Annotated in this window: 99 protein-coding genes (2 of these 99 cut by a window edge); 65 read left to right on the top strand and 34 right to left on the bottom strand. The window is 70.7% G+C overall.

The genetic code is table 11. The features are described 5' to 3' along the window. The 3 genes from ygeW to ACFQUV_RS12805 form a co-directional block, all read right to left on the bottom strand. Positions 1–414, bottom strand: the 5' portion of a protein-coding gene (ygeW, locus tag ACFQUV_RS12815) for a knotted carbamoyltransferase YgeW (protein WP_129611467.1). 780 nt of this gene lie to the left of the window's left edge; 414 of the gene's 1,194 nt are visible here — the first part of the coding sequence; the start codon lies at positions 412–414; its stop codon lies off the left edge, out of view. A 75-nt stretch (positions 415–489) separates the two neighbouring features. Next, on the bottom strand, positions 490–3,774 hold the full coding sequence (gene ygfK, locus ACFQUV_RS12810) for a putative selenate reductase subunit YgfK (protein WP_129611466.1): 3,285 nt from the start codon (positions 3,772–3,774) through the stop codon (positions 490–492). Positions 3,775–3,815: 41 nt separating this feature from the next. After that, complete coding sequence (locus ACFQUV_RS12805) at positions 3,816–5,357, bottom strand: M20/M25/M40 family metallo-hydrolase (RefSeq protein ID WP_129611465.1); 1,542 nt, start codon at positions 5,355–5,357, stop codon at positions 3,816–3,818. A 250-nt stretch (positions 5,358–5,607) separates the two neighbouring features. On the opposite strand from ACFQUV_RS12805, the gene ACFQUV_RS12800 reads away from it, so the two are divergent. The 6 genes from ACFQUV_RS12800 (at position 5,608) to ACFQUV_RS12775 (ending at position 13,833) form a co-directional block, all read left to right on the top strand. Then, positions 5,608–6,432 carry a MurR/RpiR family transcriptional regulator gene (locus tag ACFQUV_RS12800; RefSeq protein ID WP_158859604.1) on the top strand — a complete coding sequence of 275 codons (825 nt, stop codon included), beginning with the start codon at positions 5,608–5,610 and terminating at the stop codon, positions 6,430–6,432. Between the two features lie 13 nt (positions 6,433–6,445). Beyond that, complete coding sequence (gene xdh / locus ACFQUV_RS12795) at positions 6,446–9,082, top strand: selenium-dependent xanthine dehydrogenase (protein WP_129611464.1); 2,637 nt, start codon at positions 6,446–6,448, stop codon at positions 9,080–9,082. Positions 9,083–9,183: 101 nt separating this feature from the next. Continuing rightward, positions 9,184–10,386: an amidohydrolase family protein gene (locus ACFQUV_RS12790; protein WP_129611463.1), complete on the top strand. Its 1,203-nt coding sequence runs from the start codon at positions 9,184–9,186 to the stop codon at positions 10,384–10,386. 163 nt (positions 10,387–10,549) lie between these two features. Further along, positions 10,550–12,046 carry a pyridoxal-phosphate dependent enzyme gene (locus tag ACFQUV_RS12785; RefSeq protein ID WP_129611462.1) on the top strand — a complete coding sequence of 499 codons (1,497 nt, stop codon included), beginning with the start codon at positions 10,550–10,552 and terminating at the stop codon, positions 12,044–12,046. 200 nt (positions 12,047–12,246) lie between these two features. Further along, the gene (locus ACFQUV_RS12780) at positions 12,247–13,539 is read left to right on the top strand and encodes a pyridoxal-phosphate dependent enzyme (protein ID WP_129611461.1); all 1,293 of its coding nucleotides are present in this window, start codon (positions 12,247–12,249) and stop codon (positions 13,537–13,539) included. Positions 13,540–13,638: 99 nt separating this feature from the next. Further along, complete coding sequence (locus ACFQUV_RS12775; RefSeq protein ID WP_111388737.1) at positions 13,639–13,833, top strand: 4Fe-4S dicluster domain-containing protein; 195 nt, start codon at positions 13,639–13,641, stop codon at positions 13,831–13,833. 280 nt (positions 13,834–14,113) lie between these two features. Here ACFQUV_RS12775 and ACFQUV_RS12770 read toward each other — a convergent pair whose 3' ends face one another. From ACFQUV_RS12770 to ACFQUV_RS12750, 5 genes are all read right to left on the bottom strand, one after another. Then, positions 14,114–14,887, bottom strand: a complete 774-nt coding sequence (locus ACFQUV_RS12770) for an ABC transporter permease (protein WP_111385900.1) — start codon at positions 14,885–14,887, stop codon at positions 14,114–14,116. Continuing rightward, positions 14,884–15,672, bottom strand: coding sequence for an ABC transporter ATP-binding protein (locus ACFQUV_RS12765; protein ID WP_111385901.1), 789 nt, complete (start codon positions 15,670–15,672; stop codon positions 14,884–14,886). The genes ACFQUV_RS12770 and ACFQUV_RS12765 overlap by 4 nt, the downstream gene beginning before the upstream one ends. Before the next feature lie 226 nt (positions 15,673–15,898). After that, positions 15,899–16,924 (bottom strand): ABC transporter substrate-binding protein, encoded by a 1,026-nt coding sequence (locus ACFQUV_RS12760; protein ID WP_129611460.1) that lies wholly within the window; start codon positions 16,922–16,924, stop codon positions 15,899–15,901. Between the two features lie 211 nt (positions 16,925–17,135). Next, on the bottom strand, positions 17,136–18,032 hold the full coding sequence (gene uraD / locus ACFQUV_RS12755; RefSeq protein WP_129611459.1) for a 2-oxo-4-hydroxy-4-carboxy-5-ureidoimidazoline decarboxylase: 897 nt from the start codon (positions 18,030–18,032) through the stop codon (positions 17,136–17,138). 97 nt (positions 18,033–18,129) lie between these two features. Continuing rightward, positions 18,130–19,326, bottom strand: coding sequence for a urate hydroxylase PuuD (locus ACFQUV_RS12750; protein WP_244601758.1), 1,197 nt, complete (start codon positions 19,324–19,326; stop codon positions 18,130–18,132). Between the two features lie 321 nt (positions 19,327–19,647). Here ACFQUV_RS12750 and ACFQUV_RS12745 point away from each other — a divergent pair, with 321 nt between their 5' ends. The 6 genes from ACFQUV_RS12745 (at position 19,648) to ureC (ending at position 23,914) form a co-directional block, all read left to right on the top strand. Next, positions 19,648–20,490 carry an urease accessory protein UreD gene (locus ACFQUV_RS12745; RefSeq protein ID WP_129611513.1) on the top strand — a complete coding sequence of 281 codons (843 nt, stop codon included), beginning with the start codon at positions 19,648–19,650 and terminating at the stop codon, positions 20,488–20,490. Positions 20,491–20,502: 12 nt separating this feature from the next. Beyond that, on the top strand, positions 20,503–20,805 hold the full coding sequence (locus ACFQUV_RS12740; RefSeq protein WP_129611457.1) for an urease subunit gamma: 303 nt from the start codon (positions 20,503–20,505) through the stop codon (positions 20,803–20,805). Between the two features lie 9 nt (positions 20,806–20,814). Then, complete coding sequence (locus ACFQUV_RS12735) at positions 20,815–21,423, top strand: formylmethanofuran dehydrogenase subunit E family protein (protein WP_129611456.1); 609 nt, start codon at positions 20,815–20,817, stop codon at positions 21,421–21,423. Then, positions 21,420–21,725 carry an urease subunit beta gene (locus ACFQUV_RS12730; RefSeq protein WP_129611455.1) on the top strand — a complete coding sequence of 102 codons (306 nt, stop codon included), beginning with the start codon at positions 21,420–21,422 and terminating at the stop codon, positions 21,723–21,725. The genes ACFQUV_RS12735 and ACFQUV_RS12730 overlap by 4 nt, the downstream gene beginning before the upstream one ends. 107 nt (positions 21,726–21,832) lie before the next feature. Further along, positions 21,833–22,189 carry a GFA family protein gene (locus ACFQUV_RS12725; protein ID WP_129611454.1) on the top strand — a complete coding sequence of 119 codons (357 nt, stop codon included), beginning with the start codon at positions 21,833–21,835 and terminating at the stop codon, positions 22,187–22,189. A gap of 15 nt (positions 22,190–22,204) precedes the next feature. Further along, entirely contained in the window at positions 22,205–23,914 is a 1,710-nt protein-coding gene (ureC, locus tag ACFQUV_RS12720) for an urease subunit alpha (protein WP_129611453.1), read from the top strand. A gap of 66 nt (positions 23,915–23,980) precedes the next feature. On the opposite strand, the gene ACFQUV_RS12715 is transcribed toward ureC, so the two are convergent. Then, positions 23,981–24,538 carry a cytochrome b gene (locus ACFQUV_RS12715; RefSeq protein ID WP_170300597.1) on the bottom strand — a complete coding sequence of 186 codons (558 nt, stop codon included), beginning with the start codon at positions 24,536–24,538 and terminating at the stop codon, positions 23,981–23,983. Between the two features lie 318 nt (positions 24,539–24,856). Between ACFQUV_RS12715 and ACFQUV_RS12710 the strand changes: the two genes are divergently transcribed. Then, on the top strand, positions 24,857–25,663 hold the full coding sequence (locus ACFQUV_RS12710; RefSeq protein ID WP_129611451.1) for a RibD family protein: 807 nt from the start codon (positions 24,857–24,859) through the stop codon (positions 25,661–25,663). A 28-nt stretch (positions 25,664–25,691) separates the two neighbouring features. Here ACFQUV_RS12710 and ACFQUV_RS12705 read toward each other — a convergent pair whose 3' ends face one another. From ACFQUV_RS12705 to ACFQUV_RS12690, 4 genes are all read right to left on the bottom strand, one after another. Then, the gene (locus ACFQUV_RS12705) at positions 25,692–26,495 is read right to left on the bottom strand and encodes a class I SAM-dependent methyltransferase (protein WP_129611450.1); all 804 of its coding nucleotides are present in this window, start codon (positions 26,493–26,495) and stop codon (positions 25,692–25,694) included. Continuing rightward, entirely contained in the window at positions 26,492–27,619 is a 1,128-nt protein-coding gene (locus ACFQUV_RS12700; RefSeq protein ID WP_129611449.1) for a glycosyltransferase family 4 protein, read from the bottom strand. The genes ACFQUV_RS12705 and ACFQUV_RS12700 overlap by 4 nt, the downstream gene beginning before the upstream one ends. Continuing rightward, a complete protein-coding gene (locus ACFQUV_RS12695; RefSeq protein ID WP_129611448.1) occupies positions 27,616–28,017 on the bottom strand; it encodes a 6-carboxytetrahydropterin synthase in 402 nt (133 codons plus the stop codon). Before ACFQUV_RS12695 ends, ACFQUV_RS12700 begins: the two co-directional genes overlap by 4 nt. 546 nt (positions 28,018–28,563) lie before the next feature. Next, positions 28,564–29,796 (bottom strand): argininosuccinate synthase, encoded by a 1,233-nt coding sequence (locus ACFQUV_RS12690; RefSeq protein WP_129607500.1) that lies wholly within the window; start codon positions 29,794–29,796, stop codon positions 28,564–28,566. 526 nt (positions 29,797–30,322) lie between these two features. On the opposite strand from ACFQUV_RS12690, the gene ACFQUV_RS12685 reads away from it, so the two are divergent. Genes ACFQUV_RS12685 through ACFQUV_RS12675 form a run of 3 tightly spaced genes read left to right on the top strand, consistent with a single transcriptional unit; the run spans position 30,323 to position 35,791 of the window. After that, positions 30,323–31,501, top strand: a complete 1,179-nt coding sequence (locus ACFQUV_RS12685; RefSeq protein ID WP_129607498.1) for an efflux RND transporter periplasmic adaptor subunit — start codon at positions 30,323–30,325, stop codon at positions 31,499–31,501. Positions 31,502–31,504: 3 nt separating this feature from the next. After that, entirely contained in the window at positions 31,505–34,720 is a 3,216-nt protein-coding gene (locus ACFQUV_RS12680; RefSeq protein ID WP_129607497.1) for an efflux RND transporter permease subunit, read from the top strand. Between the two features lie 54 nt (positions 34,721–34,774). Continuing rightward, positions 34,775–35,791 (top strand): adenosine deaminase, encoded by a 1,017-nt coding sequence (locus tag ACFQUV_RS12675; RefSeq protein WP_129607496.1) that lies wholly within the window; start codon positions 34,775–34,777, stop codon positions 35,789–35,791. Positions 35,792–35,817: 26 nt separating this feature from the next. Here ACFQUV_RS12675 and ACFQUV_RS12670 read toward each other — a convergent pair whose 3' ends face one another. Continuing rightward, a complete protein-coding gene (locus tag ACFQUV_RS12670; RefSeq protein WP_129607495.1) occupies positions 35,818–36,174 on the bottom strand; it encodes a hypothetical protein in 357 nt (118 codons plus the stop codon). Between the two features lie 246 nt (positions 36,175–36,420). Between ACFQUV_RS12670 and ACFQUV_RS12665 the strand changes: the two genes are divergently transcribed. Then, the gene (locus ACFQUV_RS12665; protein WP_129607494.1) at positions 36,421–37,746 is read left to right on the top strand and encodes an efflux RND transporter periplasmic adaptor subunit; all 1,326 of its coding nucleotides are present in this window, start codon (positions 36,421–36,423) and stop codon (positions 37,744–37,746) included. Between the two features lie 7 nt (positions 37,747–37,753). Beyond that, entirely contained in the window at positions 37,754–40,927 is a 3,174-nt protein-coding gene (locus ACFQUV_RS12660; protein WP_129607493.1) for an efflux RND transporter permease subunit, read from the top strand. A gap of 53 nt (positions 40,928–40,980) precedes the next feature. Here ACFQUV_RS12660 and ACFQUV_RS12655 read toward each other — a convergent pair whose 3' ends face one another. Beyond that, the gene (locus ACFQUV_RS12655; RefSeq protein WP_129607492.1) at positions 40,981–42,120 is read right to left on the bottom strand and encodes a lysine-2,3-aminomutase-like protein; all 1,140 of its coding nucleotides are present in this window, start codon (positions 42,118–42,120) and stop codon (positions 40,981–40,983) included. A gap of 113 nt (positions 42,121–42,233) precedes the next feature. After that, positions 42,234–43,271 carry an EF-P lysine aminoacylase EpmA gene (gene epmA, locus ACFQUV_RS12650; RefSeq protein WP_129607490.1) on the bottom strand — a complete coding sequence of 346 codons (1,038 nt, stop codon included), beginning with the start codon at positions 43,269–43,271 and terminating at the stop codon, positions 42,234–42,236. Positions 43,272–43,494: 223 nt separating this feature from the next. On the opposite strand from epmA, the gene efp reads away from it, so the two are divergent. Both efp and ACFQUV_RS12640 read left to right on the top strand, forming a co-directional pair. Next, positions 43,495–44,061 (top strand): elongation factor P, encoded by a 567-nt coding sequence (gene efp, locus ACFQUV_RS12645; RefSeq protein WP_111387612.1) that lies wholly within the window; start codon positions 43,495–43,497, stop codon positions 44,059–44,061. Between the two features lie 25 nt (positions 44,062–44,086). Beyond that, the gene (locus tag ACFQUV_RS12640) at positions 44,087–44,773 is read left to right on the top strand and encodes a helix-turn-helix domain-containing protein (RefSeq protein ID WP_165363749.1); all 687 of its coding nucleotides are present in this window, start codon (positions 44,087–44,089) and stop codon (positions 44,771–44,773) included. A gap of 16 nt (positions 44,774–44,789) precedes the next feature. On the opposite strand, the gene ACFQUV_RS12635 is transcribed toward ACFQUV_RS12640, so the two are convergent. Both ACFQUV_RS12635 and ACFQUV_RS12630 read right to left on the bottom strand, forming a co-directional pair. Next, on the bottom strand, positions 44,790–45,179 hold the full coding sequence (locus ACFQUV_RS12635; RefSeq protein ID WP_129607487.1) for a VOC family protein: 390 nt from the start codon (positions 45,177–45,179) through the stop codon (positions 44,790–44,792). Between the two features lie 119 nt (positions 45,180–45,298). Then, positions 45,299–46,105 (bottom strand): aspartate dehydrogenase, encoded by an 807-nt coding sequence (locus ACFQUV_RS12630; RefSeq protein ID WP_129607485.1) that lies wholly within the window; start codon positions 46,103–46,105, stop codon positions 45,299–45,301. Between the two features lie 100 nt (positions 46,106–46,205). On the opposite strand from ACFQUV_RS12630, the gene ACFQUV_RS12625 reads away from it, so the two are divergent. From ACFQUV_RS12625 to ACFQUV_RS12575, 11 genes are all read left to right on the top strand, one after another. Further along, complete coding sequence (locus tag ACFQUV_RS12625) at positions 46,206–47,186, top strand: tripartite tricarboxylate transporter substrate binding protein (protein WP_111388732.1); 981 nt, start codon at positions 46,206–46,208, stop codon at positions 47,184–47,186. Positions 47,187–47,636: 450 nt separating this feature from the next. Then, complete coding sequence (bchI, locus tag ACFQUV_RS12620) at positions 47,637–48,659, top strand: magnesium chelatase ATPase subunit I (protein ID WP_111384284.1); 1,023 nt, start codon at positions 47,637–47,639, stop codon at positions 48,657–48,659. Positions 48,660–48,760: 101 nt separating this feature from the next. Then, positions 48,761–50,569 carry a magnesium chelatase subunit D gene (locus ACFQUV_RS12615; RefSeq protein ID WP_129607483.1) on the top strand — a complete coding sequence of 603 codons (1,809 nt, stop codon included), beginning with the start codon at positions 48,761–48,763 and terminating at the stop codon, positions 50,567–50,569. A 180-nt stretch (positions 50,570–50,749) separates the two neighbouring features. Then, complete coding sequence (locus ACFQUV_RS12610; protein WP_129607481.1) at positions 50,750–51,835, top strand: alpha/beta fold hydrolase; 1,086 nt, start codon at positions 50,750–50,752, stop codon at positions 51,833–51,835. Positions 51,836–52,064: 229 nt separating this feature from the next. After that, complete coding sequence (locus tag ACFQUV_RS12605) at positions 52,065–53,135, top strand: class 1 fructose-bisphosphatase (RefSeq protein WP_111384287.1); 1,071 nt, start codon at positions 52,065–52,067, stop codon at positions 53,133–53,135. 182 nt (positions 53,136–53,317) lie between these two features. Then, positions 53,318–54,217 (top strand): alpha/beta fold hydrolase BchO, encoded by a 900-nt coding sequence (gene bchO / locus ACFQUV_RS12600; protein ID WP_129607479.1) that lies wholly within the window; start codon positions 53,318–53,320, stop codon positions 54,215–54,217. A 241-nt stretch (positions 54,218–54,458) separates the two neighbouring features. After that, entirely contained in the window at positions 54,459–55,997 is a 1,539-nt protein-coding gene (locus tag ACFQUV_RS12595; protein WP_129607477.1) for a phytoene desaturase, read from the top strand. Next, on the top strand, positions 55,978–57,075 hold the full coding sequence (locus ACFQUV_RS12590) for a phytoene/squalene synthase family protein (RefSeq protein WP_129607475.1): 1,098 nt from the start codon (positions 55,978–55,980) through the stop codon (positions 57,073–57,075). Before ACFQUV_RS12595 ends, ACFQUV_RS12590 begins: the two co-directional genes overlap by 20 nt. A gap of 91 nt (positions 57,076–57,166) precedes the next feature. Next, positions 57,167–58,726, top strand: a complete 1,560-nt coding sequence (gene bchE, locus ACFQUV_RS12585) for a magnesium-protoporphyrin IX monomethyl ester anaerobic oxidative cyclase (protein WP_111384291.1) — start codon at positions 57,167–57,169, stop codon at positions 58,724–58,726. Between the two features lie 175 nt (positions 58,727–58,901). After that, positions 58,902–59,531, top strand: coding sequence for a bacteriochlorophyll 4-vinyl reductase (gene bchJ / locus ACFQUV_RS12580; RefSeq protein ID WP_244601431.1), 630 nt, complete (start codon positions 58,902–58,904; stop codon positions 59,529–59,531). A gap of 177 nt (positions 59,532–59,708) precedes the next feature. After that, a complete protein-coding gene (locus tag ACFQUV_RS12575; protein ID WP_155478238.1) occupies positions 59,709–59,879 on the top strand; it encodes a hypothetical protein in 171 nt (56 codons plus the stop codon). A gap of 32 nt (positions 59,880–59,911) precedes the next feature. Here the strand turns inward: ACFQUV_RS12575 and ACFQUV_RS12570 are convergent, their stop codons facing one another. Together ACFQUV_RS12570 and crtD are read right to left on the bottom strand one after the other, a co-directional pair. Further along, positions 59,912–60,829 carry a carotenoid 1,2-hydratase gene (locus ACFQUV_RS12570; RefSeq protein ID WP_207211348.1) on the bottom strand — a complete coding sequence of 306 codons (918 nt, stop codon included), beginning with the start codon at positions 60,827–60,829 and terminating at the stop codon, positions 59,912–59,914. After that, positions 60,787–62,379 (bottom strand): 1-hydroxycarotenoid 3,4-desaturase CrtD, encoded by a 1,593-nt coding sequence (gene crtD, locus ACFQUV_RS12565; RefSeq protein WP_129607473.1) that lies wholly within the window; start codon positions 62,377–62,379, stop codon positions 60,787–60,789. The genes ACFQUV_RS12570 and crtD overlap by 43 nt, the downstream gene beginning before the upstream one ends. 130 nt (positions 62,380–62,509) lie before the next feature. Here crtD and ACFQUV_RS12560 point away from each other — a divergent pair, with 130 nt between their 5' ends. From ACFQUV_RS12560 to ACFQUV_RS12500, 13 genes are all read left to right on the top strand, one after another. After that, complete coding sequence (locus tag ACFQUV_RS12560) at positions 62,510–63,376, top strand: polyprenyl synthetase family protein (RefSeq protein WP_111384293.1); 867 nt, start codon at positions 62,510–62,512, stop codon at positions 63,374–63,376. 300 nt (positions 63,377–63,676) lie between these two features. After that, complete coding sequence (locus ACFQUV_RS12555) at positions 63,677–64,909, top strand: methyltransferase (protein WP_129607471.1); 1,233 nt, start codon at positions 63,677–63,679, stop codon at positions 64,907–64,909. A gap of 97 nt (positions 64,910–65,006) precedes the next feature. Beyond that, a complete protein-coding gene (gene bchC, locus ACFQUV_RS12550; protein WP_111384294.1) occupies positions 65,007–65,948 on the top strand; it encodes a chlorophyll synthesis pathway protein BchC in 942 nt (313 codons plus the stop codon). After that, the gene (locus tag ACFQUV_RS12545) at positions 65,945–66,937 is read left to right on the top strand and encodes a chlorophyllide a reductase iron protein subunit X (RefSeq protein ID WP_207211347.1); all 993 of its coding nucleotides are present in this window, start codon (positions 65,945–65,947) and stop codon (positions 66,935–66,937) included. The genes bchC and ACFQUV_RS12545 overlap by 4 nt, the downstream gene beginning before the upstream one ends. A 22-nt stretch (positions 66,938–66,959) precedes the next feature. Then, positions 66,960–68,618: a chlorophyllide a reductase subunit Y gene (bchY, locus tag ACFQUV_RS12540; RefSeq protein ID WP_244601430.1), complete on the top strand. Its 1,659-nt coding sequence runs from the start codon at positions 66,960–66,962 to the stop codon at positions 68,616–68,618. Continuing rightward, entirely contained in the window at positions 68,618–70,066 is a 1,449-nt protein-coding gene (gene bchZ / locus ACFQUV_RS12535; RefSeq protein ID WP_129607469.1) for a chlorophyllide a reductase subunit Z, read from the top strand. Before bchY ends, bchZ begins: the two co-directional genes overlap by 1 nt. A gap of 105 nt (positions 70,067–70,171) precedes the next feature. Beyond that, positions 70,172–70,399 (top strand): hypothetical protein, encoded by a 228-nt coding sequence (locus tag ACFQUV_RS12530; protein WP_129607467.1) that lies wholly within the window; start codon positions 70,172–70,174, stop codon positions 70,397–70,399. 124 nt (positions 70,400–70,523) lie between these two features. After that, on the top strand, positions 70,524–70,727 hold the full coding sequence (gene pufB, locus ACFQUV_RS12525) for a light-harvesting antenna LH1, beta subunit (protein ID WP_111384297.1): 204 nt from the start codon (positions 70,524–70,526) through the stop codon (positions 70,725–70,727). Positions 70,728–70,739: 12 nt separating this feature from the next. Further along, positions 70,740–70,925 (top strand): light-harvesting antenna LH1, alpha subunit, encoded by a 186-nt coding sequence (pufA, locus tag ACFQUV_RS12520; RefSeq protein ID WP_111384298.1) that lies wholly within the window; start codon positions 70,740–70,742, stop codon positions 70,923–70,925. A gap of 128 nt (positions 70,926–71,053) precedes the next feature. Further along, positions 71,054–71,878 (top strand): photosynthetic reaction center subunit L, encoded by an 825-nt coding sequence (pufL, locus tag ACFQUV_RS12515; RefSeq protein ID WP_111384299.1) that lies wholly within the window; start codon positions 71,054–71,056, stop codon positions 71,876–71,878. Positions 71,879–71,890: 12 nt separating this feature from the next. Further along, positions 71,891–72,862 carry a photosynthetic reaction center subunit M gene (gene pufM, locus ACFQUV_RS12510; protein ID WP_111384300.1) on the top strand — a complete coding sequence of 324 codons (972 nt, stop codon included), beginning with the start codon at positions 71,891–71,893 and terminating at the stop codon, positions 72,860–72,862. 2 nt (positions 72,863–72,864) lie between these two features. Continuing rightward, the gene (pufC, locus tag ACFQUV_RS12505; protein WP_111384301.1) at positions 72,865–73,917 is read left to right on the top strand and encodes a photosynthetic reaction center cytochrome PufC; all 1,053 of its coding nucleotides are present in this window, start codon (positions 72,865–72,867) and stop codon (positions 73,915–73,917) included. 408 nt (positions 73,918–74,325) lie between these two features. After that, on the top strand, positions 74,326–75,117 hold the full coding sequence (locus ACFQUV_RS12500; protein WP_129607465.1) for a heme oxygenase (biliverdin-producing): 792 nt from the start codon (positions 74,326–74,328) through the stop codon (positions 75,115–75,117). A gap of 112 nt (positions 75,118–75,229) precedes the next feature. On the opposite strand, the gene ACFQUV_RS12495 is transcribed toward ACFQUV_RS12500, so the two are convergent. From ACFQUV_RS12495 to ACFQUV_RS12455, 9 genes are all read right to left on the bottom strand, one after another. Next, entirely contained in the window at positions 75,230–77,410 is a 2,181-nt protein-coding gene (locus ACFQUV_RS12495; protein WP_129607464.1) for a GAF domain-containing protein, read from the bottom strand. Between the two features lie 248 nt (positions 77,411–77,658). Beyond that, positions 77,659–79,032, bottom strand: coding sequence for a transcriptional regulator PpsR (gene ppsR, locus ACFQUV_RS12490; RefSeq protein ID WP_129607462.1), 1,374 nt, complete (start codon positions 79,030–79,032; stop codon positions 77,659–77,661). A 328-nt stretch (positions 79,033–79,360) separates the two neighbouring features. Beyond that, positions 79,361–79,648, bottom strand: coding sequence for a hypothetical protein (locus ACFQUV_RS12485; protein ID WP_129607460.1), 288 nt, complete (start codon positions 79,646–79,648; stop codon positions 79,361–79,363). 76 nt (positions 79,649–79,724) lie between these two features. Beyond that, positions 79,725–80,255, bottom strand: a complete 531-nt coding sequence (locus ACFQUV_RS12480) for a TspO/MBR family protein (protein ID WP_129607458.1) — start codon at positions 80,253–80,255, stop codon at positions 79,725–79,727. A gap of 34 nt (positions 80,256–80,289) precedes the next feature. Then, complete coding sequence (locus tag ACFQUV_RS12475; RefSeq protein WP_165363748.1) at positions 80,290–81,486, bottom strand: geranylgeranyl diphosphate reductase; 1,197 nt, start codon at positions 81,484–81,486, stop codon at positions 80,290–80,292. 5 nt (positions 81,487–81,491) lie between these two features. Continuing rightward, positions 81,492–82,886 (bottom strand): BCD family MFS transporter, encoded by a 1,395-nt coding sequence (locus tag ACFQUV_RS12470; RefSeq protein WP_129607457.1) that lies wholly within the window; start codon positions 82,884–82,886, stop codon positions 81,492–81,494. Continuing rightward, positions 82,883–83,782, bottom strand: coding sequence for a chlorophyll synthase ChlG (gene chlG / locus ACFQUV_RS12465; RefSeq protein ID WP_129607455.1), 900 nt, complete (start codon positions 83,780–83,782; stop codon positions 82,883–82,885). The genes ACFQUV_RS12470 and chlG overlap by 4 nt, the downstream gene beginning before the upstream one ends. Before the next feature lie 7 nt (positions 83,783–83,789). Continuing rightward, on the bottom strand, positions 83,790–85,190 hold the full coding sequence (gene ppsR / locus ACFQUV_RS12460; RefSeq protein WP_371851654.1) for a transcriptional regulator PpsR: 1,401 nt from the start codon (positions 85,188–85,190) through the stop codon (positions 83,790–83,792). Positions 85,191–85,291: 101 nt separating this feature from the next. Then, positions 85,292–86,047, bottom strand: coding sequence for a cobalamin-dependent protein (locus tag ACFQUV_RS12455; RefSeq protein WP_165363747.1), 756 nt, complete (start codon positions 86,045–86,047; stop codon positions 85,292–85,294). A 531-nt stretch (positions 86,048–86,578) separates the two neighbouring features. Here ACFQUV_RS12455 and bchF point away from each other — a divergent pair. From bchF to puhE, 13 genes are read left to right on the top strand one after another with little or no spacing between them, the layout of a single operon-like run. After that, the gene (gene bchF / locus ACFQUV_RS12450; RefSeq protein ID WP_244601434.1) at positions 86,579–87,061 is read left to right on the top strand and encodes a 2-vinyl bacteriochlorophyllide hydratase; all 483 of its coding nucleotides are present in this window, start codon (positions 86,579–86,581) and stop codon (positions 87,059–87,061) included. Then, entirely contained in the window at positions 87,058–88,341 is a 1,284-nt protein-coding gene (locus tag ACFQUV_RS12445) for a ferredoxin:protochlorophyllide reductase (ATP-dependent) subunit N (RefSeq protein ID WP_129607448.1), read from the top strand. Before bchF ends, ACFQUV_RS12445 begins: the two co-directional genes overlap by 4 nt. Before the next feature lie 3 nt (positions 88,342–88,344). Beyond that, positions 88,345–90,027 (top strand): ferredoxin:protochlorophyllide reductase (ATP-dependent) subunit B, encoded by a 1,683-nt coding sequence (bchB, locus tag ACFQUV_RS12440; RefSeq protein WP_129607446.1) that lies wholly within the window; start codon positions 88,345–88,347, stop codon positions 90,025–90,027. Further along, positions 90,002–93,604: a magnesium chelatase subunit H gene (locus ACFQUV_RS12435; RefSeq protein ID WP_129607504.1), complete on the top strand. Its 3,603-nt coding sequence runs from the start codon at positions 90,002–90,004 to the stop codon at positions 93,602–93,604. The genes bchB and ACFQUV_RS12435 overlap by 26 nt, the downstream gene beginning before the upstream one ends. Further along, positions 93,601–94,539, top strand: a complete 939-nt coding sequence (bchL, locus tag ACFQUV_RS12430; RefSeq protein ID WP_129607444.1) for a ferredoxin:protochlorophyllide reductase (ATP-dependent) iron-sulfur ATP-binding protein — start codon at positions 93,601–93,603, stop codon at positions 94,537–94,539. The genes ACFQUV_RS12435 and bchL overlap by 4 nt, the downstream gene beginning before the upstream one ends. A 14-nt stretch (positions 94,540–94,553) precedes the next feature. Next, on the top strand, positions 94,554–95,252 hold the full coding sequence (bchM, locus tag ACFQUV_RS12425) for a magnesium protoporphyrin IX methyltransferase (protein ID WP_129607443.1): 699 nt from the start codon (positions 94,554–94,556) through the stop codon (positions 95,250–95,252). Further along, complete coding sequence (locus ACFQUV_RS12420; RefSeq protein ID WP_129607441.1) at positions 95,249–96,703, top strand: BCD family MFS transporter; 1,455 nt, start codon at positions 95,249–95,251, stop codon at positions 96,701–96,703. Before bchM ends, ACFQUV_RS12420 begins: the two co-directional genes overlap by 4 nt. Before the next feature lie 23 nt (positions 96,704–96,726). Then, positions 96,727–97,506, top strand: coding sequence for a photosynthetic reaction center subunit H (puhA, locus tag ACFQUV_RS12415; RefSeq protein ID WP_129607439.1), 780 nt, complete (start codon positions 96,727–96,729; stop codon positions 97,504–97,506). Further along, positions 97,503–98,225 carry a photosynthetic complex putative assembly protein PuhB gene (puhB, locus tag ACFQUV_RS12410; RefSeq protein WP_280176740.1) on the top strand — a complete coding sequence of 241 codons (723 nt, stop codon included), beginning with the start codon at positions 97,503–97,505 and terminating at the stop codon, positions 98,223–98,225. The genes puhA and puhB overlap by 4 nt, the downstream gene beginning before the upstream one ends. Positions 98,226–98,238: 13 nt before the next feature. After that, complete coding sequence (puhC, locus tag ACFQUV_RS12405) at positions 98,239–98,706, top strand: photosynthetic complex assembly protein PuhC (RefSeq protein WP_165363745.1); 468 nt, start codon at positions 98,239–98,241, stop codon at positions 98,704–98,706. Then, positions 98,703–99,005 carry a hypothetical protein gene (locus ACFQUV_RS12400; protein ID WP_111385051.1) on the top strand — a complete coding sequence of 101 codons (303 nt, stop codon included), beginning with the start codon at positions 98,703–98,705 and terminating at the stop codon, positions 99,003–99,005. Before puhC ends, ACFQUV_RS12400 begins: the two co-directional genes overlap by 4 nt. Next, positions 99,002–100,066, top strand: coding sequence for a magnesium-protoporphyrin IX monomethyl ester (oxidative) cyclase (gene acsF, locus ACFQUV_RS12395; protein WP_111385052.1), 1,065 nt, complete (start codon positions 99,002–99,004; stop codon positions 100,064–100,066). The genes ACFQUV_RS12400 and acsF overlap by 4 nt, the downstream gene beginning before the upstream one ends. A 19-nt stretch (positions 100,067–100,085) precedes the next feature. Further along, a complete protein-coding gene (gene puhE, locus ACFQUV_RS12390; RefSeq protein WP_129607434.1) occupies positions 100,086–101,285 on the top strand; it encodes a putative photosynthetic complex assembly protein PuhE in 1,200 nt (399 codons plus the stop codon). A 347-nt stretch (positions 101,286–101,632) separates the two neighbouring features. Here the strand turns inward: puhE and rpmB are convergent, their stop codons facing one another. Continuing rightward, on the bottom strand, positions 101,633–101,932 hold the full coding sequence (gene rpmB, locus ACFQUV_RS12385; protein WP_129607432.1) for a 50S ribosomal protein L28: 300 nt from the start codon (positions 101,930–101,932) through the stop codon (positions 101,633–101,635). A 345-nt stretch (positions 101,933–102,277) separates the two neighbouring features. Here rpmB and ACFQUV_RS12380 point away from each other — a divergent pair, with 345 nt between their 5' ends. The 6 genes from ACFQUV_RS12380 (at position 102,278) to ACFQUV_RS12355 (ending at position 110,058) form a co-directional block, all read left to right on the top strand. After that, positions 102,278–103,222, top strand: a complete 945-nt coding sequence (locus ACFQUV_RS12380; RefSeq protein ID WP_244601429.1) for a DUF3108 domain-containing protein — start codon at positions 102,278–102,280, stop codon at positions 103,220–103,222. Between the two features lie 548 nt (positions 103,223–103,770). Then, on the top strand, positions 103,771–107,316 hold the full coding sequence (locus ACFQUV_RS12375; RefSeq protein WP_129607430.1) for a helicase-related protein: 3,546 nt from the start codon (positions 103,771–103,773) through the stop codon (positions 107,314–107,316). Then, the gene (locus ACFQUV_RS12370; RefSeq protein WP_129607428.1) at positions 107,313–107,702 is read left to right on the top strand and encodes an RNA-binding S4 domain-containing protein; all 390 of its coding nucleotides are present in this window, start codon (positions 107,313–107,315) and stop codon (positions 107,700–107,702) included. Before ACFQUV_RS12375 ends, ACFQUV_RS12370 begins: the two co-directional genes overlap by 4 nt. A gap of 181 nt (positions 107,703–107,883) precedes the next feature. After that, positions 107,884–108,219, top strand: coding sequence for a ferredoxin FdxA (gene fdxA, locus ACFQUV_RS12365; RefSeq protein ID WP_129607426.1), 336 nt, complete (start codon positions 107,884–107,886; stop codon positions 108,217–108,219). A 306-nt stretch (positions 108,220–108,525) separates the two neighbouring features. Continuing rightward, positions 108,526–109,341 carry a CarD family transcriptional regulator gene (locus ACFQUV_RS12360; protein WP_371851652.1) on the top strand — a complete coding sequence of 272 codons (816 nt, stop codon included), beginning with the start codon at positions 108,526–108,528 and terminating at the stop codon, positions 109,339–109,341. A 228-nt stretch (positions 109,342–109,569) separates the two neighbouring features. Next, a complete protein-coding gene (locus ACFQUV_RS12355; RefSeq protein ID WP_129607424.1) occupies positions 109,570–110,058 on the top strand; it encodes a PACE efflux transporter in 489 nt (162 codons plus the stop codon). On the opposite strand, the gene ACFQUV_RS12350 is transcribed toward ACFQUV_RS12355, so the two are convergent. Next, on the bottom strand, positions 110,039–111,124 hold the full coding sequence (locus tag ACFQUV_RS12350; protein WP_244601428.1) for an esterase-like activity of phytase family protein: 1,086 nt from the start codon (positions 111,122–111,124) through the stop codon (positions 110,039–110,041). The two genes, ACFQUV_RS12355 and ACFQUV_RS12350, sit on opposite strands and share 20 nt — an antisense overlap. Beyond that, on the bottom strand, positions 111,121–113,016 hold the full coding sequence (cobT, locus tag ACFQUV_RS12345) for a cobaltochelatase subunit CobT (RefSeq protein ID WP_129607423.1): 1,896 nt from the start codon (positions 113,014–113,016) through the stop codon (positions 111,121–111,123). The genes ACFQUV_RS12350 and cobT overlap by 4 nt, the downstream gene beginning before the upstream one ends. 65 nt (positions 113,017–113,081) lie before the next feature. Between cobT and ACFQUV_RS12340 the strand changes: the two genes are divergently transcribed. Continuing rightward, positions 113,082–113,333 carry a hypothetical protein gene (locus tag ACFQUV_RS12340; protein ID WP_129607422.1) on the top strand — a complete coding sequence of 84 codons (252 nt, stop codon included), beginning with the start codon at positions 113,082–113,084 and terminating at the stop codon, positions 113,331–113,333. Between the two features lie 21 nt (positions 113,334–113,354). Here ACFQUV_RS12340 and cobS read toward each other — a convergent pair whose 3' ends face one another. Next, positions 113,355–114,341 carry a cobaltochelatase subunit CobS gene (gene cobS, locus ACFQUV_RS12335; RefSeq protein WP_129607421.1) on the bottom strand — a complete coding sequence of 329 codons (987 nt, stop codon included), beginning with the start codon at positions 114,339–114,341 and terminating at the stop codon, positions 113,355–113,357. A 189-nt stretch (positions 114,342–114,530) separates the two neighbouring features. Then, the gene (locus tag ACFQUV_RS12330) at positions 114,531–115,157 is read right to left on the bottom strand and encodes a J domain-containing protein (RefSeq protein WP_129607420.1); all 627 of its coding nucleotides are present in this window, start codon (positions 115,155–115,157) and stop codon (positions 114,531–114,533) included. Positions 115,158–115,274: 117 nt separating this feature from the next. On the opposite strand from ACFQUV_RS12330, the gene ACFQUV_RS12325 reads away from it, so the two are divergent. After that, positions 115,275–115,343, top strand: the start of a protein-coding gene (locus ACFQUV_RS12325) for a BolA family transcriptional regulator (RefSeq protein ID WP_129607419.1). It continues 201 nt past the right edge of the window; only the first 69 of its 270 coding nucleotides appear in the window; its start codon is at positions 115,275–115,277; its stop codon lies off the right edge, out of view.

Here is a 115,343-nt window from a genome sequence, read left to right as displayed (position 1 = left end):
GACCTCGCGCATGTAGGCGTTGCCGGCGCCGAGATACATGTCGTCACGGATGCCGATCACCTCGGCCATGAACGAGATCATGTTGGCGGTCTCGCGCACCGTCTCGCCGTGGGCGATCTGGCTCTTCTCCTCGTCGAGCTCCGACAGGGTGAAGCCGAGCGCGCTCGCCGCCGCCGCGAACGAGAAGCGGGTCCGGGTCGAGTTGTCGCGGAAGATCGAGATGGCGAGGCCGGACTCGAAGGCGCGGTACGAGATGCCGTCGCGATGCAGCGTCTTCAGTGCCTCGGCGAGCGTCAGGATCGCCTTGATCTCGTCGAGCGGATGCTCCCAGGTGAGCAGGAAGTCCTTGTGGAACAGGTCGGTCTTCAGGCTCTTGAAGTCGGCGAGCAGAGACTCGACGGCGGCGCTGGACATGGTTGGTTCCTCTGAGTTGGGACCTGAGCAGCGTCGCGCTGCTCGACGGGTCGGGGTTGGTCGATCGGCGTCGGGTCAGCAGGCTGGCAGCACGGACTCGGCGTCGAGGAGGGCGATCAGGGTGGCGCAGGGCGACAGGTCGAGCGTCTCGCCCTCGGCGAGCGGGCCGGCCGGCTCGCAGCCGAGCAGGCTCCAGCCGCTCGGATCGAGGCGGGCCACCAGCTTGTCGGACCGATAGGTCGCGGTGCCGTCGTGGCGTTCGAGACGGTGAACATGCCCACCGAGCTTGGCCTCGACCGCGACACCGTCGTCGCGGTGCTCCAGCCGGAAGGCGTCGCTGGTGGCCTCGCGCCAGCCATCGGCGTCGACCCAGAAGCGCGGCTTCATGCGATAGGGCGCTCCCGAGGTCGGGCAGAACGGCGTGCAGTTGCCGCACTCGTTGCAGAAATCGCCGACATTGACGATCTGCACCTGCTGGCGCACCGCGTAGGACACGGTGCCGGTCTCGACGAGACGGCCACCGCGGGCCTCCAGGGCCGGCCAGGTCACGCTGTAAGGCGTCACCGTGTAGGCCAGGTTGGCGCGGTTGGGGCACACCGTGACGCACAGGCTGCACAGCTCGTCGCAGTCCAGGCAGCGGCTCGCCTCGCGCATCGCCGCCTCGGGACCGAAGCCGCCGATCACCTCGGCGAAGCCGGCTCGCTCGGCGACCGGCAGCACCGGCACGGTCTGCGGCGCGATGCGGCGCGCCTTCTTGTCGACCAGCGCGCTCGGATCGGCGTGCTTGTCGAGCACCGGCTCGGCCGCCAGCGCGACACCATGGCGGCGACCGATCTCGGCCGCGACGGCGCGGCCGTCGGCGATCGCCTTGATCACCGAGGCGGGCCCGCGCGAGACGTCACCGCCCGCGAACAGGCCGGAGACGCTGGTCTCGCCGGTGGCGGCGTCGGTCACCAGGGTGCCGTCGCGGCGACGCTCGATGTCGAGCCCGTCGAGGAAGTCGAGCACCGGCTCCTGGCCGATCGCCGGGATGATGGTGTCGGCGAGCAGCATCTCCTCGCCGCCGGCCGGCACCGGCCGCGGCCGGCCCGACTCATCGTAGGGACCGAGCTTCATGCGGGTGCAGGCGAGGGCGACGACGCGGCCGTTCTCGGTCACCACCCGGGCCGGGGCGACGAGGTCGCGGATCACCGCGCCTTCCTCCAGGCAATGGGTGATCTCCTCGATGTCGGCCGGCATCTCGGTGCGGGTGCGACGGTACACGATGGTCACCTCGCCGTCGGGAACGAGGCGACGCGCCGTGCGGGCGGCGTCCATGGCCGAGTTGCCGCCGCCGATCACCAGGATGCGGCGGCCGATCGCGGGCGGGCGCTTGGCCCGCACGGCGTTGAGGAACGCGATGGCGTCGACCACGCCCTCGGCGCTCTCGCCATCGATGCCGAGCCGCTTGCCGCGCTGGGCGCCGACGCCGAGGAACACGTAGGGGAAGTCCCGGCGAAGCTCGGCCAGCGTGATGTCGCGACCGAGCGCCTTGCCGAACTCGATGCGCACGCCGAGCCGGCGCACGCGGTCGATGTCGGAGACGATGGCGGTGTCGGCGAGCCGGTAGGCCGGAACGACGCCATCGACGGTGCCGCCCGCCGAGGCGCGCGCATCGAACACCACCGGCTCGAAGCCGGCCTTGACCAGATAGTAGGCGGCGGCGAGACCGGCCGGTCCGGCGCCGACGATGGCCACCTTGATGCCGTTCGGTGCGCCGGGGCGCTCGGTCGGCGCGGTGCCGTGCTCGAAGGCGAAGCGCTTCACCTCGCGAATGGCGAGCGGCGCGTCGTAGAAATTGCGGACGCAGCGCTCGGTGCAGGGATGGTCGCAGATGCTGCCGGTCATGCCGGGCTGCGGGTTGGTGCGCAGAATCACGTCGAGCGCGTCGGTCGGCCGGTTGCGGCCGACCAGCCACAGGTAGTCCGGAATGTTCTGGTGCGCCGGGCACGCCTCCTGGCACGGCGCCGCGATGCAGTCGAAGCGGCCGAGCGGTCGCGGACCCTTGAACTGGAGCGGCCGTTCGCGCTTGGCGTAACGGTGCTCGGCGGCGACCCGCTCGGCGTGGCGGAGGAGAGTGTGGCGGGGCCCCTTGCCGCCCGAGCGCGCCGCCACGAAAGCCTCGATGCTGTCGGCCTTGGCGTCCGACATGGCGGCGTTGAGGTTGACGAGATACTGCTGGAGCCGGCCGTAGCCGCCGGGCTTGAGCAGATCGGTGCAGACCGTGACGGGCCCGAGCCCGTCGGCGACGAGATCCGGGAAGTTCTGGGCGTCGGCACCGCCGCAGAAGCTGATCGGCACCCGGCCTTCCAGCTCCTCGGTGACGAGACGCGCCAGCGTCAGCGTCAGCGGGTGCAGGGCGCGGCCCGACATGTACATCATCTTCTCGGAGACCGGGAACACCGGCCGCCGGTTGACCACTTCGAGCGTGTTGGAGAGCTTGAGCCCGAAGCTCTGCGGCAGGCCGACAGCGACGGCGGCGAGGTTCTTCACCATCGTCATCGCGTCGGCGAAGCGCGGGTCGTGCTCGAAGGCGGCGTCCGGCACCTCGATGTTGTCGAAGCCGAGCGTGTCGTTGAGCAGGCCGCGCAGGCGATCGGGACCGAGCAGCGTCGGGTTCAACTTGATCCAGGTGTGGACGCCGAGATCGGTCAACAGATAGCGGGCGATGCGCTCGATCTCGCTCGGCGGGCAGCCGTGCATGGTCGACAGCGTGACGTGGTCGGAGATCTGGCGCGGGATCTCGATGTCGCGCACCGCCGGATAGACCGAGGCGACCTCGTCGATCGCCTCGGAGAGGGCATCACCCGCGTCGCGCAGCGATGCGATGAACCACTGCACGCGCGGGTTCTGAATGCCGGCCAGGTCGTAGCCGACACTCATGGCGAAGTGGGTGCCCGGATCGGCGAGGCCCATCCGATGCGCCAGGGCGTGCATCAGCACCCAGGCGTTGAGGTACTCCCGAAAGGACTGCTCCAGCTTCAGCTCCTGAGACCATTCGCAGTTGAAGGTCTCGTCGGCCGAATCGATGCACGGTCTGGCGACCGCGATCTCGTCGAGAATCTGGACCGTCTTCAGCTCGATGAAGCGCGCGCCGCACAGCCAGCTCGCCACGATGTTCTGGGCGAGCTGCGTGTGGGGGCCGGCCGCGACGCCGAGCGGCGCCGCGATCGTGCGTCCGAACACCCGCGAGGCGAGTCGCGGTCCGGGGACCGCGAAGCTCGCCTGCGGGATACCCAGAACCGTGTCGCGCGAGTCCAGCTCGCCGAAGATCCAGCGGGCGAGAAGCTCGAGCGGGGCAGGGCGGAACGGCTTGTCCATGGGGCACCCGTGCTGTGTGAGGCCTTATGCGGCCATCTCGGTCACTGTCCGGCCGCGAAGACGCTGGGGAAGCGCGCCAGGAACGCCACGGCGTGCCGCACCTCGCGGACGTCGACGCATTCGGCGATCTTGTGGGTGTTCTGCTCGATGCCGGGCGCGAAGCCGAACATCGCCGGGTGCTTGTAGGCGCCCGACACCACCCAGTTCTTCGATGCGGTCACCGGGATCGAGGTGTCGTCCTTCGGCACCGGATAGCCGACGCCGTCGGTGGAGAAGATCCAGCGATCGACGCGCGGCTCCTTCGGGATGAAGCCACCCTCGTTCTGCTTGCCGTTCACATGCGGGCTGACGACGCCCTCGTAGGACGTGACCGCGGCCTTGATGGCGGGGTGATCCTCGGGCGTGACCCAGCCGAGATAGATCTGCGGATTGTTGAGCACGTAGCCCTTCCAGCTCGCATCCGGATAGACCGGAATGGCGACCTCGACCTCGAGGCCGGCGGCGCGCGCCGCGGCGACCGACGACAGGTTCTCGACGTCCTTGACGGCTTGCTCGGGCGTCTCGCCGATGGTGAGGCGGCGGTCGAAGCGGAACACGAAGCGGGCCGGCACGGCGCAGTCGCTCGGCGAATCGAGGGTCGCCCACGAGGCGGTGCGGGTGCCGTGGCCGAGGAACGGGTTGTCGAGGAAGCCGTCGCGCTTCTCGTACTTCTCGGCCGCCTCCTTGATGATGGCGCCGCCGTATTCGAGCGGGTTGAGGCCCATCCACGGCATCGAGCCGTGCGACGAGCGGCCCGTCACCGTCACCTCGATCTGCATGCGGCCGCGCTGGCCGCGATAGATGCCGAGGGCGCCCTTCTTGGCGTCGCCGGTCGAGTCGGTGAGGATCACGACGTCCGGAATCAGCTCGGGCTTGGCGCCCGGCAGCACGTTGCGCATCACATACATCGGGCCGGCGCCGTCGTTGTCCTCCTCGCAGACGGTCGCGTAGGAGCGCACGATCACGCCCTTGAGGGCGCCTTCCGGAGCGAGCTCCAGCATGATCTTGGAGGCGACGATCTGGGCGATGACGCCGCCGAGCTGATCGGCCGAGCCGCGCCCGAACAAGAGATTGTCCCACTCGGTTTCCGGCGGCACCCAGCCGAGCTCCTTCTCGAGCATCGCCTTGGTGATCTTCGAGCGGTCGATGAGGCCGTTGTAGACGTCGACGCCGCCGTTGGTCTTGGCCAGCCACACGTCGCGCAGCGGCTTCACGGTGTCGGTGTGGCCGTCGAGATAGATCACTTTCTTCTGATCGGCCGGGATGCCGTCGCTCGGGTCCGATACGGTCCACACGAGATTGCCGAACGCATCGAAGTCGACGTCTTCGGGCCGGCGCACGGCACCGATCTCGACGATGCGGCGACGCAGGTAGTCGAGCCGCGGGAACTCGTGATTGGAGGTGCCGCAACGCGGATCACCGCCCTGCTCGACCGGACGATCCACGTAATCGGCCGGGATGCGGATCGCTTCCTTCAGGATCTCGATCGCCAACGGATGATACTTGGCAGCCAGCTCGGCCACGCGCTTGTCGAGGTTCGACATGTCGATCTCCAGTTGAATGCCGCAGGCTGGACAGCCCGGACCGTTCGCCCGTTGGTTGCGAGCTGCGCCGGGCCGCACGTCCGCGGTCGTGCTCGGCCGGCGGCGTGCGTGTTTGTCGCAACTCGGGACGGTCCGGATGCCGTCGCGCCTCGGCGCGGCCTATACCCGGATCATCCAGCCTCATGAAACACGAATTTTGTGATTGCGTCTAGATGAAATTTGTGTTTCCTTTCGTCGCATGGGGCTTCCCTTGGACCACGCCATCCGCCTTCACTACGAGCGGCTCCCGGCCGGCGAGCGCAAGATCGCCGACGTGCTGCTGTCGATGGGGGGCGAGCTCGCGGCCTACTCGGCGACCGAGCTGGCCGAGCGCGCCGGTGTGTCGAAGGCCACCGCGACCCGCCTGGTGCGCCGCCTCGGCTTCGTCGACTATCAGGATCTCCGTCAGCAGGCGCGGGCCAGCTATGCGGCCGGCTCGCCGCTCGCCGAGATGCACGGCGCCGTCCTGCCGGGATCGCTCGGTCGTCATCTGGAGCACGACCTGTCGTGCCTCACCCGCACGCTGGAAGGCGTCGCGGTCGAGGAGGCGCGGCTCGCCGTCCGTATTCTCGCGGATGCCGGCAGCGTGTGGACGATCGGCTTCCGCAACAGCTATGCGCTGGCGCTCTATGCGCGCGAGCTGCTGGTTCATGTGAAGCCCGACGTCCGGCTGCTGCCGGTGCCGGGCCAGACGCTCGCCGAGGATTTGTCGGCGCTGTCGCCGGGCGATGCCGTGCTGATGGTCGGCTTCCGCCGCCGGCCGCCGGTGTTCGCCAAGACGCTGCGCGTCGCCAACGAGGCGGGCGCCCGTGTGGTGCTGCTCGCCGATCCGTCGCTCGGCGATCTCGCCGACGAGGCCGCCGTCACCTTCCGCTGCCTCGGCCGCGGCGCCAATCTGTTCGATTCCTACGTGGCTCCGATGAGCCTCCTCAACTACCTCTGCGCGGAGGTCGCGCTCGCACTCGGCGAGACCGCGCGGACCAAGCTTCGGCGCAGCGAGCAGCTGCACGACGCCTTCGGCGACTTTGGCTTCTAGAAGGGGCGCCCCAATGAAGACCGTCCGCTTCCGGCTGAACGGAGAACCTCGCGAGCTGGAGGCGTCGGGCGACGAGCCGTTGCTCGACGTGCTGCGCGAGACCTTCAAGATCAAGTCGATCAAGCCCGGCTGCGGCCCGCAGAAGGAGTGCGGCTGCTGCCTGGTGCTGATCGAGGGCCAGCCCAAGGTCACCTGCTCGATCAAGATCGCGCAGGTGGAGGGCCGCTCGATCCTGACGCTCGAAGGCGTCTCCGACAACGAGCTCCAGCTCTATGCCGACGCCTTCCAGGCGGCCGCCGGCCTGCAATGCGGCTACTGCACGCCCGGCCTCGTGCTGCGCACCAAGTATCTCACCGATCAGGACCGCGAGCTGACGCGCGACGAGATCGCCAAGGCGATCGACGGGCATCTGTGCCGCTGCACCGGCTACGTCAAGATCATCGATGCCATCGAGCTGATCCACAAGGCCAAGCGCGGTGGCGCGCTGCCGACCGTGATCGACAATGGCGGCGTCGGCGAATCGCTCCAGCGCTGGCAGGGTGGCGACCTGGCGCTCGGCCGCCGTCCGTTCGTCGCCGACATCGACGTCGCCGGCCTGCTGCACGGCGTCGTGGTGCTGTCGCCGCACGCCCGCGCGCTGGTGAAGCGCATCGACACCACGAAGGCGCTGGCGCTGCCCGGCGTGCGCGCGGTGGCGACCGCCAAGGCCGTGCCCGGCGACCGCTGGGTCGGCCTCATCTACAAGGACTGGCCGTGCTTCGTCGCCGAGGGCGAGGAGGTCCGCTATGTCGGCGACGTCGTCGCCGCGGTGGCGGCCGACACGGCCCGCATCGCCCGCGAGGCCGCCAAGCTGGTCGAGGTGGAGTACGAGCCGCTGCCGGCGGTGCTCGATCCGTTCGAGTCGGTGAAGCCCGGTGCCCCGCAGGTCAACCCCAAGCACGCCAACGTGCTGTCGGTGACCCGCATCGAGAAGGGCGACGCCGATGCGGCGCTCGCCGCCTCCGCCCATGTGGTCACCGGCACCTGGCAGACCCAACGCATCGAGCATCTGTTCCTGGAGACCGAGGCGTGCCTGGCGGTGCCGCTGCCGGACGGCCGCCTTCACATGTACAGCCAGGGCCAGGGCATCTTCGACGACCGCCGCCAGGTCGCCGCCATCCTCGGCGAGCCGGAGGACAAGCTGTTCGTCGAGCTGGTGCCGAACGGCGGCGCCTTCGGGGGCCGCGAGGACATGACCATCCAGGCCCAGACCGGCCTGCTGGCGCGCCTCACCGGCCGCCCGGTGCGGGTGACGCTGACGCGCGAAGAGTCGGTGCGCATGCACCCGAAGCGCCATCCGCTCACCATGACATACGAAGTCGGCTGTGATGCCGAAGGGCATCTCACCGCCGCCAAGGTGCGCATCATGGGCGACTCGGGCGCCTATGCGTCGGTCGGCGGCAAGGTGCTGGAGCGTGCCGCCGGGCATGCGGTCGGCCCCTACAAGGTGCCGGCGATCGACATCGAATCGACCGCCGCCTACACCAACAATCCGCCGTGCGGTGCCATGCGCGGCTTCGGCGTCAACCAGACCAGCTTCGCCATCGAGGGCTGCCTCGATCTGCTCGCCGAGAAGGTCGGCATCGACGGCTTCGAGATGCGCTGGCGCAACGTGCTGCGCAACGGCGACACCTACACGACCGGCCAGATCCTGGAGCGTGCGGTCGGCGTCGAGAAGACGCTGGCGGCCATCAAGGACGACTACTATGCGGCCAAGAACGCCGGCCGCGCGGTCGGCATCGCCTGTGCGCTGAAGAACTCCGGCCTCGGCAACGGCGCCATCGAGCGCGGCCATGCCCGCCTCGTGGTGCAGCCCGACGGCACCGTCGACCTGCACACCGGCTTCACCGAGATGGGGCAGGGGCTTCTCACCATCCTGACCCAGTGCGCCGTCGAGGTGACGCATCTGCCGGCCGAGGTGTTCCGCCCGCAGGTCAACACCCGCTTCGAGCTCGGCGCCGGCCAGACCACCGGCTCGCGCGCCACGCTGCTGGCCGGCCGTGCCATGATCGACGCCGCCGAGAAGCTGCGCGCCGATCTCGCCCAGGGCCTGTCGCTCGATCAGCTCGCCGGCCGCGTCTATGTGGGCGAGACCGTGATCGACGACACCACGGCGCCGGGCGAGACCAAGAACGGCAAGATCAAGACCCACACCACCTTCGGCTGGGCCAGCCAGATGGTGGTGCTCGACGACAAGGGCGCGCTCGCCGAGGTGGTGGCGGCCCACGACGTCGGCCGCGCCCTCAACCCGCAGCAGTGCACCGCGCAGATCGAGGGCGCCGTCCACATGGGCCTCGGCTACGCTCTCACCGAGGAGCTTCCGTGCAAGGACGGCATGCCGGTGACCGCCAAGCTGCGCGAGATCGGCGTCCTGCGCGCCCAGCACATGCCGAAGGTGAAGGTGATCCTGGTGGAGGAGCCGGAGCCCGACGGCCCGTTCGGCGCCAAGGGCGTCGGCGAGATCGGCCTGGTGCCGACCGCCGGTGCGGTCGCCGGGGCACTCGCGATGTTCGACGGCACCCGCCACCATCGGCTGCCGATGAAGGAGTCGTCTGCCGCACGCGCCATCAATGTCGGCCACATTCCCGGTGACCGCAGCGACTGGCACTGACCCCCGCGACGGAGCCCGACGGCGCGCCGGTCCACCCCATCCGGACCCGAGCGCGCCGTCGCGGCCCGGCCCGCACGTCACCCCACGACGGAGCTGACCCGATGTCTTCCGCCTCCCTGATCGTCGGACCCGACCGCAACGGCCGTACCGTGACGATCGTCGACGGTGTGGTGGCGGCCGCCGCCCCGGCTGGCACGCCGGTGCTCGCCTGCGCGGACGGCGAGATCGCCCCCGGCGCGGTGTGCGCCCACACCCACATCTACAGCGCGCTCGCGCCCTACGGCATGCCCAAGGCCGAGCCGGCGCCCGAGAACTTCGTCCAGATCCTGGAGCGGGTGTGGTGGCGCCTCGATCGCGCCATCGATCCGGAGACGCTGCGGGCCGGCGCCCGCGACTATGTCGCCAAGGCGCTGCTCGCCGGCACCACCACGCTGATCGACCACCACGAGTCGCCGAACCTGATCGAAGGCTCGCTGGCGATCCTGGCCGGCGCCTGCGAGGAGCTCGGCGTTCGCGCCGTGCTGTGCTTCGGCGCCACCGAGCGCAATTTCGGCCGCGACGAGGCGGTGCGCGGGCTCGCCGAGTGCCGCACCCTGAAGCCGTCGCGGCTGGTGCGCGGCATGGTCGGCCTGCATGCGAGCTTCACGGTGTCGGACGAGACCGTCGCCGAATCGGGCGCGCTCGCCCGTGAGCTCGGCACCGCCACCCACATTCATGTCGCCGAGGACGGCGCCGACGTGGTCGACGCCAAGGCGCGCGGCTATGCGGGTCCGCTGGAGCGGCTGATCGCGCTCGGTGCCATCATGCCGGGCTCGATTCTCGCCCACGGCGTCCATCTCGACGCCGACCAGGTGCGCCTTGCCGCCCGGCACGGCGCCTGGTTCGTCCAGAACCCGCGCTCGAACGAGGGCAATCGCGTCGGCTACGCGCGCAATCTGTCGGTGGTGCCGGACGTGGCGCTCGGCGTCGACGGCTGGGACCCCGACATGGCGATCGAGCAGGCCGCGCTGTCGCGTCTCGCGGCGCAGAACGGCGACGAGGCGGTGGCGGGCGACCGCGCCGCCGGCCGGCTCGCCGCTGGCCATGCCCTGATGGCTCAGCGTTTCGGTCTCCACCCCGAGCCGCTGGCGGTCGGTGCCGCCGGCGACCTGGTGGTGCGCCGTTCCGGCACCATCGCGGACGTCGTGGTGGCAGGACGGCACGTCGTCGCCGACGGCCGTCTGACGACCGGCGACGCCGGCGCCCTCGAGGCGGCGGCGCGCGCCGAGGCGGCCCGCCTGTGGGAGCGCATGGCGCAGTTGTGATATCGACCCCGAGGCACGGCGGGTCGGACGTTTCGCGGCACTGTGCCGCGCAGCAGGATGGCCGTGCCGCAACCGCAAGGCCTCTCCCGCCCGGGAGGGGGCCGCATCCCCGTGCGGCCGAGCGAATCTCGACTCGCCGATCACCACGAAACGGAAGGACATCATGGCACGGTTGGGTCTCGAGCGGACGGTGGTCGACACCAATGTCTACGCCCGGACGAACGCCCGCTTCCGCGAGGCGAATGTCCGTCTCCCGACGCTCGCCGAGCTGGCGAATCCGACCACCATCGAGCCCGGCATCCGCAGCCGGCTGCGCGAGGTCGATCCCGACACGCCGCACCCGCTCAACCTGTTCCGCGTCCACTGGTGGAACGACGCCGAGCGGCGCGATCTCGTCGACGTGCCCGGCTTCGTCGAGCTGCCGAGCGCACTCACCGGCGTCAAGGCCCGCATCGTGCTCGCGGTCGGTGACCGCTTCCCGATGATCGCCGCCCACAAGGTGCTGGCCGCCTATGGCTGCCTGGTGCCGCGCGTCGTCACCGGGAGCTTCGATCCGACCCATCACCGCGCCATCTGGCCGTCGACCGGCAACTACTGCCGCGGCGGCGTCGCCATCTCGCGCATCCTCGGCTGCCGCGGCGTCGCGGTGCTGCCCGAGAACATGAGCAAGGAGCGATTCGACTGGCTCGACCGCTGGGTCACCGAGCCGTCCGACATCGTCCGCACGCCGGGCTCCGAGAGCAACGTCAAGGAGATCTACGACACCTGCGCGGCGCTCGATCGCGATCCCGACAACATCATCTTCAATCAGTTCTGCGAGTTCGGGAACTACGTGGTCCATCGCACCTGCACGGGCGCCGCGATGGCGAAGATCTTCGAGACCATCGCGGGCGGCCGCAAGGGCATGCGGCTCGCCGCCTACGTGTCGGCGACCGGCTCGGCCGGCACGCTGGCGGCCGGCGATCACCTCAAGGCCACCTACGGCACCAAGATCGTCGCGGTCGAGGCCGAGGAGTGCCCGACGCTGCTCTACAACGGCTTCGGCGAGCACAACATCCAGGGCATCGGCGACAAGCATGTCCCGTTCATCCACAACGTGATGAACACCGACATGGTGGTCGGCGTCAGCGACCACTCGACCGACACGCTGTTCGTGCTGTTCAACACCGACGAGGGGCGCAAGTACCTGGTCGAGCGCCGCGGTCTCGATCCCGCGACGGTGGATCAGCTCCGCCATCTCGGCCTGTCTGGCCTGTGCAACATGCTGGCCGCCATCAAGGCCGCCAAGTACTGGGACCTCGGCCCTGACGACGTGATCATGACGGTGGCGACCGACGGCTCCGCCATGTATGGCAGCGAGATCACCAAGGCGATGCCGAAGTATTTCGGCAACCGCTTCGACGGCGTCGCGGCCGGCGAGACCTGGGGCCGGGCGATCGGCGGCGCCGCCACCGATCACCTGATCGAGCTGACCCATGTGGACCGCAAGCGCATCTTCAATCTCGGCTACTTCACCTGGGTGGAGCAGCAGGGCGTGTCGCTCGACGAGTTCACGGCCCGCGCCCGGCAGTCGTTCTGGGACGGCCTGCTCGATCTGGTCCCGGCCTGGGACGAGATGATCCGCGCCTTCAACGCCGCGAGCGGCGCCGGCAAGGCCTGAGACCTGCGCCCCGGCGTCGCCGCGGAGCGGCGCCGGGGTGCTCATGCGGCGCGCCGCCGGGCGTGCCGACCACGATCGTGCCGTCGCTCGCGCCGGCACGAGAGCGATCGACGCGGCGCAAGACCGCGCGACGGCAGCGGCGACCGGGCCTCGGCCCGGCCGCGACGGCCAGACATAACCGACCCCCGACATGAGCTGTCATGTCCACCTCGGCTCCCCGCTTCACCTGTCATGGGTGCGGCGCTCGCGTTTCCACCGACACGAGCCTGCCCTTCGCCTGCCCGCAGGCCCGCCCGGACGACGACATCGACCACCTGCTGGTGCCGGAGGAGGGCGACGCCGTCTTCGCGCCCGGTCCCGAGGACGATCCGTTCCTGCGCTACCGGACGCTGCTGTCGCCGTACCGGCTGGCGCGCGCCGCCGGCCTGTCCGATCAGGCGTGGGTCGATCTCGTCGGGGCTCTCGACCGCCGCCTGATCGCGGTGGACGGGAAGGGCTTCCGCGTCACCCCGATGACCGAGCAGCCGGCACTGGCGCAGGCGATCGGCTGTGCCGGGCCGCTGTGGGTGAAGAACGAGACCGGCAACGTCTCGGGCTCCCACAAGGCGCGCCACCTGATGGGCGTCATGCTCTATCTGCGAGTGCTGGCGGCCGCCCGCCTGCCGCTCGCCGAAGGGCTGCCGGCGCGCCGGCTCGCCATCGCGTCCTGCGGTAATGCGGCGCTCGCCGCCGCCGTGGTGGCACGCGCCGCCGAATGGCCGCTCGACGTGTTCATCCCGCCCGATGCGAGCCCGGCCGTGGTGGCGCGGCTCGCCGATCTCGGCGCGGGCGTCACCGTGTGCGAGCGCAAGCCCGGCGAGACCGGCGACCCGTGCGTGACGGCGTTCCGCGCCGCGGTGCGGGCCGGAGCGCTTCCCTTCGGGGTGCAGGGGCCCGACAACGGCCTCGCGGTGGAAGGCGCGCGGACGCTGGCGTTCGAGATCGCCGAGATGCTGGCGAAGGCCGGCCGCGATCCCGGCACCGTGCTGGTGCAGGTCGGCGGCGGTGCGCTGGCGAGCGCGCTGGCGCAGGGCCTCGCCATCGCGGCGCAGGCCGGCGCGCTGGCGCGGCTGCCGCGCCTCGTGCCGGTGCAGACCGAGGGCTGCGCACCACTGGCCCGGGCGTTCGACAAGGGCGCCGGGCTCGATCTCGCGGCCGCGGCGCGCACGCGCTCGCGCTTCATGTGGGCGTGGGAGACGACGCCGCACAGCCTCGCCCACGGCATCCTCGACGACGAGACCTACGACTGGCTCGAAATCCTGAAAGGGGTGCGGGCGAGCGGCGGCGAGGTCGTGGTCGTCGACGAGCCGACCGTGGTGCGGGCGCACCGCCTCGCCACCGCCCACACCACCATCCCGGTCTCGGCGACCGGCACCGCGGGCCTCGCCGGCCTGCTGGCGAAGCCGGTCGAGCTTGGGCCGGTGACGATCCTGTTCTCGGGCGCCGACCGCTGAGACCCCGGGCCGGACGCCGCGCGTCCGCGCCCGGTCCGGATTTGCCTCAATGGCGCGCGGCGCCCCGTCCTGATAGCGATTCTAGGAAGGAGATCGGCCATGGCTTACAAAATCGTCGCGTCGCAATGCACCGCCTGCGGGGCCTGCGAGTTCGAGTGCCCCAACCAGGCGATCAGCATGAAGGGCGACGTCTACGTCATCGACGCCGCCAAGTGCCAGGAATGCGAGGGCAGCTTCGACGAGCCGCAGTGCGCGGCCGTCTGCCCGGTCGACAACACCTGCGTTCCGGCCTGAGCATCGTTTGCTGTCATTGGTCTGATCTGGTCGCAGCCCGCGTGTCCCGGGCGGAGGCGCGACGACGCGCCGGAGACCCGGGACCCAGGGGCAGCGATCACGGCGCTTGCGGCTCTGGGCCCCGATTCGCGGCACTGCGCGCCGCGTCCGGGGCACGAGGCCTCACGACATGCTCTCTCATGCCGACGGCCGCTGATGTCGGCTCGCCATGCCCGGCGACGACAAACGGCCGGGGTCGCCCCCGGCCGTTTCGAGTCGTCACAGCCGCGCAGGCTGCCGGTCAGGCCGCCGCGCTCATCGACGAGCGGAACGCCCAGCCGACGAAGTACGATTCGATATACGCGAAGATCACGTACATGATGATGCCTTCGGCGGCGAGCAGCAGCAGCCCGGCGAACACCAGCGGCATCTGGAAGTTCGATCCCGCCTGCACCATCAGGAAGCCGAGCCCGGCATTGGCCGCGATGGTCTCCGACACCACGGTGCCGACGAAGGCGAGCGTGATCGCCACCTTCAGGGCGCCGAACAGATAGGGCTGGGTGCGCGGAATCCCGATCTTCAGCATGATGTCGAGCTTCTTGGCGCCGAGCGCGCGGAGCACGTCCTCCAGCTCCGGCTCGATGGTCGACAGGCCGGTGGCGACGTTGACGACGATCGGGAAGAACGAGATCAGGAAGGCGGTGAGGATCGCCGGGATCTCGCCGATGCCGAACCAGATCACCAGGATCGGCACCACGGCGACCTTGGGCACCGAGTTGAAGCCGATCATCACCGGGTAGAGCCCACGGTAGATGGTGCGCGACCAGCCGACCACCAGCCCGAGCACGATGCCGAACACGACCGCGAGCGCGAAGCCGGCGAGCGTCGTCCACAGCGTCACGAAGGAGTTCTTGGCGAGCGGCCACCAGTACTGACCCATCGCCATGAAGATCTGCGACGGCGCCGGCAGGATGAAGGGGTCGACCTTGAAGCCGCGGCACACCAGCTCCCAGATCAGGAACATGGCGACGGTGAACAGCCAGGGCGACAGGCGTTCGATGGTGTTGGTGTTCATGCCTTGCGCACCTCCCCGATCTTGGCACGCAGCGCGTGGACGATGTCGGTGAAGGCCGGATCAAAGCACAGCTCGATCGGTCGCGGACGCGGGAAATCGATGGGCCTGGTCATCACCAGCCGCCCGGGCCGGGCGCTCATGACGTGGATCTTGTCGGCCAGGAACGTTGCCTCGCGCAGATCGTGGGTCACCAGGATCACGGTGAAGCCGATCTTCTGCCAGAGGTCGCGCAGCACGCACCACAGCTCCTCGCGCGTGAAGGCGTCGAGGGCCGCGAACGGCTCGTCGAGCATCAGCAGCGCCGGGTGGTGGATGAGGGCGCGGCACAGCGAGACGCGCTGCTGCATGCCGCCCGACAGCTCCCACGGATAGCGGTCGCCGAAGCCGTCGAGACCGACGGTGGCGAGCAGCGCCCGCGCCTCCTCGCGATAGCGCGCCTTCTCGGCCCGAAAGCGCGAGCGGTGCGGCTCGACGATCTCGAGCGGCAGCAGCACGTTGTCGATCACCCGCCGCCACGGCAGCAGGTTGGGATTCTGGAACGCCATGCCGGCCATCTTGACCGGCCCGCGCACCGCGGTGCCGTCGATCTCGATGCTGCCGCGGTCGGGCGGCAGCAGGCCGGTGACGAGCTTCATCAGCGAGGACTTGCCGCAGCCCGACGGGCCGACGACGGCGGCGAACTCGCCCTTTTGCAGGCTGAGGTCGAGGCCGTCGAGGGCATGCACGCCGCCTGCCGCGCCCTTGTAGGTCAGGCTGACGTCCTTGATGTCGACGAAGGCCGTCATGACGCGGCCTCCGCCGGAAGCGAGCCGCAGACACGGCCGACAGGAACGTGACGCATGGAATGCTCGGGTTGCGCCGGCGGGTCCGATCCCGCCACCCGGAGCCGCGCGGGGCGCCATCCGCAGAGCGGCGCCGCCGGATGCCCGGAGGTCGGAAGCAGACGCGGTCGGGATGATGGGGCATCCGGTCCGGCGCCGGTGCGCCGAACCGGACGAGAGTGGCGTGCGATCACAGCTTGCGATCGGCCGCGGGCGGCAGGAACTCGCTGGTGAACACGTCGGCCGGCGACGGCTTGGCCTTGAACTCGTAGGTGATGCCGATCTGCTCGATCGACTTGGCGAGCCGCGCCATGTCGACGTCGCCGAGGCCGTTCTCCTTCACCCACGGCGTCACGAAGTTGTCGCGCAGCGACATCTTGAGGCGCTCCAGCTCGGCCTTCTCGTCGGCGGTCTCGTTGCGCTTCATCACCGACTTGATGGCCGCGTCGGGGTCCTTGACGGTGTCCTGGATGCCCTTGATGGTGGCGCGCAGGAAGCCCGCCACCACCTTCGGGTTGGCCTTGGCGAACTCCGGGTTGACCATGATGGCGTTGCCGTAGAGCACCAGCCCGTGGTCGGCCATCAGCATGATCTTGATGTCGTCGGGCTTCAGGTTGCGCTGGAGCAGGTTGAAGTACATCGAGAACGAGAAGCCCGTGATGGCGTCGACCTTGCCGTCGGCGAGCATCGGCTCGCGCACCGGGAAGCCGATGTTCTCGATCTTCACCTTGGAATCGTCGAGGCTGTTCTCCTTCACGAACGCCTTCCACTGCGCGAAGGCGCCGTCGGCGGCCGGCGCGCCGAGCACCTTGCCTTCCAGGTCCTTCGGCTTGGTGATGCCGGTCTTGGTGGTGGTGGCGATGGCGAAGGGCGGGCGGTCGTAGACCATCATCACGGCCTTGACGGCCTTGTCGGGATTCTGGTCGCGGAACTTGACGAGCGAGTTGAGGTCGAAGAAGCCGAGCGGATAGGTGCCGGCCGCCACGCGGGCGATGCCGGCGACCGAGCCGGGGCCGGTGTCGATGGTGACGTTGAGGCCCTCGGCCTTGTAGTAGCCCTTGTCGAGGGCGACGAAGTAGGGCGCGGCCGGTCCCTCGAACTTCCAGTCGAGCGCGAATTTCACGTCGGTGTCGGCGGCGGCCGGCGTCGCGACGGCGGTCAGCCCTGCCACGAGCGCCCCCATCGCGAGGGCCCCGATCGCAAGTGCTTTGGTCATATGAAAGCTCCCCTTGGCCAGTCCGGGCATGGCCCGGTTTCAGCAAGCGGCGTGCCACCCGTGTCGCCCCGCCCCGCCGCCGCATTGCGGAGCGACGTGAAGCGCGCTGCCCGAATATGCGGCAACCGGCCCGCCGATGCTCAGATTAGCGCCGCTGGGCTCCGGTCCAAAGCCGCATTCTTTCCGCCATGCCGGGGCGGGATGTCGCGTGTCAGCTGCCGCGATAGGTGGCATAGCTCCACGGGGTCACCAGCAACGGGACGTGGTAATGCCCCTCCGCCTCGCCGACCGCGAAGCGGATCGGCACCTGATCGATGAACGGCGGATCGGCGAGCGTAACACCGCGCCCGGCGAAGTAGGCCCCCACTTCGAATACCAGCTCGTACAGGCCGATCGGCACCGGGCGGCCGCCGATCAGCGGCTGGTCGGTGCGCCCGTCCCGGTTGGTCACGGCGCGGACGATCAGCCGGCGCGCGCCGTCGCCGGACAGTTCATACAGAGCGAGGGGGATGCCGGCGGCCGGCGTGCCGCCGTGGGTGTCGAGCACATGGGTCGACAGGCGGCCGGCGAGCGGCAGCCGGTCCGCCGCCGCGACCCGCTGGTCGAGCCGGAGCGCCGCGATGCGAATCACCTCGTCGAGCGCGGTGGCGTGCTCCTGGGTCGGGTCGTTGGCGAGCCGCCGCTCGAACTGGCGCAGGATCGACGCCTTGGTGTGGCGGCGCACGCAGACGATGAACGGGATGCCGAAGCGGTCGCGATACGCGGTGTTGAGCCGGTGGAAGGCCGCGAACTCCTCGTCCGACAGACGGTCGAGCCCGGCGCTCGCCTGCTCGGCGGTCGATTCCGCCGTCAGGGCGCCGGCGCGGGCCGCCTTGCCGGCGAGGTCCGGATGGGCGGCCAGCAGGGCGCGCTGCCGCTCGGCCCCGGCGGCGCGAACCGCCGCCGCCATGGCGTCGTGCAGCGCTGCGAGCGTGCCGAACGGTCGCGCCGCGGCGACCGCCTCGGCCACCCAGGGCGAGTGCTCGTAGATGTCGGCCAGCGCCGCCACGAAGGTCTCGTCGTCGGCGGCGTCGAGGGTGTCGAGCGATACGGTGGTGGGACTCGGCATAGTGTACGGCCTCCGGAAGCGCCGGTGTGTCATCCCCCGCGCGGGCTGCGGGCGTCGATCCTGTCGATCGGCGGGCCAGGATGTGGATGGCGCGCCGTCATTCCCCCGGCGCGCCGGCGGCGAGCCAGGCCGCCAGCAGGGCGCGTTCCTGGGTCGTCATCTCGGTGACGTTGCCGGGCGGCATCGCGTGGGTGCGCACCGCCTGGAGATCGATCAGCCGCGCATGCCGTCGGATCAGCTCGGGCTCGTCGAGCCGTAGATCCTTCGGCGCCGCCGCGATGCCGGCCCACACCGGCTGGCGCGCGTGGCACATGGTGCAGCGGCTGCCGATCACCTCGCCGACCTCGGCGAAGCGGGGCGGCGCCGGCAGGGCGCCGGTGGCGCCGTCGCGTGGCCCCGCCATCGACAGCCAGACGATCGCCGCCACCCCGGCCGCAGCGACCGCCCAGGTCCACCAGGGATCGCCCTTGCCGGCGTGCCGGGTGTTGTAGAAGTGCCGGATCACCGGCCCGATCAGCAGCACGATGGCGACGATGAGCCAGTTCCAGCGGGTCGCGAACACCAGCGGATAGTGATTGCTCAGCATCAGGAAAACGACCGGCAGGGTCAGGTAGTTGTTGTGGATCGAGCGCTGTTTGCCGAGCTCGCCCCAGCGCGGATCGGGGGTGCGCCCCTCGACCAGCGCCGCCACCGTCTTTCTCTGGTTCGGGATGATGATGACGAACACGTTCGCCACCATGATGGTGCCGATGAGGGCGCCGATCTGGGTCAGGGCCCCGCGCCCGCTGAACACCTGGGTGAAGCCCCAGGTCAGCGCGACCAGGAAGACGAAGCCGACCAGGGCCAGCGCGGTCTCGTGGCGGCCGAGCGGGCAGCGGCACAGGCCCTCGTAGGCGAGCCAGGCGACCAGGAGGGTGACGAAGGCGAGCCCGGCCGCCTGCGGAACAGTCAGGTCGAGCACCGCCCTGTCGATCAGGAACAGATCGGCATTGAGATAATAGACGACGACCAGCAGCCCGAAGCCCGACAGCCAGGTGGCGTAGGACTCCCACTTGAACCAGGTCAGCTCGTCGGGCATCCGGGCCGGCGCCACCAGATACTTGACGATCTGATAGAAGCCGCCGCCGTGCACCTGCCACGCCTCGCCCTTGACGCCGTCCGGCGGGCCGGGGCGGGGCTTGAGGCTGAGATCGAGATGAATGAAGTAGAACGAGCTGCCGATCCAGGCCATCGCGGCGACCACATGCAGCCATCGCAGCAGGGCGGACGCCCATTCGGTCAGTACGAGCTCCAAGCAGCACCTCGTGATGTCCGGGGGTGACGGCGCGGGGGGCGAGCCGCCGAGAGGCATCTCACCATGACAGAGCCGGGCCGGCGAGTTCAAGCGGCGGCCGACGGCGCGGGGCAAGGCCGGCGACCGATCGAGGCGCGGGCTTCGCCCGAGGGCTGGCACGACGCTTGCGTTTGATCCGGCTTGCGTTTGATGCCGGCTTGCGGGAGCTTCCGCCATGGGTGCCGGCGAGCCACCGGCCAGGGAGACGCCGGCGTGCGGGCCGAGACGGTGATCGGGACAGCGAGCGGCGACACCTTGCGTGGCGACACCTTGCGGGGCGCGATGCACTGCGACTCGCTGAGCAGCCAGGACGCGACCTTCGCGGCCAACCGGGCGCGCGGGCGCATTCGCCTCGCCGCTGCGCTGCGGTCCGGCGCCACCTGGCGCACAGCGGTCTACGAGGAGGGCTCGCTGCGGGTGCGCTTCCCGGCGCCGGCGCGGCCGACCGCCGGTCTCGATGCCGTCCTGGTCAACACGGCGGGCGGCATCGCGGGTGGCGATACCGCCGACATCGAGGTGACCGTCGCGGCCGGGGCCGATCTGCGGATCACCACCGCGTCGGCCGAGAAGGTCTATCGCTCGCACGGCCCGGCCGCTGCGGTTGCGGTGCGGCTGGCGGTCGGGGCGGGGGCCCGCCTGGCCTGGCTGCCGCGCGAGACGATCCTGTTCGACCGCGCCCGGCTCGATCGCATCATCGAGGTGGATCTGGCGGCCGATGCGCGCCTCGTGCTCGCCGAGGCGGTGGTGTTCGGCCGTGCCGGCATGGACGAGGTGGTGACCCACGGCCGGCTGGTCGACCGCTGGCGGGTACGCCGTGACGGCCGGCTTCTTCATGCCGAAGGGCTGCGGCTCGACGGGGCGGTGGCGGCGCGGCTGGCCGAGCCGGCGGTGGCGGCGGGCGGCATCGCGCTGGCCACGCTGCTGACGGTGCCGGCCGATGAGGCGCTGGTCGCTGCCGTGCAGGGTGGCGCCGTGCCGCTTGCCGGAGAGGCCGGTGCGTCGTCCTGGAACGGCCGCAGCGCCGTGCGCTTCTGCGCCCCGGACGGGGAAACGCTGCGCCGCGATCTCACCGCCGTTCTGACGGTGGCGCTCGCGGGCGCGCTGCCACCGCTGTGGACCAACTGACGGGACCGCTCCATGCATCTCACGCCGCGTGAAAAGGACAAGCTGATGATCGCCATGGCCGCCATGGTGGCGCGCCGTCGCCTGGAGCGCGGCGTCAAGCTGAACCATCCGGAGGCGGTGGCGCTGATCTCCGACTTCATCCTGGAGGGCGCCCGCGACGGCCGCAGCGTTGCCGCGCTGATGGAGGCCGGCGCCGGCGTGCTGACCCGCGACCAGGTGATGGAGGGCATCGCCGAGATGATCCCCGAGATCCAGGTCGAGGCCACGTTCCCGGACGGGACCAAGCTGGTCACTGTCCACGATCCGATCCGCTGAGCGACACGCATGCGCGGCGAGATCGCGAGCACGGCGAGGATCGGCATGGGGGCGGCGCCGCTCGCCGCTGTGGCGCTGCTCGCCGTCGTGGTCGGCGCAGGCCGTCCGGCCGCCGCCCATGACGGGCCGATCGAGACGACACCGGCGGAGGAGCGCGACCTGTGGGTGTCGCTCGGCGCCCGCGTGCACGGTGGCTTCGGGTCGTTGATCGCGGTCGGCATCCGCATCGGCGACGACGCTCGCCGGCGCCTCGGCGCGGCGCCGCGCGAGCTCGACGTCACCTATCGGTCGAGCCTCGCGGCGCCGTGCCCCTGCATCGTCGACGGCGTGATGATCGCCACCCGGGCGTCGCCCGGGCAGGGTACGTTGCGGGTCGCCGATGCGCCGGCCGGCCCCGGCCTGTTCGGCCATGTCGTCATCCGGCACCGGCCGAGCGGGCGCGCCGTCGCCTACGCGGTGCCGGAGGCGATCTGGCCGCGGCTGCGCGACATCAACAAGGAGCCGACCGGCGTCGGCCGCTGGGACGCCGTGATGGCCATCCCGACGGCCGAGCTGATGACGGTGCAGGACATCCCGGCCGCCGATGCGAGCGGCCCCGCAACGGAGGCGAAGCCATGATCCCCGGCGAGATCGTCACGGCCGCGGGTGACATCGTGCTCAATGCCGGGCGCGAGACCATCACCCTGACGGTGACCAACACGGGCGACCGGCCGATCCAGGTCGGCTCGCACTACCATTTCTTCGAGACCAATCCGGCGCTCGCCTTCGATCGCGCCGCGGCCCGCGGCATGCGGCTCGACATCGCGGCCGGGACCGCGGTGCGCTTCGAGCCGGGCCAGTCGCGCGCGGTCGGGCTGATACCGCTCGCCGGCACCCGCACGGTGTTCGGGTTCCGGCAGGAGGTGATGGGGCCGTTGTGAGCCGTCACCTCGTGTTGGTGGCGGGGGTGTTTCAATGTACTGAACCGGGCCGGTGTGCGGTGTGGCAGTCGCCACGTCGCACCGGGTGAGCATCAGAGAGGTTCGGAATGGCAGCCAAGCACTTCACCGGCGGATGTCACTGCGGCGCGGTGCGCTACGAGGTCCACGTCGATCTCGACAGCGCGATTGCGTGCAACTGCTCGCGCTGCGCCCGGCTCGGCGCGATCCTGGCGTTCGCGCCCGAGTCGGCCTTCTCGCTGATCTCCGGCGAGGCCGGGATGACCGATTACCAGTTCAACAAGAAGGTCATCCACCACCTGTTCTGCACCACCTGCGGCATCCAGTCGTTCGCGCGCGGCACCATGCCGAACGGCACCCGGATGGTCGCCGTCAACCTCCGCTGCCTCGACGGCGTCGATCCCGGCAGCCTGTCGCCGAAGGCGGTGGACGGCCGCAACTTCTGACCCCGGAGACCGCCCATGCCCGTCACCATCTCGCGTGCCGCCTATGCGGGGATGTTCGGGCCCACCACCGGCGACAGGGTGCGGCTCGCCGACACCGACCTGTTCATCGCGGTGGAGCGCGACCTCACCATCTATGGCGAGGAGGTGAAGTTCGGCGGCGGCAAGGTGATCCGCGACGGCATGGGCCAGAGCCAGATCACCAACCGGGACGGCGCCGTCGACACGGTGATCACCAACGCGGTGATCCTCGATCACTGGGGCGTCGTGAAGGCCGATGTCGGCCTGAAGGATGGGCGCATCGCGGCGATCGGCAAGGCCGGCAATCCCGACATCCAGCCCGGCGTCGATATCGTCATCGGGCCGGGCACCGAGGTGATCGCCGGCGAGGGCCGCATTCTCACCGCCGGCGGTTTCGATACCCACATCCACTTCATCTGCCCGCAGCAGATCGAGGAGGCGCTGATGTCGGGCGTCACCTCGCTGCTCGGCGGCGGCACCGGGCCGGCGGCCGGCACCAACGCGACCACCTGCACGCCGGGGCCGTGGCACATCGCCCGCATGATCCAGGCCGCCGACGCCTTCCCGGTCAATCTCGGCTTCGCCGGCAAGGGCAACGCGGCGCGGCCCGCCGCGCTGGTCGAGATGATCGAGGCTGGCGCCTGCGCCATGAAGCTGCACGAGGACTGGGGCACCACGCCGGCCGCCATCGACTGCTGCCTCACGGTCGCCGACGAGCACGACGTTCAGGTGATGATCCACACCGACACGCTCAACGAGTCGGGCTTCGTGGAGGACACCATCGCGGCCTTCAAGGGCCGCACCATCCACGCCTTCCACACCGAGGGGGCGGGTGGCGGCCACGCGCCCGACATCATCAAGGTGGCGGGCCTGCCCAACGTGCTGCCGTCGTCGACCAATCCGACGCGGCCGTTCACCGTCAACACCATCGACGAGCATCTCGACATGCTGATGGTGTGCCACCATCTCGACCCGTCGATTGCCGAGGATCTCGCCTTCGCCGAGAGCCGCATCCGCAAGGAGACCATCGCGGCGGAGGACATCCTGCACGACCTCGGAGCGCTGTCGATGATGTCGTCGGACAGCCAGGCGATGGGTCGCATCGGCGAGGTGATCATCCGCACCTGGCAGACCGCCGACAAGATGAAGCGGCAGCGCGGCCGGCTGCCGGAGGAGCACGGCGAAAACGACAATGCGCGGGCCAAGCGCTACATCGCCAAGTACACCATCAACCCGGCGATCGCCCACGGCGTGGCGCGTCACATCGGCTCGGTCGAGCCCGGCAAGCTCGCCGACCTCGTGCTGTGGTCGCCGGCCTTCTTCGGCGTCAAGCCCGAGCTGGTGATCAAGGGCGGCGCCATCGTGGCGGCCCCGATGGGCGATCCCAACGCCTCGATCCCGACGCCGCAGCCGGTGCATTACCGGCCGATGTTCGGCGCCTTCGGCCGGGCCGTCGCGGCGACGTCCGTGGTGTTCGTGTCCAAGGCCGCGGTGGCGGCCGGTCTCGCCGGCCGGCTCGGCACCGCCAAGGCGATGGTGGCGGTGGAGAACACCCGCACCATCGGCAAGCGCGACCTGATCCACAACGGCGCGACGCCGTCGATCACCGTCGATCCCGAGACCTACGAGGTGAGCGCCGACGGCGCCCTGCTCACCTGCGCGCCCGCCGCGGTGCTGCCGATGGCGCAGCGCTACTTCCTGTTCTGACCGGCGCGCCGTCGGCAAGCGTCGCCGCCAGCGGATGGTCGGCCAGGGTACGGCGAGCCGGAGCCGTCAGCCGCGCAGCATCCGCACCAGCACGTCGTCGCGGCGGACGAGGTGGTGATACAGCGCGGCGGCGACATGGACGAGCACCAGCGCGGCGATCATCCACCCGAACGAGCGGTGCAGCCCGAACAGCGCCTCCGAGAAGGCGCGATCCTGCGGCCAGATCGGCGGCAGCTCGAACAGCCAGAACACCAGGATTGGCGCCCGATAGGCCGAGGTGGCGATCCAGCCGACCAGCGGCTGCACGATGAGGAGCGCGTAGAGGATGCCGTGCACCGCCTGGGCGGCGGCACGCTGGCGGGCCGGAATGTCGCGCGGCAGCGGCGGCGGCGGCACCAGCATCCGGTAGGCGAAGCGGATCACCATCAGCAGCAGCAGCACGACGCCGAACGAGCGGTGCAGGTGGAAGGCGAGGTCCTGGGTCGGCCCCGGCTCGGCATTGGCCATGTAGATGCCGCCCGGGACGAGCGCGATGACGATGGCGGCGGTGATCCAGTGCAGCGCCCGGGCGGTCGCGGTGTAGCCGGGCGCGCCCCGCGCGGGCGTGGTGGTCGTGGCGGTCACGGTCGAGCTCCTCGCGCTTCGATCGGTTCGGCTCTGATCGGTTCGGCTCTGATCGTGGCCGCCTTCGCTGTCGCGGAGGACGACCGCCCGGTGCGTCGCGACGCCGCGCGGGGGGCGGGCGCGGGCTGCACGAGGCGATTGAGCCGGCGCCGCATCACAGGATAAAGTCGCGGTCGACGCAAGCCTCCGCGTGCCGCGCCTGGTGCCGGCCGCGCGGTCGCGTGCCGACCATGCCTCCGACTTGCACACTCGACCGCGCGACCGATCGCGCCACGGACCGCGCCCGATGCCCCGCATGCCAGCCGATCGGACCAGCCGTTGACTCCTTCGCGTTCCGCCCCAGACCAGCCGGTTGCCGACGATTGGTCGGAGGTGCCGCGGGCGCTGCGCGACGGCGGGCCGCTGCCGCCCGTCTGGGCGCCGCTGTTCGAGCCGCTGCGCCACGGCCGCGTCGACGATCTCGTGGTCATCGGCCAGATCGGCCAGTCGCTCGATGGCCGCATCGCCACCATCGGGGGGCGCCTTGAATACATCAACGGCGCCGCCGGCCTCGCCCATCTGCACCGCCTGCGCGCCGTGGTCGACGCCGTGGTGATCGGCATCGGCACGGCGCTCGCCGACGATCCGCTGCTCACCGTGCGGCATGTCGCCGGGCCCCATCCGGCCCGGGTGGTGATCGACCCCCGCGGCCGACTGCCCGGTGGCGCCCGCCTGCTCGCGGACGACGGCGCCCGCCGCCTCGTGGTGACCCGGTCGACCACCCGGGCGCGGCTGCCCGCCGGGGTCGAGCGGCTCGGCCTGCCGGAGACCGACGGGCGGCTGCATCCGGCCGCGATCCTCGGGGCGCTGGCGGCGGCGGGTCTGCGGCGGGTGCTGATCGAGGGCGGTGCCGACACCCTGTCGGGCTTCCTGGCGACCGGCTGCCTCGACCGGCTGCATGTGGTGGTGGCCCCCATCATCCTCGGCTCGGGGCGGCCCGGCTGCTCGCTGCCGGCCATCGGCCATGCCGACGAGGCGCTGCGGCCCAAGGTGCGCACGATGGCGCTCGGCGACGAGGTGCTGTTCGACTGCGACCTCTCGGGCCAGCGGCGGCCGCTCGGCCGGGCGAGAACCGCGCTCAAGTGAGGGCGCCACCGGCGCCCCGGCGTCCCCCTCAGCCGGGCTCGGCCGGGCGGGCGAAGAAGTCGAGATGGCCGACCTGGAGGGTCGAGCGGCCGGCCGCGCGCAGGATGCGGCGGCGGGTCGCCCAGCCCTCGATGGTCGACTCGGGGACGCCGACCAGCTCGCGCGCCGTGCCGGCGAGCGAGTCGAGCAGCTCCTGCTGGATCGGGTCGGTCGCCTCGATCAGCCAGTCGGCGGTGCCCTCGACCACGGTGTAGTCGAGCCGCTCGAACAGCCGCGCCGCCCGGCCGGCGGCGGCCGGGCCGAGGGCGGGGCCGAAGCCCTTGTCCATGCTCTGGTGGCGGTTGAAGGCCGAGACGATGAGGGCGTCGGCATCGTCGGCGGGGTCGAGCAGCACCCGCCCGTCGTAGGAGAGCGCCGCGTAGAAGGGCAGCCGGCGGGCGGCGATCTCGGTGACCAGCCGCTCCAGCCACTCCTCGGAGACGAGATCGAGAAAGGCCGAGGTGGTGACCAGATCGACCGGCCCGTCGAGCGCCGCCTCGAGGTCGTGTGCGAGGTCGACCGCCTGGGCGGTGATGCGGGTTTCGGGGCCGCCGTTCCCCTTGGCGCGGGCCAGCAGGCCGAGATCGTTGTCGACCAGCCGCCAGTGCTGATGGCGGGGCAGCGACGGGCCGAGCGCCCGCACGGTGGCGCCGGTGCCGCAGGCGAGATCGACCAGCGTGATCGAGGTGCCGCCGGCGAAGCGGGCCGCCACGGCCGCGAGCACGGCGGGATTGCGGGCCTGGCGGTCGTGCGGCTCGCGGCGGTCGAGCCAGTCGGCGGTGAAGGTGCTCACGGGGCGGCCTCGCGGCTGGCGGTGAGGCGGTCGATCGAATGGGCGAAAAGCCGGGCCGCCTCGGTCCAGTCCGGCAGTCCGGCGGCGGCCGCCCGGGCCGCCGCAGCGATCCGGGTCCGGGTCGCCTCGTCGGTGATCAGGGTCCGCAACGCCGCCGCCAGCGCGGTCGGGTCGTCGGGCGGAACCAGCAGGCCCGTGCCGGCCGGCACCGTGTCGGGAATCGCTCCGGCCGTGGTGCCGACCACCGGCAGACCGTAGGCGACCGCTTCCGAGAATGCCATCCCGTATCCCTCGAACCGCGACGCCAGCACGAACACGTCGCTTGCGGCGTAGAGCGCCGCGAGCCGGTCGTCCGGGACGGCTCCCGCGACGACAACGCGGTCGCCGAGCCCGAGGTCCACGATCTGGCGCGCGAGCGCCGCCGCCGTCGCCGGATCGCGGTCGGTGGCGCCCGCGATGGTCAGGCGCCAGTCGAGATCGGCGAGCCGCGCCAGCGCCGCGACCAGCACGTCGTAGCCCTTGCGGGGCACCACGGCGCCGACGGCGATGAGCGCCACCGGGCCGGCGCGCCGGCCGGTCGGCACGGCGCCGCTCGCGGGCGGCGGGGCGCCCCTTTCGGTGCCCGGCGGCACCACGGCGATGCGCCCCGTCGGGACGCCGTAATCGGCGGCGACGAGGCGGGCGGTCGCCGCACTGGTCACCACCACGCCGCGGGCGCTGGCGAGCGCGGTGCGCTCGCTGTCGCGCAGCCGGGCCGCCGCGGTGGCATCGAGGCCGCTCTCCAGAGCGAGCGGATGATGCACCAGGGCGATCACCGGCAGCCGGCGACAGGCTGTCGCGGCGAGCTCCGGCAGCACCCCGAAGGCGAGGCCGTCGATGACGGTCGCGGTGCCGGCGGGCAGCCGCTCGATGGCCGCGAGCGCCGCCATCCGGGTCGCCGCGTCCGGCCACGGAAAGCCCTCGCCGAGGTCGACGACGTCGACGCTGCGGCTGGCGGCGCGCAGCCCGGCGACGATGCGGCGGTCATAGGCGTAGCCGCCGGTCGGGGTGGCGAGATCGCCGGGCACGGCGAACGCCAGCCGTGGCGCCGACGGCGTGTGCCGCCCCGGCGGGGCGGCGCTCACCACAGCGGCGCCTCGTACCAGGCGCGGGCGACGTGGGATTCCGAGATGGTGACGCGGATGGCGGCGAGCGCCCGGCCGTCGCGGCCGAGATCGCCGGCGCGGGCCGCCGCGGCGAGCCGGTCGAAGATGTGGCGGGTGAGGAACTCGGTGGTGGTGTTCTGGCCGGCGAACTCCGGCAGGGCGTCGAGATTCTGGTAGTCGAGCGGCGCCAGCACGGCCTTCAGGGCCTCGTGGGCGCGGCCGATGTCGACCACGATGCCGTTCTCGTCCAGCGTCTCGGCCAAGATGGCGGCGTCGACCACGAAGGTCGCCCCGTGCAGCGCCTGCGCCGGGCCGAACACGGCTCCGCGGAACGAGTGGGCGATCATGATGTGGTGGCGGACTTCGACGGCGTACACGGGGCGGCCTCCTGTCGGTCAGGCGAGCAGGATAGCCGAAGTCGACGATGCGCAGACAAGACGAGACGTCGCTGCGCCGCCCTTCACCCGACTGTTTGCCCCGCCCTTTCCTCGCCCTCACCCATATTTTTTCTCGCCCCTCACCCCGACCCTCTCCTCGCGGGCGGGGAGAGGGAGGGCTGCCGCCGTGCGATGAGGGGCGAGAGGGAGAACCGCTACCGTGCGGTGAGCGGGGGAGAGGGAGAGCCGCCGCCGAGCGGTCGGGTCATCCAGCCTCTCGGCGTCTGTCGATGGTCACCTCTCCCCGCGGGCGGGGAGAGGTCGGCGAGCCGCGAAGCGGGGAGCCGGGTGAGGGGGCGGTGCCGTTCGTCAGCTTTCTGGCGGCCGCGCCGATGGCACCGACGGTAGGCTGTCGTCCGTCACGCGCCCGTCACGGACTCCTGGTCTCGCCCCTCACCCCGACCCTCTCCCCGCCTGCGGGGAGAGGGAGGGCTGCCGCCGTGCGATGAGCAGGGGAGCGGGAGAGCCGCTATCGTGCCGAAGCCTCTACTTGCCCATCCGCTTCTTGCGCTGGCCGAGGGTGCGCAGGCGCAGCGCGTTGAGCTTGATGAAGCCCTGGGCGTCATGCTGGTCGTAGGCGACGGCGCCCTCCTCGAAGGTGACCAGCTCCTGGTCGTAGAGCGAGTAGGGGCTCTCGCGGCCGACCACCGAGACGTTGCCCTTGTAGAGCTTGAGCCGCACCCGGCCGGTGACGAACTCCTGGCTCTTGTCGATGGCGGCTTGCAGCATCTCGCGCTCGGGCGCGAACCAGAACCCGTTGTAGACGAGCTCGGCGTATTTCGGCATCAGCTCGTCCTTGAGATGCGCGGCGCCGCGATCGAGCGTGATCTGCTCGATGCCGCGGTGGGCGGCGAGCAGGATGGTGCCGCCGGGCGTCTCGTACATGCCGCGCGACTTCATGCCGACATAGCGGTTCTCGACGAGATCCAGCCGGCCGATGCCGTTCTCGCGCCCGAGGTCGTTGAGCTTGGCCAGCAGCGCGGCCGGCGTGAGCTTGACGCCGTCCACCGCGACGGCGTCGCCGCGCTCGAAGTCGACCGTGATGAACGTCGCCCGGTCGGGCGCGTCCTCGGGATTGACGGTGCGGCTGTAGACGTAGTCCGGCACGTCCTGCGACGGGTCCTCCAGCACCTTGCCCTCGGAGGAGGTGTGCAGCAGGTTGGCGTCGGTCGAGAACGGCGCCTCGCCGCGCTTGTCCTTGGCGATCGGGATCTGGTGCTGCTCGGCGAACTCGATCAGCTTGGTGCGCGAGGTGAGGTCCCACTCGCGCCACGGCGCGATCACCTTCACGTCGGGCTTGAGCGCGTAGTAGGCGAGCTCGAAGCGGACCTGATCGTTGCCCTTGCCGGTGGCGCCGTGGCACACCGCGTCGGCCCCCACCTTCTCGGCGATCTCGATCTGCTTCTTGCCGATCAGCGGCCGCGCGATCGAGGTGCCGAGCAGGTACTGGCCCTCGTAGACCGCGTTGGCGCGGAACATCGGGAACACGTAGTCGCGGACGAACTCCTCGCGCAGATCCTCGATGAAGATGTTCTCCGGCTTGATGCCGAGCAGCAGCGCCTTGTGGCGCGCCGGCTCCAGCTCCTCGCCCTGGCCGAGATCGGCCGTGAAGGTCACCACCTCGCAGCCATAGGTGGTTTGCAGCCACTTCAGGATGATCGAGGTATCGAGGCCGCCCGAATAGGCCAGCACCACCTTCTTCACGTCGCTCTTCGCCATGCCCTCTCGGCCGCCCGGCCGCTCCTCGCTCGTCCGGCCGGGCGGGCCCGGCCGGTCTCGGCAGTTGAAAATCGCGGCGGACTATAGGCGCCGGGCGGCCCGGTGCAAGCCGAGCCCCGGCCCGGCAGCCATGCCGTGCAGAGGCCGGCGGCTGCGCGCCGCGATCCCGGTGCTCCGCCGGATGGCCCCCGGCGGTCCGGATGGTCGCGCCCGGACCGCGTGTCGCACCCGCCCGCACGGTTTCGTCCGATCGGCCTAGACGCCGAGCGTTCTTCCTTGTCGGCCAGGGTTCTCGGAACGGCGGCGGAGGCGATTGCGGCCGTGGTGCGACATTTGTAGCGGCGGTGCGGGACTGGCGCGGGGCGCGCATCTCCCTACCTCTGGCCGCAAGGACGACGGAGACGACGTTCAGACACAGGAGCCCGCCTTGCGCGACCGAGCCGCCTGATCGCCACCGCCGCGACCCGGACCCGGTGGGTCCGGTCAGCCGCTCTCATCCGCCGAGCCGAACCCAACGAGCCTGCCCATGACCGCTACGCCTGCCCGGCGCGGACGGACGCTCTCCGTCGCGCTGTCGATCGCCCTCGTCGCCGCTCAGGTCTCCGCCACCCTGGTCGCCGCGGCCCGCGCCGCCACGCCCGCGCCGCCCGACACGCGGCGCGACCAGGAGGGCATCGCGATCCGGCTCGACGAGCGCGAGGTCCGCTCGGCCGGCATCGCCACCACTTCCATCGAGCGGGAGCGCGGCGAGGTGGAGCTGTCGCTGCCCGGCACGGTGGCCATCCCGCCGCAGCAGCTCCGCGTCGTCGCGGCGCCGGCCGGCGGGCTGGTCGAGGCCATGCTGGTCGCCGCCGACGAGACCGTGACGGCCGGCCAGTCGATCGCCCGGCTGCGCTCGCCCGATCTCGTCGAGGCGCAGCGCCAGTATCTCGCGGCGCTCGCCGACGAGGCGCTGGCGACCGATCGGTTGCGCCGCACCCGCCTCTTGTGGGAAGGCCGCGTCACCCCCGAGCGCGAGCTGCGCATCGCCGAGACCGAAGCCTCGCATGCCAAGTCGCGGCTCGACGAGCGCTCGCAGATCCTCGGCCTGATGGAGATGTCGGAGGCCGACATCGAGGCGCTGCGCAACAGCCGCCGCATCGTCAGCGCGGTGACGATCCACGCCCCGATGGCCGGCACGGTGGTGTCGCGCAACGCCAATCCGGGCCAGCGCGTCGAGGCGGCGGCGCCGGTGTTCACCATCGCCCGCCTGGAGCCCCTGTGGGTCAACATCCAGGTGCCGGCCGCGCGCCTCCCTGCCGTCGATGTCGGCGACGCCGTGGTGCTGCCGGCCTATGGGGTGCAGGGGCGGATCATCCGCATCGGTCGCACCGTCGACCAGAACACCCAGTCGGCCGTGGCGGTCGCCGAGATCTCCTCGGGCGGCGGCCTGGTGCGGCCGGGCCTCGCGGTGGCCGCGACGATCCGCATCGGCCAGAACGGAACGCCGCAGTGGTCGGTGCCGGCCTCGGCGGTGGTGCGCCATCGAGATCGCTCCTGGGTGTTCGTCCGCGAGGAGAACGGCTTCCGGGCCCGGCCCGTGCAGGTGATCGCCGAGGCCGGCGGCCGCGCGTCGGTGCGCGCCAACCTGGCGGAGACCGATCGCGTCGCTGACCGCGGCATCCTGGCGCTGCTCGCCGAGCTCGCCGCCGTCGACCAGGACTGACCGATGCTCGCCCGTCTCGTCGATCTCGCGCTCCGTCAGCGCCTGCTGGTCATCATCGGGGCGATCGCCCTCGCCGTGTGGGGCGCCACCGCCTATCAGCGCCTCTCCATCGACGCATTCCCGGACGTCGCGCCCGTGCAGGTGCTCGTCTCCATGCGGGCGCCCGGCCTCACCCCGGAGGAGCTGGAGAGCCGCGTCACCACGCCGATCGAGCTGGCGGTGCGCGGCATCCCCAACCTGGTGCGCATGCGCTCGACCACCCGCTACGCGGTGGCGCTCATGACCTTCGAGTTCGCCGAGGGCACCGATATCTTCTGGGCCCGCGCCCAGGTGAACGAGCGCTTGCAGGAGGTGCGTGACCAGCTTCCCGCCGATGCGGATGGCGGCCTCGCCCCGATCGTGACGCCGCTCGCCGAGATGGTGATGTTCACCATCGAGTCGGAGACCCTCGACCCCAAGGAGAAGCGCAGCCTGATCGACTGGACGATCCGGCCGTCGCTGCGCGGCCTGCCCGGCGTCGCCGACGTCAACGTGCTCGGCGGCTTCGTGCGCACCTTCGAGGTGATGCCGTCGCCGACCGCCATGGCGGCCCGCGGCATCACCACCGAGATGCTCGAGGATGCGATCTCCGAGAACAACCGCAACGACGGCGCCGGCCGCATCCGCACCGGCGAGGAGGCGCTGCTGGTGCGCTCGGAGGGCCGCATCCGCACCCTGGAGGATATTCGCAACACCATCGTGGCGGTGCGCGGCGGCTCGGTGGTGCGGGTCGGCGACGTCGCCGACGTGCGCCACGGCTCGCTCGCCCGCAACGGCGTCGTCACCGCCGATGCCGAGGGCGAGACCGTGTGGGCCATGGTGCTCGGCCTGCGCGGCGCCAATGCCCGCACCGTGGTGGACGGCGTGAAGAAGCGGTTCGCCGAGCTGGAGCCGCGGCTGCCGGACGGTGCCAAGATCGTCATCTTCTACGATCGTAGCGAGCTGATCGGCAAGGCGGTGTGGACGGTCCAGAAGGTGCTGCTGGAAGCGATCCTGCTGGTCGTCGTCATGCTGCTCCTGTTCCTCGGCAATCTGCGCTCCGCCCTGGTGGTGTCGCTGATCCTGCCGCTGGCAGTGCTGACCACCTTCGGGATGATGCGCCTGTTCGGCATGTCGGCCAACATCATGTCGCTCGGCGGCCTGGCCATCGCCATCGGCCTTTTGGTCGACTGCGCCGTAGTGGTGGTCGAGAATGTCGAGCATCGCCTCGCCCATGCCGGCTCGCGCGATCTGCCGACGCGGCTGCGGCTGACCCTGGAGGCGACCCGCGAGGTGGCGGTGCCGCTGGTCTCCGGCGTCGTCATCATCATCATGGTGTTCGCGCCGCTGTTGTCGCTCGAAGGGCTGGAGGGCCGGCTGTTCAGCCCGGTCGCCATCACCATCGTGGTGGCGCTGATCGCGGCGCTCGTGCTGTCGCTCACCGTGGTGCCGGTGATGTCGGCGCTGCTGCTCAAGCCGACCAGCCACGCCGAGCCCTGGCTGATGCGCAAGCTGCACGCCGTCTACGATCCGACGCTCGCCTTCGTGATGCGCCGGCCCGCCGTGGTGTTCGCCGCGGTGGCGATCGGCATCGCGGTGGTCGCGGTGGTGTTCCCGCGCATCGGCGGCACCTTCATGCCGGTGATGGACGAGGGCACGCCGGTGGTCACCATCCGCAAGTTCCCCACCATCTCGGTCGACGAGGCGGCACAGACCGATCTGCGCATCCAGCAGGCGCTGATGACCGAGATCCCGGAGATCAAGCGGGTGATGGCGCGCGCCGGCGCCGACGAGCTCGGCATCGATCCGGTCGGCCTCAACGAGACCGACATGTTCATGACGCTCGCCCCGAAGGAGACCTGGCGCGGACCCGACATGCGTTGGTTCCTCGGCGAGCTGCGGCGGGTGCTCGACGGCATCCCGGGCATCGACTACGCGCTGACGCAGCCGATCGACATGCGGGTGCAGGAGATGATCATCGGGGCGCGCGGCGACGTCGTCGTCAAGGTGTTCGGCGACGACATCGCCACCCTCAACCGGGTCGCCCGCGACGTCGCCGGCGCGATCCGCTCGATGGCCGGCGCGACCGACGTGTTCGCGCTGCGCAACGCCGGGATGCGCTACTTCACGGTCGAGGTGGACCGCGCCCAGGCGGGCCGCTTCGGGCTGAACGCCGAGCAGGTGCAGGAGGCGCTACGGGTGTGGGTCGACGGCCGCCGGGTCGGCCTGGTGCTGGAAGGGCAGGTGCGCACCCCGCTGGTGATCCGCGGCGAGGAGCGCCTGCGCGCCTCGGCGGCCGATCTCGCTCGCGTGCCGATCGTGCTGCCGGGCGGCGGCACCGTGGAGCTCGCCCAGGTCGCCGCCATCCGGATCGAGGACGGCCCCATCCAGGTCATCCGCGAGGACGGCCAGCGCTTCGCCACCGTGCTGGCCAATGTGCGCGGCCGCGATCTCGTCGGCTTCGTCACCGACGCCAAGGCCTCCGTGGCCGAGAAGGTGGAGATGCCGAAGGGCTACGGGCTCGTGTGGGGCGGCCAGTTCGAGAACCAGCAGCGCGCCTCGGCGCGGCTGATGATCGTGGTGCCGATCGCGCTCGGCGGCATCTTCCTGCTGCTCTATCTCACCTTCGGGTCGTTCCGCCAGGCCACGCTCGTGTTCTGCAACGTGCCGTTCGCCACCATCGGCGGGGTGATCGCGCTGTGGGCTTCGGGCGAGTTCCTGTCGGTGCCCTCGTCGGTCGGCTTCATCGCCCTGATGGGTATCGCGGTGCTCAACGGCGTGGTGCTGGTGTCCTACATCAACGAGGTGTGCGGGCGCGGCACGCTGCCGTTCCGCGAGGCCGTGATGGAAGGGACGCGGCGGCGACTGCGGCCGGTCAGCCTGACGGCGTCGATCGCGGCGCTCGGCCTGGTGCCGTTCCTGTTCGCCGACGGGCCGGGCGCGGAGATCCAGCGGCCGCTCGCCATCGTGGTGATCGGCGGCCTCGTCACCGCGACGGCGCTGACCCTCTTGATGCTGCCGATCCTCTACGACCGCTTCGCGCTGCCGCGGGCGGAGCGGCGGCGGCTCGACGAGGAGGGCGCCGCGGTGGCGGCGGCCGCGGCGGCGAGCGCTCATGGCGAGCCTCATGGTTCCGCGCCGGTGTCGCCGCCGGCTGCGGCGATGAAGCCGCCCGCCGAGGTGCCGGCCGCCCCGGCGTGACGATGGCGGTTCTGCTATAGTCCCCCCGGATCACACCGGGGGGACTTGCGCGACATGCCGGATCGCGACCTGCTCATCGGCCGCCTGCCGAAATGCGAGCTGCACATCCACATCGAGGGCTCGCTGGAGCCCGACATGATGGTGGCGCTCGCCCGCCGCAACAACGTGACGCTGCCGTGGGACTCGGTCGAGGCGGTGCGCCGCGCCTATCGGTTCGGCTCGCTCCAGGACTTTCTCGACGTCTACTATGTCGGCATGTCGGTGCTGGTGACCGAGCAGGACTTCTACGATCTCGCCACCGCCTATCTACGCCGGGCGCACGCCGACAATGTCGTGCATGTCGAGATGTTCTTCGATCCGCAGGGCCACACCAGCCGGGGCGTCGCGTTCGACACGGTCGTGAACGGGCTGCATCGGGCGTGCCGCGATGCGCGGGAGACTCTCGGCCTGTCGGCGAGCCTGATCATGTGCTTCCTGCGCCATCTCGACGAGCGGGATGCCGAGCGCACCCTCGATGCGGCACTGGCGCATCGCGAGCGCATCGTCGGGGTCGGTCTCGATTCCTCCGAGCAGGGGCACCCGCCGGAGAAATTCCGGCGGGTGTTCGCCCGTGCCCGCGACGCCGGCTTCCACCTCTTCGCCCATGCGGGCGAGGAGGGCCCGCCCGCCTATGTGTGGCAGGCGCTCGACGTGCTCGGCGTCCGTCGCGTCGACCACGGCAACCGCGCCGTCGAGGACGAGGCGCTGGTGGCGCGGCTCGCCCGCGACCGGGTGCCGCTGACCATGTGCCCGCTGTCCAACCTGCGGCTGCGGGTCATCGACGATCTCGTCCATCATCCGCTGCGGCGAATGACCGACAAGGGCGTCGCCGTGACGGTGAACTCCGACGACCCCGCCTATTTCGGCGGCTATGTGAACGACAATTTCCGCGCCGTCGCGGCGTCGCTCGATCTGGCGCCCGCCGAGATCGTGGCGCTCGCCCGCACCAGCTTCGAGGCCGCCATGATGTCCGCGGAGGAGCGTGCCCGCGCGCTCGAGCGCTTCGAGGTGGCGGTGCGCGAGGCGGGGTGACGGTCGCGCCGTCGCCGGAGACCCGGTTACTTGCCGCCGAAGGCGTCGCGGAACGAGTCGAACTTCGACGTCGTGTTGGTCTTGATCTCCTGCTTGCGGGCCGGGTCGCAGGTGACGACGCCCTTGTCGATCATCTGCTGGGTGCGGTTGTCGATGGAGAACTCGCGACAGTTCCCCATGTTATCGACCTTCACCCACATGCGGCCGTGGCGGCGGGACTCCTCGCTCGGCGGCTCGGCCTCGCCGAGCAGGCGCGCGCTGGGGGGATGCAGGCCGAAGTGGCGCGCCCCGATCTCGTAGAGCAGCAAGGTGAGGGCCGCCAGACCGGCCGCGATGGCCAGGACGACGGCGACGCCGCGATTTGCGTGGTGAACCTTGATCATCGTCTCACCCCGGGGCAGGGTGCGACCATCCGGTTAAGAGTCTGTTAGAGGAACCTTCGGCCTTCGCCCGAAAGATCTAGACCGCGGCTCGTCCCTTCGGCCCGCGCCGGGCCGCCGCCGGTCCGGACCCCGCTCCGAAATCGCAGCGAGCGCTAGCCGGAAAGCTGGTATAACGGCGGTACGGTACGGGGTCGTCCTGGTCGGCGGGCGGCTACCGGCCCCACCCGACAGCCCCGGAAGGACGCCGTGACCCGCTTGGTTCGCCCGCTCTCGACGGCTGTCGCCGTCGCGCTCCCCTTCGCTCTCCCCGCCGTGCTCGCCGTCTCGCTCGCCGCCTGTGGCGAGCAGAACAGATACGTCGCTCCGCCGCCCCCCCGGGTGACGGTGGCGAAGCCCGTGCAGCAGGCGGCGATCCGCTATCTCGAGGCGACCGGCTCGACCGTGCCGGTCAACCAGGCGGATCTGGTCGCCCGGGTCGCCGGCTTCGTCCAGGGCATCAGCTACGACGATGGCGAGGAGGTGAAGCAGGGCCGGCTCCTGTTCACCATCGAGCCCGAGCCCTACAAGGTGAAGGTCGACCAGGCCAAGGCGGCCGAGCTCGGCGCCGAGGCCAATCTCCGGCAGCAGCAGATCGTCTTCGACCGCCAGGTCGATCTGGTCGCCAAGCAGGCCAGCCCGCAGTCGCTGCTCGACCAGGCGACCGCCAGCCGCGACACCGCCCAGGCGAATCTCGACCAGTCCAAGGCCAACACCCTGCTGGCCGTCATCAACGACGGCTACACCCGGGTGACGGCGCCGTTCGACGGCATGGTGACGGCCCGCCAGGTGTCGCTCGGCCAGTATGTGGGCGCCAACGGCCAGCCCACCACGCTCGCCAGCATCGTGCAGGTCGCGCCGATCTACGTGACCTTCAACATCAGCGAGACCGACGTCCAGCGCATCCGCGACGAGATGGCCCGCCTCGGCCTCACCCGCGACGACATGCGCAAGGTGCCGATCGAGATCGCCACCCAGACCGAGATGGGATACCCGCATGTCGGCACGCTCGACTATGTGGCGCCCTCGGTCAGCGCCTCGACCGGCACGCTGCTCGCCCGCGCCATCCTGGCGAACGACAAGCGCGCTTTGCTGCCCGGCTATTTCGTCCGCGTGCGGCTGCCGATCGAGCGCATCCCGAACGCGATCCTGGTGCCCGACACGGCGATCGGCAGCGACCAGGGCGGCCGCTACGTGCTGGTGATCGGCAAGGACGATGTCGTCGAGCAGCGCAAGGTCGAGGTCGGGCCGCAGGTCGGCGAGCTGCGCATTATCGAGAAGGGCCTCGGGCCGGACGACCGCGTCGTCGTCGGCGGCGCCCTGCGCGCCGTGCCGGGCCAGAAGGTCGACCCGCAGCTCACCACGCTCGCGGCGCCGCCGCCGGTCGAGCTGCCGAAGGCGCCGCCGGCGCCGCCGCCGCTGCCCAACACGCTGCCGGCCGCGCCGAAGGTGGCCGACCCGGTGCTGGCGCCGGTGCCCTCACCGGCGCCGCCGGCCCTGCCGGGCGGGCTGCCGCGCCCTCGCACCATGCAGTGAGCCCGGCATGATCTCCAAATTCTTCATCGAGCGGCCGGTCCTCGCCAACGTTCTGGCCATCCTGATGATCGTGATCGGCGCCGTGGCGCTGCTGCGGCTGCCGGTGTCGCAGTATCCCGACGTGGTGCCGCCCACCGTCCAGGTCACCACCAGCTATCCGGGCGCCAGCGCCCGCACCGTGATCGACACGGTGGCGCTGCCGATCGAGCAGCAGGTCAACGGCGTGCAGGGCATGATCTACATGCAGTCCTACGCCGGATCGGACGGCAGCTACACGCTGACCGTCACCTTCGAGATCGGCACCGATCTCGACATGGCGCAGGTGCTGGTGCAGAACCGCGTCGCCACCGCGCTGTCGCAGCTACCGCAGTCCGTCCAGGTGCAGGGCGTGACGGTGCAGAAGAAGATGACGTCGATCCTCCAGATCGTCACCCTGACGTCGCCGGACGATCGCTTCGACAGCCTCTATCTCGCCAACTACGCCACCATCCGGCTGCGCGACGAGATCGCGCGCCTGCCCGGCGTCGGCAACGTCACGGTGTTCGGCGCCGGCCAGTACTCGATGCGCGTCTGGCTCGATCCCAACCGGCTCCAGGCGCGTGCGCTGACCACGCAGGACGTCGTCCAGGCGTTGCAGGGCCAGAACCAGCAGGTGACGGCCGGACAGGTCGGCATGCCGCCGTCGCCCCGCACGCAGAACTTCCAGTACACGCTCGAGGTGCTGGGCCGCCTCGATGATCCGGACCAGTTCGCCGCCGTCATCGTCAAGACCGGCCAGAACGGCGAAGTCACGCGGGTGCGCGACATCGGCCGGGTCGAGCTGGGCGCGCAGACCTACAGTCAGATCTTCACCCAGGACGGCAAGCCGGCCGCCGGCATCGCCATCTATCAGTCGCCCGGTGCCAACGCGCTCGACGTCGCCGATCGGGTCAAGGCCAAGATGGTGGTGCTGGCCAAGGACTTTCCGCAGGGCCTCATCTACGGGGTGCCGTTCGACACCACGCTGTTCGTCACCCAATCGATCAACGAGGTGTACAAGACGCTGTACGAGGCGGCGATCCTGGTGCTGATCGTCATCCTCCTGTTCCTCCAGGACTGGCGCGCCATGCTGGTGCCGGCCACCACGGTGCCGGTCACCATCGTGGGCGCCTTCGCCGCGATGGCGGCGCTCGGCTTCACCGTCAACCTGTCGACCCTGTTCGCCATCGTGCTGGCGATCGGCATCGTGGTGGACGACGCCATCGTGGTGGTCGAGGGCGCCGCCCACAACATCGAGAAGGGCATGAGCGGCCACGATGCGGCCATCGGCGCCATGGCGATCCTGCTCGGCCCGATCATCGGCATCACTTTGGTGCTGATGGCGGTGTTTCTGCCGGCGGCGTTCCTGCCCGGCCTCACCGGCCGCATGTATGCGCAGTTCGCTCTGGTGATCGCCGCCACCGCGTTTCTCTCCGCCATCAACGCCCTGACCCTGAAGCCGACCCAGGCGGCCACCTGGCTGCGCGCCCCGGTGCCGCCGGAGCAGCGCAACGCCTTCTTCCGCGCCTTCAACGCGGTCTATGGCCGCGCCGAGCGTCTCTATGCCGGGCTGATCGGCCGCATGGTGCGGGTGAGCGGCGCCATGGTGGTGGTGGCGCTGCTGATCATCGGCGGCGCCTTCTGGGGCTTCACCCGGGTGGCGACCGGCTTCCTGCCCATCGAGGACCAGGGCTATGTGCTGGCCAGCGTGCAGTTGCCCGACGGCGCTTCGCTCGGCCGCACGCAAGGCGTGCTCGACCGGGTGACCGAGATCGCCCGCAAGACGCCGGGCGTCAAGCAGGTGATCGCCATCGCGGGCGTGTCGCCGCTCGACAACTCCGCGTCGCTCGCCAATGCGGGCGTCGCCTACATCATGCTCGACGACTGGGACAAGCGCGGAAAGGGCGAGGATCTGCGCTCGCTGCTGATCGGCCTCAACGGCTCTCTCGGCGACATTCCCGAGGCCAAGATCCTGGTGGTGCCGCCGCCGCCGATCCAGGGCGTCGGCAATGCCGGCGGCGTCACCATGCAGATCGAGCTGCGCGACGGCAGCTTCGATCTGGTCAAGCTGCAAGGCATGGTCGACAGCTTCGTCGCCAACGCGGCGACGCAGTCGCAGATCCAGCGCGTCATCTCGACCTTCCGGTCGAGCGCGCCGCAATACCGGGTCGAGGTCGACCGGGTGAAGACCGAGACCCTGCAAGTCTCACTCGATCAGGTGTTCCAGACGCTCGCCGGTTATCTGGGCTCCACCTATGTGGATCAGTTCAACAAGTTCGGCCGCGTCTTCCAGGTCTATGTGCAGGCCGACGCCGACTTCCGCCAGCGGCTGGAGGACGTCCGCAATCTCACGGTGCGCAACGCCAAGGGCGACATGATTCCCCTCGGCACGCTGATGAGCATCACGCCCACCGTCGGGGCGCCGCTGATCAGCCTGTACAATCTCTATCCGTCGGCCACCATCGTGGCACTGCCAGCCGCCGGGGTGTCGACCGGGCAGGCGATGCGGCTGATGGAGCAGATCGCCGACAAGACGCTGCCGCCGGGGTCCGGCATCGAATGGACCGCGATGTCGTACCAGGAGAAGATCGTCGGCAATCAGATGTTCGTGGTCTTCGCGCTGTCGATCCTGCTGGTCTATCTGGTGCTGGCCGGCCAGTACGAGAGCTGGTGGGCGCCGATCGCCGTGGTGCTGGCGGTGCCGCTGTCGCTGCTCGGCCCGGTGCTGGCGCTGAACCTGCTCCGGGTCGACAACAACCTCTACGTCCAGATCGGCCTGGTGCTGCTGATCGCGCTGTCGGCCAAGAACGCCATCCTGATCGTCGAGTTCGCCCGCGAGACGCGGGCCGCCGGCAAGTCCATCCTGGAGTCCGCCGTCGAGGGCGCGCGCGAACGGTTCCGGCCGATCCTGATGACCTCGTTCGCCTTCATCCTGGGCGTCGCGCCGCTGGTGGTGGCGAGCGGGGCGGGCGCCTCGGCCCGCGCCTCGATCGGCATCACGGTGTTCTCGGGTATGATCGCCTCGACCTGCCTCGCCGTGCTGTTCGTGCCGTCGTTCTTCGTGATGGTGCAGCGGTTCGAGGAGTTCCTGGCGGCCCGCAAGGCCCGGAAGGCGGGCGCCGAGCCGCGGAGCCCGGACGGCACGGCGGCGCCGGCGGAGTGACAAACCTCGCCATGGCCGGGCTCGTCCCGGCCATGGCGGACCCGGATCGCCGCCTACATGGTCCCGTCGGCCTCGTCCTCGTCGTCCTGCACGTCATCCTCCTCGAACGGCGGCTCCTGGTCCTCGGGCTCGGGCGGATAGGTGTGGGTGCGGCCCTGGAGGTCCTCGATCTCCCAGCGCTCGGCGCCAGGGGCGCAGCCGCCGGCCGGCACCGCGTGGGTCGGCCCCACCGGCACCTTGCCGGCGCCGCCCGGAATGTCGAGCACATAGGTCGGCTGAGCGAGGCCGGAGACGCGGCCGCGCAGGCGCCGCATCAGCGCCTGCCCGTCGGCGATGGTGGTGCGCAGATGCGCGGTGCCGGGCGCGAGATCGCCGTGGTGCAGGTAGTAGGGTTTTATGCGCGCGGCCACGAAGGCCCGCATCAGCTCGGCCAGCGTCTTGTCGTCGTCGTTGACGCCCCTGAGCAGCACCGATTGCGACAGCATCGGGATGCCGGCGTCGATCAGCCGGGCGCAGGCTCGTCGCGCCGCGTCCGTCAGCTCGCGGGGATGGTTGGCGTGCAGCACCACATAGGTGGCCTTGCCGGGAATTTTCAGCGCCGCCACCAGCGCCGGCGTGATCGCCTCGGGCACCGCCACCGGCACCCGGCTGTGCAGCCGCACCACCCGCACATGCGGGATGGCGCCGAGCGCGGCCACAACGGCGCCGAGCTTGTCGGGCGCCAGGATCAGCGGGTCGCCGCCGGTGAGGATCACCTCGAAGATCTCGCGCCGGCCGCCGATGTAGTCGAGCGCCGCCGCGATCTTCTTCGGCGACAGCGTCGGGCGGCCCTCCGGCCCCACCATGGCGCGGCGGAAGCAGAACCGGCAGTAGACCGGGCAGACATGCACGAGCTTGAGCAGCACCCGGTCCGGGTAGCGGTGGACGATGCCCTCGACCGGGCTCATGGCGTCGTCGCCGATCGGGTCGGGCCGCTCCTCCGGGGCGGTGTCGAGCTCGGCCGGATCGGGCACGAACTGGCGGGCGATCGGATCGTTCGGGTCGGTCGGATCGATCAGCGCGGCCAGCGCCGGCGGCACCGCGACGGCATAGCGTGCCGCCACCGCGTCGAGCACGGCGACGCGGGCATCGGGCACCAGGCCGGCGGCGGCAAGCTCGGCGGCGCTGCGCAGGGTCTTGGATCGCGTGGTCATCGGGGGCCTTTCGGCTTCCAGCGATACGCCGGCGGCGCGGCGGCCACAAGGCGGGCTCCCTTCACCTCTCCCCGCCGCTGGCGGGGAGCAGTTGCGCGCTGCCGCGGCGCCGTCTACGCCACCGGGGTCCAGATCACCTGGTCGATGCGCGGCGCGCCGGTGGCCAGCATCACCAGCCGGTCGAAGCCGAGGGCGCAGCCGGACGCCTCCGGCATCACGGGGAGCGCCGCCAGGAAATCGTCGTCGATCGGATAGCGCTCGCCGTAGACGCGCGCCTTCTCGTCCATCTCGGCGACGAACCGGCGGCGCTGCTCGCCCGCATCGGTCAGCTCGCCGAAGCCGTTGGCGAGTTCCACCCGGCACACATACATCTCGAACCGCTCGGCCACCCGCGGGTCGTGCGCGGTCGGCCGCGCCAGCGCCGCCTCGGCGACCGGATATTCGGTGAGCAGGGTCGCGCGGGCGATGCCGAGCTTCGGCTCGACGCGCTCGACCAGGATGCGGCTGAACACGTCCGACCACGTGTCGTCGGCGGCGGTGCGGATGCCGGCCGCGGTCGCCGCGGCGACGAGGCCGTCCCGGTCGGTCTCGGTCGCCGTCACGGTGGCGAGGAGATCGATGCCGGCGAAGCGGTCGAACGCCTCGGCGACGGTCAGCCGCTCGGGCGCGGCGAACGGGTCGGCGGTGACGCCGCGGAACGACACCGTCCGGGTGCCGGCAGTCTCGGCGGCGAGCGCCAAAACGGTGGCGCAGTCGTCCATCACGGTACCCCAGGGCTCGCCAGCCCGGTACCATTCCAGCATGGTGAACTCGGGGTGGTGGAGGGCGCCGCGCTCGCGGTTGCGGAACACATGGCCGAGGCAGAACGGGCGCGGCTCGCCGGCGGCGAGCAGCTTCTTGCAGGCGAATTCCGGCGAGGTGTGCAGGTAGAGGTTGCGTCGCCCGCCGTCGGGGCCGATCGCCTCGGTGGCGAAGGCGTGCAGATGGGCCTCGTTGCCGGGCGACACCTGGAGCGCGGCGGCATCGATCTCGACGAAGTCCTGGGCGGCCAGGTGGGCGCGCAGCCGCGCCGCGATGCGGTTGCGGGCGAGCAGCAGCGGCCGGCGGTCGGCATGGACATGCGGCGACCACCACGGGGAGGCGGCCGTCATCGCCCGGCCGGGCCTCGATAATCGATTCTAAAGCTTTGAATCACAGGTATTTCCTGGTTCGGGCCGCGGCCCCGGGAAGGACCGCAGCCGGCTCCCGCTCCGACGCGAAAGCACTGGCGGCGCGCTTCAGGATCAGTATGTTGCACGCGAAATCGCCGGTTTCCGGGCTTCGACGCCGCTCCCCGCTGGCGCGCCGGCCGCCATCCAACGAGGACTAACGCACGTGAAGGTCATCGCCAGCTCGCTCCGCAAGGGCAACATCGTCGATCTCGACGGCAAGCTCTACGTCATCCTGACGGCGGAGAACATCCACCCCGGCAAGGGCACCCCGGTGACCCAGCTCGACATGCGGCGCCTGTCCGATGGCGTGAAGCTGTCGCAGCGTTACAAGACCACCGACCAGGTCGAGCGCGCCCATGTGGAGGAGCGCGAGTTCCAGTACCTGTATCAGGATGCCGACGGCTTCCATTTCATGAACATGGAGAGCTACGACCAGGTCGCCGCCGGCGAGGACGTGGTCGGCGATCAGGCCGTCTATCTCCAGCCCGAGATGAAGTGCAAGCTGTCGGTGCACGAGGGGGTGGTGGTCGGCCTCGAGCTGCCGCAGCGGGTGGTGCTCGAGGTGGTCGAGACCGAGCCGACCGTGAAGGGGCAGACGGCCTCGTCGTCCTACAAGCCGGCGGTGCTGTCGAATGGCCTGCGCACCGGCGTGCCGCCGCATATCGGCACCGGCACCCGTATCGTCGTGTCGACCGCCGACGGCACTTACGTCGAGCGCGCCAAGGACTGAAGCCGGACGTTCGGTGCGGTGCGACGTGCCGTCTCTCCCGACACCCGTTCTGGCGAACTGGCGGGCGGCTCCGGCGGGGTCGGATGGACCGGCGGCGAGCTGGATCGCGCCGGACGGCTGCCGTGACCTGATCTGCCACCAGGCTCCCGGCGCCCCGCCGCGCTGGTTCGTGTCGGATCTCGACGACCGCGCCCGCACGGTCGTCCTTGCGGCCGGCCACACGGCCGCCGGCTGGCGGCTGCGGCCCGGCACCGCCATCGCGACCGACGCTCTCCTGGTATCCCTGCGCGGCTGTGAGCCCGATGCCGACGTGGTGCGGGCGCGGCTCGCCGACTTCGCCACCGTGCCGGCCGCCGTCGCCGAGGCGATCGCGGCGCTGGCGGATGCGGGCGGGAGCACGGGCGAGGCGTCGTCGACCTACCGGGTGACCGCCGCGGCGGCCGATCTCGGTGTCGCTCCGCGCACCCTCCAGCGGCTGCTCCTGGCCGCCACCGGGCGGCCGCCGTCGTTCTGGCTGATGCTGGTGCGGGCCCGCCGGGCCGCGCGGGCGCTCGCCGGGGCGGCGAGCCTGGCGGCGGTGGCGCATGCCCACGGCTATGCCGACCAGGCCCATATGAGCCGCGACCTCGGCCGCTGGTTCGGCCTCACCCCGACGGCGCTGCGGCGTGATCCCGCCCGGGTCGCGCGGCTCGCCGATCCCGGCTGCGACTGATGCCGGCTGCGGCCGCTCAGGCCGGCGGCGCCACCGGGGTGCAGATCTCCACCAGGAAGCCGTTCGGATCGGTCACATAGGCGGTGGTCTGGCCCCACGGCATCGCCTCCGGCGGCTGCACCGGGGTGGCGCCCGCCGCGACGGCGTGCGCGAAGGCGGCCGCTACGTCGGCGGTCTCGAAGGCGATCTCGAACACCGGCCGTCCCGGTTGCGGCCGGGCCGGCGACTTGCCGAGCTTCTCCATCAGGGCGAGCGACGAGAAGGCGAGCAGTGTCGCCCCGGTATCGAGATCGCCGTAGTCGCCGCTCTCGTGCAGCATTCGCCGCTTCACCCCGAAAGCCGCCTCGTAGAAGGCGAGCGTCGCGGCGACGTTCTCGACATACAGGATGGTGTAGCGGAGCTGCATGGGGGACCTCTTCGGATGGAGCCGCCCGCGGCCGCGGGCTCGGCCCCCCAGTAGGCGAGCGGCCGGCGGACGTCTTGAAGGAATGCGACAGCGGGCAGCCCGAAGCGACGAGCCGGCGGTCAGGTTCCGACCCGCAGCGGCGCCGTCAGCTTGGCGAGCGCGGCCAGCACCGACAGCGCGGTGATCCGCCCGGTGCGCGGGTTCTCCGACGGGATGTTCTCGATCGACATGGAGAACTTGGCCGAGTCGGCGTCCACCTCGATGGTGTGGCAGTTGCGCTCGACCCCCGGGTCCGCCCAGATCTCGATGGTGGTGCGATCGGGGCCGATGCCGGCCAGCGCCAGCGCCGCGACGACGTTGACGTTGGCCGGGAAGCCGGCCGCGGCCTCGCGGGCGGAGCCGGCGAACACGCGCAGCGGCTCGCCGAGCCCGTCGACCGAGATGCCGTTGTCGACCAGGAAGGGCGCGCCGGCGAGCCCGCGCGGCGGCTTGCGGGTGACCATGCGGACCGAATGGACGGTACCCTGGGCGGCGGCCGTGACGGCATCGAGGCCGATCAGCGCGCCGGTCGGGATGATGATCTGGCCGCCCTTACGCTTGGCCAGTTCCAGCAGCTCCGGCCGCGGCAGCAGAGCACCGGCGCTGAGCACCATCACCCGCTTGCGGGCCGACAGCATCGGCCGGCAGATGTCCTCCAGCACGCTCGCCGGCGCGCACTCGACCACCAGGTCGGCATGCGACGGCATCGCCTCCAGCTTGACGATCGGGCAGGGGATGCTCTGCTGCTCCAGCCAGGTGCGCGCCTTGCCGGGATCGCGGACCGCGATGCAGGCGAGCTCCAGGCCCGGCATGCCGTCGGCGAGGGCGCGCGTCACGATGCGGCCGATCGCGCCCAGCCCGGCAACTCCAATCCGCAGGGGCACCATTTTCGCCTTCCCGTAGGCCGATTTTCCTGCGACTTTACCGCCGCCGGACGTGCAGATCGCTTTTCATATCCGAACGCTCCGATCAAACAAGGAGGAACCGATGCTTCGTGCCGCGTTCAAGGTCGGCCTGTCGGTCGTCGCCGCACTGTGCGTGACCACGGCCGCCGTCGCGCAGGACTATCCCACCCGACCCCTGACCATGGTGATTCCGTTCGCGGCCGGCGGACCGACGGACGTGCTGGGACGCATCGTCGCGCAGCGCCTGGGCGAGGTTATCGGCCAGCAGGTGGTGGTCGAGAACGTCGGCGGGGCCGGCGGCGGCAACGGCTCGCAGCGGGTCGCCAACGCGGCGCCGGACGGCTACACGATGGTGCTCGGCACGGTCGGCACCCACGCCCAGAACCAGACCCTCTACAAGCGGCCGCTCTACAACGCCGAGACCGATTTCACCCCGGTGGCGCTGCTGGCCGACGTGCCGATCGTGCTGGTCGCCCGCAACGACCTGCCGGCCAAGACCTTCCGCGAGTTCGTCGCCTACACCAAGGCGAACGCGGCCAAGATGTCGTTCGCCTCCGCCGGCTCGGGCTCGGCCTCCCATCTCGCCTGCACGGTCACCAACAGCACGGCCGGGCTCAACGTGACCCACGTTCCGTACCGCGGCACCGGCCCCGCCATGCAGGACCTCCAGGGCGGGCGCGTCGACTATCTCTGCGACATGATCTCGACCGCCAAGGCGCAGATCGACGGCAAGACCGTCAAGCCGATCGCCATCCTGACCAAGACCCGCTCGCCGGCGCTGCCCGACCTGCCGACCGCGAGCGAGGAGGGGGTCGACGTCGAGGCCTATACCTGGAACGCCATCTTCCTGCCCAAGGGGGCCCCGGCCGCGGTGGTGAAGAAGCTGAACGCCGCGCTGATCGAGACCATGAAGACGCCGTCGGTGCGCGAGCGGCTGGCGGGTCTCGGCGCCGTGGTGGTGGCGCCGGAGCGGCAGACCCCCGAGTATCTCGTCTCGTTCGTCAAGAGCGAGATCGAGAAGTGGGCGGCGCCCATCAAGGCGAGCGGCGTCCAGGTGGAGTGATCGCGGCCGTCGCGGGTGCCGCCGCACCCTGCCGTCCACGCATGGGCGGCGGAACGGCTTGGCAAGGGGGCGGGCCGCCCGGCCCGCTCGGCACTCGCTTCGAGGCACTGGCTTCGGAGCACTGGCTTCGGGGCGTATGGCATTTGGCGCGCGTCGTACCCGGCGAGCGTCGGCACCGGCGCGGGAGAGCCCCGGCCCATATAGTCTCCATCCCGTATAGTTTCCGGCCAGTATCCCGTGCGGCGGGCTGCCGCGCGCGGTGAGGCTGCGGCGCGCCGCGGGGCGGGCTGCGCTGCCCCACGCCCCCCTCGTTCGGCCGTCACGGTCCGGAGGCGTACGCATGTTGCGGCCGCGGCGGCGTTCCTATACTCGTCCCGCCGTTCGTCCGTGCCGGCGGCCGCCGGTCGCACGGGACGTCGTGCATTGCTCCGCATCGAGATTGGGCCCTCCATGGCACTGGTGTTTCCGTTCTCCGCCATCGTCGGGCAGGACGAGATCAAGCTCGCCCTCCTGATCGCCGCCGTCGATCCGTCGGTCGGTGGCGTCCTCGCCTTCGGTGACCGCGGCACCGGCAAGTCCACCGCGGTGCGCGCCCTGGCGCAGCTCCTTCCCAAGATGAAGGTGGTGGTCGGCTGTCCGTACGGCTGCGAGCCGGGCCGCCCGGCGCCCGCCTGCGAGCACTGCCGCGGGCTCGACGAGAGCAAGGTCAAGAGCCGCCAGGTGCAGGTGCCGGTGGTGGACCTGCCGCTCGGCGCCACCGAGGACCGGGTGGTCGGCGCGCTCGACCTGGAGCGGGCGTTGACCCAGGGCGTCAAAGCGTTCGAGCCGGGACTGCTGGCCCGCGCCCATCGCGGCTTCCTCTACATCGACGAGGCGAACCTGCTGGAGGACCACCTGGTCGATCTGCTGCTCGACGTCGCCGCCTCGGGCGAGAACGTGGTCGAGCGCGAGGGCATCTCGATTCGCCATCCGGCCCGCTTCGTGCTGGTCGGCACCGGCAACCCGGAGGAGGGCGAGCTGCGGCCGCAGCTCCTCGATCGCTTCGGCCTGTCGGTCGAGGTGCGTACCCCGGAAGACCTCGCCACCCGCATCGAGGTGGTGCGCCGGCGCGACGCCTTCGAGCGCGATCCCGAAGCCTTCGTGGCCAAGTGGAAGAAGGAGGACGACAAGCTGCGCCGCCGCATCCTGGCCGCGCGCGAGCGTCTTCCGGAGGTCAAGGTGCCGGACGCCACCCTGGAGAGTGCCGCCAAGCTGTGCATGGGGCTCGGCACCGACGGCCTGCGCGGCGAGCTGACGCTGATCCGCGCGGCGCGCGGGCTGGCGGCGCTGGAGGGCGACGCGACCGTCGGCGACAAGCACCTCAAGCGGGTGGCGCCGTCGGCGCTGCGCCATCGCCTGCGCCGCAACCCGCTCGACGAGGCCGGCTCGACCGTGCGGGTCGAGCGCGCGCTGGCGGAGCATTTCGGCGCGTGATCGGTGCGCTCGCGTCCGCCTCTCCCGACGTGCGGGAGAGGCGAGGGGCGACGAGCGCGGCCTGCCGTCCCGGCTTCATCGGCCAGTTGCGAGAGCCGACAATGACCGACCAAGACCGAACCGAACGCTCCCCGTGGGCCGACGCCGTGCTGGCGGCGACGCTGTTCGCCGTCGATCCGGCCGGCATCGTCGGCATCGCCATGCGGTCGCTGCCGGGCTTCGCCCGTGAGCGCTGGCTCGCCACCCTGAAGAGCCTGCTGCCGCCGGACGCCCCGGTGCGCCGCCTGCCGCTGCACATCAGCGACAGCCGCCTGCTCGGCGGCCTCGATCTCGCCGCGACGCTGCGGGCCGGCCGCCCGATCGCCGAGCGCGGCATCCTGGCCGAGACCGACGGCGGCGTGCTGCTGGTGGCGATGGCCGAGCGGGTCTCGGCCGGCACCGCGGCGCGGCTCGCCGCCGTGCTCGACAATGGCGGGGTGGTGATCGAGCGCGACGGCATCGCCATCGACACGCCGACCCGCTTCGGCATCGTCGCCCTCGACGAGGGCATGACCGACGACGAGCAGCCGCCGACCGCGCTCGCCGACCGGCTCGCCTTCCGCCTGAACTTCGAGGGCGTCTCGGCCGAGCCGCCGGCCGAGGACGCACCGACCGCCGACGATGTCGCGGCGGCGCGCGCCCGGCTCGCCGCCGTCACGGCCCCCGACGACGTCATCGAGGCGCTGTGCGGCACCGCGCTGTCGCTCGGGGTGTGGTCGATCCGGGCGCCGCTGCTGGCGCTCGCCGTCGCCCGCGCCCATGCGGCGCTCGCCGGCCGCAGCGAGATCGCCAAGGAGGACGCCGCGGTGGCGGCCCGCCTGGTGCTGGCGCCCCGCGCCACCCGCCTGCCGCTGCCGCCGCCCGAGGAGGAGCCGCCGCCCCCCGACGAGCAGCAGCAGGACGACCAGCCGCCGCCCGACGGCAAGAACGAAGAGCAGCAGAACGTCGAGGACCGCCCGCTCGAAGACATGATCCTGGAAGCCGCCAAGGCGGCGATCCCGGCTGGGATTCTCGAGCAGCTCCGCCTCGCCGGCCGCATCAAGCCGCGCCAGCCTTCGGCGGGCCGCGCCGGCCATCTCCAGAAGACCAAGCTGCGCGGCCGCCCGGCCGGCGTGCGGCGCGGCGAGCCGCGCTCGGGCGGGGCCCGCCTCAACGTCGTCGAGACGCTGCGGGCGGCGGCACCCTGGCAGCCGTTGCGCCGGCGCGAGCGGGCGATGAGCGGGCAGGGCGAGCGCAGCGCCCGCGTCGAGGTGCGCAAGGACGACTTCCGCATCACCCGCTTCAAGCAGCGGACCGAGACCGCCACCATCTTCGTGGTCGATGCCTCGGGCTCGGCGGCGCTGCATCGGCTGGCCGAGGCCAAGGGCGCGGTCGAGCTGCTGCTCGCCGAGTGCTATGTGCGGCGCGACCAGGTCGCCATGGTGTCGTTCCGCGGCAAGGCGGCCGAGCTGCTGCTGCCGCCGACCCGCTCCCTCGTGCGGGCCAAGCGCAACCTCGCCGGCCTGCCGGGCGGGGGCGGCACGCCGCTCGCCTGCGGGCTCGACCTCGCCATCGCGCTCGGCGACCAGATCCGCCGCAAGGGCCAGACGCCCTTCGTAATCCTGCTGACCGACGGCTCCGCCAACATCGCCCGCGACGGCTCGCCGGGCCGGCCCAAGGCCGAGGAGGACGCGCTCGCCTCGGCCCGCGCGCTGCGCGCCGCCGGCATCACGGCGCTCTTGGTCGACACTGCGCCCCACCCCCGTCCGCTCGCCCGGAAGATCGCGGCCGAGATGGATGCGATGTACCTGCCGCTGCCCTATGCGGACGCCGCGGCGATCTCGGGGGCCGTCAAGGCGGTGTCGCCGCCGCGCGAGTCGCTGGCCGGATAGCTCGGCCCGACCGATCGTCCCGATGCGCTCGCCCGCCCGGGTGCCGCCCGGGCTGCGACGCCACGCCGCGACGTCACGACCGCCGCGACGATCGCCATCGGCCGAAGAGAACCAACACCTACCACCGAACGTTATGGAGGTGTTGTCGGGCGCCCCGCGCCACCAGTCGAGGCTTTCAGCATGAATCGCAACACCGTGTTCGTCCGCCGTCCGGCCCCCACCCGGCGCGGCAGCGCGGCCGGCCGGCTGCGCGGCCTGGCCGCCGTCCCGGCCGCCGCGGCCCTCGGCTGGCTGGCGTGCAGCACCTTCCTGATCCCGCACCGCCTGCGCCTGCCGCCGGCCCTGCCGGGCGACCAGCGCGACATGGACACCATCGCGGGGCGGGTGAGCTACTACACGGCCGGCCCCGAGCCGACCACGGCGCCGGCCGCCGAGGCCGCCCTGCCGCCGCTCCTGCTGGTCCACAGCGTCAACGCGGCGGCCTCCGCCTACGAGGTGCGTCCGATCTACGAGGCGATGCGCACGCGCCGCCCCGTCTATGCCCTCGATCTCCCCGGCTTCGGGTTTTCCGAGCGCAGCCCGCGCACCTACACGCCGCGCCTGATGACCGACGCCATCCACGCCATGGTGGAGGAGATCCGCCGCATCCACGGCGACGGGCCGGTGGACGCGGTGGCGCTGTCGCTCGGCTGCGAGTTCCTGGCCCGCGCCGCCGCCGAGGCGCCGGCCGCTTTCCGCAGCCTCGCCCTGGTCAGCCCCACCGGGCTCGATTCGCGCGGCCCCTATCACGGGCCGCCCGGCAGCACCCGCGGCAGCAGCGTGGCCTACGGGGCGTTCTCGTTCCCGGTCTGGGGCCGCGCCGTCTACGATCTCCTGAACACCCGTGTGAGCGCCCGGTACTTCCTGGAGAAAGCGTGGGGCTCCAAGGACATCGACGAAGGTCTGTGGGACTACGACTACCTCACCTCCCACCAGCCGGGCGCCGAGCACGCGCCGTTCTACTTCGTCAGCGGCTTCCTGTTCAGCCGTGACATCACGCGACTCTACGAGCAGCTTCAGATGCCCGTGCTGGCGATCCACGGGGTGCGCGGCGACTTCGTCGACTACACCCAGCTTCGCGAGTTCGGCCGGCGACCGAACTGGACCGTCAAGAGCTTCCGCTCGGGTGCCTTCCCGCATTTCGAGATGCCGGGCGAGTTCGTGCGCACCTACGACGCCTTCCTGGCCGACGCGGCGGCCAGCAGGGCGCCCGCGATGGTCGACTGATGGGCGCCGCGGTCGGGCGGCGGGTCGGCCGACCGCGATGCCCGCTCGGGGAGTTTTTGATCGCTGATGCGACATCACCGTGGTTTTTGCGGGGGTGCGGGCCTATAGTCGTGCGACGCGAGCAAGCGAGGCCGGCGGTGTTGTGAAGCCGGCGGTTCCGGAGATTTCGGACTCCCGCTTGCAGCCTGCTCGTCGTGGACGTTATGGGTTGGAGATTGGGAGACAAACAATGCTCGCCGATCACACGACGCTGTCGCAATTCCTGATCGAGGAACGCCGCCGGTTCCCGGAAGCCACGGGCGATTTTAGCGCGCTCATCATCGATGTCGGTCTCGCCTGCAAGGCGATCGCCCGGCGCGTCGCCAACGGCGCGCTCGCCGGCGTGCTCGGGGCGGCCGGTGCCACCAATGTTCAGGGCGAGGCACAGCAGAAGCTCGACGTCATCGCCAACGAGCTGTTCATCAAGGCCAACGAATGGGGCGGCCAGCTCGCCGGCATGGCGTCGGAAGAGATGGACATGCCGTGGACCATCCCGCCGCGCTATCCCCGCGGCAAGTATCTGCTGCTGTTCGATCCGCTCGACGGCTCTTCCAACATCGACGTCAACGCCCCGGTCGGCAGCATCTTCTCGATCCTGCGCGCGCCCAATCCGGGCGTCGATCCGCGGCCCGAGGACTTCCTCCAGCCGGGCGTCAAGCAGGTTTGCGCCGGCTACGCCATCTACGGCCCGTCCACCATGCTGGTGCTGACCGTCGGCACCGGGGTGCATGGCTTCACCCTCGATCCGCAGCTCGGCGAGTTCATCCTGACCAATCCGCGCATCAAGATGCCGCCGACCACTCAGGAGTTCGCCATCAACGCCTCCAACGCCCGGTTCTGGGAGCCGGCGGTGAAGCGCTATGTGGACGAGTGCCTCCAGGGCAAGCCGGGTCCGCGCGGAAAAGACTTCAACATGCGGTGGATCGCCTCGCTGGTGGCCGACTGTCACCGCATCCTGATCCGCGGCGGCGTGTTCATGTATCCGCGCGACACCCGCGACCCCGGCAAGCCGGGCAAGCTGCGGCTGATGTACGAGGCCAACCCGATCGCCATGATCGCCGAGCAGGCCGGCGGGCTCGCCACCACCGGGCAGGACCGCATCCTCGACGTGAAGCCGAGCAAGCTGCACCAGCGCATCGCCCTCATCTTCGGCTCGCGCGAGGAGGTGGAGCGGATCGAGGCGTATCACCGCGATCACAGCGGGCGGAAGTACGAGACGCCCAAGTTCAAGACGTCGGAGCTGTTCCAGTCGGCCGAATGAGCGGGCCGGCGAACCGCGGGCCGCGGCTTGCGAGGTCGACGGCCGGCGGCGGTGAGGTCGGGCGGGCCGCAGTGCCGCAAGCGCGGTGAGCGGCCGCCATGATCCGCGGGCGACGGCGGGACGTAGCGGGTCGGCGTCGATGCGGCGGCCTGACGGCGTGATTTCAATCGTGACGTTTCAGCATGGGCGATCATCTGGTCTGGGAGCGCGACGGCCGTGACTGGCCGAACCGCGCCGCAAGTCGTTTCGTAAGCGCCGGCGGAATCGACTGGCATTTGCAGGACCTTGGCGACGGGCCGGTCCTGCTGCTGCTCCACGGGACGGGCGCCGCCACCCATTCGTGGCGCGACCTCGCCCCGCGACTGGCCGAAGGCTTCCGGGTGATCGCGCCCGATCTGCCCGGCCACGGCTTCACCCGCATCGCCGACGATTCCAGCCTGTCGCTGCCCGGCATGGCGGCGGCGGTGCATGCGCTGGTCCAGGCCCTGGGTGTGCGGCCGGCGCTCGCCGCCGGCCACTCGGCCGGCGCCGCGGTGCTGATCCGGATGACCCTCGATCGCCTGATCGCGCCGCGCGGCCTGGTCAGCATCAACGGCGCCCTGATGCCGTTCCGCGGCGTCGCCGGCCACACCTTCGCGCCGATCGCGCGCCTGCTCGCCGGCACCACCCTGACGGCCCGCCTGTTCGCCTGGCGGGCCGAGAACAAGGGGCTGGTGCGCGGCATCCTGAACAGCACCGGCTCGCAGGTCGAGCCGGTCGGCGAGGAGCTCTATGGCCGGCTCGCCCGCAATCCCGGCCATGTCCATGCGGCGCTCGCCATGATGGCGAACTGGGACCTGGGGCCGCTGACCGCCGACCTGCCGCGCCTCGCCACTCCGCTGCTGCTGATCGCCGGTGGCCGCGACGGCACCGTGCCGCCCGACGAGTCGTTCCAGGCCCGCGACCTGGTGCCGGGCGCCCGGGTGGTCTGCCTGCGCACCCTCGGCCACCTCGCCCACGAGGAGAAGCCGGCCGAGATCGCCGGGCTGGTGGAAGAGTTCTGGCGCGAGGTGGCACCCCCAGGGGCGACCTGCGACGGCTGAATGCGGGACCGGCAGCCTTGGACGGCTGTTTCTCTCAGAGGGGCTGCCCTAGACAAGCCTTTGCTTCCTCGAATTTTATCTGAGCTTTCCCCGCCCGGGCGAGCGCCCCTTGGGCGCTACGGCCAGGGGAAACGACACGTCGGGCCGGTCTCCTTCCGGCGCATCCGTAAAACCACCAAGTGGCCGATCGGGGCGTCTCCGCGCTAGCTCCAGTGTCAATTCACTGTTACAGTCCTCCGTGATGTCCAGCTTGACACTCGATCGGCCGCGCCCTCCCGTGGTCCGCCCCGGCGCGCGCGTGCCCCATGCCATCGTGATCGGAAGCGGGTTCGGCGGCCTGGCCGCGGCGATCCGGCTCGGCGCGCGCGGCTATCGCGTCACCGTGCTGGAGAAGCTCGACCAGCCCGGCGGCCGCGGCTCGGTGTTCCGCCAGGACGGCTTCACCTTCGATGCCGGCCCGACCATCGTCACCCTGCCGCAGCTCTTCGAGGAGCTGTGGGCGCTGGCCGGCCGCAAGTTCTCCGACGACATCACCCTCAAGCAGCTCGATCCGCTCTATCAGATCCGCTTCGACGACGGCGAGACCTTCACCGAGTCGAACGGCATCGAGGCGATGCGCCGCGAGGTCGGTCGGCTGTCGCCGGGCGACGTCGAGGGCTACGAGCGCTTCCTGGAGAAGAGCAAGGCGATCTACGAGGTCGGCTTCGAGAAGCTCTCCAACGTGCCGTTCCACTCGCTGACCTCGATGGCGAAGGTGCTGCCGGACTTCGTCCGGCTCCAGAGCTGGCGCACCGTCCACGGTCTGGCGGCGAGCTACGTGAAGGACTCGCGCATTCGCACGGCGCTGTCCTTCCATCCGCTGTTCATCGGCGGCAATCCGTTCGCCGTCACCTCGATCTACTGCCTGATCACCTATCTCCAGAACACCTTCGGGGTCTGGTTCCCGATGGGCGGCACCGGCGCGCTGGTGAAGGGCCTGGCCGGGCTGATCGAGGCGCAGGGCAACACCATCCGCTACGACGCCGAGGTTGCCGCCATCACGGTGGAGGGCGGCGCCGCCACCGGCGTCCGGCTGGTCTCGGGCGAGACCATCGCGGCCGACATCGTGGTGTCGAACGCCGATGCCGCCTGGACCTACCGGCACCTGCTGCCGGCCGAGGTGCGCCGCCGCTGGACCGACCGCAAGCTCGGCAAGGCGCGCTACTCGATGAGCCTGTTCGTCTGGTACTTCGGGACCAAGCGCCAGTATCGCGGCGTACCGCACCACTCGATCCTGCTCGGGCCGCGCTACAAGGAACTCCTGCGCGACATCTTCGACCGCAAGGTGCTGGCGCCCGACTTCAGCCTCTATCTGCATCACCCGACCGCCACCGATCCGTCGCTGGCGCCGCCCGGGTGTGACGCCTTCTACGTCCTCTCGCCGGTGCCGCATCTCGGCAGCGGGGTCGACTGGGCGCATGCCGCCGAGCCCTACCGGCGCGCCATCTCCGACTTCCTGGCCCGCACCGTGCTGCCCGGCCTGGAAGAGAACGTCGTCTCGTCCCGCATCATCACGCCGCTGGACTTCCACACCCGCTATCGCTCGGTGCTGGGAGCAGCCTTCGGCTTCGAGCCCGTGTTCACCCAGAGCGCGTGGTTCCGTCCCCACAACCGCAGCGAGGAGGTCGACCGGCTCTATCTGGTCGGCGCCGGCACCCATCCGGGCGCCGGCCTGCCCGGTGTCCTGTCGTCCGCCCGCGTGCTCGACTCCATCGTGCCCCATGGTGCCGATCTGGCTTGAGAACCCGACTGCCTCGCCGCAGGACGTCGCCGCCTGCCGGGCGATGATTCAGCAGGGCTCGCGCACGTTCTTCGCCGCGTCGCTGCTGCTGCCCTGCGCGGTGCGCTCGCCCGCCTACACGCTCTATGCGTTCTGCCGCTTCGCCGACGACGAGGTCGACGGCGAGGATCGCGAGCGCGACGCGCTGGCGCGGCTGCGCGCGCGGCTCGATCTCGCCTATGCGGGACGGCCGCTGCCGACCTCGACCGACCGCGCCTTCGCCGACATGGTGGCGCGCTACGCCATTCCCAAGGCGATCCCCGACGCCCTGCTCGAAGGGCTCGCCTGGGACGCCGAGGGGCGCCGCTACGAGGACATCTCGGGCCTCTACGCCTACTCGGCGCGGGTGGCCGCCACCGTCGGCGCCATGATGACGCTGCTGATGGGGGTGCGCGATCCCGACACGCTGGCGCGGGCCTGCGATCTCGGCGTCGCCATGCAGCTCTCCAACATCGCCCGCGATGTCGGCGAGGACGCCCGCATGGGGCGCATCTACCTGCCGCTGTCGTGGATGCGCGAGGCCGGGCTCGATCCCGACGCCTGGCTCGCCGCGCCGTACTTCGACGAGCGCCTGGCGAGCGTGGTGGCGCGCCTGCTCGCCGCCGCCGACGTGCTCTATCGGCGCTCGGAATCGGGCATCGCCGGGCTGCCGTTCGGCTGCCGCCCCGGCATCCTGGCGGCCCGCACCATGTATGCCGAGATCGGCCGGGTGATCGCCCGCAACGGCTTCGACTCGGTGTCGCAGCGCGCCTACGTGCCCGGCCGCCGCAAGCTGGTGATGCTGGCCCGCGCCTTCGCGGGCGGCCCGCTGGTGTCGCGCGGAAAGCCGGCGCCGGCGCTCGACGAGACCCGCTTCCTGGTCGATGCCGTCGTGGCCGAGCCGCTCGGCCTTGTCCGGCCCGATCCCGCCCACGGTCCCTGGTGGGACATGGGGCGGCGTGTCGTCTGGGTGCTCGACCTGTTCGAGCGCCTCGGTCAGCGCGAAGGGCGCGCCGCGAAACATCGTCCTGCGCCGCGGCTCGCGAGCATCGAGCCGTAGCCGTCTCTGGATGACAATTGTCAATTCCGATTGTCATCCGGTGTTGTGTAATGGTGCTTGACAGGCACACGTCAACTCCCGGGAGGTCCACATGCGCATTCTGCTCCTGCATCCCAACTATCATTCGGGCGGAGCGGAAATCGCCGGCAACTGGCCTCCCGCCTGGGTCGCGTATCTGGTCGGCACCCTGAAGGCGAACGGCTATACCGACGTCCGCTTCATCGATGCGATGACCGACGATCTCTCGGAGGAGCAGCTCCGGGCCGAGCTGCGGGCCGAGAAGCCGGACGTCATCGGCGCCACCGCCATCACGCCGGCGATCTACAAGGCCGAGCGCGCCCTCCAGATCGCCAAGGAGGAGCACCCGGACGCGGTCACGGTGCTGGGCGGCATCCACGCCACCTTCATGTACAAGCAGGTGCTGGCCGAGGCACCGTGGGTCGACGTGGTGATCCGTGGCGAGGGCGAGCAGATCCTGCTGGACCTGGTGCGTGCCATCGACTCCGGCGAGTTCAAGAAGAACCCTGAAAACGTCAAGGGCATCGCCTATGCGGACGGCGGCAACATCGTCGCCACCGCGGCCGCCCCGCCGATCGAGAATCTCGACATCCTGAGCCCCGACTGGGGCATTCTCGATTGGAACAAGTACATCTACATCCCGCTCAACACCCGCCTGGCGGTGCCGAACTTCGCGCGCGGCTGCCCCTTCACCTGCTCGTTCTGCTCGCAGTGGAAGTTCTGGCGCACCTATCGGGTCCGCAGCCCGATCAAGGTGGTCGACGAGATCGAGGTGCTGGTGAAAGAGTACGGCGTCGGCTTCTTCATCCTGGCCGACGAGGAGCCGACCATCCACCGCAAGAAGTTCGTGGCGCTGTGCGAGGAGCTGGTCGCCCGCAAGCTGCCGGTGATGTGGGGCATCAACACCCGCGTCACCGACATCCTCCGCGACGAGGCGCTGCTGCCGCTCTACCGCAAGGCCGGCCTCATCCACGTCTCGCTCGGCACCGAGGCGGCCGCCCAGCTCAAGCTCGACCTCTTCAACAAGGAGACCACGGTGGCGCAGAACAAGCGCGCCATCGAGCTCCTGCGCAAGCACGGCATCGTCTCCGAGGCGCAGTTCATCGTCGGTCTCGAGAACGAGACCCGCCAGACGCTGGAGGAGACCTACCAGATGGCCCGCGACTGGGGTTGCGACATGGCCAACTGGTCGATGTACACGCCGTGGCCGTTCTCCGACCTGTTCCAGGAGATGGGCGACAAGGTCGAGGTGTTCGACTTCGAGAAGTACAACTTCGTCACGCCGATCATGAAGCCGGACGCGATGACCCGGGTCGAGCTGCTCGACCGCGTCATGCATAATTACCGGCGCTTCTACATGCGCAAGATGTTCCTGGAGTATCCGTTCATCCGGGACCGCGAGAAGCGCCGCTACATGATGGGCTGCATGAAGGCGTACCTGAAGAGCTCCTTCGAGCGGAAGTTCTACGATCTCGGCCGCGTCGGCTACTGGGGTCCGCAGTCCAAGAAGGTCGACTTCGGCTTCGACGAGACCCGCACCATCACCGAGGCGCAGAGCGCCGATCTTCAGGCCGCCCCCAAGGGCCGCAAGAAGAAGAAGGACGAGAAGCCGGAGGCCGTGCGGGCCTGCTGAGTCTCTCGTCGTCCGCCGCCTCGTCGTGGCCGGGCTCGTCCCGGCCATCCACGAGCGGGTTTTCGGACCAGAAAGGCGTGATGGCCGGGGACAAGCCCGGCCATGACCGTTTCAGAGAGCTGATGCTTCAGGGGTCGTGATCACCGTGACGAGTGCTGTCGAGCCTCTTTCACCCGTGGCACCGAGCCGCGATCACGCCGCCGCGGCCGGCGACGCCGTCGCCCGCATCGGCCCGAACGCCATCATCCGGATGATCGAGGCCCTCGACGCCGCGGTCGGCGACGGCGAGACGGCGCGGCTGTTCGCGGCGGCCAGGCTCGCCCACCATCTCACCCGCGCGCCCGACCACATGGTGGACGAGCGCGACGTGGTGGCGATCCACACGGTGGTGCGCGACGCGCTCGGCATCGCCCGCGCCCGCGAGGTCGCGGCGGTGGCCGGACGGCTCACCGCCGACTATCTGCTCGCCAACCGCATCCCGAAGCCGGTGCAGCCGATCCTGAAGATCCTGCCCGCCCGGCTCGCCGCCCGCATCCTGCTCGGCGCCATCGGCCAGCACGCCTGGACGTTCGCCGGCAGCGGCGTGTTCTCCTACACGCTCGGCCATCCGGTGCGCTTCGAGATCGCCGGCTGCCCGATCTGCCGGGGCGCCGCGACCGAGGCGGCGGCGCCGCTGTGCGACTATTACGGCGCCACCTTCCAGCACCTGTTCCGCACCCTCGTGCATCGCGCCGCGACGGTGACCGAGACGGCCTGCCAGGCCGCCGGCGCCTCCGCTTGCCGGTTCGAGATTCGTTGGCGCTGAGGCCGCCGACCGGCGAGCCGCCACACGCTTCCGAGACCCCAGGGATCGATCCTCCGCCTGTCGCGTTAGCTTGACAATGGCGCGCTGCGCCGGGTCGCGTGGGCCTGCATGTCGTTTCACATCGACAGTGACGACATGCCCCCGCGGCGCTCTCCAACCGACAGACACGAGGACGCCATGACCTGGGAAACCTTCATTCCCTCGCTCGCCCTGATGACGCTCGGGGCCTTCTTCGCCTTCGCGGTGATGCAGTTCGTCGCCTTCTCGCGCCGGCGCAGCAACCGCGAGGCGATCAAGCGGTCGTTCTCCGACCACTCGGCCGGCAGCCCCGGCGCACCGGATCGCTGAAGCGTGGATGCCGCGGCGTCATGACGCCGGCCTCACCGCCGCCGCGGCATCCGGAACGGCAGCATCGCCTGCACCCACGGGGCCGCGAAGCGGTCGAGCGACAGGCTCTCGTGGACCGCCGAGGCCGGTTGCCCGAGCAGCGTGCCGGTCAGCATCGAGCGGGCATAGAACGGCGTGTCCTCGAAGGTCGAGGCGAGCGTCATTTCGGCGGTCGCGTCGCCCCGAGTCTCGCGCGGCACCCGCCACAGCGTGTCCGGGAGCACGATGCGCTTCGGCGCCTCGAAGTGCGACACCGTGCCGGCGCGGTCGAAGCGCAATGCCAGGCCGACATCGCCGTCCGGTCCGCGCCGGGTCGCGTGGTAGAGCACGGCGGCGCCGTCGGGCAGCGCGGCGCGTGACCAGTCCCAGCACACGAAGGCGCTCTCCACCGGCGTCTCGCCGTGGTTCGAGTCGAGATAGCCGTGGCCCCGCCAGGATAGATCGGGGCGGCTGAACTCCGCCTCGACGTCGCAGCAGGGGGCGAGCGGCCGCCACACATGCAGGCCGGCGCCGTCAAGCGCGAAGCTCGCGCCGGTGAGGGCGGTCGGCCGCACCCGCACGGTGCCGCGCAGCCGCGAGGGGACCGGCACCGTGGTCTCCTCGATGCGGATCGTCAGCGTGGTGCCGTCCCAGTCGAGTCCGCTCGGGCCGATGCGGATCTGCGTTGCGTCGCGGGCGAGCGCGCCGCGGCCGCGCTCGGTCATCGCCCAGCGCTTGCCGGCCTCGCCGTAGAGGGCGATGTTGACCGAGCAGAAGTCCTCCGGGTCGGCGGCGCCGCCCGCCGTGCGCCGGCGCGCCCAGGCGTAGTAGGGCGAGAACACGCTGCCCACGAAGGTGATGATGGTGAGGCCATGGCGGCCGTCGTCGCTCAGCGCGTCGACATACCACCAGAGATAGCCGCCCGGCGCCACCGGCTCGTCGAATCGCGGTCCGCCGTCGCGGCCGCCGCCGCCAGCCGGCCCGAGAGCGCCGCCATCGGCACGCCCGGTCCCGGATGGGTGCTGCCTCCCGCCAGATACAGGCCCGGAATCCGGGTGCGGGACCCCGGCCGTCGGAACGATGCCGTCCATCCGTGTGACGCCCTTCCGTAGAGGGCTCCTCCGGTTCCCGGAAAGAGCCGATGAAAATCGCCGGGGGTGGTGACGACGCCGTCCTCCGGCCGCCCGTGCAGGGTCAGGCCGCAGCGCGCCAGCCGGTCGGTGGCGGCGCGCCAGCAGGCCGCGAGCGCGTCGGCGTCGGGCGGCGCAGTATCGCCGTCGGCCGGCGCGTTGACGAGGCAGAGCAGCCGCTCCGGTCCGCCGGAGCCGTCATCCTCGCGGCGGCCGTTCTGGCCGATCTCGGCTCGCTCCGAGGCGGGTCCACGATCCGGCCCGCGATCTTGGGCGCAGATATAGACGGTCGGATCGGTCGGCAGGCGGCGCTCGCGCAGGAGCTGGTCGAACTCGGCCCGGTAGTCGGCCGAGAAGAACACCGTGTGGTGATGCAGCGGGAAGCCGTCGGCCGCCGCCACCACCGCCCAGGTGACGGCCGACAGCGAGCGCGCCGCCGGTGTGATCCGGGGCGCCGCCCCCCGCAGCGCCGGCCCGAGGCTGCCGTCGGCGACCGCCGCGACGTCGGCGTTGAGCACCACGACATCGGCCGCGAGCCGCTCACCGCCGGCCAGCTCGACACCGGCGGCGCGGCCGCCGGCCACCACCACCTGCCGCACCGGCGTGCTCCAGCGGAAGCGCACGCCCTGCCGCTCGGCGACGCGCACCAGCGCGGCCGCCAGCGCCCGCATGCCGCCGTCGATCACCCACACGCCCTGCTGTTCCACATGGGCGATCAGCATCAGGGTGGCGGGAGCGAGAAACGGCGACGCCCCGCAATAGGTGGCGTAGCGGCCGAACAGCTGGCGCAGCCGCGCATCGTGAAAGTGATCGCCGAGCGCCCCCCACAGGGTGGCGAACGGCGAGATGGCCGCGGCGTCGCCGATCCGCCGCAGGCCGATGCGGAGGATCAGCTCGAGCGGGGTGCGGCACCGCGGACCGCGCAGGAAGGGCTCCTCCAGGGTGGCGTAGATGTGGGCAGCCCGGGCCGCGAAGTCGCGGAAGCGGCGCGCCTCGGCGGCGCCCGCGAAGTCGCCGATCGCCGCGGTCGAGCGGTCGAGGTCGGCGAACAGGTCCAGCCGCTCGTGCTCGCTCCAGGCGTGGCGGGCCAGGATGTCGAGCGGCCGCAGCGTCAGCTCGCGATCGAGGCTGGTGCCCGCGGTGGCCAGCAGCTCCTCGAACACCCAGCGCATGGTGAAGACGGTGGGGCCCGCGTCGATGGCGCGGCCGGCGACCGGCAGGCTGCGGATCTTGCCGCCGGGGCTCTCGGCCGCCTCCACCACGGTGACGTCGAAGCCGTCGACGGCCAGCGCGATCGCGGCGGCGAGGCCACCGGCACCGGCTCCGACCACAATGGCGGACTCAGCCCCCACGCTCACCAATCCGGAGAATTACCGTTGAGTTCGATGGTCAGGTGTCTATACTGCGTGACAGTAGATCATGACAATCGATCGTTACATTTGGCCTTGATCGGGTTTTCGGCTGTCAGCGAGGGCTGAACGCATGGACAGTAGCACACGCATCGAGCAGGCTCTGAGTGCCGCATTGGCGCGGGCGGAGACGCCGAGCGCGCCGTCGAAGCTCGCATCGGCCATGTCGTACGCGGTGTTTCCGCGCGGTGCCCGGGTGCGGCCGCGCCTGTGCCTGGCGGCGGCGGCGGCCTGCGGCGACGATCAGCCGGCGCTGACCGATGCGGCGGCGGCCTCCATCGAGCTGCTGCACTGCGCCTCGCTGGTGCACGACGACCTGCCCTGCTTCGACGATGCGGCGCTGCGCCGCGGCAAGCCGTCGGTCCATGTCGCCTATGGCGAGCGGATCGCCGTGCTGGCCGGCGACGCCCTGATCGTGCTGGCGTTCGAGCAGCTCGCCTATGTGCCGTGCTCGCCGGAGCGGCTGCCCCATGTGATGCGCATCGTCGGCCAGTCGGTCGGCATGCCGGGCGGCATCGCGGCCGGCCAGGCGTGGGAGTGCGAGCCGTTCTGCAATCTCGTCGAGTATCACGAGCAGAAGACCGGGGCGCTGTTCTCGGCGGCCACCATGCTGGGCGCCGCGGCCGCCGGTCACGATCCGGAGCCCTGGCGAGCGGTCGGCGCGCAGCTCGGCCTCGCCTATCAGGTCGCCGACGATCTGCGTGACGCCGCCGCCGACGAGGACGAGCTGGGCAAGCCGGTCGGCAAGGACGTCACGCTCGGCCGTCCGAGCGCCGTGCGCGATCTCGGCATCGACGGCGCCATGCGGCGGCTGGAGAGCCTGGTCAAGGGCGCCATCGCGGCGATCCCGCCCTGTCCGGGCGCCGGCGACCTGCGGACCTTGATCCTCTCCGAGGCCAAGCGGCTGGTGCCCAAGCGCCTCGCCCAAGTCGCAGCGTGATCCGGGCGGCCTGATCCCGGCAGCGTGATTCCGGCGGCGTGAGGCGAGGCCCCGAGGTGGGGGCCTGAATGGGTGCCTGACCGGATACCTGACCGCGACGCCTGTCAGGTCGACCTGACAGGCCGACCCTATCGCCTGACAGGCCGACCCTATCGCCTGACAGGCCGACCCCACGGCCGGCGGTGCCGGTCTCCCTAACCCGGCCGGCGGTGCCGGCATAACTCGGCCGGCGGTGCCGGCCGCCGAGACCCATGGGTCGATCGCTATGCTGGATCGCGGTCGATCGTCGTGACGGCCGGCATGACCCTTCCCACCACAGAGCCCGACACGCCGCCCGACCCTCGGCCGCAGCCGGGCGTCGTCGCGTCGACGGCCGGGTCTCACCCCGCGGCGCAGCCGGCGCCGTGGCGGGAGGCGTGGCGGGATCGCTGGCTCGGCTGGCGCGACCGCCTGCTCGCCTCGCCGCGCTTCCAGCAGCTCGCCGCCGCCTTTCCGCCGACCCGACCGATCGCGCGGCGGCGCAGCCGCGAGCTGTTCGACCTCTGTGCCGGCTTCGTCTACTCGCAGATTTTGCTGGCCTGCGTGCGGCTGCGCCTCTTCCAGCACCTGGCCGACGGGCCGCAGAGCGTCGCCGCCCTCGTGGCTCGCACCGGCCTCGGCGAGGACGCCCTACGGCGTCTGCTCGACGGCGCGGTGACGCTGCGGCTGGTCGAGCCCCGCGGGCGGGACCGATTCGGCCTCGGCGTGCTCGGGGCGGCGCTGCTCGGCAATGGCGGCCTGCCCGACATGATCGAGCACCATGCGCTGCTCTATGCCGATCTCGCCGACCCGGTGGGGCTGCTACGCCGCGACGACCGCCGCGACACCGCGCTCGCCCGCTACTGGGCCTATGCGGACAATCCGGCCGCGAGCGCGCTGCCGCCCGACGCGGTCGCCGCCTATTCGCGGCTGATGGCGGCCACCCAAGCCTTCGTGGCCGACGAGGTGCTGGCGGTGGCGCCGCTCGCCGGCCGTCGCGGCCTGCTCGACGTCGGCGGCGGGGAGGGGGCCTTCCTGTGCGCCGCCGGGGCCCGTCATCCGCGCCTGAACCTGATGCTGTTCGACCTGCCGGCGGTGGCGGCGCGGGCCACCGCGCGCTTCGAGGCCGCCGGTCTGGCCGGCCGGGCGACCGCCCATGGCGGCGACTTCCGCGTCGATCCGCTGCCGGCGGGCGCCGACACCGTGTCGCTCGTCCGGGTGCTGCACGACCACGACGACGACACCGTGCTGGCGCTGCTGCGGGCTGCCCACCGGGCGCTGCCGTCCGGGGGGCTGCTGGTGGTGGCCGAGCCGATGGCCGAGGCCCCCGGCGCCGAGCGCATGGGTGCGGCCTATTTCGGATTCTACCTGCTGGCGATGGGGCGTGGCCGGCCCCGAACGCCAAGCGCGCTTTACACTTTGCTGGAGGCCGCAGGCTTCCCCAGGCCGCGCCTCCTGCGATCGAGAAATCCTCTTCTTTTGCAAGTCGTTGTGGCCGAGGCAGGGAGCCCCTGAGGAGACATGACAATACGACTTGACATAGGGGGCAGTAAGCGTAGGCTGACACTCCAAGTCGGTGTGCAGCCTCCTTGCGTGACGGCTCGGAGAGGTCATGGAAACTGTTGCGGTCGTGCTGGAGGAGCCTGAGCGTCTGGTGCTCAGTCGGCTCGACCTGGCCCATCCCGGCGACGAGGATGTGGTGGTCGACATCGACTGGAGCGGCATCAGCACCGGGACCGAGCGTTTGCTGTGGTCCGGTCGCATGCCTCCCTTCCCAGGGCTCGGCTATCCTCTGGTTCCGGGGTACGAATCGGTGGGGCGGATCACGGCCGCGGGCAGCCGCTCGGGCCGGCAGGTCGGCGAGCATGTGTTCGTGCCCGGTGCGCGCTGCTTCGGCGCGGTGCGCGGGCTGTTCGGCGGCGCGGCGCGGCGGGTCGTGGTCCCGGGCGCGCGGGCGCTGCCCATCGACGGGAGCCTGAACGAGCTAGGCGTCCTCATGGCGTTGGCCGCGACGGCGTGCCATGCCATGTGGGGGGCCGATCGGGCGCGACCCGACCTCATCGTCGGGCACGGCGTCCTCGGTCGTCTCCTCGCCCGACTGGCCATGCTGGCGGGCGAGGAGCCGCCTACCGTGTGGGAGCGCGACGCCGGCCGCGCCCAGGGCGCTGTCGGCTATCGGGTGGTCGATCCGGCCGAGGACCCGCGCAAGGACTACCGCGCCATCTACGACGTGAGCGGCGACTCCAAGCTGCTCGACACGCTGATCGCGCGGCTCGCGCCACAGGGCGAGATCGTGCTCGCCGGCTTCTACAGCGAGCCGCTCTCCTTCGCATTTCCGCCCGCCTTCATGCGGGAGGCGCGCATCCGCGTCGCCGCCGAATGGCGCGAGGCCGATCTCGCCACCGTCAAGCGCCTGATCGAGGAGGGACGTCTCTCCCTCGACGGGCTGATCACCCACCGCTGTGCCGCCGAGGACGCACCGAGCGCCTATCGCACCGCGTTCACCGATCCGACCTGTCTCAAGATGATCCTTGACTGGAGAGGGTACGCATGAACGCCTCGCTGCCGCTCGACATGACTGCACGCCTGCGCGCCGAGGCCGGGATCGAGCCCGATCCGGTGCCGGCGAGCGCGTCCAAGCCGACGCAGATCATCGCCATCTACGGCAAGGGCGGGATCGGCAAGAGCTTCACGCTCGCCAATCTCAGCTACATGATGGCCCAGCAGGGCAAGCGCGTCCTGCTGATCGGCTGCGACCCGAAGAGCGACACCACCTCGCTGCTGTTCGGCGGCCGCGCCACCCCGACCATCATCGAGACCTCGTCGAAGAAGAAGCTCGCCGGCGAGGAGATCACCGTCTCCGACGTCTGCTTCAAGCGCGACGGCGTGTTCGCCATGGAGCTCGGCGGCCCCGAGGTCGGCCGCGGCTGCGGCGGGCGCGGCATCATCCACGGCTTCGAGACGCTGGAGAAGCTCGGCTTCCACGAGTGGGGCTTCGACTACGTGCTGCTCGACTTCCTGGGCGACGTGGTGTGCGGTGGCTTCGGCCTGCCGATCGCCCGTGACATGTGCCAGAAGGTCATCGTGGTCGGCTCCAACGACCTTCAGTCGCTCTACGTCGCCAACAATGTCTGCTCGGCGGTCGAGTACTTCCGCAAGCTCGGCGGTAATGTCGGCGTCGCCGGCATGGTGGTGAACAAGGACGACGGCACCGGCGAGGCGCACGCCTTCGCCGCCAAGGCCGGCATCCCGGTGCTCGCCTCGATCCCGGCCAACGAGGACATCCGCCGCAAGAGCGCCGCCTATCAGATCGTCGGGCGACCCGACAGCGAGTGGGGCCCGCTGTTCGCGACGCTCGCCGTCAACGTCGCCGAGGCGCCGCCGCAGCGGCCGACGCCGCTCAGCCAGGACGCCCTGCTGGGCCTGTTCTCGAGCGACACGGTCGGCCGCGACGTGGTGCTCCAGCCGGCCACCCAGGAAGACATGCGCGGCGGCGCCTATGTGCCGAAGCCGTCGCTCGAAGTGATCTACGACACCGTCTGAACCGGAAGAGACGCGAACCATCATGTCGGTGAGCCGAGCCAGGACCGCAGCCGAGACGGCGCAGACCGCGGAGGTGATCTACGACACCGCCGCCGTCGCGACGCTGTCGGACGCCGCGCCGTCGCTGCCGCCCGCCGATGCGCCGGGTGCTGCCGCGCCGGTCGCCCGCGAGGCGGGCGCCGGCGTGCCGGCCGCCGCGGCCGCTGATGGGGCCGGGTGCCACGCCGGCGTCGCCGAGATGCGCAAGGCGGCGGATGCCGCCGGCAAGTCGGAGACGCTCGACCGCTACGCCGCCGACTATCCGGTCGGGCCGCACGACCAGCCGCAGAGCATGTGCCCGGCGTTCGGCTCGCTGCGCGTCGGCCTGCGCATGCGCCGCACCGCCACCGTGCTGTCGGGCTCGGCCTGCTGCGTCTACGGCCTCACCTTCACGTCGCACTTCTACGGGGCGCGGCGCACCGTCGGCTATGTGCCGTTCAATTCCGAGACGCTGGTCACCGGCAAGCTGTTCGAGGACATCCACGAGGCGGTCCACAAGCTCGCCGATCCGGCCCAGCACGACGCCGTCGTGGTGATCAATCTGTGCGTCCCGACGGCGTCGGGCGTGCCGTTGCAGCTGCTGCCCAAGACCATCAACGAGGTCCGCGTCATCGGCATCGACGTGCCGGGCTTCGGCGTGCCGACCCATGCGGAGGCGAAGGACGTGCTGGCCGGCGCCATGCTGGGCTATGCGCGCGCGGAGGCCGAGCAGGGGCCCGTGCAGGCGCCGCGCGAGGGCCGCGCGACGCGGCCCACCGTGACGCTGCTCGGCGAGATGTTCCCGGCCGATCCGATCGGCATCGGCATGATGCTGGAGCCGCTCGGCCTCGCCGCCGGTCCGGTGGTGCCGACCCGCGAGTGGCGTGAGCTCTATGCCGCGCTCGACTGCGCCGTGGTCGCCGCGATCCATCCGTTCTACACGGCCTCGGTCCGCGAGTTCGAGGCGGCTGGGCGCACCGTGGTCGGCTCGGCGCCGGTCGGTCTCGACGGCACCGCCGCCTGGCTCGACGCGATCGCGGCGGCCTGCAGGGTCGCGGCCGACAAGGTCGACGCCGTCAAGGCGAAGGTGCTGCCGGCGATCCGCACGGCGCTCGCCGCCAATCCGGTGCGCGGCCGCGTCACCGTCTCGGGCTACGAGGGCTCCGAGCTGCTGGTCGCCCGGCTGCTGATCGAGAGCGGCGCCGAGGTGCCCTATGTCGGCACCGCCTGCCCGCGCACCCGCTGGTCCGAGTCCGATCGCGACTGGCTGGAGACGAAGGGCGTCAAGGTGCAGTACCGCGCCTCGCTGGAGCAGGACATCGCCGCCGTCGACGCCTTCGCGCCCGACCTGGCGATCGGCACGACGCCGGTGGTGCAGCACGCCAAGGAGCGCGGCATTCCGGCGCTCTACTTCACCAACCTGATCTCGGCGCGACCCCTGATGGGCGTCGCCGGGGCCGGCTCGCTCGCCCAGGTGGTCAACACCGCGATCGCCAACAAGGCGCGTTTCGACGCCATGACGGAGCTGTTCCGCGGCGTCGGCGCCGGCGACACCGCGGGTGTCCACCACGACGTGCCGAAGGCGCGGCCGGAGTTCCGCGAGAAGATGCGGCGCCAGCTCGCCGCCCAGGCCAAGAAGCGCAAGGCGGAGGAGATGCTCTGATGCTCCTCCTCGATCACGATCGCGCCGGCGGCTACTGGGGCTCGGTGTATGTCTTCACCGCCGTGAAGGGCCTTCAGGTGATCATCGACGGCCCGGTGGGCTGCGAGAACCTGCCGGTCACCGCGGTGCTGCACTACACCGATGCGCTGCCGCCGCACGAGCTGCCCGTGGTGGTCACCGGCCTGTCGGAGGCCGAGCTCGGCCAGCACGGCACCGAAGCGGCGATGTCGCGCGCCCACAAGACGCTCGATCCCGATCTGCCGTCCGTGGTGGTCACCGGCTCGATCGCCGAGATGATCGGCGGCGGCGTGACGCCCGAGGGCACCGGCATCAAGCGCTTCCTGCCGCGCACCATCGACGAGGACCAGTGGCAGAGCGCCAACCGCGCGATGGCGTGGCTGTGGAGCGAGTACGGCCCCAAGAAGGTGCCGGACCGCAAGCCGCGCCAGCCCGGCGAGAAGCCGCGCGTCAACATCATCGGCCCGATCTACGGTACCTTCAACATGCCGTCCGATCTCGCCGAGATCCGCCGTCTGGTCGAGGGCATCGGCGCCGAGGTGAACCTGGTGTTCCCGCTCGGCACCCATCTCGCCGACATTCCGCGGCTGGCCGACGCCGACGTGAACGTCTGCCTGTATCGCGAGTTCGGCCGGCTCTTGTGCGAGGCGCTGGAGCGCCCCTATTTGCAAGCGCCGATCGGCCTGCACTCGACCACCAAGTTCCTGCGCAAGCTCGGCGAGCTCACCGGGCTCGATCCGGAGCCGTTCATCGCCCGCGAGCTGCACACCACCGCCAAGCCGCTGTGGGATCTGTGGCGCTCGGTGACCCAGGACTTCTTCGGCACGGCGAGCTTCGGCATCGTGGCGACCGAGACCTATGCGCGCGGCATCCGTCATTTCCTCGAGGAGGAGATGGGGCTGCCCTGCCGCTTCGCTTTCGCCCGCGCGGCCGGCGTCAAGCTCGACAACGCGGCGGTGCGCAAGGCGGTGCACGAGCAGACGCCGCTCGTCCTGTTCGGCAGCTACAACGAGCGCATGTATCTGGCGGAGATCGGCGGGCGGGCCGCCTACATCCCCGCCTCGTTCCCCGGCGCCATCGTGCGGCGTCACACCGGCACGCCGTTCATGGGCTACGCGGGCGCCACCTATCTGGTGCAGGAGGTGTGCAACGCGCTGTTCGATGCGCTGTTCCACATCCTTCCGCTCGGCTCGACGCTCGACCGCGTCGATCCGACACCGTCGCGTCTGCATCGCGAGCTGCCGTGGGACGACGCCGCCAAGATCGCGCTCGATCGTCTGGTCGAGCAGCAGCCGGTGCTGGTGCGCATCTCGGCCGCCAAGCGGCTGCGCGACGCCGCCGAGCGCGGCGCCCGCGCGGCCGGAGAAGAGCGTGTCACGGTGGCGCGTGTGATCGATGTCAATGTCAGCGCGATGGGAGAGCCGGCATGATGCGCCTGTGTTCTGCCGGCGCCGCCGGCGCCACCATTTCAAGAGCTGATCATTCGCGCCGTGCGCCAGCGCCGGCGAACGAGCGTTCGACAGGAGGGTCCCCTCATGGCTGAGAGAATGGAGCAGGTCCTGACGGGTCCGCGGGCCAAGGAGGCGATGGATTTTCGTCTCATCTTCGCGGTCGCCTTCGCGGCCTTCCTGGTCGACGCCACCGGGCGCCGGGTGCTGATGCGGCTGTTCCGCATCGGTCCGCCGATCGACACCAATCGCTCGATCGTCGCCGAGGCGCGGGCGCTGGCCTGCAAATACGTTCCGTTCGCCTTCATGGGCTGAGCGGTTTCACCGAGATTCGCCCGACGCTGCCGGGCGAGTGATCGTCGTGGCTCGCCACGACTTCCCGAGCCGCGCGGGATGGGCGCGGTAACGGCCGCAAGGCCAATCATCGGAGAGTATCTCCATGGCTGATAAGTCTCTGTCCGGTCTGACAGAAGCGGAAGCGAAGGAGTTCCATAGCGTCTTCGTTTCGAGCTTCCTCGGTTTCGTCTCCGTGGCGGCGATCGCTCACGTCCTGGCTTGGATGTGGCGCCCGTGGGCGAAGAACGCGTCGCTCGTCGACGGCGTGAACGTGGCGGTCAGCCACCTGGCCTCGTACCTGTCGTAGGAGGGAAGAACAATGTGGCGCGCTTGGCTGCTTTTCGATCCGCGTCGGACTCTCGTCGCGATCTTCACGTTCCTGTTCGGTCTCGCTCTGCTGATCCACTTCATCCTGCTGAGCACCGATCGGTTCAACTGGCTCGAGTCTCCGCGTGCGAAGCCCGCCGCGGCGGCCCAGAATGCTCCGCTTCCGCCGGCGCGGTAGCAGCAACGCCAGTCAAGGTCGGCGGACGAGCCATCGACACGTCGCTCGGCTCGTCCGCCGCCGATGTGCAGTGAGCAGGCAGGCACCACGCGAGCCTGCCGGCCGGTGTCGATCGGGGGATCCCAACAATGGCCATGCTCAGTTTTGAACGAAAATACCGCGTCCGTGGAGGTACGCTGATCGGCGGGGACCTCTTCGACTTCTGGGTGGGGCCGTTCTATGTCGGCTTCTTCGGAGTCACGACGGTTTTCTTTACCTTCCTCGGCACGGCACTCATCATTTGGGGTGCGGCCCTCGGGCCGACCTGGAACATTTGGCAGATCAACATCGCACCGCCTGACTTGAGCTACGGGCTCGCGCTCGCTCCGCTCAAGGAAGGAGGGTTGTGGCAGCTCATCACCGTGTGCGCGCTCGGCGCGTTCTGCTCCTGGGCATTGCGCCAGGCGGAAATCGCCCGCAAGCTCGGCATGGGTTATCACATCCCGGTCGCGTTCAGCTTTGCCATCTTCGCTTATGTCGCCTTGGTCGTCATCCGGCCGGTGCTCATGGGCGCCTGGGGGCACGGTTTCCCCTACGGCATCATGAGTCATCTCGACTGGGTGTCGAACGTCGGGTACCAGTACCTGCACTTCCACTACAATCCGGCGCATTGCATCGCGATCACGTTCTTTTTCACGAACGCGCTCGCGCTCGCCATGCACGGCTCCCTGATCATCTCGGCCGCCAATCCCAAGGAGGGCGAGGTCGTGAAGGGTGCGGAACACGAGAACACGATTTTCCGGGACACGATCGGCTACTCGATCGGCACGCTCGGCATCCATCGTCTCGGCCTGTTCCTGGCGGTCAGTGCAGCGTTCTGGAGCGCCGTCTGCATCATCATCAGCGGCCCGTTCTGGACACGCGGCTGGCCTGAGTGGTGGAGCTGGTGGCTCGACCTCCCGATCTGGCGCTAGGAGGGGGCTCACATGGCCGAATACCAGAACATCTTCACCCAGGTGCAGATCCGGGGCCCCGGCTATGCCGGCGTGCCGCTGGACGGCCCCGTGGGTTACAGGGTGGGCCAGGGCGCCTTCTCCTACTGGCTGGGCAAGCTCGGCGACGCCCAGGTCGGTCCGGTCTATCTGGGCTGGTCGGGGCTGCTGTCGCTGTTCTTCGGGTTCATCGCCTTCGAGATCATCGGGCTGAACATGCTCGCCTCGGTGAACTGGGATCCGATCCAGTTCGTCCGGCAGCTTCCGTGGCTGGCTCTCGAGCCGCCCGCGCCCGCCTACGGCCTCCATATTCCGCCGCTGAACGAAGGCGGCTGGTGGCTGATGGCGGGGTTCTTCCTGACGACCTCGATCCTGTTGTGGTGGTGGCGGGTCTATCGGCGCGCGCGCGTCCTCGGGATGGGTACCCATCTCGCTTGGGCGTTCGCGTCGGCGATCTTCCTGTACCTCTCGCTCGGCTTCTTCCGTCCGATCCTGATGGGAAGCTGGGCCGAGGCGGTGCCGTTCGGCATCTTCCCGCACCTCGACTGGACGGCGGCGTTCTCGATCCGCTACGGCAACCTGTTCTACAATCCCTTCCACATGCTCTCGATCGCGTTCCTGTATGGATCGGCGGTGCTCTTCGCGATGCACGGCGCGACCATCCTGGCCGTGAGTCACTTCGGCGGTGAGAGGGAGGTCGAGCAGATCGTCGACCGCGGAACCGCTTACGAGCGGGCGGCGCTGTTCTGGCGCTGGACCATGGGCTTCAACGCCACGGCGGAATCCATCCATCGCTGGGGTTGGTGGTTCGCGGTCCTGGTCACCCTGACGGGCGGCATCGGCATCCTGCTGACCGGCACGGTGGTCGACAACTGGTATCTCTGGGCCGTCAAGCACGGCGTGGCACCGTCGTATCCCGCGGTGTTCCCGCTCGTGACCGACCCGACCCTGGTTCCGGGAGGCTAGCCATGAGCAAATTCGGAATGCGCATGCTGGCCGGAGTCTCCGCTGCTCTCGCTCTGCTGCTGGTGATCTACGCCTTCGAGTGGCCGCCGGTGGACAGCGTGCAGCGTGGCTACCGCGGTCTCGCGATGGAGGAGAACTCCAATCCGCGAGTCGACCGGGCCAAGGTGAGAGCCAATGTCCTGCCGGAAGTCGCTCCGCCCACCGACAAGGCGGGCCAGAAGGCTTCGCAGGTCTACACCAACGTCAAAGTTCTCGGGGACATGGACGCCAACGAGTTCCTGAGGCTGATGACGGACATGACGACGTGGGTGTCGCCCGAGCAGGGCTGCGCCTACTGCCACGACGAGAACGATCTCGCCGCGGAACGCCCGTACACCAAGATCGTCTCCCGGCGCATGCTGGAGATGGTCCGGTACATCAACGGAAGCTGGAAGACGCACGTCGCCGAGACGGGCGTCACCTGCTGGGCCTGCCATCGTGGCCAGCCCGTCCCGGCGAGCGTCTGGTACGCCGATTCGCCGAAGACGGCGCAGGGTGCGGCTGGCAATCGGGCCGGCCAGAACGTCGCTTCGGCGGCGGGCGGCATCACGGCCCTCCCGGTCGATCCGTTCACGCCCTTCATCAAGGACGGGGCGGACCTCCGGGTGATCTCGGCCACGGCTCTGCCGGCCGGCAATCGGGCGTCCATCAAGCAGACCGAGTGGACCTACAGCCTCATGATGCACTTCTCCAAGGGGCTGGGGGTCAACTGCACGTACTGCCACAACTCGCGGTCCTTCTTCGCGTGGGACCAGAGCACTCCGCAACGGACCACGGCGTGGTACGGGATCCGGATGACGCGTGACATCAACACGCAATTCCTGGAGCCCCTGACCCCGCAGTTCCCGGCGTCCCGCCTCGGGCCGCTGGGCGACGTCGCGAAGGTGAACTGTGCCACTTGCCACGAGGGTGTCTATAAGCCGCTCTACGGCGCCAACATGGTCAAGGAGTATCCGATCCTTGTTGGCCCGGCACCGGCACGTACGGCGTCTGCCGCTCCGGCGGGAGCGAAGTGAGAAGCTGCTGAGCATGGCCGTGCGGGTCGCCTACGGGCGGCCCGCCGGCGGTGCGGCGGATCGCACGAAACCGGCGTCGTCGACCGAGAGGTCGGCGGCGCCGGATTCTTTTCCGGGATGGGATTCTTCGGCGCCGGGTTCTGTTCAGCGCCGGGTTTTCTTCGGTGCCGGGTTTCTCGGTGCCAAATTTCTTGGTGCCAAGTTTCTTCGTCGTGAGCTTTCTCGGTCGGTGTCTTTCGTGCCGACGCCGTGTTCGGCGCGGCGGTCGTCGGCGCCGATGTCCCCTGCGCCGATGTCTCCGGCGCAGGGCGCCGCTCGTCCCGGCGCCGGCGAAGGGGCGGCTCCGCGCCGTCCTCGGTTGATTTCCACTCCTGTCTGCCGTCTAGTCGCGCTCCTGTCGGAGGGTGAATGAGCCAGCATGACGAGCGGGGCGGCCGGTCCCGCCACCACGACGAACCGGCCCGAGACGAGACCGCGTCGGTCCCGGCGCCGGAGGAGATCCGTCGGATCGGCCTCGCCAATGCGCTGCGCGAGGTGACGGCGCCGCTCCACCGCGTCGCCGAGCGGGCCGGCGTGATCAGCGACATCGTGCGCGGCCGGTCGAGCCGGGCTGCCTATGCGCTGCTGCTGCGCAACCTCTACGCGGTCTACGACGCGCTGGAGGCGGGCCTCGAGCGGCACCGCGACTCGCCGGCGGTCGGCCGCCTGGCCCGGCCGGAGGTGTACCGGGCCGAAGCGCTGCGCCGCGATCTCGCCACCCTCTACGGCGGCATCGACGTCGCCCTGGCGGTGCCGCTGCTGCCCGCCGGGGCCGACTATGTGGACGCCGTGATCGACGCCGGCGCGGGCGACGGCGTCCGCCTCATCGGGCACGCCTATACGCGCTATCTCGGCGATCTCTCGGGCGGCCAGACGGTGAGCCGGGTGCTGGCCCAGACGCTCGGGCTCGCGCCGGACGCCCGCCATCTCTATGCGTTCGACGTCGTCGAGCCGCTCGACGCCTACAAGGAGCGCTATCGCGACGCCATCGACCAGGCAGCCCACGAGACCGAGCGGCCGGACGCCATCCTGGCCGAGGCGATGCGGGCCTTCCGCCTCAATGTCGCGCTGTTCTGGGCCGTCAAGGATGCCACCGAGGCGCCCGACACGCCCCCGACGGTCGCCGCGGCGCCGTCGTCCGGCACCGGAGCGCATCAATGACGGACGCATCAATGACGGGCGTAGCGGGAGCGGGCGCATCGGTGATGCGGTAACGGCACTGCGGCCCGCGCCGGCTGGCCACGTCCGGACGTGCGCGCCCGGCCCGCCCTCGTCAGGTTCCGTCGGGCTCCTGGGAGCCGTCGTCCGAGCCGGCCGCGTGCGAGGCCAGATGGGCCAGCACCTCGGCGGTCCGGTACACCGAGGCCTGCACGCTGCCGAGCATGTCGGCCATCCGGGTGGTGTCGAGCCCGTCGCTGATCTCCAGGGCGGCGAGCTGGGCGTTCTCCATCACGGGCGACAGCAGCGTCCGATAGATGTGGTCGGCCTTGGGGTCGAGCTTGGCCGAGAACAGCGCGTTGCGGTCGACGACGCTTTCCTGGAAACGGCTGCGGGCGCTCTCGGCCGCCTTACGCTCGGTCAGATCCATGAACAGGAGCACGAAGCCGAGCACCTTGCCGGGCGACGAGAACACCGGGTCGGCGCGCACCAGGAGCAGGCGTGTCTCGCCGTTGCCGGCCACCAACCGCACCTCGCCACGCCACGTCCGGTGCTGGTCGGCGAGCTCGGCGACGCGGAAGCGAACCTCGCCGGCCTCCTCGAACAGCGGCGGCAGGTCGTGCATGGTGACGAGCTCGGCGCGGCTCGACGGCAGCATCCGGTTGAACGCGGCGTTGCAGACCAGCACGCGGCCGCGCGCATCGGCGATGATCACCGGCTGGTCGGAGACCAGCACCTGGCTGCGCACGCTGTCGAGCTGGTGCTGGGCGATCAGGAAGCTGACGGCGCGGAACTGGAGCACCACGTCGGTGACCGTGTCGCTGATCAGCCGGGCCGCGGTGAGATCGGCGGAGGTCCACGAATCGCTCGTGCCCTCGACGAGCTGGTGCCACTTGGCGAAGGAGCGGCGCGGCGACAGATCCTGCGGCGTCGCTCCGACCAGCACCGGTTTGAGCGGGTCGCCGCCCCAGGTGACGGTGCGGACGCGCTCGGGTCGGAACCAGATCAGGTACTCGCCGGGCGAGTGCGACACCGGCGCCGCCACGAGCCCGCTGGCCACCGAGGCCAGGCGGGTGAAGGCGGGCAGCTCGCTGCCGAGGGCGGCGGTCGAGTAGAGCGCCTCGCGCGGCCTGGAATCGAGCCAGGTGCCGATCTCGCGCAGGTCCGGCGTGCCGGGCACGTCGCCGGTCGTCAGGATCTGGCCCTCGTAGAGCAGCGCCGCGCCGCTCGCCCCCACCGGCGTCAGCAGCGCCTGCGAGTTGTCGAACAGGGCCATGCGCCAGTCGCCCTCGCGGGCGATAGCCTCGATCATCCGCTGCTCCAGCCGACGCACCGACAGCTCGGCCTGCGCCTGCACGAAGCTCTCCAGCGCCGCGATGCGGGTGGCGATCGCCTCGGCCAGCAGCTCGCAGACGGCGCGCACCTCGAACGAGACGCTGCGCGGCACGTAGTGGTGGCACGCCACCAGGCCCCACAGCTTGCCGCCGACCATCAGCGAGGCGACGAGGGTCGCGCCCACCCCCATGTTCTTCAGGTACTGGATGTGGATCGGCGACATGCTGCGCAGGCCGCACAGCGACATGTCGAGATCCCGGCCGGAGATCGGCGACGGCCGCGGCTCCAGCGGCACCGGCTCGTAGCCGACGTCGACCAGCACGCGGATGCGGTTGCGCTGATACAGGCGGCGGGCGATCTGCGGAATGTCGGAGGCCGGGTAGCGATTGCCGAGATAGGGCTCGAGCTCGGGCTCGCGCTGCTCCGAGAACACCTGGCCGTGGCCGAGCTCGTCGAAGCGGTAGATCATCACCCGGTCGTAGCCGGTGATCGACTTGTAGATGCGGGCCGCCTCGTCGCAGAGGGCGCGCAGCGACGGCGCTCCGAGGATGGTCTGGAGGGCCTTTTCGAGGTGGGTGCCGATCGGGAAGGTGGCGCCGGCGCGCTCCAGCTCGATCACCACGCCTTCGCCGGGGGGGCGATGCACCAGCACGTCGTAGGCGCGTCCGCCGATTCGGCACCGCACGGCATGCGGAATGATGTCGAGCGGCTCGCGGAGCTGCGGCGAGATCGCCTCGGCGAGTGCCGGGGCGAGGTCGACGAGGCGGCGTCCGATCACCGGGGCGTGGAGGCCGAGGAACTCGGCCGCGTTGGCGCTCGCCAGCACCACCACGCTGTCGGCTTCGCGCATCATCAGCAGCGCGCCGTGCGGCTGGATCGACTGGGCGAGATGGATCTGCTCCAGCTCGCAGTTGGAGAGGTCGGCTTGACCGAACGGCGGAATCGACAGTGGCTCGCCCAAGTCTGCTGGCTCCGTCTCGTGGCTCCGGCTTGCGGCTCCGTCTCGCGGCTCCATCTCGCGGCCGTGCGCGATGCCGTCGCATTCTGCCATGGCCACGCTGCGCCCGTCCGGATGCCGACGTCGGGTCCGCCCGGCCGGCCCGGCGTCGTCGGGCTTATGTCGGGCGGCGGACCAATCTAGCCGAATGTGCCGCCGCCTCGTCCAGTTTTGTTGAGGGGGTCGCCGATCGTGAGGAAAAACGGTACGATTTAGCCCCTGGCGCCGCCAGGGGGCGGGGTCTCGTCACCCAGATCGTAACGGTTCAGCTTGGCGTAGAGGCTCTGCCGGCTGAGGCCGAGCAGCTCGGCGGCGGCCGTGCGGTTGCCGCCGGCAAGGTCGAGCGCGGCGCGCACGTAATGGCGTTCCACCACCCCGATGGTGTCCCGCACCAGCTTGCGCAGCGAGGTCTTGCCGATCTGCTCGGTCAGCGGTCCCAGCGCCGAGATCAGCCGGTTGGCGTCCTCGGCGGGCGGCAGCCGCCGGGCCACGTCGCGCAGGATCACCCCGATATGCGGGTTGCCGGCCTCGCCGGTGCCGGCGGCCGAGATCTCCACCTCGGTGGAGGCGCCGAGCTCGCCATGGATCGTGGTCGAGAACAGGCGGACGAAGCGCTGCCGATGCACGTTGGCGAGCAGCACGGTCAGGTCGGCGCCGGGGCGCCACAGCCAGCGGCCCAGCCGCTCGCCGACCACGAGGCCCTTGGCACCGACCTCGACGAGATCCAGAAACGCCTGGTTGGTGCGGCGGATCACGCCTTCCTGGTTGATCACCACGAAGCCGTCCGGCATGCGCTCGATCAGGTCCTCGACCGACAGCCGGTCGGCCTGGGTCGGCATCGGCAGCGGCGATCCCACCGGAGAGAGCTGCACCAGGAAGATCGGGCCGGGATCGGAGGCCATCAGCGAGGCGCGCACCAGGCTCGCCTTCCGGGTCTGGCCGAAATGCATCACGATGCCGGGCGCCTTGCCCTGCTCGCGCACCCGCGCCAGCATCGCCTGGAGGAGGTCGCGCTCCTCCGGCAGCACGTCGGTCAGGAAGTCGCGGCCCGCGATGCTGTCTGGACGCGGCCCCACCGCGCCGAGCGCCTGCACGGCGGCGGGATTGGCCTCGATGATGCGCAGGTTGGAGGCGCGCAGCAGCAGCACCGCCTCGGTGGATGTGTGGAACAGCAGGCGATAGCGGGTCTCGACGTCGCGCAGCTTCCAGTAGTCGCGCTCCATCGTCTGCTGCGCCGCGATCAGCCGCGACTGGAGCTCGGCGACCGCTTGCAGGTTCTTGCCGATGGCGAGCAGGCCGGGCCGGCCGCCGAGCAGCACCGTCGTGTACTCGATCGGCAGCTCGCGGCCGCTGGGGAAGCGCTGGGTGACCTGACGGAACGCCGAGACGCCGGTGCGCAGCGCGTCCTCGACCATCCGCCGGACCTTGTCACCACCGATCTCGGTGACGGTCTCGTCCCACGGACGCCCGAGCCACGCTTCGACACCCTTTTCCGAAATGGCGTCCGAAAGGGTGACCTCACGGATGACGCCGGACATGTCGAGCAACAGCGTGACGTCCGGCTGTGAGATGTTGAGAGTCGTCATGGTCGCTCGATACCGAAAGACGTTACAGAGGCGACCGCGCGCTGCCCTCGTTGATCACGATATCAGCGACCACCACGGTGGTCTCAGCGGGAGCCCGGCGGCACAGGGGTTCGCTCACCAGGGGCGAATCGGTAAAAGTCGAGATTCCCATTTCTTGAATGTCAATTGGACCTGTCTGGGTCCGCAGTCAATGAGCTATTGCGGGTCTTGCCAGAATTCAAGGCATACGCTGTCGGGGCTGTCAGGCGTTTTTGACGACTCTGCAACCTGGACGGACCGCTTGGCGGTCTTGCATCGACGAGTGGCTAGATCGAGGCGGTGGGTTCCTTCAGGACTCGCGTAGACCGTGTGGAGCACGCAGCCGCGTCCCGAGATCGGCGAGGTGAGCCACGAGAGCCGCCAGCAGGGCGGCCGCCACCCACGGCCACGCCGCGCCGGCGAGCGCGGCGCGCACGGCCAGCAGCAGGCAGGCGCCGGCGGCGAGATTGGGAAGTAGAGTTCCGATCCGTGGAACACGTCGGGTGAGGCGCGCCAGGACCGCCAGGCCCACCGCCTCGATCACCACGAGGATCAGAATGAGGTCGATCACGCGGCCGCTGACGAACAGCTCTGCCATGGTGCGGGGTCCGTGTGATCCGTCCGGTGCCGTGTGTTCCGTTTCGTCCAGTGAACCGCTCTTGCGGAGCCGCCGCTCAGCCGAACGGTCCGTTGAGCTGGATCACCGTCCAGGTGAGATAGGAGGCGATCGAGACCCAGACGAGATAGGGGAAGAACAGCACGCTCGCGGTCTTGGAGCCGCGCCACGGCATCACCACCATCAGCGCCACCGCCAGCCACAGCGCGGCGACCTCCCACAGCGCCCAGTCGGGCCGTTGCAGGTGGAAGAACAGGTAGCTCCACAGGATGTTGAGACCGCCGACGACGACGAACAGCACCACCGTGGCGATGCGCCGCCGGGGGCAGGCGACGTCGCGCCAGGCGAACGCCATGGCGGCGGTCGAGAGCGCGAAGATGGTCGTCCAGACGATCGGGAAGACGTAGTCGGGCGGCTGCCACCAGGGCTTCTTCAGGGCCTGGTACCAGGGGCCGAGCTGGGTCAGCTCGCCGCCCACATAACCGACGCCTGCCGTCAGCAAGGCGGCGAGCGCGAGCGGGGCGAGGAGACCGCGCTGGCGCGGCTCCGGTGTCAGATCGACGCGAAGTGGAATAGTCGAGCGGGTCATGGGTGACCGATCATGAGCAGGCGACCGCGAGCGATCATGGGCGAGCGAGGCCACACAGCGAGGCGACGTCCTTGAAGAAGATGCGCATGTGAGCGGCGGGCTTGGCCCGCACCAGCTCCTTGTTCATGTACGACTGCCAGGTCAGCCGCTGGACGTCGGGGTCGCGGCACATGCCGACGAAGCGCTCGCGCGTCCAGTCCGATCGATACCAGAATCGTTGCAGCAGACCAAGGATGAAGAACACGCGGCCGTGCTGCTTCATGAACCGCTTGCGGGCCTGGGCGAGGGCGCGGGAATCGGCGGTGTGCAGCGCCTCGTCGACCGCCTCGGCGGCGAGCCGGCCACCGAGCAGCGCATAGTAGATGCCTTCGCCCGACGCCGGCGCCACGACGCCGGCGGCGTCGCCGGCGAGCAGCACGTCGCGGCCGTTGTCCCAGCGCTTGAGCGGATGCAGCGGAATCGGCGCGCCTTCGTGGCGCAGCGTCTCGCAGGCGTCGAGCCCGGTGGTGCGGCGCAGATCGGCGACCGCCTGGCGCAGCGCGAAGCCCTTCTTCATCGACCCGGTGCCGATGCTGGTGGTGTCGCCGTGCGGAAAAATCCAGGCGTAGAAGTCGGGCGACAGCGGCCCCTGATAGTAGACGTCGCAGCGGGTCGGATCGAAATCGGCGAGGCCGGCGCCGGGCGAGCGGACGATCTCGTGATAGGCGAAGACGTGCGGCACCTTGTCGGCCCCGGGCACCGCCTGGCGGCCGACCTGGGAGAGGGCGCCGTCGGCGCCGATGACGGTGCGGGCGCGCACCCGGGCGGTCGCGTCGGGGCCGCCGTCGCGCGGGCGGAAGTGCACCACCGAGACGCCGTCGCCGTCGTGATCGAGGCGCTCGAAGGTGCCGGCCCGGCGGGTGGCGCCGGCCGACGCGGCGCGCTGGCGCAGCCACTCGTCGAACGGGCCGCGGTCGACCATGCCGACGAAGCCGCCCTCGATCGGCATGTCGATCCGCCGGTTGGTGGGCGAGATCATCCGGGCGCCGGTGATCTTCGCCACCAGCATGTGGTCGGGAATGTCGAAGTCGCGGATCGCCCGCGGCGGGATGGCGCCGCCGCACGGCTTGATGCGGCCGGCCTTGTCGAGCAGCAGCACCGAGCGGCCGAGGCGGGCGAGGTCGGTGGCCGCGGTGGCGCCGGCCGGGCCGCCACCCACCACGACGGTGTCGTAGGTCTCCACTGCGGGCATGGTCATCATCTCCCTGCCTCGGCGGGCGCGTACAGGTCGTCGCCCTGAGTGATCTCGACGGTGTCCTCGCGGATGCGGCCGGGATGCACCCGGGCGGCCAGCACGGCGGACACCAGGAACAGGCCGGCCTCCAGCGCGAACACGGTGGCATAGGCGGTGATCGGCGTGCCCAGCACGGCGCGGGCGACGTCGCTCGCCAGCGTCCCGAGGAAGCCGCCGACCCCGAACGAGATCGCCTGGGCGGCGCCCCACAGGCCCATCCGCACGCCCTCGCGGTTCTCGCGGCCGTTGCTGGCGAGCCCCATCATCGAGCCGATGGCGGCGACCGCGTAGGCCCCGTTGGTGACGCCGAGCATGAACACGCAGGCCCGCAGCGGCCAGCTCGGCCCGACGAAGGCGCCGAGCGCGAGGCTGGCCAGCGCCACCGCCGAGGCGATGCAGCCGCCGATGCACCAGCCGCGCATCGAGGCGAGCGCCCGGCCGAAGCGGCCCGTGCCGGCGATGCCGACCGTCACCATGCCGATCAGCACGCCGGCGTGCTGGACGCTCGACAGCTTGGTGGATTCCCCCGGCGTGTAGCCGAACACGGTGCCGGCGAAGGGCTCCAGGATCAGGTCCTGGGCGCTGTAGGCCAGCATCGAGATGAGCACGAAGACGGCGAAGCGGCGCGCCTCGGGCTCGGCCCAGACCTGAGCCAGCGCCTCGCGGAACGGCACCTTGCGCTCGCCCGCGCCGCCATGGGCGTGGGGCGCCGCGGCGGCCGGCCGAATGCCGCGCTCCACCCCCCACACGGCGACGAGCGACACCACGAAGGCGATCGCCGACACGCTGGTGGCGACGGTGACCAGGCGGGCCGGCGAGAACGGGTCGAGCAGATGGCCGGCGCTCGCCGCCGTGACGATGAAGCCGAGGATCATCATCACCCAGACGATGGTGGCGGCCGCCGCCCGGCGATCCGGATCGACGCGCTTGGCGAGCAACACCAGGAGCGACGTGCCGGCGGCGCCGACCCCGATGCCGATGCCGATGAAGGCGAGGGCGGCGACGGCGACGCCGAGCACCACGCTGGTGTCGAGCAGCGCCGTGCCGCCGGCCGCGGCGGCGCCCGACAGCGCCAGCGTCGCCATGCCGCCGACGATCCACGGCGTCACCCGGCCGCCGGTGTCGGAGCCGTAGCCCCAGCGCGGCCGCAGCACCTGCACCGCATAGTGGATGGCGACGAGCGCGCCCGGCAGCATCGCGGGCAGCGCGAACTCCACCACCATCACCCGGTTGAGGGTCGAGGTGGTCAGCACCACGATGGCGCCGAGCGCGGTCTGCACCAGGCCGAGACGGACGATGCCGAGCCAGCCGAGCGGCTTGGCCGCCAGCGGCTTGGGGGCGAGCGGGACGGGGGTCATGCGGGGGCTCCGAACGAGGACACGGCGACGGCGCTCGCCATCATGCCGATCACATACAGCGTGACGCCGAGGCCGCTGAACCAGGTCGCCTTGGCGATCGGCTCGCGCAGGAAGCGCACCGCCAGGACGCCCTGGGCGACGAGCACGGCGGCCACGATGGCGGCCTGGACGGGACGCCCCCAGGCGAGCAGCAGCGCGACGACGATCACCTGCGGCACCGCCATCACGATGCAGGCGAGGCGGGCGGCGGCGTCGACGCCGAGCTGCACCGGCAGCGACCGCACGCCGGTGCGGATGTCGCCCTCGATCGACTTGAAGTCGTTGAGCGTCATGATGCCGTGGGCACCAGCGCTGTACAGGAACGCGAGCGCCACGATCCACCACGGCGGCACGTCGCCGATCATCACGGCGGCGCCGGTGAACCAGGCGAAGCCCTCGTAGGTGATGGCGCAGGCGGCGTTGCCCCACCAGCCGTTCTGCTTCAGGCGCACCGGCGGGGCGCTGTACAGCCAGGCGAGCACCAGGCCGACGGCGGCGGCGCCGAACACCCAGGCGCCGAGCTGGCTGGCGAGGGCGAGCGACATCGCCGTCCACAGGATCGCCAGCCACAGGCCCCAGCGGCCCGGGATGCGGCCCGACGGGATCGGCCGCTGTGGCTCGTTGATGGCGTCGACATGACGGTCGAACCAGTCGTTGACCACCTGGCTGGTGGCCACCAGCAGCGGCCCGCACAGCACGATGCCGGCGATCACCACGGGCCAGCGCGGCCCGAGCGGCAAGCCTGACGACACCACGCCGCAGGAGAACGCCCACATGGGCGGGAACCAGGTGATCGGCTTCAGCAGCTCGAGCACCGCCGAAGGGGCCGGCACCTGGAGGGTGGTCGTCGCACTCATGGGGAACTCATACGTCGGGGTCGCCGTGGTCCGCCGCGTCGGCCAAGCCGTAGCGGCGGAGCTTCACGTACAGGCTCTGCCGGGACAGGCCGAGCATCTCGGCCGCGGAGGCGCGGTTGTTGCCGGTCAGCTCCAGCGCCGCCTCGATGCACAGGCGCTCGACCACGTCGGTGGCCTCGCGCACCAGCTCCTTGAGCGACACCCGTCCCACCAGCTCGGTGAGCTGGTCGACCGAGCGCGGCATCTCGCGGCCGGCGCGGGCGTCGGCGGGCAGTCGGCGGCCGATGTTGCGCACCGTGAAGCCGTAGAAGGGATCGGTGCCGTTGGCGACCGCGGCGGCGGAGATCTCGACGTCGGCCTGGGCGCCGAGCTCGCCCCGCAGCGTGGTGGCGAACAGCCGCACCGAGCCGATCTGCCGCAGATTGGCGATCAGCACGTTGAGGTCGACGCTGGAGCGGCCGAGCCAGCGCTCCAGCGATTCGCCGCGCGCCTGCTCCTCGCTGGCGAGCTGGGCGAGGTCCAGGAAGGCCGGGTTGGCGGCCAGGATGCGGCCCTCGCGGTCGGTCACCACCAGGCCGTCCGGGGCGTGCTCGAAGAAGCGCAGCAGCTTGCCGCGGCTCTCGGAGCCCGAGGCGGTGGCGCCGTCGCGCTCCGGCACCGACAGGCGGACCAGCAGCAGCGAGGCGTTCTCCTGGCGGAACAGCGAGGCCGACACGAAGGCGGTGCGGCCGGAGTCGATCAGGCGGGCCCGGGTGGTGTCGGCGCGGCCGGCCGAGCGCACGCCGGCCAGCAGGGTCTGCACGGCCGGCACGGTGTCGGGCTCGAACGCTTCGAGGAGCGGGCGCCCGACCACCCGGCGGCCGACGTCACCGAACATCTGGGTGGCGGCCGGGTTGGCCTCCACCACCCGCTGGGTCGAGGCGTCGACGATCAGCACCGGCTCCGGCGACATCTGGAAGAGCAGGCGATAGCGCGTCTCCGCGTGGCGCAGCCGGGTGTAGTCGCGCTCCATCGACTGCTGCGCCTCGACCAGGCGCTGTTGCAGCTCGGCGACCGGCCGCAGGTCGCGGCCGACCGCGACCATGCGGCCGAGCGTGCCGAAGCGCACCGCCGAATAGAGGATGGGCACGTCGGTGCCGCGCGGCGACGGATGGTTGACCTGGCGGCGCGGGGACGCCTGGTTCTCGGCGGCCTCGCGCAGCAGCGCCTCGATCTTGGGCCGGCTCTCGACCGTGACGGTGTCGGCGAACGGCACGCCGAGCCAGGGCCGCTGCCCTTCGAGCAGGGCGAGCAGCTCCTCGCTCTGGCAGGCCATGTCGCGAATGACGCCGTTGTCGTTGACGATCAACGCGACGTCGGCGGCCGCCGCGATGAGCGTCGCCGTCGCCTCCACGTCGAGATCGCCCAACGAGTCTATCGGCGCTCTGAACCCGTTCACGTGCGACCAGTTCCCTGTTCGGTCCGTCTCCGGCCGCCCGACGAGATCCTGGTCGCCGCGGGTCGCGACGATCAGGGACGATGGGCCAGCGCGGCGACGAGGTTTTGTGCCTGGATCGGCGCCTGACGGGCATCGACGGCGGCGGCGTCGGCACCGACCCGGGCCACATAGTCCGGATGCTCGACGAACACGCGCCCGCCGACCAGCACGCCGATCGATCGGTTGCAAGATTCCCGGCGAATGGTCTGGATGCAGGACGCGAGCGTCTCCAGCCGGCTTTCACAGCTCAGCGAGAGGCCGACCACGGCGAACCATTCGGATCGCACCATGGTGGCGAGGTCGTGCCGTCCCGTCATCGGCGCGTCCCACACCAGCCAGCCGGCACGGCGGAAGAACTCGGCCACCATGGCGAGCCCGAAGGTGTGCTGCTCGCCGGGAACCGGCACCAGCAGAACCGGCAGGCCCTCCTGCGCGTGCTCGACCTCGCTGCCGAAGGCGGCGCTGAACTCGCGCAGCACCCGGTGCAGGCGCCACAGGCCGAGCGTGACCTGGGTGAAGTCGCAGACGTCGTCGGTCCACAGGTCGCCCAGGCGGCGGGCCGTGGGGGCGAGGACATCGAGATAGATGCGCTCGACCGGCAGGCCGCGCGCCAGCACCGCCTCGACGAAGGCGAGCGCGCCGGCGTCGTCGCCGGAGAGCACCCGGTGGGTCAGCTCGGCGATCTCGTCGGCCCGCAGGGCCGTGCCCGGGGTCACCGCCGCCTCACAGGTGCAGGTGTGCGCGAGCACGAGCTTGGGGACGACGTGAAATTCGATGGCCCGGTTCACCGGGGCCGCCGTCGAGGTCGCCGCCGGTGCGCCGCCGTGCGGCCCGGAGGGGTGGCGCGTCTCGCCCGAGCGGCATGAGTCGGCCGAGCCGTCGGCCGGCATATAGCCTGCCGAACCGGCCCACCAATCCCTCGCCGCTACCTGGGGTCTCGCTTCGGCCATGGCTACGCCCTCTCAACAAGTTAAAGCCCGCGCGGTCGAACAGTCAAGTTTAGTTTACGTACAGAATTGTTGACACTGACGAGGAAGCATCCTAGGCTCCTCTCCACAGTGGCACGCGCAAGGAGCGGCGCGATGCAAGAAAGTGACACCGAGGGGTCGGTCTCGGCTGCATTGCGCGCAACGCAAAATGCGGCGGGCCACCGCGTGGCTGAGGATTTATCGCATCACCCGACGTCCCGCCCGTCAAGTGCGGTTGACAGTCCGTGTCATTACCGATTGTCAGGGGTTTTGGAATCTGGTGTGATGCCTTCTTCTGTAAAATCTGCCAACGCAGCCGCCACCGACGCAGCCACCGCCGGCCGCGTGGCTATGCCGCCGCTCTACACGCCCGAGGAGCGCCGCCGGCGTGACGCCTCGCCGTGGACGATCGTCCAGGGCATTCTGGCTCCTCTGCAATTCGTCGTCTTCCTGGTCAGCCTCGCTTTGGTGCTGCGCTTCCTCGCCACCGGAGAGGGCTATGTGGCCGCCACCGTCTCCGTGGTGGTGAAGACGCTCGTGCTCTACGTGATCATGGTCACGGGCGCCGTCTGGGAGAAGGTTGTCTTCGGCAAGTACCTGTTTGCGCGCGCCTTCTTCTGGGAGGACGTGTTCAGCATGCTGGTGCTGGCGCTGCACACCGCCTATCTGGTGGCGCTCGCGGTCGGCGCTGCGGTCGAGACCCAGATGGTGCTGGCGCTCGCCGCCTATGCCACCTACGTGATCAACGCCACCCAGTTCGTCCTCAAGTTGCGGGCGGCGCGTCGCCAGCAGCGGGACGAGGCCGCCTCCGAGCTGGTCGGAGCGGCGTCATGAATGCCGTCGTTGCGCCGGTCGCCAACGCGGGGTGTGTGGATGCGCCGGTCCTCTACGAGCGCGGCCAGCGCGAGGTGTTCTGCGGGCTGACCGGCATCGTCTGGCTGCACCGCAAGATCCAGGACGCCTTCTTCCTGGTGGTCGGGTCGCGCACCTGCGCGCATCTGCTCCAGTCGGCCGCCGGCGTGATGATCTTCGCCGAGCCGCGCTTCGCCACCGCGGTGATCGAGGAGCGCGATCTCGCCGGCCTGGCCGACGCCAACAGCGAGCTCGATCGCGTGGTGACGCGGCTGATCGAGCGCCGCCCCGACATCCGGCTTTTGTTCCTGGTCGGCTCCTGCCCGTCCGAGGTGATCAAGCTCGATCTCGACCGCGCGGCCACGCGCCTGTCGCAGAGCTTCGCCCCGCGCGTGCGCATCCGCGCGTGGTCGGGCAGCGGGCTCGACACCACCTTCACCCAGGGCGAGGACGCCTGCCTGGCCGCCCTGGTGCCGGACATGCCGGCCACAGAAGCCGACGCGCCGCCGTCGCTCCTCGTCGTCGGCGCGCTGGCCGAGGTGGTCGAGGACCAGATGGCCCGGCTGTTCGCCGAGATCGGCATCGAGCGGGTGCGCTTCTTCCCGCCGCGCCGCTCCGACGACCTGCCGCCGGTCGGCCCCGGCACCCGCCTGCTGCTCGCCCAGCCGTTCCTGGCCGAGACCGCCCGCCTGCTGGAGAAGCGCGGCGCCACCCGGCTCACCGCGCCGTTCCCGCTCGGGGTCGAGGGCACGGCCGGCTGGTTCGGCGCCGCCGCCCGCGCCTTCGGGGTCGACGAGGCGCGCTTCGACGCGGCGATCGCGCCGCGCGCCGAGCGGGCCCGCACGGCGCTGGCCCGCCACCGCGAGCGGCTGGCCGGCAAGAGCCTCTTCTTCTTCCCCGACTCGCAGCTCGAGGTGCCGCTCGCCCGGTTCGCGGCTCGGGAACTGGGCATGCGGCTGGTCGAAGTCGGCACGCCGTATCTCCATCGTGGCCATCTCGCCGCCGAGCTGGCGCTGCTGCCGCCCGGAACGATGCTGAGCGAGGGCCAGAACGTCGACAATCAGCTCGATCGCTGCCGTGCCGCGCAGCCCGACCTCACGGTGTGCGGCCTCGGTCTCGCCAATCCGCTGGAGGCGGAAGGTCTGGCGACCAAGTGGTCGATCGAGCTGCTGTTCACCCCGGTGCACGGCTTCGAGCAGGCGGCGGATCTCGCCGAGCTGTTCGCCCGGCCGCTGGTCCGCCGCAGCCGGCTGAAGGTGTGAGACATGCAGCTGACGGTGTGGACCTACGAGGCACCTCCCCATGTCGGCGCGATGCGCATCGCGACCGCCATGGAGGGCGTCCACTACGTGCTGCACGCACCGCAGGGCGACACCTACGCGGACCTGCTGTTCACCATGATCGAGCGCGCCACCAAGCGCCCGCCGGTCACCTACACGACGTTCCAGGCGCGTGATCTCGGCAGCGACACCGCCGAGCTGTTCAAGACCTCCGTCAAGGAGGCGTACGAGCGGTTCCGTCCGCAGGCCCTGCTGGTCGGTGCGTCCTGCACGGCCGAGCTGATCCAGGACGATCCGGGCGGCCTCGCCCGCGCCCTCGATCTGCCGATCCCGGTGGTGCCGCTCGAGCTGCCTGCGTATCAGCGCAAGGAGAACTGGGGCGCGGCCGAGACCTTCTATCGGCTGGTCCGCACCCTCGCCGGACCCCACGCGCCACCGCCCGGCTCCAAGCGGCCGGCGCGTGGTCCCGACGACGCTCCGCGCTGCAACATCCTCGGGCCGACCGCGCTCGGCTTCCGGCATCGCGACGACGTTCACGAAGTCACCGGCCTGCTCCACCGGCTTGGCGTCACCGTGAACGTCGTCGCGCCCCTCGGGGCGACGCCGGCCGACATCGCGCGGCTCGGCGAGGCCGACTTCAACGTCGTGCTCTATCCCGAGATCGCCTATCAGGCGGCCCAGTGGCTCGACCGCACCTTCGGTCAGAAGTCCACCAAGGTGGTGCCGATCGGCGTCGGCGCCACCCGCGACTTCATCGCCGAGGTGGCGGCGCTGGCCAGCGTCGATCCGGCGCCGGTGCTGGCGGGCGCGCCGAGCCGGGCGCCGTGGTACGCCCGCTCGGTCGACTCCACCTACCTGACCGGCAAGCGCGTATTCGTGTTCGGTGACGCCACCCACGCGATCGCGGCCGCCCGCATCGCGGCCGACGAGCTCGGCTTCGAGGTGGTCGGGCTCGGTACCTACAGCCGCGAGTTCGCCCGCGAGGTGCGGGCCGCCGCCGCCAAGTACGGCGTCGAGCCGCTGATCACCGACGACTATCTCGACGTCGAGGCGGCGATCGCGGCGGCGCATCCGGAGCTGGTGCTCGGCACCCAGATGGAGCGCCACACCGCCAAGCGGCTGGGCGTGCCGTGCGCCGTCATCTCGGCGCCCGTGCATGTCCAGGACTTCCCGGCTCGCTACGCGCCCCAGATGGGCCACGAGGGTGCGAACGTGCTGTTCGACACCTTCGTGCATCCCCTGATGATGGGGCTCGAGGAGCATCTCCTCACGATGTTCCGCGAGGACTTCGAGTTTCACGCCGATGCGGCGCCGTCGCATCTCGGCGTTGCCGCGTCCCGCGGCGAGGCGCCCTCCGTCGCGGCCGATCCCGCGCCGGCGCCCGCCGTGTCTCCGACCCCCGTGCCCGGTCCGGTCCCGTCGATGGCCGCCGCCGCTTCCGCCGAAGCCGCGGTTGTCACGGATGCCGCTCCGATTCCATCCGCCGCCGCCGCGGCATCGCCGGTGCCACTCCGCTGGGCCGCCGATGCCGAGAAGGAGCTGCACAAGATCCCCTTCTTCGTGCGCGGCAAGGCCCGCCGCAACACCGAGCGCTTCGCGCAGGACCGCGGCCTGTCCCTGATCACGATCGAGACGTTGTATGATGCGAAAGCGCACTTCAGCCGCTGACACGACCCCGATCCGCGTCGTCATCGTGACGATGGACAGCCATCTCGCGGGCGCGGTGTCGCGGGCCCGCACGACGCTGGCGCGCGAGCTGCCCGGCCTCGATCTGGTGATGCACTCGGCCGACGGCTGGGCGAGCGATTCCGCGGCGCTGGCGCGCTGCCTCGCCGATATCGGCTCCGCCGACATCGTGCTGGCCACCATGCTGTTCCTGGACGAGCACATCCGCCCGGTGCTGCCCGCCCTCCAGGCGCGCCGCGACAAGTGCGACGCCATCGTCTGCGCGCTGTCGGCCGGCGAGGTGGTGCGCCTCACCCGCATGCACAAGTTCAGCATGTCGGGCGACACCATGGGGGTGCTCAATCTGCTCAAGCGGCTGCGCGGCAAGAGCGCCGACGGCCCGGGATCGAACGGCCAGGGGCAGATGAAGATGCTCCGCCAGATCCCGAAGTTCCTGCGCTTCATTCCCGGCACCGCGCAGGACCTGCGCGCCTACTTCCTCGTCCTCCAGTACTGGCTCGCCGGCACCGACGACAACGTCGTCAACATGGTGCGCCTGCTGGTCGACCGCTATGCCGACGGCCCGCGCAAGGGCCTGCGCGGCACCCTCAAGATCGCGTCGCCGGTCGAGTATCCAGACACCGGGCTCTATCATCCCAAGCTCAAGGGCCGGGTGAGCGAGAAGCTGGCGGACCTGCCGGCGGACGGCAAGGCCGGCACCGTCGGCGTGCTGGTGATGCGCTCCTATGTGCTGGCCGGCAACTCGGCCCACTACGACGGCGTCATCGCGTCGCTCGAGGCCAAGGGGCTGCGGGTGATCCCGGCCTTTGCCAGCGGTCTCGACGCGCGGCCCGCCGTCGAAGCGTTCTTCCTCAAGAACGGCAAGCCGATCGTCGACGCGGTGGTGTCGCTCACCGGCTTCTCGCTGGTCGGTGGTCCCGCCTACAACGATGCCCGCGCCGCCGCCGAGCTTCTCGGCCGCCTCGACGTGCCCTATGTCGCGGCGCATCCGGTCGAGTTTCAGACGCTGGAGCAGTGGGAGGCCGATCCGCGCGGCCTGATGCCGGTGGAGGCCACCATGATGGTGGCGATCCCCGAGCTCGACGGCGCCATCTGGCCGATGACCTTCGGGGGTCGCTCGATGCTGTCGTGCGGCGACGACGGCCAGCGCGAGATGTCGGCGCATCCGGAGCGCGCCACCGCGCTCGCCGCCCGCGTCGCCAAGCTGGTCGCCCTGCGCCGCGCCAAGCGGGCCGAGCGCAAGGTCGCGGTCGTCATCTTCAACTTCCCGCCGAACGCCGGCGCCATCGGCTCCGCCGCGTTCCTGTCGGTGTTCGCCTCGCTGCACAACACCCTGAAGGCGATGCGCGACGCCGGCTACACGGTCGAGGTGCCCGAGACCGTCGACGACCTGCGCGACCGCATCCTGAAGGGCAATGCCGGCCGCCACGGCACCGAGGCCAACGTCGCCGCCAAGATCGGCGCCGACGAGCATGTGCGCCGCGAGCGCTATCTCGGCGAGATCGAGAAGCAGTGGGGGCCGGCGCCCGGCCGCCATCTCACCGACGGCCGCCACCTGTTCGTGCTCGGCGAGACCTTCGGCAACGTGTTCGTCGGCGTGCAGCCCGCCTTCGGCTACGAGGGCGACCCGATGCGGCTGCTGTTCGAGCGCGGCTTCTCGCCCACCCACGCCTTCTCGGCGTTCTACCGCTGGGTTCGCGAGGACTTCGGGGCCCACGCGGTGCTGCATTTCGGCACCCATGGGGCGCTCGAGTTCATGCCCGGCAAGCAGGCCGGCATGTCGAGCGAGTGCTGGCCGGACCGCCTGATCGGCGATCTGCCGAACCTCTATCTCTACGCCTCCAACAACCCCTCGGAAGGCACGCTCGCCAAGCGCCGGGCCGGCGCCGCGCTGATCAGCTATCTGACGCCGCCGATCACCAGCGCTGGCCTCTACCGCGGCCTGCTCGATCTCAAGTCGTCGCTCGACCGCTGGCGCTCTCTCGATCCCGACACCGATCCGGAGACCCGCACGGCGCTCGCCGTGCTGGTGCAGGCGCAGGCGTCGGCCGTCAACCTGGCGCCGGCGGAACCGCACTGGGCCGACGCGGCCGGCGAGATCGCCAAGCTCGCCAACGCGGTGCTGGAGCTGGAATACACCCTGATCCCGCACGGCCTGCATGTGGTCGGCGAGGCGCCGAGCGCGACCGAGCGGTCCGAGATGCTGGAGGCCGCCGGCGTCACCGACGCGAAGAAGAAGGCCGAGCTCGACGCGCTGATGGCGGTCGATCACGAGCTGCCGGCGATCATCCGCGCCCTCGACGGGCGCTACATCCCGCCGGCGCCGGGCGGCGACCTGCTGCGCACCACCGACATCCTGCCGACCGGGCGCAACCTGCACGGCTTCGATCCGTTCCGTATCCCGAGCGCCTTTGCGATCCAGGACGGCGCCCGCCAGGCCGACCGCCTGCTGGCCCGCTGGAAGGCCGACGGCCACGCCCTGCCGGAGACCATCGCGCTGGTCCTGTGGGGCACCGACAACCTGAAGACCGAGGGCGGCCCGATCGCCCAGGCCTTGTGGCTGATGGGCGCCGAGCCGCGCCAGGACAGCTACGGCCGCGTCGCCGGGGCGCAGCTGGTGCCGCTCGCGAAGCTCGGGCGGCCACGCATCGACGTGGTGGTGACGCTGTCGGGCATCTTCCGCGACCTGCTGCCGATGCAGACCAAGCTCTTGGCCGAGGCCGCGCTGCTGGCGGCGAGCGCCGACGAGCCGGTCGAGCAGAACTTCGTGCGCAAGCACGCGCTCGCCTATCAGGCCCAGCACGGCGGCGAGATCGCCGACGCGGCGCTGCGGGTGTTCTCCAATGCCGACGGGGCCTACGGCTCCAACGTCAACCAGCTCATCGACCAGGGCGGCTGGAGCGACGAGGACGAGCTGGCCGAGGCGTATATGCGCCGCAAGGGCTTCGCCTACGGGGTCGACGGCCGGCCGGCGCGCCAGGACAAGGTGCTCAGCCACGTCCTGTCGAGCGTCGATCTGACCTATCAGAACCTCGACTCGGTCGAGCTCGGCATCACCACCATCGACCACTACTTCGACACGCTCGGCGGCATCACCCGGGCGGTGCAGCGCGCCCGCGGCACCACGGCGTCGGTCTATATCGGTGACCAGACCCGCGGCGAGGGCACGGTGCGCACGCTGGCCGAGCAGGTGGCGTTGGAAACTCACACCCGCGCCCTCAATCCGAAATGGTACGAGGCGCTGCTGGCGCACGGCTACGAAGGCGTGCGCAACATCGAGGCGCAGGTCACCAACACGCTCGGCTGGTCGGCGACCACCGGGCAGGTGGCACCCTGGGTGTACGAGCAGCTGACCCAGACCTTCATGCTCGACGAGAAGATGCGGCGTCGCCTGGCGGAGCTCAATCCCGTCGCCTCGGCGAAAGTCGCGCACCGGCTCCTGGAGGCCCACGAGCGTCGCTACTGGACGCCCGACGAGGCCATGCTGGACGCGCTGCGACGCGCCGGCGAGGAGCTGGAGGATCGCCTCGAAGGCGTCGACCAAGGAGCAGCCGCATGACCGTGATCCCCCGTCCGTCCGACCTCGCCGGCGAGCCGGTCGCCGCCGATTCCTGTGCGCCCTGCAACGCGCACGAGGACGGCGAGGGTAGCGTGCAGGTCCAGATGGACCCGCGCCTCCACATCGACGGCGCCAAGGTGTTCTCGGTCTACGGCAAGGGCGGCATCGGCAAGTCGACCACCTCGTCGAACCTGTCGGTGGCGTTCTCCAAGCTCGGCAAGCGCGTGCTCCAGATCGGCTGCGATCCCAAGCACGACTCCACCTTCACGCTCACCAAGTGTCTGGTGCCGACCGTCATCGACGTGCTCGAGTCCGTCAACTTCCACTCCGAGGAGCTGCGGGTCGAGGACTTCGTCTACGAGGGCTACAACGGCGTGATGTGTGTCGAGGCCGGCGGCCCGCCGGCCGGCACCGGCTGCGGCGGCTACGTGGTCGGCCAGACCGTCAAGCTGCTCAAGGAGCACCATCTGCTCGACGACACCGACGTGGTGGTGTTCGACGTGCTCGGTGACGTGGTGTGCGGCGGCTTCGCGGCGCCCTTGCAGCATGCCGACCAGGCCCTCATCGTTACCGCCAACGACTTCGACTCGATCTTCGCGATGAACCGCATCGCCGCCGCCATCCAGGCCAAGGCGAAGAACTACAAGGTGCGGCTCGGCGGCGTCATCGCCAACCGCAGCGCCGCCACCGACGAGATCGACCGCTTCAACGCCCGCACCGGCATGCGGACGCTCGCCCACATTCGCGACCTCGACGTGGTCCGCAAGAGCCGCCTGAAGAAGGCGACGCTGTTCGAGATGGACCCGACCCCCGAGGTGGTGGCGGTGCAGAACGAGTACCTCCAGCTCGCCGAGACGCTGTGGGCCGGCGTCGAGCCTTTGACCCCGACACCGCTCAAGGATCGTGAGATCTTCGACCTGTTGGGTTACGATTGATCGGGATGGGACGGATGCAGAGCGGCACCTACCAGGAACGGCGTGGCGAGATCGAGGCCTATTTCGATCGCACGGCGGCGGACGCCTGGGCGCGGCTGACCTCGGATGCGCCGGTGTCCGGCATCCGGGCGACGGTGCGCAAGGGCCGCGACGACATGCGCAACACGCTGCTCGACTGGCTGCCCGCCGATCTCACCGGCCGACGTCTGCTCGACGCCGGCTGCGGTCCCGGCATGCTGTCCATCGAGGCGGCGCGGCGCGGCGCCGAGGTGGTGGCGGTCGACCTGTCGCCGACCCTGCTCGATCTCGCCCGCGCGCGCATCCCGGCCGATCTCGCCGGCAAGGTCACCTTCGTGGCCGGCGACATGCTGTCGCCGGAGTTCGGCCGGTTCGACCATGTGGTGGCGATGGATTCGCTGATCCACTACCGGGCCGAGGACGCCGCCCGCGCGGTCGCCGGCCTGGTCGCCCGCACCAGCCAGTCGTTGGTGTTCACCTTCGCGCCGCGCACCGCGGCGCTCGCCCTCATGCATTTCGTCGGCGGCTTCTTCCCGCGCAGCGACCGCGCCCCGTCGATCGAGCCGGTTCGCGAGGAGACCCTGCGCGGCCTGATCGCCGCCGAGCCGGCGTTCGCCGGCTGGCGGACCGGCCGCACCCGCCGCATCGCGGTCGGCTTCTACACGTCGCAAGCCCTGGAGCTCGTGCCGGCATGACCCGTCCCAGCACCAAGCGGAAGCCGTCCGCCTTCCTCGGCATCCTGGCGACCCTGGGGCCGCGATTCCTGCCGTTCGCCGATGTCGCCACCAAGGAGCTGCCGCTGGGGCGGTTGATCCGGCTGTCGCTGTTCCAGGTGTCGGTCGGCATGGCGATGGTGCTGCTCAACGGCACGCTGAACCGGGTGATGATCGTCGAGATGGGGGTGCCGAGCTGGCTGGTCGCCCTCATGGTGTCGCTGCCGCTCTTGTTTGCGCCCTTCCGCGCGCTGATCGGCTTCAAGTCCGACAATCGCCGCTCGGCGCTCGGCTGGCGTCGCGTCCCCTATATCTGGGGCGGCACCATGTTGCAGTTCGGCGGCTTCGCCATCATGCCGTTCGCGCTGCTGATTCTGTCGGGCGAGGCGCACGGGCCGGTGTGGATCGGCCATCTCGGCGCCGGGCTCGCCTTCCTTCTGGTCGGCGCCGGCCTGCACACCACCCAGACGGCGGGCCTGGCGCTCGCCACCGATCTCGCCCCCGAGGACAAGCGGCCGCGCGTCGTCGCCTTCCTGTACGTGATGCTCTTGGTCGGCATGGTCGGCAGCTCGCTGATCTATGGCGAGTGGCTCACCGATTTCAGCCCGTTCCGCCTGATCCAGATGATCCAGGGGGCGGCGCTCGTCACCATGATCCTCAACAGCGTGGCGCTGTGGAAGCAGGAGCCGCGCGACCCCTCGCGCACCAAGGACGAGGGGCCGAAACCGTCGTTCCGCGAGTCCTGGCGGGCGTTCTGCCGGGGCGGACGGTCGACCCGGGTGCTGATCGCCGTCGGCTGCGGCACCGCGGGTTTCAGCATGCAGGACATCCTGCTCGAGCCGTATGGCGGCGAGGTCCTGCACCTGTCGGTGGGCGCCACCACGGTGCTCACCGCCCTGCTGGCGGCCGGCAGCCTGGTCGGCTTCATGCTGGCCGCCCGCCTGCTCGGGCGCGGCGTCGATCCCTACCGGCTCGCCGGCTGGGGTGCCGTGGCCGGCATCGTGGCGTTCTCGGCGGTCGTGTTCGCGGCGCCCACCGAGTCGCCGTTCCTGTTCCGGGTCGGCACGGTTCTGATCGGCTTCGGCGGCGGCCTGTTCTCGGTCGGCACCCTCACGGCGGCGATGTCGCTCGGCCGCGAGGGCGAGAGCGGCCTGGCGCTGGGCGCCTGGGGCGCCGTGCAGGCGACGTCGTCCGGCGTCGCCATCGCGCTCGGCGGCGCGATCCGGGACTTCTTCGGCGGTCTCGCGATGCAGGGCACCTTCGGACCGGCGCTGACCGATGTCTCGGCCGGCTACGGCTTCGTCTACCACCTCGAAATCGGACTACTGTTCATCACCCTGGCTGCTATCGGACCCCTCGTCCGTCCTAAGGGCGAGAAAGGCGAGAAGGAGCAGTCGTCCCTGAAGTTCGGACTGGCCGAATTTCCCGGCTAGCCGTCATTGCGCGGAGGTCTTTCATGCAAACCGGCGCCTTCACTGGCTACATGGATGTCGCCCAAGTCGTTCTCTACGCTTTCTGGATCTTTTTCGCCGGGCTGATTTTCTATCTCCGGCGCGAGGACAAGCGCGAGGGCTATCCGCTCGACTCCGACCGCACCGTCGCGTCGGGCGGCCAGATCCTCGTGCAGGGCTGGCCGGCGCCGCCGCCGCCCAAGACCTATCTGCTTCACGACGGCAAGACCGTGACGGTGCCGAGCAGCGCGCCGGTTCCGGTCGACACCCGCCTGAAGCCCGGTGCCCATCTCGGCGCCCCGTTCGAGCCGGTCGGTGATGCCATGCGTGACGGCGTCGGCCCGGCCGCCTGGGCGCAGCGCGCCGACACGCCCGACCTCACCTGGGCGGGCGAGAACCGCGTCGTGCCGATACGCGTCGCCGAGGACCATTGGGTCGAGGAGAACGATCCCGATCCGCGCGGCTGGAACGTCGTCGCGGGCGACGGCCAGATCGCCGGCAAGGTCACCGAGCTGTGGATCGACCTGGCCGAGCCGCTGGTCCGCTACTACGAGGTGTCGCTCGGCAAGGGCGGCCGTAACGTGCTCGTCCCGTACGTGTTCGCCAACGTCAACGCGGCCACCAAGGAGCTCGAGGTCGATGCCCTCACGGCGGCCCAGTTCGCCGGCGTGCCGAGCATCAAGAGCCCGAACCAGATCACCGCGCTCGAAGAGGACAAGATCTGCGGCTACTTCGGTGGCGGCCGTACCTACAGCGTCGCGACCCGCGTGGAGCCGCTGCTGTGACGCCGTTCCGGCCCTGGGCACCTCGACCCCTGCCGGAGGCGCTTCCCGACGGGGAGACGATCCTCTGGCGGGGCGGGCCGCTCGCCTGGCCCCTCGCCGTGCATGTCTTCCACGTCCGGAAGGTCGCCGTGTATTTCGCGGCGGTCGTCCTGTGGTTCGGCACGGCGACCTATCTGGACGGCGGCTCCCTCGTGGATGCCGTCGTGGCGGCCTTGTGGGTGGTGCCGCTCGCGCTCGCCGCGCTCGGCATCCTGGGGCTGTTCGCGCTCCTGGTCAGGCGGACCACGACCTACACCATCACGTCGCGCCGCCTGATCCTGCAATACGGCGTCGCCTTCCCGATGACCTTGAACCTTCCGTTCAAGCACATCGGGGCGGCGGCGCTGCGCCTCTACCGTGACGGCTCGGGCGACATCCCGGTCACCCTCACGGGCGGCACCAAGATCGCCTATCCGGTGCTGTGGCCGCATGCCCGGCCGTGGCGGCTGAAGAAGACCGAGCCGATGCTGCGTGTCGTCGCCGATGCTCAGGAGGTCGCCGCCCTGCTGGCGGGCGCCCTCAAGACGTCGATCGCCGAGCGGGCGCCGGCCGTGGCGCCACCCGGCGACGAGCCGGGCGCGGCCACCCGCGACCCGAGCACCTCGGCCGCGACACCCGATACGCCGACACCCGATACCGAGACACCCGATCGGCCGTCCGCCTCGAGCGCGGCGGCCTGACACGGAGCGCCTCATGAGCGACCTCGCGCAACGGCCGTTCCCCCGCGGCCCGCTGTTCGGTGCGGCGGCCCTTCTGGCCTTCGTGCTGATCGCCGTCGGGGTTGCCCGGGTGACCGGCACGACGCCGGCCGCGACCCCCTCCGGGGCCGCGTCCGAGACCGTGGTGGCGGCGCGCGACCTGCGCTTCGTCGACCGTGCCGACGGCGCCGTCGTGGTGCAGGCCGGCGAGGACGACAGCGTCGTCGCCGTGCTGCCGCCCGGCACCAACGGATTCGTGCGCGGCACGCTGCGCGGCTTCGCCCGCGACCGCAAGCGGCAGGACGTCGGTGTCGAGCCGCCGTTCCGGCTCACTCAGTGGGCCGACGGCCGCCTGTCGCTCGCCGACGCCACCACCGGCCGTCAGGTCGAGCTGACGGCGTTCGGCGCCACCAATGCCGAGGTGTTCGCCAAGCTTCTCCAGCGGCGGGACGCGGCCCGATGATCGGCGCATGGAAGCGCGGGCGCCGCGTCGTCGAGGTGCCGTGCACGGTCGAGATCGAGCGCACCGCCGACAGCCTTCACGCACATGTGGATCTCCACGGGATAGAGATCGCGCCGGGCGACGAGGTGATCGTCCACGACGCCCCGACGTCGATCCCGTTCGGCGAGAGCAGCATTGTCCACACCCGGGCCACCGTGGTCCTGGCCGGACGGTTCGAGCGCCTGTGGGCGCGCCTCGCCGGGTACTTCGAGCTGACCGAGCTGTACGAGGTCGGCTTTTCCCCCGGGAGGACGCGATGATCACCATGGAAGGCGGAGTGGGGCACAGCTCCACCACGTCGCAGGCTCGCGAGGACACGATCCTCAGCCCGCGCTTCTACACCACCGATTACGCCGCGATGGACCGCATCGACGTTGGCGCCGTGAAGGCCGAGTGGGACGCGATGCTGGCCGAGCTGCGCGCCGACCACAACAAGGGCCATTTCACCCGCGACGCCGAGTGGAAGGCCGATCTCGACGCGCTGCCCGAGGGGCTGCGCCAGGAGTTCGTCGACTTTCTGGTGTCGTCGCTCACCGCCGAGTTCTCCGGCTGCGTGCTCTATGCCGAGATCAAGAAGCGCATCAAGAACCCCGAGGTGCGCGATCTCTTCACCTATATGAGCCGTGACGAGGCGCGCCATGCCGGCTTCATCAATGACGCGCTGAAGGACTTCGGCATCGGGGTCGATCTCGGCTTTCTCAGCCGCGCCAAGAAGTACACCTACTTCCGGCCGAAGTTCATCTTCTACGCCACCTACCTGTCGGAGAAGATCGGCTACGCCCGCTACATCACCATCTATCGCCAGCTCGAAAGCCACCCGGATCGGCGCTTCCATCCGATCTTCAAGTGGTTCGAGAAGTGGTGCAACGACGAGTTCCGCCACGGCGAGGCGTTCGCGCTGCTGATGCGCGCCGACCCGACGCTGATCAGCGGGCTCAACAGGCTGTGGATCAGGTTCTTCCTGCTCGCCGTGTTCGCCACCATGTATGTGCGCGACCACATGCGGCCGGAGTTCCACAAGGCGATCGGGGTCGACCCGACCACCTACGACTTCGAGGTGTTCCGCAAGACCACCCAGATCTCCCGCCAGGTGTTTCCGCTCGAGCTGGACATCGACCGGCCGGAGTTCCGCGCCGGGCTCGACCGGCTGTGGCGGATCGCCGAGGAGGGCGCCGCGGCGCGGGCGCGCGGCGGTGTCGGGGCGGCGTTCACGCGGCTGCGTCTCGGCGCGGCCGGGGCGTGGACGCTGCTGCGGCTCTACCTTCTTCCCACCAAGCCCAACACCTTGCCGGAGCGGGTCCGTCTGGCCCCCGCCTGGTAGAGCACGAGGACCTCAGCGCGTGGTCGAATACGGCATCCCGATCCTCTACACGTTGTTCGTGTGGTGGTTCTCGACCGGGATCATCATGTTCCTGGACGGGCTGCCGCGGAAGACGTTTCCGTGGAGCGTCGCCGGCGCGGCGGTGCTCTACGGGCTCGCCCTGTGGGGCCTGTGGGCGTCGAGCCGCGACATGAGCGTGTTCGGCGCCTACTGCACCTTCACCTGCGGCCTGATCGTCTGGGGCTTCAACGAGATCACGTTCCTGATGGGCTACGTGACCGGGCCGCGCACCGAGCCGTGCCCGCCGGACTGCAAGGGCTTCCGCCACTTCGTCCACGCGGTCGAGACGATCCTGTATCACGAGATCGGGATTCTGATCTCGGCCGTGCTGGTGGTGGCGATGAGCTGGGGCGAGCCCAACCAGGTCGGCACCTGGACCTTCATGATCCTGTGGCTGATGCGGCTCTCGGCCAAGCTCAACATCTTCCTCGGCGTGCCCAATCTCACCGAGGAGTTTCTGCCCGATCATCTCGCCTACATGAAGGGCTTCTTCCGCAAGCGGCCGATGAACTGGCTGTTTCCGTGGACCGTGACGGCGTCGACCGTGGTGGCGACCGTGCTGGTGTATCAGGCGGTGCAGATCGCCGGCACCGATCCGCACCAGGCGGCCGGGCTCACCTTCGTGGCCACCCTGATGACCCTCGCCATCCTGGAGCACTGGTTCCTGGTGCTGCCGATGTCGGTGGTGCCGCTGTGGCGCTGGGGGCTGAAGTCGCGCGAGTGGTTCCGTCGGCTCGATCCGCGTCGCGGCGGCTCGCGGCGCGCCGGCCCCCGGGCGGGCGGGCGCGTCGATGCGGGCGGGCGGACCCGCGTGGGCGATGACGACACCACCCCTTTCGCGGTCGCCGATCCGGCCGCCATCGCGACGGGCGGCGCGAGCGCCACGGTGCCGGCCAGGACCCGAAAAATCAGTCGGGTGATCCGCAGCGACGGCACGACGCTCACGGTGGCGCTCGATCGTGCGCCCGAGGCTCGCCTGAGCGAGGGGCGCCTGAGCGAGGCTCGCCTAAGCGGCGAGGGACGCATGAGCGAAGGGCGCGGCCGCTCGTCCGCCACTGCCGTTCCGGCCCCGGTGCCGGCACCCGTTCCGGCCCCCGTCGCGACGGCGGTGCCCGTGCCGGCCGCCTCGCTGCGCGCCGCCCGGCCGCCGGGACGGTAGCGTCGCCGGGGTGCTCGCGTCGCCGCGCGGTCCTTCGACCGTCCGGGGCGGCGCCGCCGGGGCAGAGCGCCGTGTCGGGACGCTTGGGATTTCGCCTCGGCGCGGTCGCCTCCGGGCGCGAGACCCCTGCGCTGATCGACGAACCCTTCCCTCGAAGGTGGAGAGGCGCCCCGGCGCGCGTGGCGCCGCGAACGGTCGTGCGCCACACGATCGGCCGACAGGGGCAGGGCGCTCCCCACGCACGACAACGCCCCGGCGAAGGCTCGCACGGGGCGTCTCGTATCGACTTGTCTCGGATCGACTTGTCTCGGATCGGCCGCGACCGCGGCGCGGGCCGGAACCGAAGATCAGCTCGCGGCCGGCGCGGCTGTGACCTTCTTGGAGACCTGCCGCTTCAGCAGCAGCGCCCGCGGCGACAGCTCGCCGTCCCGGGCCTTCAGCAGGAAGGCGTCGAGACCGCCACGGTGGTCGACGCTCTTGAGCGCGTTGGCCGAGATGCGCAGCCGCACGCTGCGGCCGAGCGCCTCCGACTGCAACGTCACGTTCACCAGGTTGGGCAGGAAGCGGCGCTTGGTCTTGATGTTGGAGTGGCTGACCGTGTGGCCGACGAGCGCCCCCTTTCCGGTCAGTTCGCATCGTCGCGACATGGAAACCTCGATGATCTCTCGAAAATACCTCTGCCTCACGCGCGCGCGTGCGAGTACCGCGAGGCGAGCTGAGCGGGACCGCGGACCTATAGAGACAGCCGCCGGCAGCGTCAAGGCGCGTCCGCGCCGGCATGCCCTTGCGTCAATCTTTTCGGGGGTCTCCGGGCAGCGTTCTCGGGTGGTCGACGGCTCGCGTCGGCCGGCCCCGCGGCGCCCGATTCGCCGGCCACCCGCGCCCCGGCGCATCATAGAAAGGACGTATTCGGCCTCGACACAGAAGGGGCTGCCGCCATCGTCACCGTCGCCCGCGAGGACCCGACCATTCGCGAGGACCCGACCATTCGCGTGCTGTCCGACCGCGTGCTGTCAGATCGCGTATTGACCGATCGCGTACTTCACGCCGCTTCGGCACCGCCGCTCTCCGGCGCGGTGCGGCTGCTGTCTCGCCCTCGATCCATCGCCGCCGCGGCCGCCGTCCTGCTGCTCGGCCTCGCCGCTGTCCCGGTGCCCTGCGCCGCCCAGGGCAAGCTCGACGCCCGCTATGTGGCGACCCTCGCCGGCATTCCGATCGGCCGCGGCGCCTGGGTGATCGACATCGCCGACGACCAGTACACGGCGGCTGCGAGCGGCACCACCTCCGGCATCGTGCGGCTGTTCGCCAGCGGTCAGGGCTCCAGCGCCTCGCGCGGCCATGTCCGCAACGGCAACCTGTCGCCCTCCACCTATGCGTCGAGCCTGGTGGCCGAGAAGAAGTCCGAGGAGTTGCGCATCGTTCTTCAGAACGGGGTGGTCAAGGACATCTCGGTGGAGCCGCCGTCGCCGCCCCAGCCGGAGCGGCTGCCGGTGACGGAAGCGCATCGCCGCGGCGTCATCGACCCGATGAGCGCCGCGCTGCTGCGGGTCCCCGGCAACGGCCAGGCGGTCGGGCCCGAAGCCTGCAACCGCACGCTGGCGGTGTTCGACGGCCGCATGCGCTTCGATCTCCAGCTCGCCTTCAAGCGCATGGATCAGGTGCGTTCGGAGCGCGGCTACGAGGGGCCGGTGGCGGTGTGCGCCGTGCAGTTCACGCCGATCGCCGGCTACATTCCGGACCGGCCGGCGATCACCTATCTGACCCGCCAGCGCGAGATCGAGGCGTGGATGGCGCCGGTCGCCGGCACCCGCGTGGTGGTGCCCTACAAGATCTCGGTGCCCACCCCGTTCGGCCTCGGCGTTCTCCAGGCCACCCAATTCGTCTCCAGCGCCGGCGGTGGGCCGCGCGCGACCCCGACCAGCGTCCGCGTTCCCTGACCCGGCGTTAACGCTTCGGCACGTCGCCGCTGCGACGGCGGCGAGGGCGATTCATCATCTGGTGGTCGCGCGGCGATCCGGCGGAAGATGTGGGGGAGAACGAATCCCGACAGGTGACGAGTCAGTGATTCGGCCGCGATTCGTTCGAGAGTCGTTCCAAGGGCTTAATGCGATTCAGCGGCGTGTCGCACAACCGTCGCAAAACGGGACAGCCGGGCCTGCTCCCGCGGCCCGCTCCACCGTGTCCGGGCCACCGCGGACGCCGGGTTCGGGGCTCCGTTCGGGGCCAGGGTGCCGCACCGCCGCAGCCGGGCTTTAGTGCATCGGCGAAAGCGGCTAAGAGAGATATGTCGGCGCTCCTCTCGACGAAGCCTTCCCCCACGGGGGTACCGACATCCCGCGGGATCGCGGCGTGCCAGGCGCGTCGCCGGACAGGAACGGACCCGGACATGACGCCCCTGAAGTCGCCCCGCGCCGTCGCCCGACGGACGTATCGCCGCCTCCGCCTCGCCTCCTGAGGCGGCGCAACGCCTGCTGTCAGACACGTGATGCCCATCACCTTCTCGTCCCCCACCGTTCGTGACGCCCGCGCCCGCGGTGCCGGCGTCACCGCCGTTCTCGGTCCCACCAACACCGGCAAGACCCATCTCGCCATCGAGCGGATGCTCGGTCATTCGTCCGGGATCATCGGCTTGCCGCTGCGGCTGCTGGCGCGCGAGGTCTACAACAAGGTGGTCGACCGGGTCGGCCCCGACGCGGTGGCGCTGATCACCGGCGAGGAGAAGATCAAGCCGGCCCACCCGCGCTACTGGGTGTCGACCGTCGAGGCGATGCCGCGCGATCTCGATGTCGCCTTCGTGGCCATCGACGAGGTGCAGCTCGGCGCCGATCTCGACCGCGGCCACGTCTTCACCGACCGCATCCTCAACCGGCGCGGCCGCGAGGAGACCCTGGTGCTCGGCGCCGCCACCATGCGGCCGATCCTCGACAAGCTGCTGCCGGGCGCCAACACCATCAGCCGGCCGCGGCTGTCGCAGCTCACCTTCGCGGGCGAGAAGAAGCTGTCGCGTCAGCCGCGCCGCACCGCCATCGTGGCCTTCTCGGCCGAGGAGGTGTACGCGATCGCCGAGCTGATCCGCCGCCAGCGCGGCGGCGCCGCCGTGGTGCTCGGCGCGCTCTCGCCCCGCACCCGCAACGCCCAGGTGGCGCTCTACCAGTCGGGCGACGTCGACTATCTGGTCGCCACCGATGCCATCGGCATGGGGCTCAATCTCGACGTCGATCACGTCGCCTTCGCGTCCGACCGCAAGTTCGACGGCTACCAGTACCGCCGCCTGAACCCGGCCGAGTTCGGCCAGATCGCCGGCCGCGCCGGCCGCGCCACCCGCGACGGCACCTTCGGCACCACCGGCCGTTGCCCGCCCTTCGAGCAGGAGCTGGTGCAGGCGCTGGAGAGCCACGCCTTCGAGTCCGTCAAGGTCTTGCAGTGGCGCAACACCGATCTCGACTTCGCGTCGCTCGGTGCGCTGTCGGCGTCGCTCGCCGCCACCCCGACCCTGCCGGGCCTGACGCGGGCGCCGATCGCCGAGGACATCCTGGTGCTCGAGCACGCGATGCGCGACGGCGCCGTGCGTGACCTCGCGCGCCGGCCGGCCGACATCGCGCGCCTGTGGGACGTCTGCCAGGTCCCCGACTATCGCAAGATCTCGCCGGCGGCCCACGCCGAGATGGTCGTCACCCTCTTTGGTTTCCTCGGCCGCGAGGGTACGATACCGACCGATTGGTTTGCCCGGCAGGTCGCCCTCGCGGATCACACCGAGGGGGGCATCGATACCCTGTCCACCCGTATTGCCCATATCCGGACCTGGACCTTCGTCGCCAACCGTCCGGACTGGCTCGCCGATCCCGAGCATTGGCAAGGCGTCACGCACGCCATCGAGGACAAGCTCTCCGATGCCTTGCACGAACGGCTGGCCGAACGATTCATCGACCGTCGCACCAGCGTGCTGATGCGACGTCTGCGAGAGAACGCGATGTTGGAAACAGAGATCACCAAGACGGGCGAGGTCGTCGTCGAAGGCCACGTCATCGGTCGGCTCGACGGATTCCGCTTCGCCCCGGAGGCGACCGCCGGCGGCTCCGACAGCAAGGCGGTCTCGGCCGCCGCCCAGAAGGCGCTCGCGGGCGAGATCGACGCCCGCGCGGCGCGGCTGTCGCACGCCCCCGATTCCCAGTTCGTGCTGGCTTCCAACGGCTTCATCCGCTGGATGGGCGAGCCGGTCGCCAAGCTGCTCGCCGGCGACAACATCCTGCGCCCGCGGGTGAAGATCCTCGCCGACGAGCATCTCACCGGCGCCTCGCTGGAGCATGTCCAGACCCGGCTCGACCTGTGGACCCGCACCCATATCGAGCGCGTGCTGGCGCCGCTGTTCGTGCTCGGCGCCGCCGACGACATCACCGGCATCGGTCGCGGCATCGCGTTCCAACTCGTCGAGGCGCTCGGCGTGCTCGAACGGTTCAAGATCGCCGAGGAGCTGAAGGGGCTCGACCAGGCCCAGCGCGCCACCCTGCGCAAGCACGGCGTCCGCTTCGGGGCCTATCACGTCTATGTGCCGGCGTTGCTCAAGCCGGCGCCGCGGTCGCTCGCCGCCGAGCTGTGGGCGCTCAAGCACGGCGACATCGACACCTCCGGGCTCGACGATCTCCAGCGGCTCGCCGCCTCCGGCCGCACCTCCTTCGCGGTCGACAAGGCGGTGCCGCGCACCCTCTACCGCACCATCGGCTATCGGGTGTGCGGCGAGCGGGCCGTGCGGGTCGACATCCTGGAGCGGCTCGCCGACCTGATCCGCCCGGCGCTGAGCTGGCGACCCGAATCCTCCGGCGAGAAGCCGGCCGGCGCCTTCGACGGCTCCGGCTTCGTCGTCACCCAGGCGATGACGTCGCTGACCGGCTCGTCCGGCGAGGACCTCGCCTCGATCCTCAAGGCGCTCGGCTACCGGGTGGAGCGGCGGCCGAAGCCGCCGGCACCGGAGCCGGCCCCCGCGGTTGCGACGACTGCCGCCGAACACGCGCCCGAGGCGGCCGCCGAGGGCGCGCCGGAGTTGGAGGTTGCGCCGGCGGTCACCGACGCCGAGACCTCTGCTGCGTCGACCGAGGGGACCGAGACGGCCGAGACCGAGACGGCCGAGACCGCCGGCGAGACGGTCCCGGCGCTCGATGCCGAGGCTGACGCTCCCGAGCCGGCCGCGACGCCTGCGGAGGCCGCCGCGACGCCGGTGGAGCCCGAGGCCGCACCTCTCGCGCCCGAGCTGCCGGCCGAGTCCGCCGCCGCCGACACCGATCACGGGGTCGAGTCCGACGCGGCCGATACGGCTGTCGCGGTCGATACGGCCGCCGCCGATGACGGCGCCACCGGAGCCGATGCGCCCGAGGCCGGCGCCGAGGCGGCGAATGCTCCGGCCGACGCGGCTCCGGCCGAGGCAGCTCCGGACGAGGCGGCCCCGGCCGAGGGCACGGCCGATGCGGCTCCGGCCACGGCGAGTGCCGCACCCGAGGAGCCGCAGTTCATCGAGATCTGGCGGCCCGGTCGGCCGCCCGAGGACCGCCGTGGCGGGCCGAAGCGTCACCACCGCGGCGCCCCGGGGCGTCGTGCGGGCGCCTCGCACGGCCAGGGTCAGGGCCAGGGCCAGCAGCCCGCCGCTGCGACGACGGCGGCCGGCGGCGCCGAGGCGAGCCCGCCCGACCGCGAGGCGCGCGGCGACCGTCCCGACCGCGGCGATCGTCGCCCCGATCGCGGCGACCGTCGTGATCGCGGCGAGCGCCAGGAGGGCGACCGCCAGGGTGACCGCCAAGCCCAGCGCGGCCGTCCGCGCGGTCCGGATCGTCACGGCGGGCCGGACCGCTCCGACCGGCCGCGGCACGACGGTGGCCGGCGCGGTGACCGGCCGGACCGCGGCGAGCGGCCGCCCCGCATCTACCAGAGCCGCGACGAGCGCGCCGATCGCGGCGACAAGCAGCCCGATCCGAACTCGCCGTTCGCCAAGCTGGCCGCCCTCAAGGCGCAGCTCGAGGCCAACGCCAAGGAGGGACGCTGACGGACGCGCCCGACCGCCAGCGCATCGACAAGTGGCTGTGGCACGCTCGCGTGGTGCGCACCCGTAGCGCCGCGGCGGCGCTGGCGGCCGGCGGGCACGTCCGGGTCAACGGCGTCCGCATCGACGCGGCGAGCCGGGCCGTGCGACGCGGCGACGTCGTCACCGTGGCGCTCGATCGCCGGGTCCGGGTGCTGACCGTGACCGGCTTCGCCGAGCGCCGCGGCTCCGCCGACGAGACCGTGGGGCTCTACGAGGAGGAGGCGCCGCCGCCGGGCGCCACCCCCGAGCCGTCGGTCGACCGTGGGCCGCAGCGCGATCCCGGCGCCGGCCGCCCCACCAAGCGGGACCGCCGCAGCCTCGACCGGCTGCGCGACGACGAGCCGTGATTCGGCGGGGCAGGCCACCCCGCGGGAACCGCCAGGACGGCCGGCGGGTCGGCCTTTCGGTCGGCGACCGGCGCGGAGCCCGGGGGTTCGGCGGTTGTCGTCGCGGGTCGCTTGCGTGCTCGTTGGCGATGCGCTAGGCACAGGCCGAAACGGGGCCGCAATCGGCCGGCCGGAGTCGAGCATGACCTACGTCGTTACGGAAAACTGCATTAAGTGCAAGTACATGGACTGCGTCGAGGTGTGTCCCGTCGACTGCTTTTATGAAGGCGAGAACATGCTCGTCATTCATCCCGACGAGTGCATCGATTGCGGCGTGTGCGAGCCCGAGTGCCCCGCCGAGGCGATCAAGCCGGACACCGAGCCGGGCCTCGAGCAGTGGCTGACCCTCAACGCCGAGCACGCCAAGGCGTGGCCCAACATCACGGTGAAGCGCGATCCGCCCGCCGACTCCAAGGAGTGGGACGGCAAGCCCGGCAAGATGCAGCACTTCTCGCCCAATCCGGGGAGCGGTGACTGACGTTCTCGCGTTGGTTGTGGCGGCGGGTTCCATAGCCGCCAAGTCAATAAAATTTAATGTTCATTCCGTGTGGTGATGGCCGAATGCCGCACCGCACGGCTTTGTTTTTTGCCACGGATGTGATATATAAGCATCACACATGAGATCACGGTCCCGATCGCTCCCTCCCGGGAGCATATTTTTTCGGGGCGTTCCTGAGGAACCGTCATACGGAGGCGCGTCTGTCCGCGAGGAAGGCGCGCGATCACAGTGGCAGGCAAAACTCGGCCAAAGGCGAAGCTCAAGAAGAGCACCGCGAAGAACACCGTGAAGACCTCATCCAAGGCGTCCGCCAAGACCACGGCGGCCGCCCGCCGCGCCACGTCGAAAACGACGCGCGCCCACGTCCGCCGCGGCAGCGCCGCCGCGAAGCAGCCGGCCAAGACCGAGAAGCCACCGACCCGACCGGCCAAGCCGGCCGTCAAGGCGGCCGCCAAGGCCACGGCCAAACCAGCCGCCCGCCCCCGGGTGGAAGACCACGGCACGCCGCCGGAGGTTGAAGGAGCAGTTCAGGGAATGACCAACAAGAAGACCACCCAGCGTCAAGGCTTCAAGACCAACGAGTTCATCGTGTATCCGGCGCACGGCGTGGGTCAGATCACGGCGATCGAGGAACAGGAAGTCGCCGGCCACAAGCTCGAATTGTTCGTCATCAATTTCGTCAAGGATAAGATGACTCTCCGGGTGCCGACCGCCAAGATCGGGGCCGTCGGCATGCGCAAGCTCGCCGAGCCGCCGATCGTCAAGCGGGCGCTGGAGACCCTCAAGGGCCGCGCGCGCGTCAAGCGCACCATGTGGTCGCGCCGGGCGCAGGAGTACGAGGCCAAGATCAACTCCGGCAACATCGTCGCCATCGCCGAGGTGGTGCGCGACCTGTATCGCTCGGAGAGCCAGCCGGAGCAGTCGTACAGCGAGCGGCAGCTCTACGAGGCGGCGCTCGATCGGCTCGCCCGCGAGATCTCGGCGGTGCAGCGCATCACCGACACCGAGGCCGTGAAGGAGATCGAGGCGGCGCTCGCCAAGGGGCCGCGTCGCGGCGGCAAGGCCGGCGAGGACGACGCCACCGAGGCCGAGGCGGCCTGATCCGTCCCGGCCGCCGGTCGGTGCGGTTCACCGACCATTCGGCTCGTCATGCGAGGATCGTCATGTGAGCGCCGGCCCCCGCCGGCGCTTTTTTTCTTGTCGCAATGTGCTCGTCGCAGCGTGCCTGTCGCAACCGCCGGCATCGCTCCGCCGGCCGCCGAAGGCGCTGTCCTTGCGGCCCTCGCCCGACCCATCGGGCCTCCGGCCGGCCGCTCGTCCACTGGTGTCATGTCCCCCCTTCTTCGCCGCATCGTCTACGTCACCCTCTACGAGCTGATCGCCATCGTGGTGGTGAGCGCCGCCCTGGCGTGGATCGCCGATCGGCCGGCGCTCGACAGCGGCATCGTCGCCGTCGCCTCGTCGGCGATCGCGATCGGCTGGGCTTTCGTGTTCAACGCGATGTTCGAACGCTGGGAGGCGACACGGCGGGTGCGCGGCCGCACCCCTGGGCGGCGGGTGGCACACGCCATCGGCTTCGAGGGCGGCCTGGTCGTGGTGCTGGTGCCGCTGATCGCCTGGCAGCTCGACGTCTCGCTGTGGGAGGCGTTCGTCTACGACTTCGGCCTGATCGTCTTCTTCCTGGTCTACACCTTCGTGTTCACCTGGGTGTTCGACCGGGTGTTCGGCCTGCCGGCCTCGGCGCGCGGGGAGGGGCCGCCCGCCACGCGGACGCGGACCGAGGAGCCGAGCGGCTCGGCTACTCGTCCGCCAGCGTGAACTGCAACAAGACGGTGCGTTGCAGGAACGAGAAGTTGTCGTCCGACACCAGGGTCAGGACGGTCTCGCCGGCCGCCGTCGGATGCACCCCCACCGCCTCCATGTTGTCGATCTGGAAGCCCATGTCGGCGCCGACCAGCTCCGGCCCGTCCACCACCGCGCCGGGCATGATCGCGGCCTGCGGAATCCGCCGCAGCCGCATCGCGACCCCGGTGGTCCAGGTGAAGCGGCGCTCCACCAGCAGGAGGTCGCCGTCCGGCAGCAGGGCGGCGTCGCTGATGTCGAAGCCGTCGTGGCGGCGGATCGTGAACAGGCCGGGCTGCGGACCGCCGATCAGGGCGGCGCGGATGTCGCCGGCGCCGTCGAGCGCCCGTTCGGTGATGGCGATCAGGGTGCCGGCGAGCCGGAACGGCTTCGGCACGAACACCAGCGCCTCGACGCCGCGGTTGCTGGGAATGCCCTGCAGGCCGGCCGGCCACGGCAGCGGCTTCGCCCGCGCCGCCATGCCGTCGCGGCCGAAGTCGAAGCGGACGATCCGGTGGACGCGCTCGATGCCGACATAGAGCGTGCCCTGGTCGCGGGCGAGCGACTCGGTGTCGTACCAGCCGCGCGCCGCCAGGGTGCGGCCGTCCGGCCCCAGCATCGGGGCGATCGCCGCATCGGCGACGCCGACCGGGCGGCTGCCGTCGTAGACGATGCGGCCGGTCAGCCAGTCGGCCTTGTCGGTGACGGCGACGAAGCGAGCGGCATCGAGCATCACCAGGCCCGAGATGCCGCCGAACGCCTTATGGCGGGAGGTCAGCTCCAGGCCGCCGCGGAAGTGCAGGCGGCCGAAGCGAAGCCGGTCGGGGCGAGCGGGCTCGAACGCCGTGAAGGGTCGCGCCTCGATGGTGATCGGCTCGCCCTGGTCGCCGAGCGACGCCCGGCTGAACACCGCCGGGTCGGGCTCGGCCCGGCCCGCCGGGGTGAGGGCGCCGCCGCCGAGCAGGACGGCCAGCACGCCGACGACGGTCAGCCCGCGCGCTCCCACGCCACGCACCAGGGCGGCGCGTCGGCGCCCGCTCACGAATGCAGCCGCCGCTTGGTGCGGTTGCGTCGCTCCTGGGCCACGGCCCGCTCGTCGAACAGCTCGGCGAGCTTGTCGGTCATCACGCCGCCGAGCTCCTCGGCGTCCACGATGGTGACGGCGCGGCGGTAGTAGCGGGTCACGTCGTGGCCGATGCCGATGGCGATCAGCTCGACCGGCGAGCGCTGCTCGATCTCCTCGATGACGAAGCGCAGATGCCGTTCGAGGTAATTACCCGAGTTGACCGACAGGGTGGAGTCGTCGACCGGCGCGCCGTCCGAGATCATCATCAGGATCTTGCGCTGCTCGGGTCGGCCGAGCAGGCGCTTGTGCGCCCAGTCCAGCGCCTCGCCGTCGATGTTCTCCTTCAGCAGGCCCTCGCGCATCATCAGGCCGAGATTGCGCCGGGCGCGCCGCCACGGCGCGTCGGCCGACTTGTAGACGATGTGGCGGAGATCGTTGAGGCGGCCCGGATTGGCCGGCTTGCCGGCGGCGAGCCATCCCTCGCGCGCCTGCCCGCCCTTCCAGGCCCGGGTGGTGAAGCCGAGAATCTCGACCTTGACGCCGCAGCGCTCCAGCGTGCGGGCCAGGATGTCGGCGCAGGTCGCCGCCACCGTGATGGGGCGGCCGCGCATCGATCCCGAATTGTCGATCAGCAGGGTCACCACCGTGTCGCGGAAGTTGGTGTCCTTCTCGTGCTTGAACGACAGCGGATGCAGCGGATCGACGACGATGCGGGTGAGGCGCGCCGGATCGAGCAGCCCTTCCTCCAGGTCGAACTCCCAGGAGCGGTTCTGCTGCGCCATCAGCCGGCGCTGGAGCCGGTTGGCGAGGCGCGCCACCACGCCCTGAAGGTGGGCGAGCTGCTTGTCGAGATAGCCGCGCAGGCGCTCCAGCTCCTCCGACTCGCACAGCTCCTCGGCCCCCATCACCTCGTCGAACCGGGTGGTGAACGGCTTGTAGGACGGGCCGCGCGGCTCGTTCGGCCGGTTGCGCATCCGCCACGGCTCGGCGGCGGTCTCCGGGTTGCCGTCCTCGGCGTCCTCGGGCATGTCGGCGGAGGGTGCGTCGAGCGCCTCGGTGGAGCTGTCCGGCAGCTCGTCGGCGGACGCATCGGCCTCCTCGACGGTCGAGCGCTCCATCTCCTCCGACTCGGCCGCCTGGCCGTCCTGGCCCTGGTCGTCCTGCTGGCCGTCGTCCTGCTTCTGCTCGGCGTCGTCCTCCTCGTCGGCACGGCCGCGCTCGTCGCCCATGTCGAGCGCTTCGAGCAGGTCGTGGACGACGTCGCCGAAGCGGCGCTGGTCCTCCAGGAAGCGGCCGAGCTTGTCGAGATCCGGCCCGGCCTTCTGCTCGATGACGGGGCGCCACAGGTCGACCAGCTTGCGGGCTGCGGCCGGCGGCGGCGCGCCGGTCAGGCGCTCGCGCACCATCATGGCGAGGGCGTCCTCCAGCGGCGCATCGGCACGGTCGGTGATCTCGTCGTAGCGGCCGCGATGGTAGCGGTCGTCCAGCATGGCGCCGAGATTGCGGGCGACGCCGAGCATGCGGCGGGCGCCGATCGCCTCGACGCGGGCCTGCTCGATGGCCTCGAACACGGCGCGGGCCTGCTGGCCGCCCGGCATCAGCTTGCGGTGCACGAGGTTGTCGTGACAGGCGAGGCGCAGCGCGATGGCATCGGCATGGCCGCGCACGATGGCGGCGTCCTCGGGCGAGAACTTGCGGGGCGGCTCCGGCAGCCGCGCCTTGTTGCCGGCGGCGCCCGGCCGGTCGGCCGCGTATTGCACCTCGAGATCGGGCTTGCGGGCGATCGCCCGCAGGCAGACGCCGACCGCCCGCTTGAACGGCTCGTTCGGGGCTTCCTTGCCGGGCTTGCCTTTGTGGTTCGACGCCATGTGCGGGTTCTTTATTTCGCCGTCGAGCAAGCTTATCTTACAACCACTGCGCGCGAGACGGACCCATGACCGAACCCGAGAACCACACGCTCCACCTGCTCCGGGAGATTCGCGAAGCGATCGGGTCGCTCGATACGAGAGTCCAGCGTCTCGACAGCAAAGTCGATCACAACCACGCCGACCTCACCGAGCGGCTCGACCGCCAGCGTCAGGCGGTCGTCGGAGAGGGCGTGCTCGGCCGCTACGCGGCCGCCGAGGTCGAAGATCGTCTCGCCCAGATCGAGCGTCGTCTGTCGGCTCTCGAACGGCGCGGCTGACATGCACCGGCCCATGGCGCCTCAGCTCAGCGCCACGTTGACGGTCGACTCGGGCAGCTCCTGCCCGAAGCAGCGCTGGTAGAACTCCGCCACCAGCGGCCGCTCCAGCTCGTCGCACTTGTTCAGGAAGGTGACCCGGAACGAGAAGCCGATATCCTTGAAGATGTCGGCGTTCTCGGCCCAGGTGATGACCGTGCGCGGGCTCATCACGGTGGAGAGGTCGCCGTTCATGAAGGCGTTGCGGGTCAGGTCCGCCACCCGCACCATCTTGCCGACGATGTCGCGGCCCTTCTCGTTGCGATAGTGCTTGGCCTTGGCCAGCACGATCTCGACCTCGTTGTCGTGCGGCAGGTAGTTCAGCGTGGTGACGATCGACCAGCGGTCCATCTGGCCCTGGTTGATCTGCTGGGTGCCGTGATAGAGCCCGGAGGTGTCGCCGAGCCCGATGGTGTTGGCGGTGGCGAACAGCCGGAACGACGGATGCGGCTTGATGACCTTGTTCTGGTCGAGCAGCGTCAGCCGGCCCGAGACCTCGAGCACCCGCTGGATCACGAACATCACGTCGGGACGGCCGGCGTCGTACTCGTCGAAGCACAGCGCGACATTGTGCTGGAGCGCCCACGGCAGGATGCCGTCACGGAACTCGGTGACCTGCTGGCCCTCGTGGATCACGATGGCGTCCTTGCCGATCAGGTCGATGCGGCTGATGTGGCTGTCGAGGTTCACCCGCACGCAGGGCCAGTTGAGGCGCGCCGCCACCTGCTCGATATGGGTCGACTTGCCGGTGCCGTGATATCCCGTGACCATGACACGGCGGTTCTTGGCGAAGCCGGCCAGGATGGCGAGCGTGGTCGGGCGGTCGAAGCGGTAGTCGGCGTCGATCTCGGGGACATGCTCGTCCGGCTCCGAGAAGGCCGGGACCTCCATGTCGGAATCGATCCCGAAGACCTGACGGACCGACACCTTCATGTCGGGCAGCCCGGCCACGGCGTCTGTTGCGGCAGTCATTGCTCCTCCTGGCCCGTCGGGGGCGGGCATGCGGCGTCGGCGGCGTCGTGGTGACCGACGGTAGTTCTAGCAGACGGCCCGCGCGGCGCGGAAGCCGTCTCGCGGGCCCGGCCCTTCGGAAATACGCCCGTCATATGGGGGAGTTCCGTCGAAACCGCAGCGGCCGCGCGGTGGGTGCGCCGCTTGCGCTCAGCACAGCCCGGTCGACTTGAGATAGTTGTAGGCTTCGAGGATCTCGCGGAGCTTGTCCTCCGAGGCGCGGTCGCCGCCGTTGGCGTCGGGGTGGTGGCGCTTCACCAGCTCCTTGAAGCGGTTCTTGATTTCGGTCCGGCTCACGCCCGGGTCGAGGCCCAGCGTGGCGAGCGCCTTGCGCTCGGCGTTGCGCACCGTGCGGCGCTCCTGCTCGGCCTGGGCCTGGGCGGCGTCGGGACGCGCGCCGGTGCCGAACTCGCGCAGGACATCGAACGGATCGCCCGGCCCGGCATCGAACACGCCGTCGGCCCGGAACCGGCGGGCCCGCGGGTGGGTGCCGAGGCCGAGCTTCCAGGTCGGGCGGTGCCCGGTGAGGGCGTCCTTCTGGAACTCGGCGACGGCGCTGTCGGGCATCCCGGCGAAGAAATCGTAGTTCTGATTGTAGTCGCGGACGTGGTCCAGGCAGAAGCGCCAATATTGGCGCGCCTGGGTGCGCCCCTTGGGGGCCCGGTGGGTGCCGGCCGCGGCGCACCCCGGCCACTCGCAGGCCGGGCCGGTGACGGGCCGGCGGTCGCGCTCGGGCTTGACGCGAATGCGGTCGAACAGGGGTGAGTCGAACTTCATAACGGGCCATTATGGACGGCATCGGCACCCCGGCAAGATTGACAGGGCGCGACCGATATGCTCGCCGACGCGGGGGCGGCGGACGGGACGGCGACACGCGCTAACATAGGATGAGCCATGCTGGTTCGCGATATCATGACGGAAAAGCTCTCGGCCGCCTTCGCGCCGGCGCACCTGGAGGTGATC

It is taken from the genome of Rhodoplanes sp. P11, from assembly GCF_964266735.1.
In the GTDB taxonomy this organism is placed as follows: domain Bacteria; phylum Pseudomonadota; class Alphaproteobacteria; order Rhizobiales; family Xanthobacteraceae; genus Rhodoplanes; species Rhodoplanes serenus.
This window is presented reverse-complemented; position numbering and strand designations above follow the sequence as displayed.

Bases quoted from the DNA above. Each gene is read 5' to 3' on its own strand.
- ACFQUV_RS12735 (WP_129611456.1), top strand. From the start codon at position 20,815: ATGCGCGGCGAGATCGCGAGCACGGCGAGGATCGGCATGGGGGCGGCG.
- bchZ (WP_129607469.1), top strand. From the start codon at position 68,618: ATGCTCCTCCTCGATCACGATCGCGCCGGCGGCTACTGGGGCTCGGTG.
- ACFQUV_RS12545 (WP_207211347.1), top strand. From the start codon at position 65,945: ATGAACGCCTCGCTGCCGCTCGACATGACTGCACGCCTGCGCGCCGAG.
- ACFQUV_RS12660 (WP_129607493.1), top strand. From the start codon at position 37,754: ATGATCTCCAAATTCTTCATCGAGCGGCCGGTCCTCGCCAACGTTCTG.
- ACFQUV_RS12790 (WP_129611463.1), top strand. From the start codon at position 9,184: ATGTCTTCCGCCTCCCTGATCGTCGGACCCGACCGCAACGGCCGTACC.
- puhA (WP_129607439.1), top strand. From the start codon at position 96,727: ATGCAAACCGGCGCCTTCACTGGCTACATGGATGTCGCCCAAGTCGTT.
- bchY (WP_244601430.1), top strand. From the start codon at position 66,960: ATGTCGGTGAGCCGAGCCAGGACCGCAGCCGAGACGGCGCAGACCGCG.
- cobS (WP_129607421.1), bottom strand. From the start codon at position 114,341: ATGACTGCCGCAACAGACGCCGTGGCCGGGCTGCCCGACATGAAGGTG.
- ACFQUV_RS12470 (WP_129607457.1), bottom strand. From the start codon at position 82,886: ATGACCCCCGTCCCGCTCGCCCCCAAGCCGCTGGCGGCCAAGCCGCTC.
- bchO (WP_129607479.1), top strand. From the start codon at position 53,318: ATGGGCGATCATCTGGTCTGGGAGCGCGACGGCCGTGACTGGCCGAAC.
- ACFQUV_RS12330 (WP_129607420.1), bottom strand. From the start codon at position 115,157: ATGAAGTTCGACTCACCCCTGTTCGACCGCATTCGCGTCAAGCCCGAG.
- epmA (WP_129607490.1), bottom strand. From the start codon at position 43,271: ATGACGGCCGCCTCCCCGTGGTGGTCGCCGCATGTCCATGCCGACCGC.
- ACFQUV_RS12530 (WP_129607467.1), top strand. From the start codon at position 70,172: ATGGCTGAGAGAATGGAGCAGGTCCTGACGGGTCCGCGGGCCAAGGAG.
- ACFQUV_RS12590 (WP_129607475.1), top strand. From the start codon at position 55,978: ATGGTGCCGATCTGGCTTGAGAACCCGACTGCCTCGCCGCAGGACGTC.
- ACFQUV_RS12480 (WP_129607458.1), bottom strand. From the start codon at position 80,255: ATGACCCGCTCGACTATTCCACTTCGCGTCGATCTGACACCGGAGCCG.
- ACFQUV_RS12560 (WP_111384293.1), top strand. From the start codon at position 62,510: ATGGACAGTAGCACACGCATCGAGCAGGCTCTGAGTGCCGCATTGGCG.
- ACFQUV_RS12485 (WP_129607460.1), bottom strand. From the start codon at position 79,648: ATGGCAGAGCTGTTCGTCAGCGGCCGCGTGATCGACCTCATTCTGATC.
- ACFQUV_RS12685 (WP_129607498.1), top strand. From the start codon at position 30,323: ATGACCGCTACGCCTGCCCGGCGCGGACGGACGCTCTCCGTCGCGCTG.
- ACFQUV_RS12765 (WP_111385901.1), bottom strand. From the start codon at position 15,672: ATGACGGCCTTCGTCGACATCAAGGACGTCAGCCTGACCTACAAGGGC.
- ACFQUV_RS12445 (WP_129607448.1), top strand. From the start codon at position 87,058: ATGAATGCCGTCGTTGCGCCGGTCGCCAACGCGGGGTGTGTGGATGCG.
- ACFQUV_RS12500 (WP_129607465.1), top strand. From the start codon at position 74,326: ATGAGCCAGCATGACGAGCGGGGCGGCCGGTCCCGCCACCACGACGAA.
- ACFQUV_RS12725 (WP_129611454.1), top strand. From the start codon at position 21,833: ATGGCAGCCAAGCACTTCACCGGCGGATGTCACTGCGGCGCGGTGCGC.
- ppsR (WP_129607462.1), bottom strand. From the start codon at position 79,032: ATGACGACTCTCAACATCTCACAGCCGGACGTCACGCTGTTGCTCGAC.
- pufM (WP_111384300.1), top strand. From the start codon at position 71,891: ATGGCCGAATACCAGAACATCTTCACCCAGGTGCAGATCCGGGGCCCC.
- ACFQUV_RS12775 (WP_111388737.1), top strand. From the start codon at position 13,639: ATGGCTTACAAAATCGTCGCGTCGCAATGCACCGCCTGCGGGGCCTGC.
- bchC (WP_111384294.1), top strand. From the start codon at position 65,007: ATGGAAACTGTTGCGGTCGTGCTGGAGGAGCCTGAGCGTCTGGTGCTC.
- cobT (WP_129607423.1), bottom strand. From the start codon at position 113,016: ATGGCGTCGAACCACAAAGGCAAGCCCGGCAAGGAAGCCCCGAACGAG.
- ACFQUV_RS12355 (WP_129607424.1), top strand. From the start codon at position 109,570: ATGTCCCCCCTTCTTCGCCGCATCGTCTACGTCACCCTCTACGAGCTG.
- ACFQUV_RS12670 (WP_129607495.1), bottom strand. From the start codon at position 36,174: ATGATCAAGGTTCACCACGCAAATCGCGGCGTCGCCGTCGTCCTGGCC.
- ACFQUV_RS12655 (WP_129607492.1), bottom strand. From the start codon at position 42,120: ATGACCACGCGATCCAAGACCCTGCGCAGCGCCGCCGAGCTTGCCGCC.
- ACFQUV_RS12785 (WP_129611462.1), top strand. From the start codon at position 10,550: ATGGCACGGTTGGGTCTCGAGCGGACGGTGGTCGACACCAATGTCTAC.
- ACFQUV_RS12615 (WP_129607483.1), top strand. From the start codon at position 48,761: ATGACCGACCAAGACCGAACCGAACGCTCCCCGTGGGCCGACGCCGTG.
- ureC (WP_129611453.1), top strand. From the start codon at position 22,205: ATGCCCGTCACCATCTCGCGTGCCGCCTATGCGGGGATGTTCGGGCCC.
- bchF (WP_244601434.1), top strand. From the start codon at position 86,579: ATGCCGCCGCTCTACACGCCCGAGGAGCGCCGCCGGCGTGACGCCTCG.
- ACFQUV_RS12635 (WP_129607487.1), bottom strand. From the start codon at position 45,179: ATGCAGCTCCGCTACACCATCCTGTATGTCGAGAACGTCGCCGCGACG.
- bchM (WP_129607443.1), top strand. From the start codon at position 94,554: ATGCAGAGCGGCACCTACCAGGAACGGCGTGGCGAGATCGAGGCCTAT.
- ACFQUV_RS12630 (WP_129607485.1), bottom strand. From the start codon at position 46,105: ATGGTGCCCCTGCGGATTGGAGTTGCCGGGCTGGGCGCGATCGGCCGC.
- ACFQUV_RS12675 (WP_129607496.1), top strand. From the start codon at position 34,775: ATGCCGGATCGCGACCTGCTCATCGGCCGCCTGCCGAAATGCGAGCTG.
- ACFQUV_RS12805 (WP_129611465.1), bottom strand. From the start codon at position 5,357: ATGTCGAACCTCGACAAGCGCGTGGCCGAGCTGGCTGCCAAGTATCAT.
- ACFQUV_RS12730 (WP_129611455.1), top strand. From the start codon at position 21,420: ATGATCCCCGGCGAGATCGTCACGGCCGCGGGTGACATCGTGCTCAAT.
- pufC (WP_111384301.1), top strand. From the start codon at position 72,865: ATGAGCAAATTCGGAATGCGCATGCTGGCCGGAGTCTCCGCTGCTCTC.
- fdxA (WP_129607426.1), top strand. From the start codon at position 107,884: ATGACCTACGTCGTTACGGAAAACTGCATTAAGTGCAAGTACATGGAC.
- chlG (WP_129607455.1), bottom strand. From the start codon at position 83,782: ATGAGTGCGACGACCACCCTCCAGGTGCCGGCCCCTTCGGCGGTGCTC.
- ACFQUV_RS12400 (WP_111385051.1), top strand. From the start codon at position 98,703: ATGATCGGCGCATGGAAGCGCGGGCGCCGCGTCGTCGAGGTGCCGTGC.
- ACFQUV_RS12435 (WP_129607504.1), top strand. From the start codon at position 90,002: ATGCGAAAGCGCACTTCAGCCGCTGACACGACCCCGATCCGCGTCGTC.
- pufL (WP_111384299.1), top strand. From the start codon at position 71,054: ATGGCCATGCTCAGTTTTGAACGAAAATACCGCGTCCGTGGAGGTACG.
- ACFQUV_RS12475 (WP_165363748.1), bottom strand. From the start codon at position 81,486: ATGCCCGCAGTGGAGACCTACGACACCGTCGTGGTGGGTGGCGGCCCG.
- ACFQUV_RS12745 (WP_129611513.1), top strand. From the start codon at position 19,648: ATGCACTGCGACTCGCTGAGCAGCCAGGACGCGACCTTCGCGGCCAAC.
- bchB (WP_129607446.1), top strand. From the start codon at position 88,345: ATGCAGCTGACGGTGTGGACCTACGAGGCACCTCCCCATGTCGGCGCG.
- bchL (WP_129607444.1), top strand. From the start codon at position 93,601: ATGACCGTGATCCCCCGTCCGTCCGACCTCGCCGGCGAGCCGGTCGCC.
- ACFQUV_RS12760 (WP_129611460.1), bottom strand. From the start codon at position 16,924: ATGACCAAAGCACTTGCGATCGGGGCCCTCGCGATGGGGGCGCTCGTG.
- ACFQUV_RS12420 (WP_129607441.1), top strand. From the start codon at position 95,249: ATGACCCGTCCCAGCACCAAGCGGAAGCCGTCCGCCTTCCTCGGCATC.
- ACFQUV_RS12770 (WP_111385900.1), bottom strand. From the start codon at position 14,887: ATGAACACCAACACCATCGAACGCCTGTCGCCCTGGCTGTTCACCGTC.
- ACFQUV_RS12680 (WP_129607497.1), top strand. From the start codon at position 31,505: ATGCTCGCCCGTCTCGTCGATCTCGCGCTCCGTCAGCGCCTGCTGGTC.
- xdh (WP_129611464.1), top strand. From the start codon at position 6,446: ATGAAGACCGTCCGCTTCCGGCTGAACGGAGAACCTCGCGAGCTGGAG.
- bchI (WP_111384284.1), top strand. From the start codon at position 47,637: ATGGCACTGGTGTTTCCGTTCTCCGCCATCGTCGGGCAGGACGAGATC.
- ACFQUV_RS12595 (WP_129607477.1), top strand. From the start codon at position 54,459: ATGTCCAGCTTGACACTCGATCGGCCGCGCCCTCCCGTGGTCCGCCCC.
- ACFQUV_RS12625 (WP_111388732.1), top strand. From the start codon at position 46,206: ATGCTTCGTGCCGCGTTCAAGGTCGGCCTGTCGGTCGTCGCCGCACTG.
- ACFQUV_RS12555 (WP_129607471.1), top strand. From the start codon at position 63,677: ATGACCCTTCCCACCACAGAGCCCGACACGCCGCCCGACCCTCGGCCG.
- ACFQUV_RS12575 (WP_155478238.1), top strand. From the start codon at position 59,709: ATGACCTGGGAAACCTTCATTCCCTCGCTCGCCCTGATGACGCTCGGG.
- ACFQUV_RS12690 (WP_129607500.1), bottom strand. From the start codon at position 29,796: ATGGCGAAGAGCGACGTGAAGAAGGTGGTGCTGGCCTATTCGGGCGGC.
- ACFQUV_RS12340 (WP_129607422.1), top strand. From the start codon at position 113,082: ATGACCGAACCCGAGAACCACACGCTCCACCTGCTCCGGGAGATTCGC.
- rpmB (WP_129607432.1), bottom strand. From the start codon at position 101,932: ATGTCGCGACGATGCGAACTGACCGGAAAGGGGGCGCTCGTCGGCCAC.
- acsF (WP_111385052.1), top strand. From the start codon at position 99,002: ATGATCACCATGGAAGGCGGAGTGGGGCACAGCTCCACCACGTCGCAG.
- ACFQUV_RS12605 (WP_111384287.1), top strand. From the start codon at position 52,065: ATGCTCGCCGATCACACGACGCTGTCGCAATTCCTGATCGAGGAACGC.
- bchE (WP_111384291.1), top strand. From the start codon at position 57,167: ATGCGCATTCTGCTCCTGCATCCCAACTATCATTCGGGCGGAGCGGAA.
- ACFQUV_RS12375 (WP_129607430.1), top strand. From the start codon at position 103,771: ATGCCCATCACCTTCTCGTCCCCCACCGTTCGTGACGCCCGCGCCCGC.
- ygfK (WP_129611466.1), bottom strand. From the start codon at position 3,774: ATGGACAAGCCGTTCCGCCCTGCCCCGCTCGAGCTTCTCGCCCGCTGG.
- ACFQUV_RS12780 (WP_129611461.1), top strand. From the start codon at position 12,247: ATGTCCACCTCGGCTCCCCGCTTCACCTGTCATGGGTGCGGCGCTCGC.
- ACFQUV_RS12740 (WP_129611457.1), top strand. From the start codon at position 20,503: ATGCATCTCACGCCGCGTGAAAAGGACAAGCTGATGATCGCCATGGCC.
- puhC (WP_165363745.1), top strand. From the start codon at position 98,239: ATGAGCGACCTCGCGCAACGGCCGTTCCCCCGCGGCCCGCTGTTCGGT.
- pufB (WP_111384297.1), top strand. From the start codon at position 70,524: ATGGCTGATAAGTCTCTGTCCGGTCTGACAGAAGCGGAAGCGAAGGAG.
- pufA (WP_111384298.1), top strand. From the start codon at position 70,740: ATGTGGCGCGCTTGGCTGCTTTTCGATCCGCGTCGGACTCTCGTCGCG.
- uraD (WP_129611459.1), bottom strand. From the start codon at position 18,032: ATGCCGAGTCCCACCACCGTATCGCTCGACACCCTCGACGCCGCCGAC.
- ACFQUV_RS12610 (WP_129607481.1), top strand. From the start codon at position 50,750: ATGAATCGCAACACCGTGTTCGTCCGCCGTCCGGCCCCCACCCGGCGC.